102 protein-coding genes, 1 tRNA gene and 1 pseudogene (2 of these 104 cut by a window edge) are annotated in these 114,184 nt (G+C 59.2%); 48 read left to right on the plus strand and 56 right to left on the minus strand.

All coding sequences use genetic code 11. The annotated features are described in order from the left end of the window. From IEQ42_RS01070 to IEQ42_RS01080, 3 genes are all read right to left on the minus strand, one after another. A protein-coding gene (locus IEQ42_RS01070; protein ID WP_228731917.1) for an autotransporter outer membrane beta-barrel domain-containing protein crosses the window boundary here: on the minus strand, positions 1-2,083 show its 5' portion. The gene continues 53 nt to the left of window position 1, outside the view; 2,083 of the gene's 2,136 nt are visible here — the first part of the coding sequence; it begins with the start codon at positions 2,081-2,083; its stop codon lies beyond the left edge, outside the window. 331 nt (positions 2,084-2,414) lie between these two features. Beyond that, entirely contained in the window at positions 2,415-4,349 is a 1,935-nt protein-coding gene (locus tag IEQ42_RS01075) for a hypothetical protein (protein WP_210702285.1), read from the minus strand. Between the two features lie 99 nt (positions 4,350-4,448). Continuing rightward, a complete protein-coding gene (locus IEQ42_RS01080) occupies positions 4,449-6,377 on the minus strand; it encodes a hypothetical protein (RefSeq protein ID WP_228731918.1) in 1,929 nt (642 codons plus the stop codon). A 486-nt stretch (positions 6,378-6,863) separates the two neighbouring features. Between IEQ42_RS01080 and IEQ42_RS01085 the strand changes: the two genes are divergently transcribed. Beyond that, a complete protein-coding gene (locus IEQ42_RS01085; protein WP_210702286.1) occupies positions 6,864-7,223 on the plus strand; it encodes a DUF6124 family protein in 360 nt (119 codons plus the stop codon). Positions 7,224-7,425: 202 nt separating this feature from the next. Here the strand turns inward: IEQ42_RS01085 and IEQ42_RS01090 are convergent, their stop codons facing one another. Beyond that, the gene (locus IEQ42_RS01090) at positions 7,426-16,767 is read right to left on the minus strand and encodes a retention module-containing protein (RefSeq protein ID WP_210702287.1); all 9,342 of its coding nucleotides are present in this window, start codon (positions 16,765-16,767) and stop codon (positions 7,426-7,428) included. A gap of 533 nt (positions 16,768-17,300) precedes the next feature. Here IEQ42_RS01090 and IEQ42_RS01095 point away from each other — a divergent pair. The 3 genes from IEQ42_RS01095 (at position 17,301) to IEQ42_RS01105 (ending at position 22,328) form a co-directional block, all read left to right on the plus strand. Continuing rightward, on the plus strand, positions 17,301-18,659 hold the full coding sequence (locus tag IEQ42_RS01095; RefSeq protein ID WP_047300228.1) for a TolC family outer membrane protein: 1,359 nt from the start codon (positions 17,301-17,303) through the stop codon (positions 18,657-18,659). A gap of 134 nt (positions 18,660-18,793) precedes the next feature. Beyond that, on the plus strand, positions 18,794-20,956 hold the full coding sequence (locus tag IEQ42_RS01100) for a type I secretion system permease/ATPase (RefSeq protein WP_210702288.1): 2,163 nt from the start codon (positions 18,794-18,796) through the stop codon (positions 20,954-20,956). Between the two features lie 10 nt (positions 20,957-20,966). Further along, positions 20,967-22,328 carry an HlyD family type I secretion periplasmic adaptor subunit gene (locus tag IEQ42_RS01105; protein ID WP_210702289.1) on the plus strand — a complete coding sequence of 454 codons (1,362 nt, stop codon included), beginning with the start codon at positions 20,967-20,969 and terminating at the stop codon, positions 22,326-22,328. A 232-nt stretch (positions 22,329-22,560) separates the two neighbouring features. Here the strand turns inward: IEQ42_RS01105 and IEQ42_RS01110 are convergent, their stop codons facing one another. Together IEQ42_RS01110 and IEQ42_RS01115 are read right to left on the minus strand one after the other, a co-directional pair. After that, on the minus strand, positions 22,561-23,157 hold the full coding sequence (locus IEQ42_RS01110; RefSeq protein WP_210702290.1) for a tRNA-uridine aminocarboxypropyltransferase: 597 nt from the start codon (positions 23,155-23,157) through the stop codon (positions 22,561-22,563). A gap of 5 nt (positions 23,158-23,162) precedes the next feature. Then, on the minus strand, positions 23,163-24,056 hold the full coding sequence (locus IEQ42_RS01115) for a LysR family transcriptional regulator (RefSeq protein WP_007914510.1): 894 nt from the start codon (positions 24,054-24,056) through the stop codon (positions 23,163-23,165). A 394-nt stretch (positions 24,057-24,450) separates the two neighbouring features. Between IEQ42_RS01115 and speB the strand changes: the two genes are divergently transcribed. The 4 genes from speB (at position 24,451) to IEQ42_RS01135 (ending at position 28,931) form a co-directional block, all read left to right on the plus strand. Then, positions 24,451-25,401: an agmatinase gene (gene speB, locus IEQ42_RS01120; RefSeq protein ID WP_047300226.1), complete on the plus strand. Its 951-nt coding sequence runs from the start codon at positions 24,451-24,453 to the stop codon at positions 25,399-25,401. Positions 25,402-25,411: 10 nt separating this feature from the next. Next, positions 25,412-25,834 (plus strand): YybH family protein, encoded by a 423-nt coding sequence (locus tag IEQ42_RS01125; RefSeq protein ID WP_042558144.1) that lies wholly within the window; start codon positions 25,412-25,414, stop codon positions 25,832-25,834. 51 nt (positions 25,835-25,885) lie between these two features. Further along, positions 25,886-27,388 (plus strand): purine-cytosine permease family protein, encoded by a 1,503-nt coding sequence (locus IEQ42_RS01130; RefSeq protein ID WP_210702291.1) that lies wholly within the window; start codon positions 25,886-25,888, stop codon positions 27,386-27,388. Between the two features lie 163 nt (positions 27,389-27,551). Continuing rightward, positions 27,552-28,931 carry a sodium:solute symporter family protein gene (locus IEQ42_RS01135; protein WP_047300224.1) on the plus strand — a complete coding sequence of 460 codons (1,380 nt, stop codon included), beginning with the start codon at positions 27,552-27,554 and terminating at the stop codon, positions 28,929-28,931. Positions 28,932-29,171: 240 nt separating this feature from the next. Here IEQ42_RS01135 and IEQ42_RS27465 read toward each other — a convergent pair whose 3' ends face one another. Then, on the minus strand, positions 29,172-29,300 hold the full coding sequence (locus IEQ42_RS27465) for a PA1414 family protein (protein WP_003184145.1): 129 nt from the start codon (positions 29,298-29,300) through the stop codon (positions 29,172-29,174). 143 nt (positions 29,301-29,443) lie between these two features. Next, on the minus strand, positions 29,444-30,337 hold the full coding sequence (gene ptrR / locus IEQ42_RS01140) for a putrescine utilization regulator PtrR (RefSeq protein ID WP_150594321.1): 894 nt from the start codon (positions 30,335-30,337) through the stop codon (positions 29,444-29,446). A gap of 105 nt (positions 30,338-30,442) precedes the next feature. On the opposite strand from ptrR, the gene IEQ42_RS01145 reads away from it, so the two are divergent. Beyond that, the gene (locus tag IEQ42_RS01145; RefSeq protein ID WP_210702292.1) at positions 30,443-31,624 is read left to right on the plus strand and encodes an MFS transporter; all 1,182 of its coding nucleotides are present in this window, start codon (positions 30,443-30,445) and stop codon (positions 31,622-31,624) included. Here IEQ42_RS01145 and IEQ42_RS01150 read toward each other — a convergent pair. From IEQ42_RS01150 to IEQ42_RS01160, 3 genes are all read right to left on the minus strand, one after another. Beyond that, the gene (locus IEQ42_RS01150) at positions 31,572-32,540 is read right to left on the minus strand and encodes a DMT family transporter (protein ID WP_215729515.1); all 969 of its coding nucleotides are present in this window, start codon (positions 32,538-32,540) and stop codon (positions 31,572-31,574) included. The two genes, IEQ42_RS01145 and IEQ42_RS01150, sit on opposite strands and share 53 nt — an antisense overlap. Positions 32,541-32,798: 258 nt before the next feature. Beyond that, on the minus strand, positions 32,799-33,203 hold the full coding sequence (locus IEQ42_RS01155) for a DUF2177 family protein (RefSeq protein ID WP_210702738.1): 405 nt from the start codon (positions 33,201-33,203) through the stop codon (positions 32,799-32,801). Positions 33,204-33,306: 103 nt separating this feature from the next. Next, positions 33,307-34,143: a CvfB family protein gene (locus tag IEQ42_RS01160; protein WP_210702294.1), complete on the minus strand. Its 837-nt coding sequence runs from the start codon at positions 34,141-34,143 to the stop codon at positions 33,307-33,309. Between the two features lie 340 nt (positions 34,144-34,483). On the opposite strand from IEQ42_RS01160, the gene IEQ42_RS01165 reads away from it, so the two are divergent. The 3 genes from IEQ42_RS01165 to IEQ42_RS01175 all read left to right on the plus strand — a co-directional run bounded on the left by IEQ42_RS01165 (position 34,484) and on the right by IEQ42_RS01175 (position 36,548). Then, on the plus strand, positions 34,484-34,672 hold the full coding sequence (locus tag IEQ42_RS01165) for a hypothetical protein (RefSeq protein WP_181818528.1): 189 nt from the start codon (positions 34,484-34,486) through the stop codon (positions 34,670-34,672). Positions 34,673-34,885: 213 nt separating this feature from the next. Beyond that, positions 34,886-35,602, plus strand: a complete 717-nt coding sequence (locus IEQ42_RS01170; protein ID WP_210702295.1) for a TorF family putative porin — start codon at positions 34,886-34,888, stop codon at positions 35,600-35,602. 76 nt (positions 35,603-35,678) lie between these two features. After that, entirely contained in the window at positions 35,679-36,548 is an 870-nt protein-coding gene (locus IEQ42_RS01175; RefSeq protein ID WP_210702296.1) for a DUF6279 family lipoprotein, read from the plus strand. A 124-nt stretch (positions 36,549-36,672) separates the two neighbouring features. On the opposite strand, the gene IEQ42_RS01180 is transcribed toward IEQ42_RS01175, so the two are convergent. Next, positions 36,673-37,065, minus strand: a complete 393-nt coding sequence (locus IEQ42_RS01180; protein WP_210702297.1) for a transcriptional regulator — start codon at positions 37,063-37,065, stop codon at positions 36,673-36,675. A gap of 175 nt (positions 37,066-37,240) precedes the next feature. Here IEQ42_RS01180 and IEQ42_RS01185 point away from each other — a divergent pair, with 175 nt between their 5' ends. The 4 genes from IEQ42_RS01185 (at position 37,241) to IEQ42_RS01200 (ending at position 39,870) form a co-directional block, all read left to right on the plus strand. Further along, a complete protein-coding gene (locus tag IEQ42_RS01185) occupies positions 37,241-37,975 on the plus strand; it encodes a DUF899 domain-containing protein (RefSeq protein ID WP_210702298.1) in 735 nt (244 codons plus the stop codon). Between the two features lie 143 nt (positions 37,976-38,118). Further along, complete coding sequence (locus IEQ42_RS01190; protein WP_042558132.1) at positions 38,119-38,394, plus strand: hypothetical protein; 276 nt, start codon at positions 38,119-38,121, stop codon at positions 38,392-38,394. 280 nt (positions 38,395-38,674) lie between these two features. Next, positions 38,675-39,274: a papain-like cysteine protease family protein gene (locus tag IEQ42_RS01195; RefSeq protein WP_210702299.1), complete on the plus strand. Its 600-nt coding sequence runs from the start codon at positions 38,675-38,677 to the stop codon at positions 39,272-39,274. Next, the gene (locus IEQ42_RS01200) at positions 39,271-39,870 is read left to right on the plus strand and encodes a hypothetical protein (protein ID WP_210702300.1); all 600 of its coding nucleotides are present in this window, start codon (positions 39,271-39,273) and stop codon (positions 39,868-39,870) included. Before IEQ42_RS01195 ends, IEQ42_RS01200 begins: the two co-directional genes overlap by 4 nt. A 60-nt stretch (positions 39,871-39,930) precedes the next feature. On the opposite strand, the gene IEQ42_RS01205 is transcribed toward IEQ42_RS01200, so the two are convergent. Further along, positions 39,931-41,271 (minus strand): DEAD/DEAH box helicase, encoded by a 1,341-nt coding sequence (locus IEQ42_RS01205; RefSeq protein ID WP_042558129.1) that lies wholly within the window; start codon positions 41,269-41,271, stop codon positions 39,931-39,933. A 191-nt stretch (positions 41,272-41,462) separates the two neighbouring features. On the opposite strand from IEQ42_RS01205, the gene IEQ42_RS01210 reads away from it, so the two are divergent. Then, positions 41,463-42,761 (plus strand): mechanosensitive ion channel family protein, encoded by a 1,299-nt coding sequence (locus tag IEQ42_RS01210; RefSeq protein ID WP_210702301.1) that lies wholly within the window; start codon positions 41,463-41,465, stop codon positions 42,759-42,761. 100 nt (positions 42,762-42,861) lie between these two features. Here the strand turns inward: IEQ42_RS01210 and IEQ42_RS01215 are convergent, their stop codons facing one another. From IEQ42_RS01215 to IEQ42_RS01225, 3 genes are all read right to left on the minus strand, one after another. Next, positions 42,862-43,719 carry a carboxylate/amino acid/amine transporter gene (locus IEQ42_RS01215; protein WP_210702302.1) on the minus strand — a complete coding sequence of 286 codons (858 nt, stop codon included), beginning with the start codon at positions 43,717-43,719 and terminating at the stop codon, positions 42,862-42,864. A 260-nt stretch (positions 43,720-43,979) separates the two neighbouring features. Continuing rightward, positions 43,980-44,579 (minus strand): FMN-dependent NADH-azoreductase, encoded by a 600-nt coding sequence (locus IEQ42_RS01220; RefSeq protein WP_210702303.1) that lies wholly within the window; start codon positions 44,577-44,579, stop codon positions 43,980-43,982. 227 nt (positions 44,580-44,806) lie between these two features. Next, positions 44,807-45,121 carry a hypothetical protein gene (locus IEQ42_RS01225; protein ID WP_042558125.1) on the minus strand — a complete coding sequence of 105 codons (315 nt, stop codon included), beginning with the start codon at positions 45,119-45,121 and terminating at the stop codon, positions 44,807-44,809. 49 nt (positions 45,122-45,170) lie between these two features. On the opposite strand from IEQ42_RS01225, the gene IEQ42_RS01230 reads away from it, so the two are divergent. From IEQ42_RS01230 to aqpZ, 5 genes are all read left to right on the plus strand, one after another. Continuing rightward, the gene (locus IEQ42_RS01230; RefSeq protein ID WP_150594336.1) at positions 45,171-46,094 is read left to right on the plus strand and encodes a PA3225 family LysR-type transcriptional regulator; all 924 of its coding nucleotides are present in this window, start codon (positions 45,171-45,173) and stop codon (positions 46,092-46,094) included. Positions 46,095-46,108: 14 nt separating this feature from the next. After that, positions 46,109-46,912: an alpha/beta fold hydrolase gene (locus IEQ42_RS01235; protein WP_150594337.1), complete on the plus strand. Its 804-nt coding sequence runs from the start codon at positions 46,109-46,111 to the stop codon at positions 46,910-46,912. Between the two features lie 3 nt (positions 46,913-46,915). Further along, positions 46,916-47,479 (plus strand): peptidylprolyl isomerase, encoded by a 564-nt coding sequence (locus tag IEQ42_RS01240; RefSeq protein ID WP_210702304.1) that lies wholly within the window; start codon positions 46,916-46,918, stop codon positions 47,477-47,479. Between the two features lie 87 nt (positions 47,480-47,566). After that, positions 47,567-49,399: an ABC transporter ATP-binding protein gene (locus IEQ42_RS01245; protein ID WP_210622192.1), complete on the plus strand. Its 1,833-nt coding sequence runs from the start codon at positions 47,567-47,569 to the stop codon at positions 49,397-49,399. Positions 49,400-49,709: 310 nt separating this feature from the next. Then, complete coding sequence (gene aqpZ / locus IEQ42_RS01250) at positions 49,710-50,405, plus strand: aquaporin Z (protein ID WP_042558120.1); 696 nt, start codon at positions 49,710-49,712, stop codon at positions 50,403-50,405. A gap of 111 nt (positions 50,406-50,516) precedes the next feature. On the opposite strand, the gene IEQ42_RS01255 is transcribed toward aqpZ, so the two are convergent. Continuing rightward, the gene (locus tag IEQ42_RS01255) at positions 50,517-51,641 is read right to left on the minus strand and encodes a GNAT family N-acetyltransferase (protein WP_210702305.1); all 1,125 of its coding nucleotides are present in this window, start codon (positions 51,639-51,641) and stop codon (positions 50,517-50,519) included. A gap of 282 nt (positions 51,642-51,923) precedes the next feature. Between IEQ42_RS01255 and IEQ42_RS01260 the strand changes: the two genes are divergently transcribed. Then, the gene (locus IEQ42_RS01260; RefSeq protein ID WP_210702306.1) at positions 51,924-53,246 is read left to right on the plus strand and encodes a putative porin; all 1,323 of its coding nucleotides are present in this window, start codon (positions 51,924-51,926) and stop codon (positions 53,244-53,246) included. Positions 53,247-53,349: 103 nt separating this feature from the next. Here the strand turns inward: IEQ42_RS01260 and IEQ42_RS01265 are convergent, their stop codons facing one another. The 5 genes from IEQ42_RS01265 to aceK all read right to left on the minus strand — a co-directional run bounded on the left by IEQ42_RS01265 (position 53,350) and on the right by aceK (position 61,699). Then, positions 53,350-53,589: an anti-sigma factor family protein gene (locus IEQ42_RS01265; protein ID WP_210702307.1), complete on the minus strand. Its 240-nt coding sequence runs from the start codon at positions 53,587-53,589 to the stop codon at positions 53,350-53,352. Then, a complete protein-coding gene (locus IEQ42_RS01270; RefSeq protein WP_210702308.1) occupies positions 53,583-54,194 on the minus strand; it encodes an RNA polymerase sigma factor in 612 nt (203 codons plus the stop codon). Before IEQ42_RS01270 ends, IEQ42_RS01265 begins: the two co-directional genes overlap by 7 nt. A gap of 147 nt (positions 54,195-54,341) precedes the next feature. After that, a complete protein-coding gene (locus IEQ42_RS01275; RefSeq protein WP_210702309.1) occupies positions 54,342-55,463 on the minus strand; it encodes a beta-ketoacyl-ACP synthase III in 1,122 nt (373 codons plus the stop codon). Between the two features lie 329 nt (positions 55,464-55,792). Then, a complete protein-coding gene (hrpA, locus tag IEQ42_RS01280; RefSeq protein ID WP_210702310.1) occupies positions 55,793-59,704 on the minus strand; it encodes an ATP-dependent RNA helicase HrpA in 3,912 nt (1,303 codons plus the stop codon). Between the two features lie 273 nt (positions 59,705-59,977). Further along, positions 59,978-61,699 carry a bifunctional isocitrate dehydrogenase kinase/phosphatase gene (gene aceK, locus IEQ42_RS01285; protein WP_210702311.1) on the minus strand — a complete coding sequence of 574 codons (1,722 nt, stop codon included), beginning with the start codon at positions 61,697-61,699 and terminating at the stop codon, positions 59,978-59,980. A 213-nt stretch (positions 61,700-61,912) separates the two neighbouring features. Here aceK and IEQ42_RS01290 point away from each other — a divergent pair, with 213 nt between their 5' ends. Beyond that, on the plus strand, positions 61,913-62,806 hold the full coding sequence (locus tag IEQ42_RS01290) for a DMT family transporter (protein WP_210702312.1): 894 nt from the start codon (positions 61,913-61,915) through the stop codon (positions 62,804-62,806). Positions 62,807-62,889: 83 nt separating this feature from the next. Here the strand turns inward: IEQ42_RS01290 and IEQ42_RS01295 are convergent, their stop codons facing one another. From IEQ42_RS01295 to cysK, 4 genes are all read right to left on the minus strand, one after another. Then, a complete protein-coding gene (locus IEQ42_RS01295; protein ID WP_210702313.1) occupies positions 62,890-63,747 on the minus strand; it encodes a DMT family transporter in 858 nt (285 codons plus the stop codon). Between the two features lie 96 nt (positions 63,748-63,843). After that, positions 63,844-64,011 (minus strand): hypothetical protein, encoded by a 168-nt coding sequence (locus IEQ42_RS01300; protein WP_210702314.1) that lies wholly within the window; start codon positions 64,009-64,011, stop codon positions 63,844-63,846. Between the two features lie 401 nt (positions 64,012-64,412). Then, positions 64,413-65,351 carry an aspartyl/asparaginyl beta-hydroxylase domain-containing protein gene (locus IEQ42_RS01305; RefSeq protein ID WP_210702315.1) on the minus strand — a complete coding sequence of 313 codons (939 nt, stop codon included), beginning with the start codon at positions 65,349-65,351 and terminating at the stop codon, positions 64,413-64,415. A gap of 247 nt (positions 65,352-65,598) precedes the next feature. Next, complete coding sequence (gene cysK / locus IEQ42_RS01310) at positions 65,599-66,573, minus strand: cysteine synthase A (RefSeq protein WP_042558111.1); 975 nt, start codon at positions 66,571-66,573, stop codon at positions 65,599-65,601. A gap of 128 nt (positions 66,574-66,701) precedes the next feature. Here cysK and IEQ42_RS01315 point away from each other — a divergent pair, with 128 nt between their 5' ends. The 3 genes from IEQ42_RS01315 to IEQ42_RS01325 all read left to right on the plus strand — a co-directional run bounded on the left by IEQ42_RS01315 (position 66,702) and on the right by IEQ42_RS01325 (position 69,958). Next, the gene (locus IEQ42_RS01315; RefSeq protein WP_042558110.1) at positions 66,702-67,778 is read left to right on the plus strand and encodes a DUF748 domain-containing protein; all 1,077 of its coding nucleotides are present in this window, start codon (positions 66,702-66,704) and stop codon (positions 67,776-67,778) included. Positions 67,779-67,921: 143 nt separating this feature from the next. After that, on the plus strand, positions 67,922-68,767 hold the full coding sequence (locus tag IEQ42_RS01320; protein WP_042558109.1) for an AAA family ATPase: 846 nt from the start codon (positions 67,922-67,924) through the stop codon (positions 68,765-68,767). Positions 68,768-68,779: 12 nt separating this feature from the next. Next, positions 68,780-69,958 (plus strand): vWA domain-containing protein, encoded by a 1,179-nt coding sequence (locus tag IEQ42_RS01325; RefSeq protein WP_042558108.1) that lies wholly within the window; start codon positions 68,780-68,782, stop codon positions 69,956-69,958. A gap of 109 nt (positions 69,959-70,067) precedes the next feature. Here IEQ42_RS01325 and IEQ42_RS01330 read toward each other — a convergent pair whose 3' ends face one another. The 4 genes from IEQ42_RS01330 to IEQ42_RS01345 all read right to left on the minus strand — a co-directional run bounded on the left by IEQ42_RS01330 (position 70,068) and on the right by IEQ42_RS01345 (position 73,804). After that, the gene (locus tag IEQ42_RS01330) at positions 70,068-70,991 is read right to left on the minus strand and encodes a 5-oxoprolinase subunit C family protein (protein WP_210702316.1); all 924 of its coding nucleotides are present in this window, start codon (positions 70,989-70,991) and stop codon (positions 70,068-70,070) included. After that, positions 70,988-71,692, minus strand: coding sequence for a 5-oxoprolinase subunit PxpB (pxpB, locus tag IEQ42_RS01335; RefSeq protein WP_210702317.1), 705 nt, complete (start codon positions 71,690-71,692; stop codon positions 70,988-70,990). The genes IEQ42_RS01330 and pxpB overlap by 4 nt, the downstream gene beginning before the upstream one ends. Further along, the gene (locus tag IEQ42_RS01340) at positions 71,689-72,441 is read right to left on the minus strand and encodes a 5-oxoprolinase subunit PxpA (RefSeq protein ID WP_210702318.1); all 753 of its coding nucleotides are present in this window, start codon (positions 72,439-72,441) and stop codon (positions 71,689-71,691) included. The genes pxpB and IEQ42_RS01340 overlap by 4 nt, the downstream gene beginning before the upstream one ends. 76 nt (positions 72,442-72,517) lie before the next feature. Further along, the gene (locus tag IEQ42_RS01345) at positions 72,518-73,804 is read right to left on the minus strand and encodes an MFS transporter (RefSeq protein ID WP_210702319.1); all 1,287 of its coding nucleotides are present in this window, start codon (positions 73,802-73,804) and stop codon (positions 72,518-72,520) included. Between the two features lie 159 nt (positions 73,805-73,963). Between IEQ42_RS01345 and IEQ42_RS01350 the strand changes: the two genes are divergently transcribed. Continuing rightward, a complete protein-coding gene (locus IEQ42_RS01350) occupies positions 73,964-74,878 on the plus strand; it encodes a LysR family transcriptional regulator (RefSeq protein WP_210702320.1) in 915 nt (304 codons plus the stop codon). A gap of 85 nt (positions 74,879-74,963) precedes the next feature. Here IEQ42_RS01350 and IEQ42_RS01355 read toward each other — a convergent pair whose 3' ends face one another. The 3 genes from IEQ42_RS01355 to IEQ42_RS01365 are packed head-to-tail and all read right to left on the minus strand — an operon-like array spanning position 74,964 to position 76,809. Next, the gene (locus IEQ42_RS01355; protein WP_115147718.1) at positions 74,964-75,506 is read right to left on the minus strand and encodes a DUF2937 family protein; all 543 of its coding nucleotides are present in this window, start codon (positions 75,504-75,506) and stop codon (positions 74,964-74,966) included. 12 nt (positions 75,507-75,518) lie between these two features. Continuing rightward, positions 75,519-76,295 (minus strand): class II glutamine amidotransferase, encoded by a 777-nt coding sequence (locus IEQ42_RS01360; RefSeq protein ID WP_042558101.1) that lies wholly within the window; start codon positions 76,293-76,295, stop codon positions 75,519-75,521. A 16-nt stretch (positions 76,296-76,311) separates the two neighbouring features. Beyond that, the gene (locus IEQ42_RS01365; RefSeq protein ID WP_210702321.1) at positions 76,312-76,809 is read right to left on the minus strand and encodes an MFS transporter; all 498 of its coding nucleotides are present in this window, start codon (positions 76,807-76,809) and stop codon (positions 76,312-76,314) included. Between the two features lie 225 nt (positions 76,810-77,034). On the opposite strand from IEQ42_RS01365, the gene IEQ42_RS01370 reads away from it, so the two are divergent. Both IEQ42_RS01370 and IEQ42_RS01375 read left to right on the plus strand, forming a co-directional pair. Further along, a complete protein-coding gene (locus tag IEQ42_RS01370; RefSeq protein ID WP_210702322.1) occupies positions 77,035-79,089 on the plus strand; it encodes a S9 family peptidase in 2,055 nt (684 codons plus the stop codon). 116 nt (positions 79,090-79,205) lie between these two features. After that, the gene (locus IEQ42_RS01375) at positions 79,206-79,679 is read left to right on the plus strand and encodes a cyclic nucleotide-binding domain-containing protein (protein WP_150594359.1); all 474 of its coding nucleotides are present in this window, start codon (positions 79,206-79,208) and stop codon (positions 79,677-79,679) included. Here the strand turns inward: IEQ42_RS01375 and IEQ42_RS01380 are convergent. Next, positions 79,676-79,960, minus strand: a complete 285-nt coding sequence (locus IEQ42_RS01380) for a hypothetical protein (protein WP_210702323.1) — start codon at positions 79,958-79,960, stop codon at positions 79,676-79,678. The genes IEQ42_RS01375 and IEQ42_RS01380 overlap by 4 nt on opposite strands. A gap of 79 nt (positions 79,961-80,039) precedes the next feature. Between IEQ42_RS01380 and IEQ42_RS01385 the strand changes: the two genes are divergently transcribed. From IEQ42_RS01385 to IEQ42_RS01400, 4 genes are all read left to right on the plus strand, one after another. Continuing rightward, on the plus strand, positions 80,040-80,726 hold the full coding sequence (locus tag IEQ42_RS01385; protein WP_042558095.1) for a spermidine synthase: 687 nt from the start codon (positions 80,040-80,042) through the stop codon (positions 80,724-80,726). A 48-nt stretch (positions 80,727-80,774) separates the two neighbouring features. Then, the gene (locus tag IEQ42_RS01390) at positions 80,775-81,146 is read left to right on the plus strand and encodes a YajD family HNH nuclease (RefSeq protein ID WP_007911336.1); all 372 of its coding nucleotides are present in this window, start codon (positions 80,775-80,777) and stop codon (positions 81,144-81,146) included. Between the two features lie 203 nt (positions 81,147-81,349). Further along, positions 81,350-81,820: an RNA methyltransferase gene (locus IEQ42_RS01395; protein ID WP_007911337.1), complete on the plus strand. Its 471-nt coding sequence runs from the start codon at positions 81,350-81,352 to the stop codon at positions 81,818-81,820. An 81-nt stretch (positions 81,821-81,901) separates the two neighbouring features. Continuing rightward, positions 81,902-82,279, plus strand: coding sequence for a YgaP family membrane protein (locus IEQ42_RS01400; RefSeq protein ID WP_210702324.1), 378 nt, complete (start codon positions 81,902-81,904; stop codon positions 82,277-82,279). A 163-nt stretch (positions 82,280-82,442) separates the two neighbouring features. On the opposite strand, the gene IEQ42_RS01405 is transcribed toward IEQ42_RS01400, so the two are convergent. The 5 genes from IEQ42_RS01405 to IEQ42_RS01425 all read right to left on the minus strand — a co-directional run bounded on the left by IEQ42_RS01405 (position 82,443) and on the right by IEQ42_RS01425 (position 87,250). Continuing rightward, positions 82,443-82,892 (minus strand): YcgN family cysteine cluster protein, encoded by a 450-nt coding sequence (locus IEQ42_RS01405; RefSeq protein ID WP_210702325.1) that lies wholly within the window; start codon positions 82,890-82,892, stop codon positions 82,443-82,445. A 118-nt stretch (positions 82,893-83,010) separates the two neighbouring features. Continuing rightward, positions 83,011-83,943, minus strand: coding sequence for a D-2-hydroxyacid dehydrogenase (locus IEQ42_RS01410; protein ID WP_042561975.1), 933 nt, complete (start codon positions 83,941-83,943; stop codon positions 83,011-83,013). A 104-nt stretch (positions 83,944-84,047) separates the two neighbouring features. Then, positions 84,048-84,341, minus strand: coding sequence for a YcgL domain-containing protein (locus tag IEQ42_RS01415; RefSeq protein ID WP_210702326.1), 294 nt, complete (start codon positions 84,339-84,341; stop codon positions 84,048-84,050). Then, the gene (gene rnd / locus IEQ42_RS01420; RefSeq protein WP_210702327.1) at positions 84,338-85,471 is read right to left on the minus strand and encodes a ribonuclease D; all 1,134 of its coding nucleotides are present in this window, start codon (positions 85,469-85,471) and stop codon (positions 84,338-84,340) included. The genes IEQ42_RS01415 and rnd overlap by 4 nt, the downstream gene beginning before the upstream one ends. 129 nt (positions 85,472-85,600) lie before the next feature. Then, the gene (locus tag IEQ42_RS01425) at positions 85,601-87,250 is read right to left on the minus strand and encodes a phosphoethanolamine transferase (protein ID WP_210702328.1); all 1,650 of its coding nucleotides are present in this window, start codon (positions 87,248-87,250) and stop codon (positions 85,601-85,603) included. 312 nt (positions 87,251-87,562) lie between these two features. On the opposite strand from IEQ42_RS01425, the gene IEQ42_RS01430 reads away from it, so the two are divergent. Then, positions 87,563-88,747 carry a cyanate transporter gene (locus IEQ42_RS01430; protein ID WP_210702329.1) on the plus strand — a complete coding sequence of 395 codons (1,185 nt, stop codon included), beginning with the start codon at positions 87,563-87,565 and terminating at the stop codon, positions 88,745-88,747. A 185-nt stretch (positions 88,748-88,932) separates the two neighbouring features. Then, positions 88,933-89,868 carry a LysR family transcriptional regulator gene (locus IEQ42_RS01435; RefSeq protein WP_210622168.1) on the plus strand — a complete coding sequence of 312 codons (936 nt, stop codon included), beginning with the start codon at positions 88,933-88,935 and terminating at the stop codon, positions 89,866-89,868. On the opposite strand, the gene IEQ42_RS01440 is transcribed toward IEQ42_RS01435, so the two are convergent. Next, a complete protein-coding gene (locus IEQ42_RS01440; protein WP_047300084.1) occupies positions 89,865-90,224 on the minus strand; it encodes a 5-carboxymethyl-2-hydroxymuconate Delta-isomerase in 360 nt (119 codons plus the stop codon). The genes IEQ42_RS01435 and IEQ42_RS01440 overlap by 4 nt on opposite strands. A gap of 70 nt (positions 90,225-90,294) precedes the next feature. Next, positions 90,295-91,215 carry a LysR substrate-binding domain-containing protein gene (locus tag IEQ42_RS01445; RefSeq protein WP_047300083.1) on the minus strand — a complete coding sequence of 307 codons (921 nt, stop codon included), beginning with the start codon at positions 91,213-91,215 and terminating at the stop codon, positions 90,295-90,297. Between the two features lie 350 nt (positions 91,216-91,565). Between IEQ42_RS01445 and IEQ42_RS01450 the strand changes: the two genes are divergently transcribed. Then, positions 91,566-91,757, plus strand: a complete 192-nt coding sequence (locus tag IEQ42_RS01450; protein ID WP_150617663.1) for a YegP family protein — start codon at positions 91,566-91,568, stop codon at positions 91,755-91,757. A 334-nt stretch (positions 91,758-92,091) separates the two neighbouring features. Here the strand turns inward: IEQ42_RS01450 and IEQ42_RS01455 are convergent. From IEQ42_RS01455 to dapA, 5 genes are all read right to left on the minus strand, one after another. Continuing rightward, positions 92,092-92,181, minus strand: a tRNA-Ser gene (locus IEQ42_RS01455). Between the two features lie 83 nt (positions 92,182-92,264). Continuing rightward, complete coding sequence (purC, locus tag IEQ42_RS01460) at positions 92,265-92,978, minus strand: phosphoribosylaminoimidazolesuccinocarboxamide synthase (RefSeq protein WP_042558078.1); 714 nt, start codon at positions 92,976-92,978, stop codon at positions 92,265-92,267. 28 nt (positions 92,979-93,006) lie between these two features. Next, positions 93,007-93,768, minus strand: coding sequence for an MBL fold metallo-hydrolase (locus tag IEQ42_RS01465; protein ID WP_210702330.1), 762 nt, complete (start codon positions 93,766-93,768; stop codon positions 93,007-93,009). A 4-nt stretch (positions 93,769-93,772) separates the two neighbouring features. Next, positions 93,773-94,888, minus strand: a complete 1,116-nt coding sequence (gene bamC / locus IEQ42_RS01470) for an outer membrane protein assembly factor BamC (protein WP_210702331.1) — start codon at positions 94,886-94,888, stop codon at positions 93,773-93,775. Positions 94,889-94,905: 17 nt separating this feature from the next. Next, positions 94,906-95,784 carry a 4-hydroxy-tetrahydrodipicolinate synthase gene (dapA, locus tag IEQ42_RS01475; protein WP_042558075.1) on the minus strand — a complete coding sequence of 293 codons (879 nt, stop codon included), beginning with the start codon at positions 95,782-95,784 and terminating at the stop codon, positions 94,906-94,908. 337 nt (positions 95,785-96,121) lie between these two features. Between dapA and IEQ42_RS01480 the strand changes: the two genes are divergently transcribed. Together IEQ42_RS01480 and IEQ42_RS01485 are read left to right on the plus strand one after the other, a co-directional pair. Beyond that, on the plus strand, positions 96,122-96,682 hold the full coding sequence (locus IEQ42_RS01480; protein WP_047300076.1) for a glycine cleavage system transcriptional repressor: 561 nt from the start codon (positions 96,122-96,124) through the stop codon (positions 96,680-96,682). A gap of 10 nt (positions 96,683-96,692) precedes the next feature. Further along, positions 96,693-97,166 carry a peroxiredoxin gene (locus tag IEQ42_RS01485; RefSeq protein ID WP_210702332.1) on the plus strand — a complete coding sequence of 158 codons (474 nt, stop codon included), beginning with the start codon at positions 96,693-96,695 and terminating at the stop codon, positions 97,164-97,166. A gap of 111 nt (positions 97,167-97,277) precedes the next feature. On the opposite strand, the gene IEQ42_RS01490 is transcribed toward IEQ42_RS01485, so the two are convergent. Next, the gene (locus tag IEQ42_RS01490; RefSeq protein WP_042558072.1) at positions 97,278-98,348 is read right to left on the minus strand and encodes an AI-2E family transporter; all 1,071 of its coding nucleotides are present in this window, start codon (positions 98,346-98,348) and stop codon (positions 97,278-97,280) included. A 31-nt stretch (positions 98,349-98,379) separates the two neighbouring features. Next, positions 98,380-98,619, minus strand: a complete 240-nt coding sequence (locus IEQ42_RS01495) for a sulfurtransferase TusA family protein (protein WP_210702333.1) — start codon at positions 98,617-98,619, stop codon at positions 98,380-98,382. A gap of 99 nt (positions 98,620-98,718) precedes the next feature. Between IEQ42_RS01495 and IEQ42_RS01500 the strand changes: the two genes are divergently transcribed. Next, a complete protein-coding gene (locus tag IEQ42_RS01500) occupies positions 98,719-100,152 on the plus strand; it encodes a M48 family metalloprotease (RefSeq protein ID WP_210702334.1) in 1,434 nt (477 codons plus the stop codon). A gap of 80 nt (positions 100,153-100,232) precedes the next feature. Here the strand turns inward: IEQ42_RS01500 and IEQ42_RS01505 are convergent, their stop codons facing one another. The 4 genes from IEQ42_RS01505 to rpoE all read right to left on the minus strand — a co-directional run bounded on the left by IEQ42_RS01505 (position 100,233) and on the right by rpoE (position 104,044). Next, positions 100,233-101,663: a DegQ family serine endoprotease gene (locus IEQ42_RS01505; protein WP_210702335.1), complete on the minus strand. Its 1,431-nt coding sequence runs from the start codon at positions 101,661-101,663 to the stop codon at positions 100,233-100,235. Positions 101,664-101,870: 207 nt separating this feature from the next. Then, positions 101,871-102,836, minus strand: coding sequence for a MucB/RseB C-terminal domain-containing protein (locus tag IEQ42_RS01510; protein ID WP_210702336.1), 966 nt, complete (start codon positions 102,834-102,836; stop codon positions 101,871-101,873). A gap of 8 nt (positions 102,837-102,844) precedes the next feature. After that, positions 102,845-103,432, minus strand: a complete 588-nt coding sequence (locus IEQ42_RS01515; RefSeq protein WP_210702337.1) for a sigma-E factor negative regulatory protein — start codon at positions 103,430-103,432, stop codon at positions 102,845-102,847. A 30-nt stretch (positions 103,433-103,462) separates the two neighbouring features. Continuing rightward, entirely contained in the window at positions 103,463-104,044 is a 582-nt protein-coding gene (gene rpoE / locus IEQ42_RS01520) for an RNA polymerase sigma factor RpoE/AlgU (RefSeq protein ID WP_003172477.1), read from the minus strand. A gap of 558 nt (positions 104,045-104,602) precedes the next feature. Here rpoE and nadB point away from each other — a divergent pair. Then, positions 104,603-106,219, plus strand: coding sequence for an L-aspartate oxidase (gene nadB / locus IEQ42_RS01525; protein ID WP_210702338.1), 1,617 nt, complete (start codon positions 104,603-104,605; stop codon positions 106,217-106,219). On the opposite strand, the gene IEQ42_RS01530 is transcribed toward nadB, so the two are convergent. After that, complete coding sequence (locus IEQ42_RS01530) at positions 106,188-106,640, minus strand: protein YgfX (protein WP_210702339.1); 453 nt, start codon at positions 106,638-106,640, stop codon at positions 106,188-106,190. The two genes, nadB and IEQ42_RS01530, sit on opposite strands and share 32 nt — an antisense overlap. After that, a complete protein-coding gene (locus IEQ42_RS01535; protein WP_042558064.1) occupies positions 106,624-106,878 on the minus strand; it encodes an FAD assembly factor SdhE in 255 nt (84 codons plus the stop codon). The genes IEQ42_RS01530 and IEQ42_RS01535 overlap by 17 nt, the downstream gene beginning before the upstream one ends. A gap of 150 nt (positions 106,879-107,028) precedes the next feature. On the opposite strand from IEQ42_RS01535, the gene ygfZ reads away from it, so the two are divergent. Then, a complete protein-coding gene (gene ygfZ / locus IEQ42_RS01540; protein WP_210702340.1) occupies positions 107,029-107,970 on the plus strand; it encodes a CAF17-like 4Fe-4S cluster assembly/insertion protein YgfZ in 942 nt (313 codons plus the stop codon). A 35-nt stretch (positions 107,971-108,005) separates the two neighbouring features. After that, a complete protein-coding gene (locus tag IEQ42_RS01545) occupies positions 108,006-108,827 on the plus strand; it encodes an HDOD domain-containing protein (RefSeq protein ID WP_210702341.1) in 822 nt (273 codons plus the stop codon). A 108-nt stretch (positions 108,828-108,935) separates the two neighbouring features. On the opposite strand, the gene IEQ42_RS01550 is transcribed toward IEQ42_RS01545, so the two are convergent. Both IEQ42_RS01550 and IEQ42_RS01555 read right to left on the minus strand, forming a co-directional pair. After that, on the minus strand, positions 108,936-110,321 hold the full coding sequence (locus IEQ42_RS01550; RefSeq protein ID WP_150603047.1) for a sensor histidine kinase: 1,386 nt from the start codon (positions 110,319-110,321) through the stop codon (positions 108,936-108,938). After that, positions 110,314-110,985 carry a response regulator gene (locus tag IEQ42_RS01555; protein WP_210702342.1) on the minus strand — a complete coding sequence of 224 codons (672 nt, stop codon included), beginning with the start codon at positions 110,983-110,985 and terminating at the stop codon, positions 110,314-110,316. The genes IEQ42_RS01550 and IEQ42_RS01555 overlap by 8 nt, the downstream gene beginning before the upstream one ends. 236 nt (positions 110,986-111,221) lie before the next feature. Here IEQ42_RS01555 and IEQ42_RS27245 point away from each other — a divergent pair. From IEQ42_RS27245 to IEQ42_RS01575, 5 genes and pseudogenes are all read left to right on the plus strand, one after another. Beyond that, positions 111,222-111,359 (plus strand): annotated as a pseudogene (locus IEQ42_RS27245) (outer membrane porin, OprD family); the annotation flags it as partial. Continuing rightward, positions 111,340-111,507 (plus strand): OprD family outer membrane porin, encoded by a 168-nt coding sequence (locus IEQ42_RS01560; protein WP_228731920.1) that lies wholly within the window; start codon positions 111,340-111,342, stop codon positions 111,505-111,507. The pseudogene IEQ42_RS27245 and the gene IEQ42_RS01560, both read left to right, overlap by 20 nt. 53 nt (positions 111,508-111,560) lie before the next feature. Continuing rightward, entirely contained in the window at positions 111,561-112,538 is a 978-nt protein-coding gene (locus IEQ42_RS01565; protein WP_210702344.1) for a Bug family tripartite tricarboxylate transporter substrate binding protein, read from the plus strand. Positions 112,539-112,596: 58 nt separating this feature from the next. After that, positions 112,597-113,055 carry a tripartite tricarboxylate transporter TctB family protein gene (locus IEQ42_RS01570; RefSeq protein ID WP_210622155.1) on the plus strand — a complete coding sequence of 153 codons (459 nt, stop codon included), beginning with the start codon at positions 112,597-112,599 and terminating at the stop codon, positions 113,053-113,055. A 1-nt stretch (position 113,056) separates the two neighbouring features. Then, positions 113,057-114,184, plus strand: partial view of a tripartite tricarboxylate transporter permease gene (locus IEQ42_RS01575; RefSeq protein WP_210702345.1) — the 5' portion only. It continues 387 nt past the right edge of the window; the window shows 1,128 of its 1,515 coding nt (coding positions 1-1,128); its start codon is at positions 113,057-113,059; the stop codon falls past the right edge of the window.

The following is a 114,184-nucleotide window of genomic DNA, read 5'->3' on the forward strand; positions in this document are numbered from 1 at the left end:
CCCCTTTGGCATAGTCCAGATCAGCATGCATCTGCCACCGCTCGGACATCGACACCGCCACACCCGCACCAAACTCTGCCCGGGAACCTGACAAGTCGTTGTTGAACACGTTGTCGTTGACCTTCACTTCGTTGTTCGAAGCAAATTCGTGAGCAATCGCCGCGCGAACGTATGGCTGGGCGACGGCCCCATTACCAAAACCGAAGTTGCGCCCGAATGTGGCGCCGGCCTTGCCGAGCAGTGAGCGCATGCGATCGCCGTCGGCTTCCATATCGTTATTGAGCGTGTAGCGTTTGCCCTGGATCTGCACCGCCGACAGTTGGGTGAACGGCTCGATGAAGTAGCCGTCAGCCAGTTTGATGTGACGCCCGAATTCCGCCGAACCGCCCACACCCCAATTGTCGTAATCGCCCTTGGTGCGGCTGCCGTCGCTCAGGCTGACCTTGGACTCGTTGTGAAAGCGGTTGACCTTGAACACGCCATCGAAGTAGTAACCGGTGTTACCGTCGAGCCAGGTGAGATAGGGTCCGAAGTAGTAGCTTTTCTGCTTACCCGAGGTACCACCATTCAGATTCAGATCGGACTGGCTCGTGCCGGCGAGTACCCCGACCAGCACTTGGCTTTCGCCCAGTCGAGCGTCGGCGCCAAGGGACAAACCCTGTTGCGTCTGCTGATAGCCGACACCCGAGCCATCGGCAACGTTGTACTTGTTACCGTACGTGCGGATCCAGCCGCCGGACTGCCCGCCGTTGAAACGCAGTTCCCCCATACGGCTGCGCAACGACGACAGCTCGCCGTACCACACGGTCGGGGCTGTGTTAAACAAGGCCAGAACCGAGCGAGCGCCGGGGCTGATGACTTCGGTGGTCGGGTCGAGAAACCACTCCTTCGCTCCCCCCTCGATTTCCCGACTGGCCAGGCTGTAAGACCAGGTGCCGACATCAACCCGCTGATCGCCGGCCAAGGCAAAATTTGCGCTGTCGATGGTGCCGGTACGCACCAGCGTCAACGCCTGCGGCGAAGCAGCGTCCAGGCCAGAGGCCGCAACCGCCAGCGTGAAGTTACCTGCCGAAGCGCCAATGACATTGAGAAAATCACGCTCACCGCTGGCAAAATCGCCCTTCATCGCAAAGGTGCCATTGCCGGAAAGTGAGCCGACATTGAGCGTGTAATACGTACCGGGGGCGTCCTGGGCGCCAAAGGTGACGGTGCCACCGTCCATGCCCAGCGCACCGATCGAATCGTTGCCGGTGAGTGTCCAGTTGGAGTTGCTGTTGACGTTCACGCTGTCGACGTTGTCGAGGCGACCCGTCAATTGGGAATAATTCTCCAGCGTGACGTTGGCGGTAGAGCTGCCGTCGACCAGCACATCACCCACCAGGAGGCCGTGGTTGAAAGCCAGTCTGGCGGTGCTGTTATCGGTGACGCTGATGGTACCTTCCAATGTGCTGTCAGCCACCGTCATCGTTGCAGTGGAAGCGCCTTGCACATCAAGGAGTACGCCGTTGCCGGCAAGCAAGCGTGTGAAATTCAGCACGTTTATCTGCGTCGTAACGCCCCCGGCGGCAAGAATGGCCGCTCCCGCCAGCCCCCGGACCTCAACGTTGTCCAGCGATACATTGGCGCCATTACCAAGACCCTCGATGTCGGGCCGTAAGCGAATACCGCTCGCCCCTCCCGTAATAGTCCCACCCTTGGCCCGTACCTCTGCACCGAACGAATTCAGACCGTAGCTGTTTGCCCCTGTACCGGTCAGGTGTGTGTCAGTCAACTGGATATCTGCACCACCACTCGCTTCTATCCCGGCCGTTCGGCCGGTAATCCGGCTCCCGCTGATCACTGCAGTTGAACCGGTCGTGGTACCGCGCTGCCGGTTGATCGACATGCCCATTCGAGTACCGCTCACGATGGCATCGGTCACATTGGCAGTGGCGTTGGAGACAGTGATACCCGCACTTCCGGACTGACCCGCATACGTCCCCCCCACAGCATTGAATTGCGCCCCCGTGGTGATCAACACTTCAAAAGTAGTCGCACCATTGGAATTCAACACGCCACCATCGCGGGCGCGATAGTTATCCATCCCAGTGTTTTGATCAATGTTCAGCGTTTCCCCCGCCTCGATGGACGTCAAGGCAACGGCAAAAGGGCTCGAAGAGAAAACTGGCGCCAGGAGCAACCAGGCCAAACGCTTTCTTGACAATATAAATGGATACCGAATTGGACAGATGCCCATACAACCTCCTTTAATTCAAAGCGGACAGTTCTCTAAATAACCGAGTGCTCAGGGGCGCACGGTACAAAGGAAAAGCACTTTATGCTGTAGGACGATTCCTGTTTTTCACGAAATTTATTTACCCTGTATGTAGACGTCAAAAGGCGGAGAAATATCTCCGCCGTTCGAAATGTTTACATTACTCCTCCTGAGTGCCTGGGCAATAAACCCCTTCATTATTGGCTACAACTACCCTCACCGCATGCGGATCGGAAGTATGAGGACGACCATCAAGTTCGGCATCATAGGTAATTGTTCCATTCCCATCTTTGATAGGCCTGAGGGCTGCATTGAACGGCAGGTAAACTTCAAAACCGCTCACATGCTCATTACCTTGCAGGGTTTTTTCGAACAAATAATCTTCGACATCAGGAGCACCCGGAGCGATAGATGACCCTACCCATTTGAAATTCAGCTTCAAATCCGTGACAAGTGAGCCGCCCCCTGCGATACGAACAATCGCGGCTTTACCCACCACTGGAATGTCGCGAAGAGAATCACAATTTAAAAACGTACGACCAGCCGGATTCGTATAGAGATTCTGAATAACGGGCTCTGGCAAGGTCACAGGAATGATATAGACATCAACTACGGTAGGTAACGATGGATTTTCATTAGTTCCGTTTGCCGGATTGCTAATGACGTAACGAGCAGTTTTTTTGCCATTTCGAGTCGCTTCGAATACAGAAGAGGGGAGTTTGAAAGGGATTTTGAAGCCAGCGGGTTCAGTCCCGTCAACTATGTATTGGCCCTGTGGAGGAGGAACTATTGTATCCTCCCATTTCAGCTTGAGGATGTCGCCGACCTTCAATGTTGTTGGATCAGGAATAGTCAGATCAACTTCGATTTCCTTGCCAACGTCACTTTCTACCAACGTGTCATCACCGGTTGATCCTTTGACCACCAGTGCTATCAGGTTCGGATTACCTTTGTCCGGATCGGGTTCAGGGTTGGTTGGCCCCGGGATCGACAGATCGATGTTTATATTTAGCCCCGTCGGTTCCGGATACAGGACGCTGTTTCGAACAATCGCGTAAGTCACATCTGCAGGCCGAGGACCATCACCATTGGCTGCCACATCCTTGTACGGTACATCGACAATAACCTCAGCGGTGCCATCCGTAGGCTTGTCCGCCTGCAAAATACCGTCGAAAGTGACTCGAGCCACATCGCCCGGCAGACCATCAGTGAATGGCGGTATGATCACGGCCACATTAGGAAAGGCTTCTTTCAAATCAACGACGCCATCATCGTTCGCAGGAACTTCTGGTGGTTGCAATGCGCTGGGTGCCCGCGTCAACCGAACATCGAATTTAAAGGGTTTAGAAGAGGGTCCAACATTGCCGACGCGATCCTCATACTTACAGTAGAAGACAAAACTCCCCTCCCCCCACGCCTCAATCGTGGTTTTTTTTAGCTCAAATTCAATGGGTGCAGTCGAGTCCTCGTCGACCGTAAAGGTATCAACAGGTATACCCGGATCACTCTTTCCGTAGTAAGCCGTATATATATCGCCTTGCTTGACGTCGTCAGGTGTCGGGATGATCATTTTAAAATCACCCAACGTATCCAGAATTTCACGCGTCAATAAACCATCCTTAATCTCATCGGGTGGTATTGCTTCACCTCCGGGCGCGCCGTGATTGGGAGCGACAGTATCGATGAAAAACTCAAATACATCCGAGACGTTTGGAACGCCGCCATAATCAACTTCGTACGTCAAGCGAAATGGGCCCGGAGTATCGGTATGTTTGCCCGGCAGCACCATGGGATAAGAAGGATCGGGCGGTATAGGCACCTCCTCCCATTCCGATACGCGTATCCCATCTTTATGTAATGCAATGAATGTCTCCCCCGGCACTGAGCCTGGCGGCACAACCATATCAATGATAGTTACATTACAGTCCGTCCCCTGCCGCGCCGCCTGCAGTTTCTTAATATTATCTCCCGGCAGAGCCGGTAATAGATTTTCAACTTCGGGGGGTTTCCCCGACCTTGTGCTCAACTTCTGACGCAAGGCAAACAATTTTTCGCGAGTACTCTCTGCCTTGGATAACTCTTTCAAGTTGGTCATTGCCTGTTCTCCTTATTGATGAACTCGCCCTTTCTGCTCCCACTACAAACTTCCAGGCAGATACCGGCCATTTATCGCGTTACACAACGCGAAAACATTTCAGTTTTCTTCGCATATATCATTGGTTGGTGAACATATGGCACCACTGGGCTGGGTACGATTGATGATCACGTAGCCCTCTTTTGACGTACCCCGAACGCCATTACTTTTTTTCAATCGGTAATAAACCAGCGCAGAACCGTAATTAACCATAGGCGCGATTAGCCGGTCGTAATCCTCAACAACAATATCGATGTCTTCACCGGGGTGCAGTGTCGTGAGTTCTTTTTCAATCTCCTCGTAAGTGCCCTCGATAGGATCGGTACCATTAAGTCCGCGGCAGCCCTGCCAGAACAGCGTCACCGCGTCGCCCTGCCTGATCAGCGGGTCAGCTTTGATTCTTACCGTGACCCCCTCCCAGAGCCTGGGTCGTGCGCAGCAGTGCAATGCGCCGTCCCTGTTTGCATGCGGAAATTCCGGCTCCTTCATGCCTTCGATCACGACAATCGATACGGCTACCGGGGTCGGCAACGACCGCTGCTGATTCACGCCATTGCTGGTGGTGTACCAGACTGGCAAGGCCGGATTCACTTTTTCGGTCTCGATAACGCGCCAGGGAACGGAAAACTCAACACATTTACCGGCAACATCGCCTGCTTCCACCTTATAGAACGCAACTGGGTCTGGGTGACTTCCCCAGTACAAGTGCAACAGCTGTCCCTGTTCGGGTGCGTCATACAGAGGCAGCAACACGCTGGCGGGCAAACCAAAATCATCCGAAAGCAAAGTATTCAGGGTTTGGCTTATTTGGCCGTATACCTCAACCAACGAGAGATCGTCGTTGATCAATGCCGGTGCCTTGTCATGATCCTGTCCGGCCAGCGTCAGGTTTACCGCCACCGAAATCTCTGGCGAGGGTGGCCCATAGGTTGCGCCCTGACGAATCTTGTAATAGACCTTGGCCCGCAAAGGCCCATTACCCTTGGCCTGCAAGGTCGGCCATGGCACTTGAACGGACAGCGGAAAAGCGACAGGGACTTCGTCGAGGGGCGTGTCGTCCCAAAAAACGGCCAGCCAATGTTTGGGATCGTTAAAGTCGTATTCATCGACTTCCACAGAAACACCGTCGCGGGCTTGCTGGCGATCGACAAGGCCTCTGGGTGACAGCGGCACCCGGGGAGGCCGCAGTGCCCCCGGTGCTGGCGTCAAGTCGACTTCGATAGTCGAAAGAAAGGAATTGGGGCCTTCGTTTCCCGCCCTGTCCCTCAGGTAGTAATAAAGAAAACGCTCGCCACTGCCCCATGCGCGAATTTCATCGGCGTACACGGTAATGCGCAAACGTCGGGCGGTGACATCTTCAGCGCTGAACTCCTGTTCGCGAATGGGTTTTTCCGAATCCGGGGGAATGGGTTTGTCAGTCCAGAAGTACGCGGCGCGATCGAAGGGCTCGACATCGGCGTACCAAGGCACCAGCACACTGACCTCCCCCTCCTGGGCAAGGAAGGTCTCGGTGATTGTGCCATTCAATTCGGGGGGAAACTCGACCGCGCCCGGCTTGTTTCCGAAGTTGGGTTTGATGGTATCGATGGTCAGGGTTTTACGCGTACTTTCATTCGGATTGTTTCCGTAAATGGAAATCTGGATCGAGACCTCATAAACCCCATGCGACAACAGGGCACGAGGTACTTTCAGGGACTGCGGGAATTCGATGGGATCATTGGTCGGATACCAACGCTCGTCGACCTTGCGGAAAACACCACCCGTGGTCATGAATCCCAACTCGACCAGATCGCTTTCATTCGGCGCAGGTCCTTGTTCAAAATCCATGAAAGTCACTTCCAGGTCTCTACCCAACGCCGCGACGGGCAGGAGTCCCCGGGGATCTTCCGGATCAATCACGGCTGGTACTTTGGGCGTGTCCAGCGCTGAGATCACGGGTGCAGGACCGCCAAATCGTGGCTGGTCGTCAGGCTTTTCGCGATAGGTCATGTCCAGACATCCTTTCCGAAGAACCGGTGCAGCGCGGCCTTCGCGCTAAACAGAGTGGTTTCATTAGATGCCGGGATGGAAAGTCTGCCTACTGTCAGAAATTACAGGTATTGCTACCGTTCGTCCGAAGTTTTGCGGAATGCGCGGGCTTACACCTGATAAACGAGAACGTTTAATCGAAACCTGCGGACACGGATATCGGCCACGGATTCTTGCGTCGTTGCCTACAGCTACGCCAGAATCCGCCGGCTTGTGCGCCTTGGGGACGGGTTCTATTGTGGGACGGTCGCTGACGAATCAGCGATCGGGTCTCGCAGCCCGCTGATCTCTAGACGCACAACACCCGTCCTTGTTATGGCGGCTGTACGTGGGAGACCTTCGGGTCTGCCGGTTCTAGAGTCCCGGTCTGCGACCCGCGTATAGCTGCCACCTCCTTTTCGTATCGCAGCGAAATGTGGCGGCTCCGTCGACTCTAGGAGCTTCACCATGATCAAACCAACACCCAACCCGCCCGAATTCGATCCCACCTCGCCTTACGAATCCATCGATTCGAGAAGGCTGAGCGAAGCCGCCGACCGTGCCCTCGACCACTACCTCTGCCCGCCCGACTCCACGCCACCGCCACGTAGAACCCGCAGAATGTACGCCGCTACCGCAGACTTCAAAAACGAGGAGCTGCTGGTCGATGCCTGCGAAACGCTCGCTTCGGCCAGAACCATCGCCAATGACTTCGCCCATCTCATTCCGGCATCGCAGCGCAGGACGCTGCTGGGTATCGCGCAATTGATCATGCTGGGGGAGCTGGCGGTGAATCGGGTGCAGGATAATCTGGAGTTGTCGGGCTGACGCTGGCGTGTTGCACACTCGAGTTACTCGTTGTCAGTTTTGGCCTCTTCGCGAGCAGGCTCGCTCCCACAGTTGATCGCGTTCCAATGTGGGAGCGAGCCAGCTCGCGAAGGCGACCTCACAGCCAACAAATATCTGCCGGCATGAAAAAACCCGCCGCCCCGATGATCGGGACAGCGGGTTTTGTCGTTTCTGCCTCAGATCAAACCGTATCCACCTTCAACGAATGATCATTCAACATCCCGCTGATGATCGTCGCTGTGTCGTGCCCGCTGGCAATCATTCCACCGGCGCCAGGCATGACGCCGTAGTGGCTGGCGAGGTTGACGCCGGCCAGATCGATCGTCTGGTTCGGCGTGGCGCCGGCCATGGCGCTGACGTCGATGCTGGTCATGACCGAGGCGCCGCTGCCGCTGACGGTGAAGTGCAGGTAGTCGTCGAGGGACGACGTAGTGCCGTTTTCGCCTTGCAGCAGTTGCGACAGGTCGAGCTTGTCGGTGCCGGGGGTGAAGTCGGTGATCAGGTCGTGGCCGCTGTTGCCTTTGAGCCACTGGAAGGTGTCCGCCCCTGCCCCGCCGGTCAGAGTGTTGTTGCCCATGCCGCCGATCAGCAAATCATCGCCGCCGCCACCGTTTAGGGTGTCGTTGCCCAGGCCTCCGTTGATCACGTTGTTATTGTTGTCGCCGGTCAGGCTGTCGTTGAAGTTCGAGCCGACGAGGTTTTCGATGCCGGTCAGGGTGTCCGTCCCGGCGCCAAGGGTGTTTTGCGCAACGAGCAGGCCGAGGTTGACGGTGACGGCAGCAGTCGCATGGGCGTAGCTGGCGGTGTCGGTACCGCTGCCACCATCGAGCAGGTCATTGCCCGCGCCGCTGTAGAGCAAGTCGTTGCCCGCGCCGCCGTGCAGCTCGTTGTTGCCTGAGCCTGCGGTCAGTACGTCGTTGCCGTCGCCGGCATTGATGATGTTGTTGCCGGTGCCCGCCACCAGCACGTCATCGCCTGCGGTACCGGTGAGGGTGTGGCCGTCCTGATAGCTGATGCTCACGTTGGCGGTGTCGCTGCCGCCATGATTGTCGTTGGCGGTGTATGTGCCGTGGTAGTCCGGGGTGATGTCTTGGGCACCGGCGTAGTTGAGCTTCATGGTCAACTGGTAGTTTTCCGATCCGTTGACGTTGCCACCTGAGGGATTGGTCAGGTTGGTGATGTGAATCTGGTAGACCGCGTTCGACGTCGCAGTGAGGGTTTGCCCATCCGCCAGCGCGATCCAGCCGCCGCCGTTGATCGAATACTCCATGCTGACGTTACCGGCCGCCAGGTTGTGGTCGAGGTTGAGGGTTTCACCCTGACGCAGGTTAACGGTGATGCGGTCTTCATCGTTGGCATTGCTGTTGGTCACGGCGCCCAGGTAGCCGCTGACCACCAGCACGGCGGTCATGGTTGCCGCGTTCGCCGAGAACGCACTACGGACGTTGGCCAGATTCTGGTTGGCCGCGTTATTGGCGTTGGTGCCCGTGAAATTGATCGCGCCGGTGCCGGTGAAGTCCGCCGCTTTCGACACCCAACCCGTGTTGAAACTGGTTGGCGTGGCGTTGAGGGTATCGCCGTTGGGGTCGGTGTCGTTGGCCAGCAACAGCTCACCCGGCACCACAATGTTGCCCGACAGCACGTTGGTGATGACGTGGTCGTCCATCGCCACCGGAGGCGCGTTGGGGATCACTTTTACGGTCAGCGTCGAGCTGGCCAGATCGCCATCGTTGTCGCTGACGGTGAAGCCGATATTTTCGGTGAGCACCACAGCGGTGGTTTTCTGCGAGGTGTAGGTGTATTCGCCCGTGTCGAGGTTGATCAGCAGCGTGCCGCTGTTGTTGGTGGCGATGCTCAACGTGTTGTTCGCGGTGTTGAAAGTGCCGTGATTGACGCCGCCGCTCGCGATCAGCGATCCCTGGCCACTGAGGGCTTTCGGGTCGTAGGTGTAAGTGGTGCCGTCGATCACGATGGATTTGATGAAACCGCCATCGGCGCCAAACGTGCCGCCCTCGCCCAGCAGCGAACCGGTGACCGGCGCGCCCTGCACGGTGCCCGACAGCACCGAGTTGAGCTGGTTGAGGTCAGTGACCACCACCGCGTTGGTATTGGTGTGGTTGATGCCGTCGTAAGCCAACGGATCGAGGTTGGCGTTGCTCACGCCGCTGCCGAGGCCGATCGCGTAGTTCTTGATGTTGTTGGCATCGAGGAAATTTTTCAGCGCGGCTTCGTCGGCGGCGTTGATGTCGCCCTCGTTAGGTTTGCCGTCGGAGAAGAAGTAGCCGACGTTCTGCGCCCCGGTGAGTTTGCCCGAGGTGTTGAACGCGGTCTGCATCACCGCAACGGCAGCGTCGTAGTTGGTGCCGCCGCCGGCGGTCAGGCCTGCGAGAATCGTCTTCGCTGTCGCGACGTCCACCCACACGGCAGTTCTGTCGGTGGCGTTGCTGCTGAAGGTCACCAGTTGCACTTTGACGTCGCCCAGATCGTCGTACTTGTCGAGCAAGGCACTGATCGCCTGCTTGGCCAGCGCCAGGCGCGACAGGCCCGGCACGCCCGAGGCATCGGCCATGCTGCCGGAGATGTCGAGAACGATCAGCAGGTTGGAATCGATCTCCACTGCTGTCACCGAGCGATCCGAGGCCACGGCTTTTGGCACGTCATCAACGATGTTGACGACGAGGGTGCTGGTGGTGGTGTTGCCCAGCGCATCGGTGGCTTTGTAGGTGAAACTTTCGCTCAGGGTGTTCGGCCCGTCGTTGGCGTTCGGCGAGGTTTTGGGTGCCGAAGTCAGCGTGTAGGTGTAAGTGCCGTCGGCGTTGAGCTGGATCTGCCCGTAAGTGCCGGTGGCGCTGCCAACCAGGGTGTAAGTGAGCGCGCCGCTGCCGCCGGTCACCGCACCGACCAGCGTGCCGCTGGCGGTTTCGCCGGTATTGCCAGGCTCGCTGCCGGTGACCGTGCCGGGTGCCAGATCCTGGCCGTCTTTACTCAAGTCCAGGGCCTTTTCGTAAACGGTCACGTCCTGATCGACCGAGGCGATAAGTTTGCTGTCGGCGACGTTGATGGTGATGGTCGTGGTGCTTTCGTCGCCGTCACTGTCGCGGATGCTGTAGGTGAACGTGTCGGTGGCGCCCGGTGGGCTCACCGAGTTCGGGTTGCTGTGGTAAACCGCGTTGCCCGCCGCATCGAGGGTCAGGTAACCGTAGGCGCCGTTGATGTTGCTGTTGAGCCCGCCGACGGCCGAGGTGGCGGTGTTGCTGCCGGCGCGCACGCCGATCACCGTAACCGCGCCATCGGCACCGTTGACGTCGTTGCCCAATACGCTGACGTTGATCGTGCCACCCTCCGCCACCGAGCCGGTGTCGGGTTTGGCGGTCGGCAGATCATCGACGATGTTGACGTTGATCTGACCGCTGGCGGTACTGCCATCGGTGTCGGTCGCCACCACGTTGAAATTCTCGGTGATGCTGTTGGCACCGTTGGCGTTCGGGTGGGTTTCGTTATCGACCAGGGTGTAGCTGTAGCTGACCACGCCCGTTGTCGCGTTGAACCCGGTGATGGTGAACGTGCTGCCCAGCGGCGAGACGGTTGATTGCGGGAAACCGGCGGCCACGCCATTGGTGACCACGGCGATGCCACCGACGCTGAGGGTTTGCAGACCATCGAGCGCGGTGACGGTGAAGGTGCCGCTCTGGGTCAGCGCCGAGGTGTTGGGGCTGGTGCCGTCGCTGAGGTGCTTCTCGTAGACGGTGAGTTCGCCGCCATTGACGTCGAGGTCGTTGAGCACCACCGGATCGTCATTGTTGTGGACGTTCAGCACCAGGTTGGCGGTGCTGGTATCGCCGTCGGCATCGGTCAGGGTGTAGGTGAACGTCTCGGTGCCGTTGCCGCCACCTTGCAGGTTTTTGAAGTCGGCGTCAGTGGCGTCGAGTGTGTAGGTGTAAGTGCCGTTGGCGTTGAGCACCAGCGTGCCGTACGTCCCGGTGAAAGTGCCGGGGGTAATCGGCCCGGTCGCCACCACGTCTGCGCCTTGCACATCGTTGGTCAGCACGTTGCCGCTCAGGGTCAGTTGGGTTTCCGAGGCCGTGTTGGCATTGCTGTCGTCCATCGCTTTGGGCACGTCATCGACAATGCTGACGACGAGGGTGCTGGTGACGATGTTGCCCAGCGAATCGGTGGCCTGATAGGTGAAGGTTTCGGTCAGGGTGTTGGCGCCGTCATCGGCATTCGGTGTGGTGGTCGCTGGCGATGTCAGGGTGTAGGTGTACGTGCCGTTGGGGTTGAGGACGATCTGCCCGTAGTTGCCGGTGGCACTGCCGACCAGCGCATAACTGATCGCGCCGACGGCACCGTTGACCGAGCCGACCAAAGTGCCGGACGCGGTTTCGCCGGTGCTGGTCGGGTCGCTGCCGGTGACCGTGCCGGGCGCTAGATCCGCGCCGTCCTTGGTCAGATCAAGCGCTTTCTCGTAGACGGTGACGTCGGTGTCGCTAACTGCATACAGTTTGCTGTTGGAGACATCGATGGTGATGGTGGTGGTACTTTCATCGCCATCGGCATCACGCACGGTATAGGTGAACACATCCACCGCACCGGGGCCATTCACCGTGTTGGGATTGCTGTGGTAAACCGCGTTGCCGTTGGCATCGAGGGTCAGGTAGCCGTAGGTACCGTTGATCTGCGAGTTCAAGCCACCGATGGCCGAAGTCGAGGTATCGGCACCGACGCGTACGCCGACCACCGCGCCCGTCACGGCCGGGCCATCGGCACCGCCGATGTCGTTAAGCAGCACGTTGCCGCTGACGGTGCCGCCCTCCGCCACTGACGCTGCATCGGAATAAGCGCTTGGCAGGTCATCGACGATATTGACGTTGATCTGCCCGCTGGCGGTGCTGCCATCGGTATCCGTGGCGACGACGTTGAAGTTCTCGGTGATGCTGTTCGCGCCATTGGCGTTCGGGTGGGTTTCGTTATCCACCAGGGTGTAGCTATAGCTGACCACGCCGGTCGCTGCGTTGAAACCGGTGATGGTCAGCGTGCTGCCCAGCGGGGTGGTGACCGATTGCGGAAAGCCTGCGGCCACGCCGTTGGTGACGACGGCGATGCCGCCAACACTGAGGGTTTGCAGACCGTCGAGGGCCGTCACGGTGAACGTGCCGCTCTGGGTCAGCGCCGGGGTGTTGGGGCTGGTGCCGTCACTGAGATTCTGCTCGTAAACAGTGAGTTCGCCACCGTTCACATCCAGGCCGTTGATGATCACCGGATCGTCGTTGTTATGGATCTGCAACACGAGGTTCGCGGTGCTGGTGTCGCCGTCGGCATCGGTGATGGTGTAGGCGAAGGTTTCGGTGCCATTGCCGCCGCCGGTCAGGGCTTTGAAATCGGCATCGCTGGTGTTCAACGTGTAGGTGTAAGTGCCGTTGGCGTTGAGCACCAGCGTGCCGTAAGTACCGGTGAACGTACCGGCGGTGATCGGGCCGGTGGCCACGCGGTCGGCGCCTTGCACGTCGTTGGTCAGGACGTTGCCGGTCAGCGTGAGTTGCGCTTCCGAGGCGGTGATTGCGTTGCTGTCGTCCACGGCGTTCGGCAGGTCGTCGACGATGTTCACATCGAGGGTCGCGTTGGCGGTGGTGCCGTTGTCATCGACCACGGTGACGGCGAACTGCTCAGGCAAATTGTTCGCGCCATTGGCGTTCGGATGGGTTTCGTTATCCACCAGGGTGTAGCTGTAACTGACCACGCCCGTCGTGGCGTTGAAACCGGTGATGGTCAGCGTGCTGCCCAGCGGCGTGGTGACCGATTGCGGGAACCCGGCGGCGACGCCATTGGTGACAACGGCAATGCCACCGATAGTCAGCGTGGTGACGCCGTCCAGTGCGGTGATGGTGAAGGTGCCGTTTTGCGTTAGCGCGGATGAGTCAGGCGCGCTGCCGTCACTGAGATTCTGCTCGTAAACAGTGAGCTCGCCACCGTTCACATCCAGACCGTTGATGATCACCGGATCGTCGTTGTTGTGGATCTGCAGAACGAGGTTCGCGGAGCTGGTGTCGCCGTCGGCATCGGTCAGGGTGTAGGCAAAGGTTTCCGTGCCGTTACCGCCACCGGTCAGGGCTTTGAAATCGGCATCGCTGGTGTTCAGCGTGTAGGTGTAAGTGCCATTGGCGTTGAGCACGAGCGTGCCGTAAGTACCGGTAAAAGTACCAGCGGTGACCGGGCCGGTGGCCACGCGGTCGGCGCCCTGCACGTCGTTGGTCAGGACGTTGCCGGTCAGCGTGAGTTGAGCTTCCGAGGCGGTGGTTGCGTTGCTATCGTCAATGGCGCTTGGCAGGTCATCGACGATGTTCACATCGAGGGTTGCGTTGGCGATGGTGCCGTTGTCATCGACCACCGTGACGGCGAACTGCTCAGGCAAATTGTTCGCGCCATTGGCGTTCGGATGGGTTTCGTTATCCACCAGGGTGTAGCTGTAACTGACCACGCCCGTCGTGGCGTTGAAACCGGTGATGGTCAGCGTGCTGCCCAGCGGCGTGGTGACCGATTGCGGGAACCCGGCGGCGACGCCATTGGTGACAACGGCAATGCCACCGATAGTCAGCGTGGTGACGCCGTCCAGTGCGGTGATGGTGAAGGTGCCGTTTTGCGTTAGCGCGGATGAGTCAGGCGCGCTGCCGTCACTCAGATTCTGCTCGTAAACAGTGAGCTCGCCACCGTTTACGTCGAGGCCGTTGATGATCACCGGATCGTCGTTGTTTTGGATCTGCAACACGAGGTTCGCAGTGCTGGTATCGCCGTCAGCATCGGTGATGGTGTAGGCGAAGGTTTCCGTGCCGTTGCCGCCGCCGGTCAGGGCTTTGAAATCGGCATCACTGGTGTTCAGCGTGTAGGTGTAAGTGCCGTTGGCGTTGAGCACCAACGTGCCGTAGGTACCGGTGAACGTGCCAGCGGTGATCGGGCCGGTGGCCACGCGGTCGGCGCCTTGCACGTCGTTGGTCAGGACGTTGCCGGTCAGCGTCAGCAAAGTTTCTGAAGCGGTCGATGTGTTGCTGTCGTTCACGGCGCTTGGCAGGTCATCGACGATGTTCACATCGAGGGTCGCGTTGGCGGTGGTGCCGTTGTCATCGACCACGGTGACGGCGAACTGCTCAGGCAAATTGTTGGCGCCGTTGGCGGTTGCGTGAGCTTCGTTGTCGACCAGGGTGTAGCTGTAACTGACCACGCCGGTCGTTGCGTTGAAACCGGTGATGGTCAGCGTGCTGCCCAGCGGCGTGGTAACAGATTGTGGAAAACCGACGGCGACGCCATTGGTGACCACGGCAATGCCACCGATCGTCAGCGTGGTGACGCCGTCCAGTGCGGTGATGGTGAAGGTGCCGTTTTGCGTTAGCGCCGCGGAGTCAGGCGCGCTGCCGTCGCTGAGGTTTTTTTCGAAGACGGTGAGTTCGCCACCCTCTACGTTCAAGCCGTTGATGATCACCGGATCGTCGTTGTTTTGGATCTGCAGAACGAGGTTCGCGGTGCTGGTATCGCCGTCGGCATCGGTGATGGTGTAGGCGAAGGTCTCCGTGCCATTGCCGCCGCCGGTCAGAGCTTTGAAATCGGCATCGCTGGTGTTCAGCGTGTAGGTGTAAGTGCCGCTGGCGTTGAGCACCAGCGTGCCGTAGGTACCGGTGAACGTACCGGCGGTGATCGGGCCGGTGGCGACTCGGTCGGCGCCCTGCACATCGTTGGTCAGGACGTTGCCGGTCAGCGTGAGTTGAGCTTCCGAGGCGGTGGTTGCGTTGCTGTCGTTAACGGCGTTTGGCAGGTCATCGACGATGTTCACGTCGAGGGTGCCGTTGGCAGTGGTGCCATTGTCATCGACCACGGTGACGGCGAACTGCTCAGGCAAATTGTTCGCACCGTTGGCGGTTGCGTGCGCTTCGTTGTCGACCAGGGTGTAGCTGTAACTGACCACGCCGGTCGTCGCGTTGAACCCGGTGATGGTCAGCGTGCTGCCCAGAGGGGTGGTAACCGATTGCGGAAAGCCTGCAGCCACGCCATTGGTGACCACGGCAATGCCACCGATCGTCAGCGTGGTGACGCCGTCCAGTGCGGTGATGGTGAAGGTGCCGTTTTGCGTTAGCGCCGCGGAGTCAGGCGCGCTGCCGTCGCTGAGGTTTTTTTCGAAGACGGTGAGTTCGCCACCCTCTACGTTCAAGCCATTGATGATCACCGGATCGTCGTTGTTTTGGATCTGCAGAACGAGGTTCGCGGTGCTGGTATCGCCGTCGGCATCGGTGATGGTGTAGGCGAAGGTTTCCGTGCCGTTGCCGCCGCCGGTCAGAGCTTTGAAATCGGCATCGCTGGTGTTCAGCGTGTAGGTGTAAGTGCCGTTGGCGTTGAGCACCAGCGTGCCGTAGGTACCGGTAAAAGTACCAGCGGTGATCGGGCCGGTGGCGACGCGGTCGGCGCCCTGCACGTCGTTGGTCAGGACGTTGCCGGTCAGCGTCAACGAGGTTTCTGAAGCGATGCCATTGCCGTCATCGACCGCGACCGGCACGTCGTCGGTGATGTTGACGTCGAGCGTTCCCGTGGCGGTGTCGCCATTGCTGTCGCTGGCAATCACGGTGAACTGTTCACTGAGATTGTTGGCGCCGTCGCCGGCCGCATGGGTTTCGTTGCCGTTGAGCGTATAGCTATAGGTGACCACGCCAGTCGCCGGGTTGTAACCGGTGATGGTCAGCGTATTGCCCAGTTGCGTGGTGATCGACTGCGGGAAGCCGACGGCCACGCCACCGTTGATCAGGTTGATGCCGCCGATGCTCAGACTGGTCAGACCGTCCGGTGCCGATACGGTGAAGCTGCCGCTTTGCGTCAGAGCCCCGCTATTGGCGGCAGAGCCGTCGGGCAGATTGGCTTCGTTTACGTTCAGTTCGCCACCGTCTGCCGCAAGCCCGCCGAGCGTGACCGGATTGTTCACCGGTGGCGGCGGAACAACAGGCACGACGATATCGCCGCCGTCGTCACCATTGTCGATGACTGCTTCGCGGCGTTCTTCGGGAAACTCGGGAATACCGTTAAACCCGGCAGTGGGGAAACCGATAACCGGATCGACCCGCCCGCCGACTTCCTCCAGCAACACAAAGCTGTGGCCGCCGCCCACCTCGCCCGGCGCACCCGTTGGGGCATTCGGGCCTGCAGCGGTGGCTTCAGCGGTTTTACTCGGGTCTTCACCGGCGGCGATGGCTTTCTGGATCTGTTCGACATCGGTCAGTTGTGCGTCGCTCGGGGTCAGCGCTTCAGCGACGTTCACCTGTGCTGCCTGGCCGGCCAGCAATTGGTCGGTCATGGTCACGTTGCTACCGCGGCCCAAGGTCAGTTCCTGGCCATTTTGCAGATGAACGGCAACCGCGCCCTCGGCCCCGGTGATCAGTTGATCGCCTGCAAACAGCCGATCCCCCTCAACCAGAACACGACGAGCACCGTCGGTGCCTTGAGCGAAAACCTGGCCAATAACCTTGGTGACTGTGCCGATGAGCGTTGCCATGTGAAATCCTCCGCTGCTGACCACCGTCAGCACTGGTTCGCGAAGCAGCCCATGGCTCAATCGGGTTGTCGGGGCGACGCTCGCACCCTCGACAGTTCGTTTCACAGGCCTTACCCGAGCGAGAAATTTGAGTGCTTTCAAGCACCTCCAAACCCTGATCGAGGCAACCAACCTGCTAACGCTACGTAACGGTGGTGAAGCACTCGAGTGACAAAAATCTGTCGCCCATCAACCGTTACGCGTCCCTCCCCTTCAGCAGTACTTCGCCGTATGTCGCAAAGTGAATGGAACTTTCCTCAAGCCTTTTTGCGCTCCCTAAAGCGCACAAAACAAAGGCTTTCGTGGTGAACAATGTGCTGCATTTTACAAACCGCATAAGTTTTTTTCGGAATAAGCCTTATGAAAATTTTTTCTTAGCTACGCTTCAGGATGTTCTTAGCTCTGTTGTTACAAGAGTGAAACGCTTAAACCTCATAATATCGTCAAATATTTGGCGACAGTAACACACCATCAGGACTCAGGGAGATGCACCCATGCGCGTTCTAACCCCCCTCTGCAGCGCGGTTTTGCTGGCCATGGCTTGCACTTCTCAAGCCCAGGCAATGAACCTCACGGAGGCGATTCAAAGCACTATCGCCACCCACCCGGAACTTGCGTCGCGCGTGGACGCGCGCCTTTCGGCTGATGAACAAGTCAAAGTCGCCAAGGGTGGTTTCTATCCATCCGTCGATTTGAACGCGGCTTACGGTCGCGGTTACAGCGACAACACCAACACCCGGGCCTTCGGCAATCACAACACCGAAATCCTCACCTACACCCAGTCCGAGCTGCGCATGCGGCAAATGATCTTCGATGGTTTCAACACGGCCAACGAAGTCGAGCGCACCAAAGGTGTGTCCAACTCGCGCGCCTACTACGCGCAAGGCACCGCGCAAGACCTGGCCCTGCGCACCATCGAGGTCTACCTCGAAGTGCTCAAGCGCCGCGAACTGGTGACGCTGGCGACGAACAACCTGCAGGCGCACTTGCGCGTCAACGATCAGATTGGCCTGCGCACCGAGCGCGGCGTCGGCAGCGCCGCCGACTCCGACCAATCGGTCGCCCGTAAAGCCTTGGCACAGAACAACCTCGACACCGCCGAAGTTGATCTGGCCGATGCCGAAGCCAATTTCTACAGCGTCGTCGGGCGCATGCCCGATGAACTGGAAACCCCGGCCTCGACTCGCGGCGAACTGCCCACCCAACTGCGCGAAGCCCAGCAGAGCATGGTCGACAACAACCCGTACCTGAAATCGGCGCAGGCTGACGTGCAGTCGGCCGAGAGCCAGTACGAAGTCGCCAAGTCGCCGTTCTACCCACGCTTCGATGCTGAAGCCGCCGTTGGTGCGAACAACAACGTGCAGGGTGACGAAGGTCACGACAACGAATGGCGCGTGGGCATTGTGATGAACTACAACCTGTTCCGTGGTGGCAGCGACAAGGCCCGACTGGCCGCGAACGCGCACGACATCAACCAGGCGATGGACATCCGCAACAACGCTCTGCGCCAGCTCAACGAGAACATTCGTCTGGCCTGGAACGCCATGGAAAATGCCAAGAAACAAACTCCGACCGCCCGTGAATACGCTGAAACCACCAAGCGCGTACGCGCCGCGTACCAGGATCAGTTCGGCCTTGGCCAACGCACCCTGCTCGACTTGCTCGACAGTGAAAACGAGCTCTACAACGCCAACCGTCGCTACACCGAAATCCGCTACACCGAGGAGTATTCGATGTATCGCGTGCTGGCCAATATGGGCCTGTTGCTGAGCAAACAACGGGTGGTGCTGCCAGCGGATGCGATTGCTTCTGCCGAAGTCAAAAACGAAGCACGCCTGCCAGAGCTGAAATAACCCTTCTGTAGGAGCTGCCGCAGGCTCGGGCTGCGATCGGACGATCTTTTGATGTTGGTTTTCCAAGATCAAAAGATCGCAGCCTGCGGCAGCTCCTACACAGGGCGATGTGCACACAACCAGGGGCGATCAATATGACTAGCATGGCCGGCGGCGGCAACGCCGGGGTCGATCCGCGGCTGAGCTTCGATGATCCGTTACTCGACGGTCTGTTGATCCTCTGCAAACTCCATGGCGCGACTGTCAGCCGCGCCAGCCTGAGTGCCGGACTGCCCCTGAACAAACAACGCCTGAGCCTGGATCTGCTGCCTCGCGCAGCCGCCCGGGCGGGGTTGCAGGCGCGGCTATTACGCCGCGAGCTGAAAGACATTTCCCCGCTGAATCTGCCGATTCTGCTACTGCTCAAAGACGGTCGCACCGCCGTGCTGCGGCGCTTTGGCGATGACGGCAAGGCGCTGATCCTGCCAAGCGAAGCCGATGGCGGCGAGCAGTGGGTCAGCCGCGAAGAACTCAGCGAACACTACAGCGGCCAGGCCTTGTTCGCGCGGCCACGGCATGAACTCGAAGACCTGCGCTCGCCGCTGGTGCCACGGGTGCATGCGTGGTTTCGCGACACCCTGAAGCTGTCTAAATGGCTTTACAGCGATGCAATTCTTGCCAGTTTCCTGATCAACCTGCTGGGCCTGATGGTGCCGCTGTTTGTCATGCAAACCTACGACCGCGTGGTGCCCAATCAGGCCACGTCAACCCTGTGGGTGTTATCGATCGGCCTGTTGATCGGCACCGGTTTCGAACTGGTGCTGCGAGTGGTGCGCGCGCATCTGCTGGACAGCGCAGGCAAGAAAACCGATGTGATCCTTTCCGCGACGTTATTTGAACGCATCACCGGCATGTCGATGAAGGCACGACCAGCAACCATCGGCGGTTTTGCCCAGAGCATTCACGACTTCCAGGGCCTGCGCGAATTCCTCACCGCGGTGACCCTGACCAGCCTGATCGACCTGCCCTTCGTGGTGCTGATGCTGGTGGTGATCGGCCTGCTCGGCGGCTGGCTGGTGGTGATTCCACTGCTGGCGTTTCCGTTGACGATCATCTTCGCGATGATCATTCAAGTGCGCCTGCGTGACACCGTGCAGAAGAGTTTGAGCCTCGGAGCCGAACGCCAGGCGCTGCTGATCGAGACCCTCGGTGGCCTGGAAACCCTCAAGGCCTGCAGCGCCGAAAGCGAGCGCCAGCACAAATGGGAAAGCACCCACGGCGCCCTCACCCGCCTCGACAGCCATGCGCGCAATCTCTCGGCGCTAGCCACCAACGGCACGTTGTTCATCCAGCAGTTCGCGGGGATGGCGACGATTGTTGCAGGGGTCTACAGCATCATCGCCGGCAATCTGAGCGTCGGCGCACTGGTGGCGACGTACATGCTCGGCAGCCGCGTGCTCGCACCGCTGGGGCAGATTGCCGGGCTGATTACCCGCTATCAGCAAGCGCAACTGACCATGAAAAGCACCGACGCGCTGATGTCGTTACCGCAAGAACGCGACGGCAAACAGCGGCCTCTGGAGCGCACACAACTGCAAGGCGCGCTGGACGTCAATGGCGTGACCTTCCACTACAACGGCCAGAACGCCCCGGCGCTGAGCAACGTCAGTTTCAGCCTCAAACCCGGTGAACGGGTCGGCATCATCGGCCGCAGTGGTTCCGGCAAAAGTACCCTTGCGCGACTGCTGATGGGCTTTTACGAACCCGAAGAAGGCCAATTGCTGCTCGACGGCCTCGACCTGCGCCAACTGGATGTCGCTGACCTGCGCCAGCAGATCGGTTACGTCGCCCATGATTTGCCGCTGCTGGCCGGCAGCCTGCGCGACAACCTGACCCTGGGTGCGCGCTACATCAGCGATTCACGCATGCTTGAAGTCGCCGAGCTGACAGGCGTCACCGAACTTGCCCGCCAACACCCGCAAGGCTTCGACCGGCCGGTGGGCGAACGCGGGCAACTGCTCTCCGGTGGGCAGCGCCAAGCGGTGTTGCTGGCGCGGGCATTGCTGCTCGACCCGCCGATCATGTTGCTCGACGAACCCACCAGCGCCATGGACAACAGCAGCGAAGACCAACTGCGCCAGAAACTGCATGGCTGGGTGCAAGGCAAAACATTGCTGCTGGTCACCCACCGCACCTCGATGCTGAGCCTGGTGGATCGGTTGCTGGTGCTGGATAACGGCCGGGTCGTCGCTGACGGCCCGAAAGAAGCGGTCATCGAAGCACTGCGCAAGGGCCGCGTCGGCTCGGCGGCGGTCTAGGAGTTGCGCCATGTCTGCTTCCTCAGATAGCAAATCACGCGGCTACTTCGACAGTTTCGGCAAAAGCGCCGAGGTCGAGTTCATGCCGGAAACCGCCGGGGCTTCATTGCAGGATTCGCCGCGCTGGTCGCGGATCACCGTGTGGCTCGCGGCGGCACTGTTGATCAGCGCAGTGGTCTGGGCCAAGTTCGCGGTGCTCGAAGAAGTGACCATGGGCGAAGGCAAGGCGATTCCGTCGAGCAAGGTGCAGGTGATCCAGAACCTTGAGGGCGGGATCGTCACCGAGCTTTTCGTCCGTGAGGGGCAAATGGTCAACAAGGGCGACACCCTGCTGCGTCTGGATGACACGCGATTTTTGTCGAACAAGGGTGAAAGCGAGGCTGATCGTTATGCGTTGACCGCCCAGGTTGAACGGCTGTCGGCAGAGGCCGAGGGGCGGCCGTTCAAACTCTCCGCCGAGGTGATCGCCAAGGCCCCGCAAGTCGCTGAAGACGAACGCTCGCTGCACGAACAACGCCTGCGGCGGCTGGCCAGTGAGCAACGCACCCTCAGCGAACAACTGCGGCAGAAGACTCAGGAACTGGCGGAATTTCGCTCCAAGCAGGGCCAGTTCAGTTCAAGCCTCGCCTTGCTGCAACAAGAGATGAACATGTCCGAGCCGCTGGTCAAAACCGGCGCGGTGTCGCCGGTGGAGATCCTGCGACTCAAACGCAATGCCGTGGAAATCCGTGGTTCGCTGAACGCGACCACCCTGGCGATTCCCCGCGCCGAATCGGCGATTGCCGAAATCCGCAGCAAGATCGACGAGTCGGAGCAAACCTTTCGTTCGGAAGCCGCCAAAGAGCTGAATGAGAAACGCACCGACCTGTCGAAAATCACCGCATCGAGCATCGCCATCGACGATCGTGTGACGCGCACCACGGTGACCTCGCCAGTGCGCGGGGTGATCAAGCAGATGAAGGTCAACACCATCGGCGGCGTGGTCCAGCCAGGCAGCGACATGGTGGAAATCGTGCCGCTGGAAGACAACCTGCTGATCGAAGCCAAAGTACGCCCACAAGACGTCGCGTTCCTGCATCCGGGCCAGAAAGCCATGGTCAAGTTCAGTGCTTACGACTACACGATTTACGGTGGCCTGAGCGCCAAGCTTGAGTTGATCGGCGCCGACACGATTACTGACGACAAGGGCAACAGCTTCTACCTGATTCAGGTACGCACCGACAAAAACCACCTTGGCGGGGATGTGAAACCGCTGCTGATCATTCCGGGGATGGTGGCGACAGTGGACATCATCACCGGGGAGAAAAGTGTGCTGGATTACCTGCTTAAACCGGTGCTCAAAGCGCGGACCGAGGCGATGCGCGAAAGATAAGATCAAAAGATCGCAGCCTTCGGCAGCTCCTACAAAAGCTGTGGCGCTCGCAAAATCCCATGTAGGAGCTGCCGCAGGCTGCGATCTTTTGATCTGGATTTTGTGGTGAATGATCTGGCCTCATCGCTGGCAAGCCAGCTCCCACAGTGCCCGTGTCGAACGCAAAACCTGTGAACATCACAAAAACCTGTGGGAGCTGGCTTGCCAGCGATGAGGCCGGCAAAAGCACCGATCATTTTTCAGCATGATTACGCTGAAACGTCTCCTGCCCCATCGCTGCAATCTGCCCCTCGATCAATGCTTCAAACGGTTTGAGCAACGGTTCGAAAGACGCTGGCGCTTCCAGCGTCTGCAATGCCTGCACAATCGCCTCGATGGTCGACAACGCCCCAGGCCCCGGTGCCTTGCGCAACCGATACCGCGACACCCCGCCTTCCGCCAGCGTCACCCGTGGCAACGCCATCAGCAGCGGATTGAGGTGCAGCATCTTGCGCGCCTTGCGCCAGGTGCCGTCGGGCACGACCAGCAACAGCGGTTCATCAGAAGCGCCATAAACCTGCATCGGCTGCGCATCGTCAGCGGGGAACAACAACCGCGCCTGATAGCCCGGCCGGTTCAGCAGTGTCGGCAAATCCTCAAATACCTCACCGACAATCAGCTCGGCATTGGTCAGCCCCAGCGCTGCCAGGCGCGCAGTATTCAACGCATGATTGACCTCGCTCGGGTGCTGCAACAGCAACACCCGGGTGCGGCTGTCGAGGCTCGGGATCAGCGGGCAAAGGCAATGAGTTTGTGGGCGCAGGCAGCGCGGGCATTGGGCTCTGGACATCATTTTTACGCCTGGTTGAGCTGGGCTTTAAGCAAATCGCGGAAAGTCTGGATCAGCGGTTCGCGGCTGCGGCCACGGCGCATAATCATCGAAAACGGCGCCTGGTAGCCGAAAGTCGCTGGCAGCAACACACGCAAATCGCCCTTGTCGGCCCAGGCCTGGGCGTAGTGCTCCGGCAGATAACCGATGTAGGCGCCGGACAGCACCAGAATCAACTGCGCCTCCATACTTTCTACCGTCGCCGCGCTGTGTTTGAAACCGTGGCGGGCCAGCTCTGCTTGGCTCCAGTAGCCACGACCGACCATGCGTTGCTGGGTGATGACTTGCTCGGGAATCCGTCGCTCGTTGAACAACGGGTGACGACTGCTGCAATACAGCCAGTGCTGTTCGCGGTACAGAGGCATGTAAATCAAACCGCTCATGCGCGTGGAGAACGCACCAATGGCCAGGTCGAGGCGGTTGTCCTGCACGCCGAGTTGCAGTTCGTAGGGGCTCATCACCGACAGGTGCAAATGCACGGCCGGGTGTTCCTGACTGTAGGCACCGATGGCTTCGGCGAACGGCAACGCCTTGTCGCTGACGGTGGAGTCGATCACCCCGAGGTTGAGCGTGCCGCGCAATTCGCCCTTGAGCGCGGCGGCATATTGCTCAAATCCTTCGAGCTCGGCGAGCAGACGCAGGGTTTCCTGATGGAACAGTTCCCCTTTGCTGGTGAGGCTGAACCCACCGCGGCCGCGATGGCACAACACCAGACCGAGCGCGGCTTCGAGCTGGCTCATGTAGGTGCTGATCGCCGAGGTCGAGAGGTTGAGTTCCTGCTGGGCGTTGGCGAAACCCTGATGGCGCACGACGCTGACGAAGATGCGTAACAGTTTCAGGTCGGGTAAAGCGTTGGCCATGTCTACTCCGGGCGTAAGAGATGTGTCGCCTGTTGAATTTCCCCTCACCCCAGCCCTCTCCCCAGGGAGAGGGAGCCGACCGCGGCGTCCTCGGGATGTGCATCGACATGAAAAATCGCGTCCAACTCAGGATTTGAAAGCCATGGAGATCAGCCCCCTCTCCTGGGGGAGAGGGTTGGGGTGAGGGCAAAAATCCCCAGCCGAGCCCACCATTCGAATCCGCCAAAGTCTAATCCCACCTCGCCCATTAGTTTAGAAAAATCTGAACTAAGTATTTGCCCGTAGCGATTCTTCCCCCTCACTACATTTCGCAGAATCGGCCCCACAGCGGCGTCCGATCCTTTGCTGAACGGCGCGCCGACATAAATAAAACAAAGACGATGAGGCCCTACCCGTGGACAAGATTCTTCACCAACCACTGGGCGGCAACGAAATGCCGCGCTTCGGCGGCATCGCCACCATGCTCCGACTCCCCCACTTGCCAACCGCTGCCGGCCTGGACGCTGCCTTTGTAGGCGTGCCGCTGGACATCGGTACTTCGCTGCGCCCTGGCACTCGCTTCGGGCCGCGTGACATCCGCGCCGAATCGGTGATGATCCGCCCGTACAACATGGCCACCGGTGCTGCGCCGTTCGATTCGCTGTCGGTCGCCGACATCGGTGACGTCGCGATCAACACCTTCAACCTGCTCGATGCCGTGCGCATCATCGAAGAAGCCTACGACAACATCCTCGAACACAACGTGATTCCGATGACTCTGGGTGGCGACCACACCATCACCCTGCCGATCCTGCGTGCGATTCACAAAAAGCACGGCAAGGTGGGTCTGGTACACATCGACGCTCACGCTGACGTCAACGACCACATGTTCGGCGAGAAAATCGCCCACGGCACGACCTTCCGACGCGCCGTCGAAGAAGGCCTGCTGGATTGTGACCGTGTGGTGCAGATTGGTTTGCGCGCCCAGGGTTACACCGCGGATGACTTCAACTGGAGCCGCAATCAGGGTTTCCGCGTGGTACAGGCCGAAGAGTGCTGGCACAAGTCGCTGGCGCCGCTGATGGCCGAAGTCCGCGAGAAAGTCGGCGGTGGTCCGGTGTACCTGAGCTTCGACATCGACGGCATCGATCCGGCCTGGGCGCCTGGCACGGGCACCCCGGAAATCGGTGGCCTGACGACCATTCAGGCCATTGAGATCATTCGCGGCTGCCAAGGCCTCGACCTGATCGGTTGCGATCTGGTAGAAGTCTCGCCCGCTTACGACACCACCGGCAACACCTCGCTGCTGGCCGCCAACCTGCTGTACGAAATGCTCTGCGTACTGCCTGGCGTGGTTCACCGCTGAGGGTCGGGGCATGAACGATCATGATCAGGTTTTGCATGCGGCGGCCGAGCTGGTTTCAGCCTTCGCACGCAATGATCGCGAAGCCTACTTCGGCGCGTTCAGCGCCGACGCCAGCTTCGTGTTTTACACCCTCGAACAGCCACTGCTGTCGCGCGATGCCTATCAGGCGTTGTGGGACAGCTGGCGCACCGAGGATGGCTTCGAGGTGCTTTCCTGCACCTCGAGCAACGCCTTCGTCAGCCTGCAGGGTGACGTGGCGATTTTCATCCATGACGTGGCCACCGAGCTGCGCATGCAAGGGGAGCAACACTTCAGCCAGGAGCGCGAGACGATTGTTTTCAAGAAACAAACGTCGAGCCTAGAACAACAAGGCCATTGGCTGGCCTGCCACGAACATTTGTCCGCAATGCCGGAAGGGCTGCCACCCCCTTAGCCAATGGTGACGCTCACGCACGATGAGCGCGCCTGATGATCGGAGCAGATCATGAATAACAACAACAATGAAAAACGCCTTAGCAGCATCGAAACAAACGGGGTCGAACAGATCCCGGATCATGAGCGTGACGCCCGGCCCAGCGACCTGTTTCGCTTGATCTTCGGCGGCGCCAATACCTTTGCCACGGCAGTGCTCGGCAGTTTCCCGGTGCTGTTCGGCCTGTCTTTTCAGGCTGGCGTCTGGGCGATTGTGCTGGGTGTGGTGGTCGGTGCACTGATCCTCGCGCCGATGGGCCTGTTCGGCCCGCTCAACGGCACCAATAACGCCGTGTCTTCCGGTGCGCACTTCGGCGTGCATGGGCGGATCGTTGGTTCCTTCCTGTCGTTGTTGACCGCTATCGCGTTCTTCTCGCTCTCGGTGTGGAGTTCAGGCGATGCATTGGTTGGCGGCGCCAAACGCCTGCTCGACCTGCCGGAAACCGACCTCACGCTCGGCCTGGCCTACGGGCTGTTCGCGCTGCTGGTGCTGACGGTTTGCATCTACGGCTTTCGCTTCATGTTGTGGGTCAACCGCATTGCGGTGTGGGCCGCGAGCCTGTTGTTCCTGCTCGGCATCTTCGCCTTTGCCCCCGCCTTCGACAGCCAGTACGCCGGCAGTGTGGCCATGGGTCAGGCCGGGTTCTGGGCGGCGTTCATCGGCGCGGCACTGGTGGCCATGAGCAACCCGATTTCCTTCGGTGCATTCCTCGGCGACTGGTCTCGCTACATTCCTCGCGAAACGCCGAAGGGCCGCATCATGCTGGCGGTGGTCGCCGCGCAACTGGCGACGCTCATCCCGTTCCTGTTCGGCCTGGCCACCGCAACCATCGTGGCAATCAAGGCGCCGGACTACATCGCGGCAAACAACTATGTCGGCGGTCTGCTGGCGGTGTCGCCGAGCTGGTTCTTCCTACCGGTGTGCCTGATTGCGGTGATCGGCGGCATGTCCACCGGCACCACGTCGCTGTATGGCACCGGTCTGGACATGTCGAGCGTATTCCCGCGGGTGCTCTCGCGGGTCAAGGCGACGTTACTGATCGGCGTGCTGTCGATTGCGTTCATCTTCATCGGACGCTTTGCGGCGAACCTGGTGCAGAGCGTGTCGACCTTCGCCGTGCTGATCATCACCTGCACCACGCCATGGATGGTGATCATGATCATAGGCCTGGTGGTGCGTCGTGGCTTCTACTGCCCGGATGACCTGCAAGTGTTCACACGCGGCGAGCAAGGCGGACGCTACTGGTTCTCCCACGGCTGGAACTGGCGGGGCCTGGGCGCGTGGATTCCGAGCGCGGCCGTTGGTCTGTTCTTCGTCAATTTGCCGGGGCAGTTCGTCGGCCCACTGGGTGAGTTGGCGGGCGGCATCGACATCAGTTTGCCGGTGACCCTGGGGCTGGCCTCGGTGGTGTATCTGACGCTGCTGCGCCTGTTTCCGGAGCCGGCGGCGGTTTACGGCCCGAAGGATGAACGCAGCCAATTCATGCCCCCCTCAGCGAAGCCCGAACTGGCCTGACACTTTTCCTCTGTGGGAGCGAGCCTGCTCGCGAAGACTTCGGCACATCCAGCATGGATGTCACTGACAGATCGCCTTCGCGAGCAGGCTCGCTCCCACAAAGGGCAGCTCCACCGAACCAATTTTGTTTCACCATAAAAAAGACAATCGGAGACACGCCATCATGGCTTTGGATTTATTCGTCGTCCTCATCTACGCCGCCGGCATGCTTTTGCTCGGCTATTTCGGTATGCGCAAGGCCAAGACCAACGAGGACTTTCTCGTTGCCGGTCGCAACCTCGGCCCGAGCCTGTACATGGGCACCATGGCCGCGACGGTGCTGGGTGGTGCGTCCACCGTCGGCACCGTGCGCCTGGGTTACGTGCATGGCATTTCCGGTTTCTGGCTGTGCGCGGCACTGGGTTGCGGCATCATTGCGCTGAACCTGTTCCTGGCCAAGCCGCTGCTGAAACTGAAGATCTACACCGTTACCCAAGTCCTGGAAAAACGTTACAACCCGATGGCCCGCTCGGCGAGCGCGGTGATCATGCTGGCCTATGCACTGATGATCGGCGTGACCTCGATCCTGGCGATCGGCACCGTGCTGCAAGTGCTGTTCGACCTGCCCTTCTGGGTCTCGGTGTTGCTCGGCGGTGGTGTAGTGGTGGTCTACTCGGCGATCGGCGGGATGTGGTCGCTGACCCTGACCGACATCGTCCAGTTCATCATCAAGACCGTGGGCCTGATGTTCATCCTGTTGCCGATCTGCCTGTACCGCGTCGGCGGTTGGGATGAGCTGGTGCTGAAACTGCCGGCCACCGCGTTCAACTTCACCAGCATCGGCTGGGACACGATCATCACCTACTTCATGATCTACTTCTTCGGCATCCTGATCGGTCAGGACATCTGGCAACGGGTGTTCACCGTCAAGACTGCCAAAGTCGCCCAGTACGCCGGCAGCATCGCGGGCGTCTACTGCGTCCTCTACGGTCTGGCCTGCGCCCTGATCGGCATGGCCGCTCACGTGCTGATCCCGGATCTGGACAACGTCAACAACGCGTTCGCCGCGATCGTCAAACTGTCGCTGCCGGACGGCATCCGAGGCCTTGTGATCGCTGCCGCACTGGCCGCCATGATGTCCACCGCCAGCGCCGGCCTCCTCGCCGCCGCCACCACGCTGACCGAAGACCTGCTGCCGAAACTGCGTGGCGGCAAGCCATCGAGCCTGCGCATCAACCGCCTGTTCACCCTGCTGACCGGTGTTGTCGTACTGGGCATCGCGCTGGTGGTAAACGACGTGATCAGCGCCCTGACCCTGGCCTACAACCTGTTGGTGGGCGGCATGCTGGTTCCGCTGATCGGTGCGATCTTCTGGAAACGCGCGACCACCTCCGGCGCCATCGCCAGCATGGGCCTGGGCTTTGCCACCGCGCTGTTGTTCATGTTCAAGGACGGTCTGGACGCCAACACCCCGATCTACTACAGCCTGGCTGTGGGTCTGGTGAGTTTTGTGGTGGTTAGCCTGCTGTCGCCGCGCCCTGCGACGGTGGCCAGCGCGATCTAAGTTTGATGTGACAACTGATGCTTTCTTCGACGGGTGTGGCGTCGGTTGCCACACCCGTTTTTTTCGCCTGGAGGAAAGTGCGAAGACCGCAAATGACTTGAGCCGTTTTTTGCTGATGATCGGGCGGCATTGAAAACAAAAAATCGCAGCCTTCGGCAGCTCCTACACCGTTCTCTGTAGGAGCTGCCGAAGGCTGCGATCTCTTGATCTTGAGTCTATTGACCCTTCACATCAGGGACATTACCGCCGACGAGGTTGGCGCCGACGCTGTTCGTCGTCAGTGCGGATCGGTACCGGTTGCAGAGGCGGTTCGATCAAGCCGAGGGCAACACCCAAATCATGCAGCCAGTTCTGAATTTTCTCTTTCATCGTCATGCCCCCCTTCAGGGTAGTGCCGAGCGACCGGAATTCTGAGGCCGCTTCGCACTGATAATAGTCCGAAGTCCTACGCAATGCTCGGCCAAATCCGCAATGATCTGTTACTGAATTGAACAGAGTGCGCCGCCATTGGTTCAAGCCGTTTCCAGGGATTCAACCAAAGGTGCGGGATAGACAGCTTGCTGCACCTCAATCCACGCATTGAGATTGGCGCCGACCATGCCCCGACGCCACATGAGCCATGTTGTCGCACCCGCGAACGGCTCGGCCAACGGATGCACTGCGACGCTCTCGCGCCCCGGCAGGCTGGCCAGCATCGACTCCGACATCAGCGCCACCCCGCTGCCGGCAATCACGCAGGCGAGCATGCCTTGATAGGACTCGATCTCCATCGCCCGGCCCATTGCCGCGTGGGCATGAGCGAACCATGCCTCCAGTCGCATTCGATAGGAACAGCCGCGACGAAAGGTGAACACCGAGCGCCCTTCGACATCACTGGCGCTGTGCACGGGCGGATGATCGATCTCGGTGATCAGCACCAGCCTTTCCTCGCACAGCGCCACGCCGTCGAGCCCGGCCAGTTGCAGCGGCCCGTCTACCAACGCCGCGTCGAGGCGCCCGGTGAGCAAACCTTCCAGTAACTCACCACTCGGCGCCGACTGCACTTGCAGGTTCACCGCCGGATATTGCTTGTGATAGCGCGCCAGCAATGCCGGCAGATGGATGGCTGCGGTGCTGTACATCGTGCCCAGCACAAAATCCCCCGCCGGTTGCCCGCCCATCACCGCCGCGCTGGCCTGATCGCGCAGGGCGAACAGTTTGCCGGTGTAGTCCAGCAAGACTTTTCCCGCAGGCGATAGCTGCAAACGCTGACGCTCACGGACGAACAATTCGACGCCCATTTGCTCTTCAAGCTGCTTGAGCCGTGTCGACAGGTTCGACGGCACTCGGTGCAGGCGTTCGGCGGCGCGGGTGATCGAACCTTCCTCGGCGACCGCCTGAAAAATCCGCAGTTGGCTGAACTCCACAACCTTTCTCCAGAACAGAACAAGTTACTCACTATTATTCAATTTTAAAGAAAGTCAATCAGTCCTAGCCTGACGGTCATTGATCTTGCCAACGGAATCCAGACCATGTCGCCGCTGATTCGCTTATCCGCCTGCTTCGTCGCCCTGATGATGGCCATGGGCATCGGGCGCTTCGCCCTCACCCCACAAATGCCGCACCTGCTCAGCGAGGGGCAGTTTGACCTGACTGCCGCCGGTCTGATTGCCGCGGCCAATTACCTCGGCTACCTGCTCGGCGCGGTGGATGCGATGTTCGCCCATCGTGCGCGACAGGTGCAGCGGCGCCTGCACGGCGGCTTGTGGCTTTGTGTGCTGCTGACACTGGCGTCGTTCTGGGCGAATGGCTTCTGGGCACATCTGCTGCTGCGCTTCGGAACCGGTGTGGCGAGTGCCTGGGTGCTGGTGATGATTACCGCGCTGAGTCAGCCACTGGCGGTGGCAGCGGGTCGCCCACGGCTGGGAGCGCTGGTCTTTGCCGGGCCGGGTTTGGGGATTTTTCTGACAGGGTTGCTGGCACTGGTCTCACATCTGTTGAACCAGACGTCCGCGACGTTGTGGCTGATTTATGCTGCGGCCGCGTTGGTGATGATGCTGGGGGTCTGGCGACTCCTGCCACAACCGGTCGCCGCGAAGGCCATTGATGCAGCGGCCGTCAGTCCGGCGAATCGCGGCATTGGCCGTCTGGCGTTGATTTACGCGCTGTATGGCGTCGGTTACATCATTCCGGCCACGTTCCTGTCGCAAATGGCCAACGCGCAGTTTCACGGGCAATGGCAGGCCGATCTGTTCTGGCCGTGCTTCGGCCTCGGCGCCGCCATCGGCGTTTTACTGGTGAGCCTGCGTCGTCACGAACCGCACACCACGCGTCACTGGTTGATGGCGACGTTGTGGCTGCAAGCCGCCGGGGTGTTCGCCTGCTTGCTGGGCAGCGGCTGGGGGTTGGCGCTGGGCGTGATCTTCTGCGGGACGCCGTTTCTGGCCTGCATGCAACTGGTCATGCAACGCTCGCGGGAACTGGCGCCGCACGCCACCCAGCGTAATGCCGGTATGCTCACCGCCTGCTTCGCCATTGGCCAGCTCAGCGGCCCGTTACTCGCCGCGCTGAGCAGCCATTTCAGCGGTGGCTTGCAGCCGGCGTTGGTGATCGCCGGCAGTGGTTTGCTGATTGCCGGCGGTCTGGCGATGCAATCGACGGCTACTGGCCCAGCGCTTTGCGCAAACGCCGACGCAGCCACTGTTCGGCACTGACAAAAGTGATGCCGAGCAGCACCAGCACAGCACCGATGACGAAGTTCAGGCTCAGTTGTTCACCGAGCAGCAACACGCCGAAGGTGACACCGAACAGCGGCGTCATGAACGAGAACACCGCGAGGTTGGCCGCCAGATAACGCCGCAGCAACCAGAACCACACCAGGTAGCTGAAGAACGACACCACCAGCCCTTGAAACAGCACGCTGGCCACCGCCACTGCGGTCAGGTTGACATGGCCGATCTGGCCGCTGAACAGTGCGATCAACAGCAGGCCGACGAAGCCGACGATCAACTGATAGAACAGGGTCAACGTCACCGGGGCTTCCGACAGCCGCGAGGCGCGCACCACCACCGTGGTCGCGCCCCAACAGGCACCGGCCAATACACCAAAGGCATCGCCCAATAACATGCGCCGATCGAGGTTGCCCCACGACACACCACCGGCAAACGCAATCGCGATACCGATGAAGGCGAGCAAAATCCCCAGCCACTGCAACGGTCGCAAACGCTCACTGGCAAGGAGAAAATGCACGCCCAGCGCGGTGAAAATCGGCGCGGTGTAGAGGAACACGGACATGTGCGCTGCCGTGGTCAGTTGCAAGCCTTCGGAGATAAAGAAGAACTCCAGCCCGAACAGCGCACCGGCCAGCAAGCCGCCGCGCCAGGTGCTCCCGACCTGATCCCAACCGCCCTTCCAGCAGATCAGCAATCCGACCAGCAGCGCAGAAATCCCCGAGCGCCCCGCCGCTTGCATCACCGGTGCGATGTCAGGTGCAGCCCACTTGATCATCACCTGCTGCACGCCCCAGATCAGGCACAGACCGATCATCACCTGCAGGGCAAAACGGTCGGCATTGCGCCGCTCGACAATCACCGCAACACCTCGAACACACACAACATGGCAGCCATCCATTGGTCAAAACAAAACCCCGGATCAATGTCCGGGGCGAAGAGTCGTGGCGTCGATTATTAACCAGTGCGACAGAAAAAGCCGTCTGGAAAAGACATTTAATTTGTCTGCTGCGTCAGTGGTGAATGGCTGCCGGCTGCGCCGCCAATCGCTGGCAAGCCAGCTCCCACAAGTTCGTGGCGCCTGACCCTGTCTAGCGCTCGACACAAAACCCTGTGGGAGCTGGCTTGCCAGCGATGAGGCCAGCTCAATCAACGCTGTTCAGGAGTCTGACTTCACCAGCCGTTTCGACACGACAAAACCAACAGTACAAGCCACAGCAGTGGCAAACGTCCCCCACGCCCAATCGAGCAAAGTCACTTGCACCGACCATCCGCGCAATGTCGCCCAATTGGTCAGGTCATACGTGCCGTACGCCACGAGCCCCAACAGTGCGCCCATCTTCGCTGCCCTCTGCCAGTTCAGCGCAGGCAACACCACGAACACCACGCAACCGAAAACATACAGGCAATAAAAAACCGCTGCCGGTAAGAGCAGCGGTTTTTCGAGCATCAACGGACCGAGCAGTTCGCGATAGGTCGGCGCCATCAACAGGCCAAGCCATATCCCGTCGAGCAACAGAAACGTCACCAGCGTTGCAACATAAGCGATCAGCGCTTTCTTCATCATACGACCCTCGATGTTGGAGTTGCTGCAGGCTGCGATCTTCTGCCGTTGAAGATCAACAGATCGCAGCCTTCGGCGGCTCCTACATGGGGCTGGTGCGCGATCAGCTTAGTTCAATGCGATCCGCATGAATGACGATCTTGCCTTCCTTGTACAGCGAACCGATGGCCTTCTTGAAGTTGCCCTTGCTGACACCGAACAGGCTGCTGATCAATGCCGGATCGCTCTTGTCGCTGACCGGCAGGGTGCCGTCATTTTCGCGCAACTTGGCCAGAATCTTCGAGTTCAGACTGCTGGCCGCTTCCTGGCCAACCGGTTGCAGGCTCAGGCTGATCTTGCCGTCGGCGCGCACTTCCTTGATGAAGCCTTTTTCGCTCATGCCGGCGCGCATGAACTTGAAGATTTCGTTCTTGTGAATCAAACCCCAGTGCTTGTTGTTGATGATTGCCTTGAAGCCCATATCGGTAGCTTCGGCAACCAGCAGATCAACTTCCTGACCCGGGCTGTAGGTGGCCGGGGTTTTGTCGAGGTAGCGATCCAGTCGCGCAGTGGCGGTGATGCGGCGGGTGTGCTTGTCGAGGTAGACATGCACCACGCAATATTCGCCGGCAGTCATCTGACGCTTCTCTTCGGAATACGGCAGCAACAGATCCTTTGGCAAGCCCCAATCGAGGAACACACCGATGCTGTTGACTTCAACAACTTTCAAACTGGCGAATTCACCGACCTGAACTTTCGGTTTTTCAGTGGTCGCGAGAAGTTTGTCTTCGCTATCCAGATAAACAAATACGTTGAGCCAGTCTTCATCTTCGCTGGGAATATCTTTAGGGATATAACGGTTGGGCAAAAGAATTTCGCCGTCGGCACCGCCGTCCAGATATAAACCGAAGTTAGTGTGTTTAACCACTTGCAAACTGTTGTAGCGCCCGACTAAAGCCATTTCCAAAACCCTCATTGCGTGGGCGGCATTCTACCCGTTTTTACCGTGAACGTTCGCCGGCAAAACGGCGAGGCCGGGAAAATCTGCGCAACGCCTTGATTCTCCTTGGTCGAGCACGCACGCGGTGCCACTCGTCAGACTGATCCGGTGCCCAGCGCAAGACCGCCACAGCACCGCAATGCATGGATGTTCTTAACTAAAACAGCAGGTTAGCGAAGTATTTCGAATATTTAACCGAGAATAATCCACCTTGAAGGTTGGTTATTCCGGGGGATATTTACCGAGCTATTGTCAAGTTATTCCTGTACGATGCCTGGCCGAGTTACTCTTCTACAGGTTAATGGCCGCCATGCGTGTAAAAGCATCCACCAGCAAAGCAAAGCCAGCCCCAGCCGTTGAAACAAGCGAATCGATCAACGATCAGATTGCTTTGTTCCTCAAGTCCGGCGGCGAGATCCAGCAAATTGCCAAAGGCGTCAGCGGCCAGACGTTCGGTCCGTCCAAGCAGATCAGCCTGGGCAAGAAGTAATCCCCGGTAATAAACCCGTCCCTGGGCGCTTTGAGCTTCGAAGCGTCTGGACTGGCACCGCAAAATCCCTCTCCGCTTAAAAAACACTCATCCATTCTTTGAAAATCGACGAACGGCCATCAATGCCGCGCATTCGCCGGTATCCTTGCACGCGTCTAGATCAAGCGTTTCAGCAGGCTCGCTGCCCTGCGCTCGCTGTACATGGAGTGACGCATGCGCAAATCATCCTGTTTATCGCTCGCTGGCCTGCTGGCTTGTTCGACTGCGCACGCGCAGATTTTCCAGCGTGAACTCGGTGATTTCGACCTCAAGCTCGGCACCACGCCCTCTCGCAGCATGGCGCAAGGACTGGTCAAACCGGCGTCCACCGGCTCGTTTCATGGCGGACTCGACCTCAGCCACGACAGTGGCCTCTATATCGGCCAGTACGCGCCGAGCATGGGCATCACGCCGGGCAAGAACCTCGAAATCGATTCCTACGTCGGCTTTAAACAACCTTTCGACGAAACCCTCGGCTACGAAGTGGGGATGATTCACTACAGCTATCCCAAAGTGGACACCCTCGACAGCCAGGAATTGTTCGGTGGCCTGACCCTGCTCGGCAGCCGGTTCGGCATTGCCTTGAGCAACGATCCGGATAAACAGAACAACACGCTGTTTGCCGATCTGCGCGGCAATCAACCCTTCGGCATTGGTGTCAGCATGAAATACACCACCCACCAACTGAATTCGCCGGTCGCGGTGGACGGTGGTTACGTCAGCAGTTTTACCGATTGGTCGGTGAAATTGTCCCGGCCTTTCATGGGCGTCGACCTCGACCTGATCTACAGCAACTCCAGCCTCAGCGGCAGCGATTGCTCGGCTTATTCCGGGCACAACAGCGAGTGCGATGGCCTCGTCACACTCAAGGCTGCACGCGCGTTCTATTGATTGGCTGAACTGCCGGGTTCATTCTGCGTTCACATGAGAATCAGACCCTACGGCTGGCCATCGCAAGGATTCGCCTATGTCTCGCTGGTTCAAACACATCGCTGCCCTGTTGATTTGCACCCTCGCCCTTGGCGCCTGCAGCCGCGTCGGCCTGGCGTATCGCAATCTCGACGTGATCATCCCGTGGACGCTCGGCGACTACCTCGACATGAACGGCGAGCAAAAAGGCTGGTTCAACGAGCGCCTCCAGGAACACCTGAGCTGGCATTGCACCACGCAATTGCCGGGGTATCTCGACTGGCTGGATCGTTTGCAAACGATGGTCGAAACCAATCAGGTCACTGACGAAGCGCTTCAGGCGCGCACCGTGGAAGCCAAAAACGCCATTGCCGAAACTGCGCGGGAGATCACCCCGTCAGCCATCGAACTTCTGCAAGGCCTGGACGACCAGCAGGTGGCGGAGATGAACGACGCGTTCGCCAAGGACCTGCGCAAACGCCAGCAGGATTACGTCAAACCGCCATTGGCCGAGCAGATCAAGGAACGTGGCGAGCGCATGGAGAAACGTCTGAACGACTGGCTCGGCCCACTAAGCGCGACACAAAAACAGCGGGTGTTCGCTTGGACTAACGCCTTGGGCGATCAGAACACCCAATGGATTGCCAACCGTGAGCACTGGCAGAAGCAGTTCAGCGCTGCGGTTGCACAGCGCAAAAGTCCCGAATTCCCACAACGTATCGAGACCCTTCTGATCAATCGCGAGAGTTTATGGACCGCGGATTACCGCAAGGCCTACGCCAACACCGAGGCACAAGGACGAGCAATGGCAGTCGACCTGATGGCCGAGAGTACGCCGCAGCAGCGTAAGCGGTTGCTGAAGAAGATCGAGGGTGTGCGTAAAGATTTCAATGATCTGAAGTGTTTGAAGGCTGCACGAAATACTTAAGATCAATGCAAAACCAATGTGGGAGCGAGCCTGCTCGCGAATGCGCTGTGTCAGACGCTTTGATGGTGGCTGACATACCGCATTCGCGAGCAGGCTCGCTCCCACAAGGGAGATTACTTCGAAGTCAGGCTATCTGCGCTTTGGACGCCACTTCATCAAACGTCCCCTCTGCCAGTGCATCTTCCTGTTCATCCAGCACCTGACGCGGATGGTCATTCCCGGGAATGCTGCTGTCGATCAGGCTCAACAGGCTCGATCCCCGCGGAGTCAGACTGAAGTTATTGCCGGTGCTGCCTTCATCTTCGCCACGTGGCTCAATGTAACCGCGCAATAGCAGCAACCGCTCATATTCACAGGCCAGCGTTTTCAAGTGATCCAGATTCTCGATCGGCTCACCGGCGCTGGCTTTCGCTGCCGCGTAATCCTCGGCGTATTTACGAGGGGCGAAGCTTTCGCCAGCGCTGTTCTGCACTTCATGCAGCAATCGCTCAATCAAATCCCAGTTGTAAGTCGTCATCCTGATTCAACCTCCGGTGCGCGTGATTTAGGGCGCGTTCATAGGTTGTGACCCGGGCGTGCCGCAGCCGTTCAGCCGCATTTTGCGCAGCGACCGACCGGCGGTCTGTCGAATTCCCGGCGGGTTAAACGACTAGTCTGAAACAGACGGTTTCAACCCCGCAGGAGAAATCATCATGAACGTTGAGAATCATCCGGTGGTATCGCGCGAAGAATGGCTCGCCGCCCGTAAGCAACACCTGATCCATGAAAAAGCATTCACCCAGGAACGTGACCGCCTCAGCGCGGAACGCCGCGCACTGCCTTGGGTAAAGATCGATAAGGACTATCATTTTCAGGGGCCAAACGGCGAACTGAGACTCGCCGATCTGTTCGGCAAAAACAGCCAACTGGTGATTTACCACTTCATGTTCGCCAAGGGTTGGGAGCAGGGCTGTAAGGGTTGCTCATTCCTCAGCGACCACATCGATGGCGCCAATCAGCATCTGGCCCATCACGACATTGCCGTGGTGGCTGTCTCCCATGCACCGTTCAACGAGTTTCAGGACTTTAAACGGCGGATGGGCTGGAGGTTCGACTGGGTGTCGTCAGAAGGTTGCGACTTCAACTATGACTTCGGCGTTTGCCCGGATGCTGAAGAGGTCGCAGCTGGAAAGGCTATCTACAACTACGAAAAGACTGACAGCGCGGAGGAAGAGCTGCCGGGGCTGAGCGTGTTTTATCGCAATGATAAGGGTGAGATTTTTCACACCTACTCAACGTATGCCCGAGGGCTGGACATGCTGGTCGGCGCGTACAACTACCTCGACCTTACGCCCAAGGGCAGAAATGAGGACGAGATCATGGAATGGGTGCGCCATCATGACCGGTATGAGGGGGTAAACCGATCCAGTTGCTGCCACGAAACTTAGTCTTGGATACCGTGTCATCGCCATTGTGAGAAGCCTCGCTCCCATGAAGTCTGCGAAGGATTGATGGGAGCGAGACTGAACTTTTAACAGGCCAAAGCCCTCAACCGTTTAACCCGCCTTAACCGGAACTGAGGCCTGCTCCCATGAAAACCCTGATCAAGCTCACCCTCGCTGCCACCCTCGCCTGCGCCCTGCCCGTTTGGGCCTGCACGCCCGAAGAAGCCACGGCCAAACGTGAACAACTGGCCAAGGAAGTCACTCGACTCACCGAACAGAATCCAGCCAAGGCCAAAGAGATCAATGCTGAATTGCAGAAGATGGACCTGGGCACGGCCAGTGCGGATTTGCCGGACAAGTGCCAGTTGATTGATCAGCGGTTGAAAGAGCTGAATTCGGCTGAGAAGAAAGCAGACAGCTAAAAATCAAAAGGTCGTCCGAACGCGGCCCGAGCCCTCGGCAGCTCCTACATGGGATTGATGGTCCACCTGTAGGAGCTGCCGAAGGCTGCGATCTTTTTGAGCCTGAAAATGCATAAATGCATTTATTTTATTGCACAAATGCATATTCAGGCTAAGGTTACCTCGAGCAAGGAGATCGGAACGCGCCATCCAACATGGCACCCCTTTACACCGATCGCTCAGTAACACCGCAACACACTCACAAGCTGGACGCTTGTTTTCACTCATGGAGGATTGAAAAATGTTAACCAATGAAGCAACCCGTTTTACCGCCGAGACCCTGCCAAGGTGTCTTATCGGCCACCTGGTCGACCCGCAACTGGTCGACGTCGAAGCATCGGCGCAGCCCCGCGCATTCGCCGCTGGCAGCCTCAACTTCACGATGCAGAAGCAAACCCAGACCAACTGGTGCTGGGCGGCCGTTTCCGCTTCAGTCGGCAACTATTACGGCACCGGGTCGTGGACTCAGTGCGGTGTTGCCAGTTCGGAATTGAACCGCAACTGCTGTAATCAGCCGGGGCCGTGCAACGTCTATGGCTACCTGGACACCGCCCTGCGCACCACGCGCAGTTATAACGGCATGAATCAGGGGTCGCTGCAGATGTCGGCCATTCAGAACCAGATCAACATGGGCCGCCCCGTCGGCCTGCGCTGTGCCTGGTACGGCGGCGGTGCGCACTTCCTGACGATCTATGGCACCAATGGCAACTACGTACTGGTCGCAGACTCGATCTACGGCTATTCGACCCGCACGCTGAACACATTCCCCGGTTCTTACAACGGCGGCGGCAACTGGACCAACACTTACTTCACCGCAAAAAACCAGGGGGCGACCTTATGAACCTGACTTATCCAAAGGCGCCTTCCAACGGCGTACAGACCTTGCGTCCGGCTCTGCAAGCCGCCCTGCAAACCCAAGGCTTTGGCGCCAACCGCCAATTCGCTAACGCCTCACCTGCGAAGATCAGCCTCAGTGAGGCCTGGCGCGGTTACTCGCTGAATCTGGAGGACTTGAGCAACGGCAAAGGTCTGCAAGACGCGCGGCTGGGCGACTGGCATTACCTGGTGTTCGCCGATGGCGTAACGATTGCCGATGCGCAACTGGCCGAAGTACGCGGCCACGTCGAATTTGCCTCGTTGAACCACGGGACATTCGCCGCCGCTGCCGTCGGTGCGCTGAAACTGGCGGAGCAGTCGCCGGCATTGCAGGGCAAAACCGTGGAACCGCGGCTGCTGTTCGTCTCGGCACTGCACGTTGTGGCGATCTGGCTGCACGCGGACGGTGAAGATCTGCTGATTCCGATTGAGCCGACGCCCAAGGAACTGGCGACAACCCGGTTGTACAACGAGGCCGCGCTGCTAGCGTTGCTGAAACCGGCCGCTGACACGGCAAAGCAACGTTTTGATGCCGACACCAGCGGTCTGCTCGGGAGCTGACAAATCCCGGCCATAAAAAAACCCGGACACTGTCCGGGTTTTTCATGCGCCTGAAACGACTTACTCAGCCGCTGGCTCTGCCGGCTTGCGGCGCTTGAGCGGGGCCATGCCGTCGCTGCTGACCAGAGCATCTGGCTTGGGACGGTTGACGCTCTTGCGCTTGGTCGGCGTCTTGGCGGCAGTTTTCTTCTTGTCACCCTTGCCGTCGGTCTTTTTCTTCTTCACGCCAACGGCTTTGCCCGAGGCCTTGACCTTCTTCGGTCCGCCGTAGGTGCCTTTGACTTCCTTGATGGTGCGGCGCTCGAAGCTCTGCTTCAGATAGCGCTCGATGCTCGACATCAGGTTCCAGTCGCCGTGGCAGATCAGCGAGATCGCCAGACCGTCGTTACCGGCACGGCCGGTACGACCGATACGGTGCACGTATTCGTCGCCGCTACGTGGCATGTCGAAGTTGATCACCATGTCCAGACCATCAACGTCCAGACCACGGGCCGCAACGTCGGTCGCCACCAGAATCTTCACACCCCCCTGCTTCAGACGGTCGATCGCCAGTTTGCGATCCTTCTGGTCTTTCTCGCCGTGCAGCACGAACGCCTTGTATTCCTGAGCCACGAGACGGCCGTATATGCGGTCGGCCATGGCGCGGGTGTTGGTGAAGACGATGGCTTTCTGGTAGGTCTCGTTGGCCAGCAGCCAGTTCACAATCTGTTCTTTGTGCTGGTTGTGGTCAGCGGTGATCACCTGCTGACGGGTGGTCGAATTCAGCTGGCTGACCGCGTTGAGCTGCAAGTGCTCAGGGTTGTTCAGCACCTTGGCGATCATCTCGCGCAGGCCCGAACCACCGGTGGTGGCGGAGAACAGCATGGTTTGCTGACGGTTCGGGCATTCGTCGACCAGACGTTGCACGTCTTCGGAGAAACCCATGTCGAGCATACGGTCGGCTTCGTCGAGCACCAGCACTTCGACTTCCTTGAGGTCGAGGTTGCCGGCGTTCAGTTGCTCGATCATCCGGCCCGGGGTGCCGATGAGGATGTCCGGCACCTTGCGCAACATGGCGGCCTGGACCTTGAAGTCTTCACCACCGGTGATCAGGCCGGACTTGATGAACGTGAACTGCGCAAAGCGTTCCACTTCCTTCAAGGTCTGCTGGGCCAGTTCACGGGTCGGCAGCAGGATCAGGGTCTTGATGCTGACGCGAACCTTGGCCGGGCCGATCAGGCGATTGAGGATCGGCAGGACAAAAGCGGCGGTCTTGCCGCTACCGGTTTGCGCAGTCACCCGCAAATCACGCCCTTGGAGCGCCAGCGGAATGGCCGCGGCTTGCACAGGCGTTGGCTCGACAAATTTCAGCTCGGCCACAGCTTTTAGCAGGCGTTCGTGCAGGGCGAATTGGGAAAACACGGGTGCTACCTCGAAGATATGCAAAAAAACAGCTGCATAGGTTACCGGTTTCGAGCGCTCAGGCCGAGTTTCTTTATACAAACGGCGTGAATCAGTGGCTTTTTTGTTGCTCGATTTGTCTCTTACGGTAATACACAGCGGCTTAAATGCTCTAATCGCCCATCGCGCCTTACAGAAGAATCGTTTCTCTCATGGATTTCAAACAGCTCTGGCTCAACGCCCAGGACCTCTGGGGTACCCTCGAACAGCATCCGATCTTGCAGGCCGGTCTGGCCTTGACGGTTTTACTGGTGATCGCGCTGGTGCTCGGACGAGTGGCGCGTTATCTGATTCTGCACGCCAGCCGCATGCTCGGTCGTCAACCGGCCCTGCACTGGATCAACGACTTTCGCCACAACAAGGTGTTTCAGCGACTGGCGCAGATGACGCCGTCGCTGGTCATCCAGTTCGGCCTGCATCTGGTGCCCGAGCTGAGCAAAACCGCGATGACCTTCCTCGGTAACGTGGCGCTGTCGTTCACCATCCTCTTCCTGCTGCTGTCGATCAGCGCCCTGCTCAATGCCCTGCTCGATATCTACGCGCGCACCGAACACGCCCGTACGCGCTCGATCAAAGGCTACGTGCAACTGGCAAAAATGGTCCTGTACGTGTTTGGCGCGATCATCATCGTCGCCACGCTGATCGATCGTTCGCCACTGTTGCTGCTGTCGGGTCTGGGTGCGATGTCGGCGGTGATCCTGTTGGTCTACAAGGACACGCTGCTGTCGTTTGTCGCCAGCGTGCAATTGACCAGCAACGACATGCTGCGGGTCGGCGACTGGATCGAGATGCCGCAGGTCGGCGCCGACGGTGATGTGGTCGATATCACTCTGCACACGGTCAAGGTGCAGAATTTCGACAAGACCATCGTCTCGATCCCGACCTGGCGCCTGATGTCCGAGTCGTTCAAGAACTGGCGCGGCATGCAGCAGTCCGGTGGCCGGCGGATCAAGCGCAGCCTGTTCATCGATGCCAGCGGCGTGCGCTTCATTCGCGATGACGAGGAAGCGAAGTTGTCCCAGGTGCATCTGCTGACCGACTACATGGGCCGCAAGAAAGCCGAGCTCAAGGCGTGGAACGAGGCGCAGGGTAATGTCGCGGCCATGTCGGCGAATCGCCGGCGCATGACCAACATCGGTACCTTTCGCGCTTATGCGCTGGCTTATCTGAAGAGCCACCCGGAAATTCAACCGAACATGACCTGCATGGTCCGCCAGATGCAGACCACGGCGCAGGGCATTCCGCTGGAGATCTACTGCTTCACCCGCACCACGGTGTGGGCGGACTACGAGCGGATTCAGGGGGATATTTTCGATTACCTGCTGGCAGTGCTGCCGGAATTTGGACTGAGCTTGTATCAGCAGCCGAGTGGCGGGGATTTGCGCTCGGGGTTGATGCCGGCGGTGTTGGGCGCGGCCAGCATCCCAGAGCCTGAAAAACACCTGATGTAACCCACGATCCGTGTAGGAGCTGCCGAAGGCTGCGATCTTTTGATTGTGCTTTTAAGAGCAAGATCAAAAGATCGCAGCCTGCGGCAGCTCCTACAAGGGCTTATGCGGTGCGTCTGATACCCAGTCGGCTGATCCATACAGCGGCAAGGATGACACTCCCGCCAAGGAACAACCTTCCCAGTTCCTCATGCTGATTCCAGATCAGCAGGTTCAGCAGCAACCCCACCGGCACATGCAGGTTGTTCATCACAGCCAATGTGCCGCCATTGACCATGCACGCTCCCTTGTTCCACCAGTACAAGCCCAGCGCGGTCGAGACCAGACCGAGGAACACCAGCACACCCCATTGCAGCGGCGCCTCCGGCAGGAAGTTCGATTTGCCGAACAACAGAAACGCCGGCAGCACCACCGCCAGTGCGCCAAGGTAGAAGAAGCCAAAGCGCCGGTAATGCGGCAGATCGCTCGGGTGTTTGGCCACCAGATGCTTGTACAACACTTGCCCGGCGGCATAGGTGAAGTTGGCCAGTTGCAACAGCAGGAAGCCCATGAAGAAGTCCGGGTTGATCCGGTCGAAGCGAATCACCGCTGCGCCGCCCACCGCCACCAGTGCTGCGATCAGCGCCCACGGGTTAAAGCGCCGGTTCAAGGCATCTTCGATCAGGGTCACGTGCAGCGGCGTGAGGATGGTGAACAGCAGCACTTCCGGCACCGTCAACACGCGAAAGCTCAGGTACAGGCAGACGTAGGTCACGCCGAACTGCAACGCGCCGATCAGCAGCATGCCGCGCATGAACGCCGGCTCCACCGAACGCCAGCGAGTCAGCGGGATGAACACCAGCCCGGCCAGCACCACACGCACCAGCACCGCGAAGTAGCTGTCGACATGCCCCGCCAGGTATTCGCCGATCAGACTGAAGGAAAACGCCTGGATCAGCGTGACAAAAAGTAGATAGCCCATGATCGCCCCTGTTTTGAATGGCGGCGACGATAGCGGTTTTTTGGCTTCACTGCGAATCGACTGGATACGCACAAATCCCCTGTAGGGGCTGTGTCCGCCTGCAAATCCCGGGCAAAAAAAAGCCCGATCTCGCTAATGCGTTCAATCGGGCTACGGCACTCAGGAGCAACAAGTGCAAAGGGAGGTTCGATGCGCGTAAAGCCTTGAAGGGGTTGCGCCAGAGCACTAGAACATCCAGTGATTATCTGGCGATTAACATATCAAGCGACCTGAGAAAGCCTGGCATTGGCCTGGTTCAGGCCCTTCTCCTGGAAGTCGCCGCCCAGGTTCATGCCTTCGGCGTGAATGAAGGTCACGTCGTGGATGCCGATGAAACCCATCACCTGACGCAGGTACGGTTCCTGATGGTCGGCCGGGCCGCCAGCGTAGATGCCGCCGCGAGCCGTCAGCACGTAGGCACGCTTGCCGCTGAGCAGACCTTGCGGGCCGGTTTCGGTGTATTTGAATGTCACGCCGGCACGCAGCACATGGTCAAGCCAGGCCTTGAGGGTGCTGGGGATCGCGAAGTTGTACATCGGCGCGGCCATCACCAGCACATCAGCGGCGAGCAGCTCGTCGGTCAATTCGTTGGAGCGGTCCAGCGAAGACTGCTCGCTGTCATTGCGCTGTTCGGCAGGCTTCATCCAGCCGCCCAGCAGGTTGATATCGAGGTGTGGAACCGGGTTGACGGCAACGTCACGGACGGTGATCTGATCGGCCGGGTGCGCCGCTTTCCACTGACTGATAAAGGTCTGGGTCAGTTGACGGGAAACCGAATCTTGCTGGCGGGCGCTGCTTTCGATGATCAGAACGCGGGACATGTTGTGTAGCCTCCATCCGAGAATGTTGTAGGTCGATGGAGTAAAGGTTAAGCAGTATCGTATCGATGAAAAAGCGCAAATAATTGCTGCAAAGCATCGAATAATTCGTTTAGATGCATTCAGCCCTGCGGGAGCGAGCCTGCTCGCGAATACGCAATATCAGTCGGCACACACGTTGACTGATCCAGCGCATTCGCGAGCAGGCTCGCTCCCACAAGGGACTGGTACTACTTCGGCGTGCAGGTCAGCTTGATGCGCAGCTTGATGATCTCGCGGGTGAACTTGGCCGTGGCGTTCTTGTGTTTGCCGGCGGGCACATCGATGGTACGGGTGCGTGGCGCTTCCGGACCATTATTGAACACCGCTTTGCAGGTCGCATCGACATCGCCGTAGTTGGCCACCCGAATCGAGCCAATGTCGTTATCGGTGTCGAAGGTCTCGTAGTCGATCTTCATGTCGTTGAGGTCTTTCTGCACGTCGATCGGATACGCAAACGCCGTCAGCGGCAGCAGCGCCAGCAGCACACAACAGAATTTTTTCATTCGGCAGTCTCCATAAGGGACAGCCAGCTTAGGACAAGAGGAGCTATTGATGAAAGCGCCCCGCGTGACCCTTGATCAATGGCGAACATTGCAGGCCGTGGTCGACCACGGCGGATTCGCCCAGGCCGCCGAGGCTTTGCACCGTTCGCAATCGTCGGTGAGCTACACCGTCGCCCGCATGCAGGACCAACTCGGTGTGCCGTTGCTGCGCATCGACGGGCGTAAAGCAGTGCTCACCGAGGCCGGCGGCGTACTGCTGCGCCGCTCGCGACAACTGGTGAAACAGGCCAGCCAACTGGAGGACCTCGCCCACCACATGGAGCAAGGTTGGGAAGCCGAAGTACGTTTGGTCGTCGATGCGGCTTACCCCAGCGCTCGCCTCGTCCGCGCACTGACCGCGTTCATGCCGCAAAGCCGTGGCTGCCGGGTACGCCTGCGCGAAGAAGTGCTGTCGGGCGTGGAGGAAGTCTTGCTTGAAGGCGTGGCTGACCTGGCCATCACCGGGTTCAGCATTCCCGGTTACCTCGGCGCAGAATTGAGCGATGTCGAGTTCGTTGCCGTCGCCCACCCGGAACATCCCTTGCATCGTTTGAACCGCGAACTGAGCTTCCAGGACCTGGAAACCCAGATGCAAGTGGTTATCCGTGACTCCGGCCGCCAACAACCACGGGATGTCGGCTGGCTCGGCGCGGAACAGCGCTGGACCGTCGGCAGTCTCGCCACCGCCGCAACCTTCGTCAGCAGCGGCCTGGGATTTGCCTGGTTACCACGGCACATGATCGAACGGGAATTGAAAGAAGGCTCGCTCAAGCTGCTACCGTTGGATCAGGGTGGCAGTCGCAACCCGAGTTTCTATCTGTACTCGAACAAGGACAAACCGCTGGGCCCGGCGACGCAAATCCTCATCGAACTGCTGCGCACCTTCGACACGTTGCCGCTGGATGCACCGTTCGCCGCCCCTGAACAAGCCTGACACGGAGTTCACCGATGGCGTATTTCGAACACGACGGTTGCAACCTGCACTACGAGGAATATGGCCACGGCACACCGCTGTTGCTGGTCCACGGGCTCGGCTCGAGCACGCTGGACTGGGAAATGCAGATTCCTGCGCTGGCCGCACGCTACCGGGTGATCGTCCCGGACATCCGCGGCCACGGGCGCTCGGACAAACCCCGGGAGCGCTATAGCATCGCCGGGTTCAGCGCCGATCTGGTCGCACTGATCGAGCACTTGAACCTCGGCCCGGTGCACTACATTGGCCTGTCCATGGGCGGCATGATCGGTTTCCAGCTGGGTGTCGATCAGCCGCAACTGCTCAAGAGTCTGACCATCGTCAACAGCGCGCCCGAGGTCAAACTGCGTTCGCGCGATGACTATTGGCAGTGGTTCAAACGCTGGAGCCTGATGCGCGTGCTCAGCCTGGCAACTATCGGCAAGGCATTGGGCAGCAAGCTTTTCCCCAAGCCGGAACAGGCCGATCTGCGGCAGAAAATGGCCGAACGCTGGGCAAAAAACGACAAACGTGCTTATCTCGCCAGCTTCGATGCGATTGTTGGCTGGGGCGTTCAGGAACGACTTTCCCGAGTGACCTGTCCAACGCTCATCGTCAGCGCCGACCGTGACTACACACCCGTCACGCTGAAAGAAACCTATGTAAAACTGCTGCCCGATGCGCGGCTGGTGGTGATCGCCGATTCGCGCCACGCCACCCCGCTCGATCAACCCGAACGCTTCAATCAAACGCTGCTGGAGTTTCTCGCCGCAGCCGATATTCATCCTCAGGATCACTGACCCATGCTGAAAAAAATCGCCCTCGCCGCCGGTACCGTGCTGTTTGCCGCCAACCTGATGGCTGCCACCCCGGCCAAAGCGCCGCACGTGCTGCTGGACACCACCAACGGCCAGATTGAAATCGAACTGGACCCGGTCAAGGCGCCGATCAGTACCAAGAACTTCCTGGAGTACGTCGACAGCGGCTTCTACACCAACACGATTTTTCACCGTGTGATCCCGGGCTTCATGGCTCAGGGCGGTGGTTTCACCCAGCAAATGCAGCAGAAAGAAACCAAGGCGCCGATCAAGAACGAAGCCAGCAACGGCCTGCACAACGTTCGCGGCACCTTGTCGATGGCGCGCACCTCCAACCCGGATTCGGCCACCAGCCAGTTCTTCATCAACGTGGCTGACAACGCTTTCCTCGACCCGGGCCGTGATGCCGGTTACGCGGTGTTCGCCAAAGTGGTCAAGGGCATGGACGTGGTCGACATCATCGTCAACTCGCAAACCACCACCAAAAGCGGCATGCAAAACGTGCCTGTCGACCCTGTGATCATCAAGTCGGCCAAACGCATCGACTAAGTTTCGCGGGGCATTTCGAGCGGCGGCGGCCTCGGGCCACGCCGCTCACACTGATAAAAGGAGAGCCCGTATCCGGGCGATTATCTGATGCTCTATCGCCGTTTCGAACAACTGATCGACATATTTCGCGACGCCCCGACGGCGGCCCCTCCAGATCGTGTCTGGCCCTTCTATACCTATTACCTGAAGCAGGTCTGGCCGAGTTTCGCCGCCCTGCTGGTCGTTGGCCTGTTTGCCGCGCTGATCGAAGTGGCGCTGTTCAGTTACCTGAGCCGCATCATCGACCTGGCCCAAGGCACACCCAACCCGAATTTCTTCAGCGACCACGCCCTCGAACTGACGTGGATGGTGGTGGTTGCGCTGGTCCTGCGGCCGATTTTCTTTGGTCTGCACGATCTGCTGGTGCACCAGACCCTGAGCCCCGGCATGACCAGCATGATCCGCTGGCAGAACCACAGTTATGTACTCAAGCAGAGCCTGAACTTCTTTCAGAACGACTTCGCCGGGCGCATCGCCCAGCGCATCATGCAGACCGGCAACTCGCTGCGTGATTCAGCGGTGCAAGCCGTCGATGCGTTGTGGCATGTGGTGATCTATGCGATCAGCGCACTGGTGCTGTTCGCCGAGGCCGACTGGCGCCTGATGATCCCGCTGCTGGTGTGGATCGCCGCTTACATCGGCGCGCTCTACTACTTCGTGCCCCGGGTCAAAGAGCGCTCGGTGGAAGCCTCCGACGCGCGCTCGAAACTGATGGGGCGGATCGTCGACGGCTACACCAACATCGCCACACTGAAGCTGTTTGCCCACACCAACTTCGAACAGCATTACGCCAAGGAAGCCATCGAAGAACAAACCGTCAAGGCGCAAATGGCTGGCCGCGTGGTCACCAGCATGGACGTGGCGATTACCACCATGAACGGCTTGCTGATCGTTGGCACCACCGCCCTGGCGCTGTGGTTGTGGACGCAATCGTTGATCACCGTCGGGGCCATTGCCTTGGCGACTGGCCTGGTGATCCGCATCGTCAATATGTCCGGCTGGATCATGTGGGTGGTCACCGGCATCTTCGAAAACATCGGCATGGTCCAGGACGGTTTGCGCACCATCTCGCAACCGGTCAGCGTCACCGATCAGGAGCAGGCCAAACCGCTGGCCGTGGCCAATGGCGAAGTGCGTTTCGAGCATGTGGATTTTCACTACGGCAAGAAGCGCGGGATCATCGGCGACCTCAACCTGACCATCAAACCGGGTGAAAAAATCGGTCTGATCGGCCCGTCCGGTGCAGGCAAATCGACTCTGGTCAACCTGCTGCTGCGCCTCTACGACGTCGAGGGTGGGCGCATCCTGATCGACGGCCAGAACATCGCCGAAGTCGGCCAGGAAAGCCTGCGCGCACGTATCGGCATGATTACCCAGGACACCTCGCTGCTGCACCGTTCGATCCGCGACAACTTGTTGTACGGCAAACCTGATGCAACCGATGCCGAACTCTGGGACGCAGTGCACAAGGCCCGCGCCGACGAGTTCATTCCGTTGTTGTCCGACGCAGAAGGCCGCACCGGGTTTGACGCCCATGTCGGCGAGCGCGGCGTGAAGCTGTCGGGTGGCCAGCGTCAGCGCATCGCAATTGCCCGAGTACTGCTCAAGGACGCGCCGATCCTGATCATGGACGAAGCGACCTCGGCACTCGACTCGGAAGTTGAAGCGGCGATCCAGGAAAGCCTGGAAACCCTGATGCAGGGCAAAACCGTGATCGCGATTGCCCACCGCCTCTCGACCATCGCCCGGATGGATCGCTTGGTGGTGCTGGAAAACGGCAAGATCGCCGAGAGCGGCACCCACGCTGAACTGCTGGCTCACCGTGGTTTGTATGCCCGGTTGTGGGCGCATCAGACCGGGGGGTTTGTCGGGATCGATTGATCATTGGGTCAATACAATTCCAATGTGGGAGCGAGCCTGCTCGCGAAGGCGGAGTGTCAGACACCATCGTTGTTGTCAGACATACCGCTTTCGCGAGCAGGCTCGCTCCCACCGGATTTGCAATGATCCTGAACGACTGAAATCCGCCACGGCCCTTTAACCACGGGCGCTGGCGGTTTTTTTCGCCTGCTGGAAATCCGTGGAAAGCGTGCTGTACTCAGCGAAGGTTCCAGCAGGGAACCTGTCGTAAGTCCGCAAGGACGCGCAACTCGATGCAGTCTCGATAGCAAGCCTATCAAGGACTCTTCTCATGTCTTTGTTCAAACGTTCAGTTACGGAGTTGCTGGGTACGTTCTGGCTGGTGTTGGGCGGTTGTGGCAGTGCGGTGATCGCCGCCTCTTCACCTTTGGGAATCGGGATGCTGGGGGTCGCCCTGGCGTTTGGTCTGACGGTGCTGACCATGGCCTTTGCCATCGGCCACATCAGCGGTTGTCATCTCAACCCGGCCGTGTCGGTAGGCCTGTTTGTCGGCGGTCGTTTTCCGGCCCGGGAACTGCCCGCCTACATCATCGCCCAGGTGCTGGGCGGGATTCTGGCGGCAGCGCTGCTTTACTACATCGCAAGCGGCAGGGAGGGTTTCGACATTGCCGCCGGTTTGGCCTCCAATGGTTATGGCGAGCATTCGCCCGGCAAGTATTCGATGGCTGCCGGATTTGTCACCGAGCTGGTGATGACCGCGATGTTTGTGATCATCATTCTGGGCGCCACCGACAAACGGGCTCCGCCAGGGCTGGCACCGATCGCCATCGGCCTCGCGCTGACGTTGATCCACCTGATCTCGATTCCAGTGACCAACACCTCGGTCAACCCGGCCCGCAGCACCGGGCCGGCGCTGATGGTCGGCGGCTGGGCGATCGCGCAGTTGTGGATGTTCTGGGTCGCGCCGTTGATTGGCGCGGTGGTCGGTGGCGGGATCTATCGCTGGTTGGGCAAAGAGGAAACCTGAGGGATGCCTGAGCTCCCTTTGTAGGAGCTGCCGAAGGCTGCGATCTTTTGATCTTGATGTTCAAAAAACCAGATCAAAAGATCGCAGCCTTCGGCAGCTCCTACAGGGGATCTAGGTTTGGCGGTAGGGCAAGGCTGTTTTTGCTTCCTCGGCATAGGCCAGAACGCCAGCGCGTTCCTGTTTCAGGAAATCCTTCACCGCGGCTTTCAATCCGGGATGGCGCAGGTAATGCCATGAATGCGTGATCACCGGTTCAAAGCCACGAATCAGTTTGTGCTCGCCCTGAGCACCGGCATCGAATCGCTGATAACCCTGGGCAATCGCGTAGTCCATGCCCTGATAAAAACAGGTTTCGAAGTGCAGCCGATCAAACTCGGCCAGACAGCCCCAATAACGTCCGTAAAAACTGTCGCCCCCCACCAGACTGAACGCCATGGCCACCGGCCGTGAGCCCTGTTTGGCCAGCACTACGCGAATCGCTTCGGGCATGCGCTCGGCCAACAGACTGAAAAACTCCCGGGTCAGATACGGCGTTTGCCGACGCACCGCGTAGGTATTGGCGTAGCAGGCGTAGACGAAATCCCACTGCGCCTCGTCCAGCGCTCCTCCCTCCAGCCATTCAAACTCGAAGCCCTGCCCCGCCACTTGCTCGCGTTCCTTGCGCATCTGTTTGCGCTTGCGCGAAGCGAGCACGTCGAGGAAATCCTGAAAGTCGCGATAGCCGCGATTCTGCCAGTGATACTGACAGCCAATGCGCTGCAACCAGCCCGGCTGTTCGGCCATGGCGGCGTCGGTGAACGCATCGGTGAAATTGATGTGGGCACTGGAAAGCGCTTCTATTTCCAGATAACCGGGCAGGCTCTTGAGCAGCTCGAAACCGTCCTCGACCCTGGCGGCCAGCAGCCTCGGCCCACTGACGGGACTGAACGGCACCGCCGTCAAAAGCTTGGGGTAGTAATCGATTCCGGCGCGGGCACAGGCATCGGCCCAGCCATGATCGAACACGTACTCGCCGTAGGAATGCCACTTGCGATAACTGGGCAGCGCCGCGACCAGCCGATCGTCTTCGATATGCAGCAAATGCTCCGGCTGCCAACCGGAGTGGGGGCCGACGCTGCCGCTGTCTTCCAATGCACTGAGAAACGCATGGCGCAGAAAGGGCTGATTGTCCGGCACCAGTGCATCCCAGGCATGTGAGGAAATTTCTGACAGGTTTTGCAGACGTTGCAACGGCATCAACAAGCTCTCCACAACAGGACTCCAGCGCCCGGCGAGTATCGCCGATTGCGCCGCAATGCACACCCGCAATCGGCCGACAGCGCTCTAGATCAATAGTTCGCGATCGACGCACACGGTCATCATCTTGCCATCACTGTGCCACCGCACTGTCATAAACCATCGCGATACTGGCGCCTGTTTTTAGAGCGCCGGGTTCTAACCCGGACACTGTTTTCCGACCTCGATTGTCGGTTGTGCCCAGGATGGTCAAGCCATCCCCTCTCATCTTCGGAGATTGCTATGCGTCTTGCTTCCACGAAAACTGCGGCGGCCCTTTGCGGTGGCTTGTTGCTGGCCATGAGCGTTCCGGCCAGTGCTGCAGTCGACGCCAAACTGCTCGACATGCTCAAGGCTAACGGTTCGATTTCCCAGGCGCAGTACATTGAACTGCAAACTGAACTGGCCAAGGATCAGAAGGCTCAGCAAATCGCGCAGCAAGCGCAGCAAGAGACCAACGAACAAGTCGCGGCTGTCGCGAAAAAGACCAATGAACAAAGCGCTTTCGACCAGAAACTGGCGTGGGCGGCGAAGACTCAGTTCAAGGGCGACGTGCGCATCCGTCAGGAAACCATCAAGATCGATGGCGAACCGAACAACGGCGGCCGCGACAAGGATCGTCAGCGCATCCGTGCCCGTCTGGGTGCCTACACCGAGATCAACCCGCAAGTGGACACCGGTATCCGTATCGCCACCGGCGGCGGCGACGATGCCCGTTCGACCAACCAGGATCAGGACAACTACTTCGACAAGAAGCAGATCTGGCTCGACCTGGGTTACATCGATTACCACCCCGATCAAATCAAGAACCTGCACGTGATCGGCGGCAAGATGCTGCAACCGTGGGTGAGCATGGGCGACGTGATCTGGGATGGCGACATCAACCCTGAAGGTCTGGCCGTTACTTACAAATACCCGCTGGGCAGCAGCGCCGAACTGTTCGGCAGCCTGGGTAACTACAACCTCAAGGACAACGTCGATGGTGACGGCGTGCAATTTCGTCACGACCTGCGCCTGACCGCCGGCCAACTGGGTAGCCGCTTCAATATCACCGACAACCTGAAGCTGACCTTGGGCGGCAGTGTCTACGCTTACCAGAACGACGAGGACAGCCGTTGCACCGGCACTTCCACACCGTGCGCCCTGGCGGTCAACGGCAACTCGGCAAACAACGAGTTCCGCCTGTACGAAGGTTTCAGCCAGGTCGACATCGGCGGTCTGCCAATGCCGCTGTCGTTCTACGGCCAATACGTGAAGAACAACGATGCCGTGACCGATCAGGACACTGCCTGGCTGCTCGGCGCCAAGTCGAAGGTCTTTGGTTTCAACCTCGACTACAACTATCGTGACGTGCAGCGCAACGCTGTGGTCGGCGCCTTCACCGACTCCGACTTTGCCAACGGCACCACAGGTTCGCGTGGTCACAAGTTCAAGGTCGGTTACGACATCGACAAAAACTTCGCTGTCGGCGCGACGTACTTCCTGACCAAGGCAGACTTCGCCAGCCGTACCCAGCGTGATGCAGATACCAACACCCTGCAGCTGGATGCGGAAGCCAAGTTCTAAACAGCAGCAATCAATAGCCTGACGTGGGCGGGACGATCCCCATCATCCGTTCGTTTCACCCACGCGGGGCTATTTCAGAATGCGCCCCCCCCTGCGGCAGCTCCTACAGAGGCTTGTCTTCCCGTCGTTGCTCGGCCAGGCGTTCGGCCAGCGCATCGACACCCTCTTCGGGTTTTTCCGGCATCGCTTTCAGCGTCGCTTGCATCAAACGCATCTGGCGAATGAAACGCCGGCAATTGCGGCAGAACATCAGGTGATGACGCACCATCAGTTTTTCTCGAAAGCTGAGTTGGCCATCGAGATAATCGCTGGATCGTGCCACTTGCTCCTTGCAGGTCAACATTCTCCTGTCTCCTCAAAATGTTCCACGGTCGCGAAGACCTTTAAACGTGCCCGATGCAGCAGCACGCGGACATTGGAGAGCGATATCTCCAGAAGATTACAGATCTCTTCCAGTTCCAGCCCCTGACGTTCGCGCAACAACAGCACACTGCTTTGCAGTTCCGACAGGCTCAGCAGCGTGTGCTCCAGGCATTCGCGCAGTTCGCTTTCGGTCAGCAACGCTTCGGGCGTGTCTTGGTGCCAGGCAAACGGTGCGACCAACCAATGGCCGTCGCCGGGAGAAAAACGATCATCGTCTATCGTGCCGTGGGGCGACGGCAAGTCATCCATCAGCACTTCGCGACGGTTGAGTTTATAGCGACTCTTGGCAGAGTTGGCGGTGATGGTCAGCAGCCAGGTCTTGAGACTGGAACGGCCTTCGAAACTGCCGATGTGGCGCACCACTGACAGCCAGGCGTCCTGCACCACTTCTTCGACGTGGCGCTGACCGACGATTGCATATGCGACGGCGCGCATGGCGCTGTGGTAGGTGGTGACCAGTTCCTTGAAAGCCTGTTGCTCGCCTGCAAGCAAACGCGCGAGCAGTTGGGTGTCGTCAGCCGCCATCCATCAATCTCCTTGTTCCGACTTCGAAAATGATTGCGGCAGGACTCGCTCAAAGCGTCTCCTGCCGCCATTTCCGAAAACTACAGCGTTCCAGCCGATTCGGATGTAGGAAAGATCGGCGCGATTATGAGGAAATTAAACCAATTTTCAACGCTTGCGCAGAATCACGCTACCGATCGAATAGCCTGCACCGAACGAACTCAGCACCGCCAGCGAACCGCTCGCCAGATCATCCTGATACTTGTGGAAAGCAATCACCGAGCCCGCCGAGCTGGTGTTGGCGTAGGTGTCGAGAATCACCGGCGCTTCTTCTTCGGTCGCTTCGCGACCCAGCAACTTGCGCACGATCAGGTGGTTCATGCTCAGGTTGGCCTGGTGCAGCCAGAAGCGCTTAACGTCGCCGACGTTGAGCTGGTTCTCTTGCAGATGCTCGCCGATCAGTTCGGCAACCATCGGGCAAACATCCTTGAATACCTTGCGGCCTTCCTGCACGAACAGCTTGTCGCGGGCACCGATGCCCTCTTCCGCCGCACGGTTGAGGAAGCCGAAGTTGTTGCGGATGTTGTTGGAGAACTTTGTCAGCAGTTTGGTGCTGACCACGTCGAACTGGTGCTTGGACGTCGCCAGATCGGCGCGTTCGATGATCACCGCAGTCGCGGCGTCACCGAAGATGAAGTGGCTGTCACGGTCACGGAAGTTCAGGTGCCCGGTGCAGACTTCCGGGTTGACCATCAGGATCGCCCGGGCCTGGCCCAGTTGCACGCTGTTGGTCGCTGCCTGAATGCCGAAGGTCGCCGAGGAACAGGCCACGTTCATGTCGAAACCGAAACCTTGAATGCCCAGCGCTTCCTGGACTTCGATGGCGATGGCCGGGTAGGCGCGTTGCAGGTTGGAGCAGGCAACGATGACACCGTCGATGTCAGCGGCAGTTTTGCCGGCACGTTGCAGGGCCTGTTCGGCAGCACCGATGGCCATCTGGCAGAGCACCGACCATTCGTCGTTGGACCGCTCCGGCAGGCGCGGGGCCATGCGTTGCGGATCAAGAATGCCGTCCTTGTCCATGACAAAACGGCTTTTGATGCCCGAGGCTTTTTCGATGAACGGTGCGCTGGATTCAGTCAGTGCCTGGACTTCGCCGCTGGCGATGGCCTCGGCGTTGTCCGCGTTGAACTGTGCGACGTAGGTATTGAAAGACTGCACCAGCTCTTCGTTGGAGATGCTGTTGGCCGGGGTATACAGGCCGGTGCCGCTGATGACGACGTTATGCATGGTCGTTTCTCTAATCTGTTCAGGCAGAAAGTGCTGGAACCGTCGTACCAACACACAAAGGGTCTATTCCCATCCGGGGGACGCAAACCTGGCATCGCTTTATTCCGCTCCGGGACACGGCCGAAGGCTCTGGGTCGCGAACGCGGCGTTTATGGTCGCGAAGTTTGCCATAAACCCAAGGTTTTGGCCCCTTTCTCACGCACAACCCAAATCCCGACGTGGGAGCGAGCCTGCTCGCGAAGGCGGTGTGTCAGTCACCGCGATGGTGTCTGATACAGCGCTTTCGCGAGCAGGCTCGCTCCCACAGTGGGATTGCGTAGGGAGCAAGATCAGGGCTCGACCTGAGTCCACTGCTTGTTCAGGCGTTTGTCGGAGATCGGCACTTTCGTCCCCAACTGCTGGGCGAACAGCGAAACCCGATACTCCTCCAGCCACCAGCGGTACAACTCAAGCTGCGGATCGCGTTTGCCTTCCTGGGCGTGCTTGGCGGCGCGAGTCTGGTATTGCGCCCAGAGGCCAGCGAGTTCACCGCTCCAGACCCGATCCTTCTGCACCTGCGCGCCGAGTTTCTCGAAACGCTGCTCGACAGCTTTCAGGTAACGCGGCAACTCCTTGAGCCACTGCATGGGCGTTTCCCGGACAAAGCCCGGATAGACCAGATTACTGATCTGCTGCTTGATGTCATTGAGCGCCACGGCTTGGGCGAGGTCGATCTTGCCCTTGAAGCGCTTTTGCAGACCGTGCCAGATCTTCAGGATCTCCAGCGTCAGCCGCGCCACACGCTCGGCGTGTTCAGTCCAGCTGCTGCGCTTGCGCTCGGCCAATGCCGCCAGCCCTGCGCCGTCACGGGGCAACGGGTCTTCGCCCTCCAGAATGCAGCTGTCGAGGCTGGCCAGCAAAATGTCTTCAACCAAGGCATCGACCCGACCCAGATCGCGGTAGAGCAAACCCAGTTCGGTCTGCCCCGGCAACTTGCCACGCAGGAATTTGGCCGGCTCGGCCAATTGCTGCATCAACAAGCGCTGCAATGCACGACGATGCTGAAACTCGGCTTCGGCCGGCGTCGAGAATCGTCCTTCCTTGACCGTACCGCCCTCTTCCACCAGCGCCGGATACACCGTCATCGACAATCCGGCGATCTTCTGCTGAGTTTTTTCTGCCACCGGGGCGAAGACTTTCGCCTCCACCGGTTGCTGACTTTTAGCGCTCTGCGGCACGGCCAGTGCGGCCTGACTGGCTTGGGCAAAACGCGCGGTCAGCTCGGCCAGATCTCGTCCTTCGCCAAGAAACTTGCCTTGGCCGTCGACGATTTCCAGGTTCATCCGCAGATGCCCTTCGACCCCTTGCTCGGCCTCTGCCCAGGCCTCATCGCTGACCCGTGCGCCGGTCATGCGCAACAGCTCACGGCCCAGAGCTTGCGGCAGCGAACCTTCGGCGAAGGTCATGCGTTGCAACGCAGCCTTGATGAAGTCCGGCACCGGCACGAAATTCTTGCGCAGCGCTTTCGGCAGGTTACGCACGAGGGCGATGCACTTGGCCTCGATCAACCCCGGCACCAGCCATTCCAGACGCTCCGGCGGCAACATCGGCAACAGCGGCGCCGGCACACGCAAGGTCACGCCGTCACGCGGATGATTGGGTTCAAAATGATAGGTCAGGGCCAGCTCCAGATCACCGATGTGCAGGGTGTCCGGGTAATCCCGTGCGGTGACTTCACTGGCCTCGCGGGCCAGCACGTCTTCTTCACGCATGATCAACAGCTGCGGATCTTTCTGGCTGTTGATGCGATACCAACTGTCGAAGGTCGCCGTCTGGTGAATCTCTGCCGGCAAGCGTGCATCGTAGAAGGCGTACAGGGTTTCTTCGTCGGCGAGAATGTCGCGACGACGGGCCTTGGCTTCGAGTTCGTCGAGCTGTTCCAGTAGCTTCTGGTTAGCGGACAGGCACTTGGCTCTGGATTGAATCTCGCCGCGCACCAGACCTTCACGGATAAACAATTCACGCGAGACCACCGGGTCTACCGGACCGTAGTGCACCGGCCGGCGGCCAACCACGATCAGGCCGAACAGGGTGATCTGCTCGAACGCCACGACCTGGCCGCGCTTCTTCTCCCAGTGCGGTTCGAAGTGGTTTTTCTTGATCAGATGCCCGGCCAGCGGCTCGATCCAGTCGGCGTCGATCTTGGCGACCATGCGTGCGTAAAGCTTGGTGGTCTCCACCAGTTCGGCGGTCATCAGCCATTGCGGGCGCTTCTTGCCGATGCCTGACGACGGATGAATCCAGAAGCGTCGTTGACGCGCGCCAAGGTAATCGCCGTCCTCGGTTTTCTGGCCGATCTGGCTGAGCAGCCCCACCAGCACCGCTTTGTGCAGTTTCTGATAATCCGCCGGCTCTTTGTTCAGGCTCAGCTGCATGTCGCGGCAGATCAGGCTCAACTGACGATGGGAGTCGCGCCACTCGCGCAAACGCAAGTAATTGAGGAAGTTCTTGCGACACCAATTGCGCAGCGGACTGGCCGTGAGCGCCTGGCGCTGCTCTTCAAAACCACGCCACAGATTGACCAGCCCGGCGAAGTCCGAGTCGATATCCTTCCATTGCGCGTGGGCCTGATCGGCGGCTTGCTGACGCTCCGGCGGACGCTCGCGCGGGTCCTGAATCGACATGGCACTGGCGACGATCAGCACTTCCTGCAGACTGCCAAGCTTGGCCGCTTCGAGCAGCATACGCCCCATGCGCGGGTCCACCGGCAGGCGCGCCAATTGGCGGCCGAGCGGGGTCAACTGGCTGTTGCGATCGACCGCCGAGAGTTCTTGCAGCAGATTGAAACCGTCACTGATCGCCTTGCCGTCCGGCGGCTCGATGAACGGGAACGCGGTGATTTCGCCGAGGCGCAGATGGAGCATCTGCAAAATCACCGCCGCGAGGTTGGTGCGCAGAATTTCCGGATCGGTAAATTCCGGGCGGCCGATGAAGTCTTCTTCGCTGTAGAGGCGGATGCAAATGCCCGGCTCGACCCGGCCGCAGCGACCTTTACGCTGGTTGGCACTGGCCTGGGAAATTGCTTCGATCGGCAGGCGCTGGACCTTGGCGCGATAGCTGTAGCGGCTGATGCGCGCGGTGCCGCTGTCGATCACGTAACGGATGCCCGGCACGGTCAGCGAGGTTTCGGCAACGTTGGTCGCCAGCACCACACGACGGCCCGGGTGCGACTGGAAAATCCGCTGCTGCTCGGCCGGTGACAGACGCGCATACAGCGGCAGAATTTCGGTGTGCTTGATCTGCGCCTTGCGCAGCATATCGGCGGCGTCGCGAATCTCCCGTTCGCCGGGCAGGAACACCAAAACATCACCGGGGCTGCGGCGTTCGCTGCGCTCATAAGCGGCGATTTCGTCGAGGGTGGCGAGGATCGCCTGATCCACGGTCAAGTCATCTTCGACACGGTTGCCCTCTTCGTCCTGCTCCAGGGTCAGCGGGCGATACCAGGTGTCGACCGGGAAGGTTCGGCCGGACACCTCGACAATCGGTGCATCGTCGAAATGCCTGGAGAAACGTTCCAGATCGATGGTTGCCGAGGTGATGATGACTTTCAGATCCGGGCGACGCGGCAGCAGGGTTTTCAGGTAACCGAGCAGAAAATCGATGTTGAGGCTGCGTTCGTGGGCTTCGTCGACGATGATCGTGTCGTAGCGCTCGAGGTAGCGGTCGTTCTGGGTTTCCGCCAGCAGGATGCCGTCGGTCATCAGTTTGATCAGGGTGTTGGAGTCGCTCTGATCTTCAAAACGCACCTGATAGCCGACCAGCGAGCCGAGCGGCGCCCCGAGTTCTTCGGCGACGCGGCTGGCGACGCTGCGCGCAGCGATCCGGCGCGGCTGGGTGTGGCCGATCAGACCGTGTTGACCCCGACCGATTTCCAGGCAGATTTTCGGCAACTGGGTGGTTTTACCCGAGCCGGTTTCACCCGCGATGATCAGGACCTGATGCTGCTCCAGTGCCTTCTTGATTTCGTCACGCTTGGCCGCAATCGGCAGGCTGTCGTCGTAACGAATGACCGGCAGGCTGGCCTTTCGCGCCAGCACCTGATCACAAGACGCCTGCATGCGCGTCACCCATTGGGCCAGCTTGGCCTCATCGGGATTCTTGCGCAGCTCAAGCAACTGCCGCCGCAGCCGGTGGCGGTCGGCGAGCATGGCGTGATCGAGATTTTTCAACAGTTTGTCGATGGAGGGCGATTCGTCGGTCATCGGGTACGCAATTCGGTCGTCTATTTATGCAGGGGGCGGATTGTCGCAGATTTGGCGGATTTGTGGCGTGTCAGGGGGATTGCTGCCCCTCACCCTAGCCCTCTCCCGAGGGAGAGGGGACCGATCGAGTCAACTTTGCCAGCTCCGCCGACCTGAACGAGCTTCACCGAATCCATAATCGCCAAGGTCTCTCAGGTCGATGGATAACGCCAGACAACTCGGTCAGCTCCCTCTCCCTCCGGGAGAGGGCTGGGGTGAGGGGCTTTTTTGGGTTCACTCGTTGTCCAGGCCTTTACGCCGATACGGGAAAACATCAATCACTTTGCCGGCGCGAATCGCGTCCTGCAGGCTTTTCCAGTAATCGGCGTTGTACAACTCGCCATGCAACTGATCGAACAACTTGCGTTGCCCCGAATCAGCAAACAGGAACGGCGGAAACTCCTCGGGAAACACATCCAGCGGCCCGATCGAATACCACGGCTCCGACGCCATTTCATCCTCCGGTGTGCGCGGTTGCGGGATGTGGCGGAAGTTGGCTTCGGTCAGAAAACAGATCTCGTCGTAGTCATAAAACACCACCCGCCCGTGACGGGTGACGCCGAAGTTCTTCAACAACATGTCGCCGGGAAAGATGTTCGCCGCCGCCAGTTGCTTGATCGCGAGCCCGTAATCTTCCAGCGCTTCATGCACCTGCGCATCGTTGGCGTTTTCCAGATAAAGGTTGAGCGGGGTCATCCGCCGTTCCGTCCAGCAGTGGCGGATCAGCACCGTGTCGCCTTCGACCGACACCGTAGACGGCGCGACCTCCAGTAATTCCTCGAGGCACGCCGGCTCGAATTTGCTCAGCGGAAAACGGAAGTCGGCGAATTCCTGGGTATCGGCCATGCGCCCTACCCGGTCGACGCTTTTCACCAGTCGATACTTCTCGATGACCGTGGCACGGTCGACGTTTTTCGACGGTGAAAACCGGTCCTTGATGATCTTGAATACGGTGTTGAAGCCCGGCAGGGTAAACACGCTCATGACCATGCCACGCACGCCCGGCGCCATGATGAACTGGTCATCGGTGTTGGCCAGGTGATTGATCAGCGCCCGATAGAACTCGGACTTGCCGTGCTTGTAAAAGCCAATCGAGGTATACAACTCGGCGATGTGTTTGCCCGGCAAAATTCGCCGCAGAAAACCGATGAACTCGGCCGGCACCGGCACATCCACCATGAAATACGAGCGGGTGAAAGAGAAGATGATCGACACATCGGCTTCGTCGGTGATCAGCGCATCGATCTGAATCCCGCGCCCTTCGCGGTGCAGCAGCGGAATCACCAGCGGCCATTGCTCATCGCGGGTGTAAATGCGCCCGACCAGGTACGCGCCCTTGTTGCGGTACAGCACCGAGGAAAACAGCTCGACGCTCAGTTCCGGGTCTTTGCACACCCAGTCCGGGAGGTTTTCACGCAACTGCGCTTCGAGACGGCGCAGGTCGCCGGGCAAATCGGCGTAATCCTCGCTGAAACGGTAGTCGGCAAAAATGCTCGCGAGCATCCCCGACAATTGCCCCTGCGGCTTGTACGTGCGGGTTTGCGCAGCCCGCGCTCGGCGCAGGCTCGGGCGGGTGGTGTGGATGAACATGCAGCCGTCGCTGATCAGGTCATGGCTGAACAGCCCGCAGAAAATCGAGTTGTACCAGGTCTCCGACAGTTCATCGTCGAAGCGCAGGTCGATGACGCTGATGTAGGCGCTTTTCACCAGCGGCCAGCAGCTGACATTCATCAGCGTTTCGTCGTCGAAGTATTCGCGCAGCCGGGCGATGGTTTCGCCGACTTTTTCCTCATAGAGGTTGATTCGCGCCGCCGACGCCGTTTGCGTCTCCTGCCAGCGCGCCTGCTCGAATCGCTCCCGGGCGCCATCGGTGATGCGGCGGAAATGCTCGCGGTAGTCATCAAAGCCATCGAGGATCATGCGGGCGATGTCGGTGGCGGGCCATTGCTGCGGCATAGATGAAACCTCTGCGTGCATTCGTGATGCCTGAGCTTAGCCACGGAACAGGCATGAGGAGAAGTGCAATTTCGGCCAAAACCGAAGCGCAGACGTACGGCGTGGCATTTTTTGCCAGGCATTCCTGCCGGGGACATTTAAATGCCCGATTAGCGGTTGCCATCGTCAGGAGGCTCGGCAACACTCTCGTCCCGATCAAGCAAGGAGCCCGCCGTGAGCCCTGTCGATATTTTCCGTATGTTGTCGCTGGCTGCCATCTGGGGTGCGAGTTTTCTGTTCATGCGCATTATTGCGCCAGTGATCGGCACCATTCCGACGGCGTTTTTTCGTGTGTCGATCGCTGCCGTCGGCCTGCTGGTGATCCTCGGTCTGATGCGCATTAGCTGGGATTTCAAGGGCAAGCTGAAAACCCTGATGCTGCTCGGCGTGATCAACTCGGGGATACCGGCGACGCTGTATTCGGTCGCGGCTCAAGTGCTGCCAGCCGGTTATTCGGCGATCTTCAACGCCACCACGCCATTGATGGGTGTGTTGATCGGCGGGTTGTTCTTCAGCGAGAAACTCACCACGGCCAAACTGGCGGGCGTGTTTCTCGGATTGTTCGGTGTGGGCGTGCTGACGCGCGCCGGTCCCGTGGCCTTCGATATGCAATTGCTGCTGGGCGCCCTCGCCTGCCTGCTCGCGACCACTTGTTACGGTTTTGCCGGATTTCTTGCACGGCGCTGGCTGGATCAGGCCGGCGGGTTGGACAGTCGTCTGTCAGCCGTGGGCAGCATGCTCGGCGCGACACTGTTCCTGCTGCCGCTGTTCGGTTACAGCGTGGTAACTCAACCGCCAGCGAGTTGGGGCGGCTGGGATGTCTGGCTGTCGCTGCTCGGTTTGGGCCTGGGCTGCACCGCGTTCGCCTACATTATTTACTTCCGCCTGCTCAGCTCCATCGGCCCGGTCAAATCGATGACCGTGACCTTCATGATTCCGCCGTTCGGGGTGTTATGGGGGGCGTTGTTGCTGGATGAGCCGTTGTCGATGGCTCACGTGTACGGCGGGGTGTTGATTGCGTTGGCGTTGTGGCTGGTGTTGAAGCCGGCGGTGGTGAAAAAACTGTAGGTGCCATCGCTGGCTGCGATCTTTTGACTTTAAAGATCAGGATCAAAAGATCGCAGCCTGCGGCAGCGCCTACAGGGGTCGCGTCATCGGGTTTTGCGGAACACGAAGGCCAACCCGACAATGATCAACAGCATCCCCAGCACGCTCAATGCCGCCAGGCGATTACCGAAAATCAGGTAGTCCATCACCGCCGTCACCGCTGGCACCAGATAGAACAGACTGGTGACATTCACCAGATTCCCCCTGGCGATCAGGCGATACAGTAGAAGCGTCGCCAGTACCGATACCACCAGCCCCATCCACAACACCGGCACGATGAAACCCGCACTGTGTTCGAAATGAAACGGCTGGAACGGCACAAAGATCCCGCACAACAACAGCCCGGCCAGGTACTGCACCGGCAGCGTGCCGAGGGGATTTTCGGTGATGCGTTTCTGCATGATCGACCCCAGCGTCATGCTCCCCAGCGCCAGCAGACCAAACATCATCCCCGCCCACGACATGCCGGCCAGACCGATGCCCTGGTAAACCACCATGATCAGGCCCGCCAAGCCGAGCGCCAGCCCGAACAGCCGGCTCGCCGAGCGCTGCCGCTCCATTAATACCACCGTCAGAATCGGCTGCACGCCCATGATGGTCGCCATCACACCCGGGGTGATTTGGGTGTTCAGTGCCAGCAGATAGAAAATCTGATAAGCCCCCAACAACACCACCCCCGTGGCGATCGCAAACAGCATCGGCCTGCCGCCCTTGGGCAGTTTCAGCAATGGAATCAGCAGCACCAGCCCGCACAGGGCGATGGCAAAGCGAATGAACAGGAAGGCAAAGGGTGACGCGTGGGCCAGCCCCCATTTGGAGAAGATCGCCCCGCTGCTCCACAGCAGAACGAACAGGCACGTGGACAGCGCCGCAAGCGCGGACTTTTTCGAAAGGACAAACATGAATACCACCTGTAGTCAGGCAAATAGCCAACTCAGCCGAAGCTGAAATTCAGTAGGTTTTTTCAGGCGGGCGCAGGGGTCAGCAAAAAATGCCGATCAGCCCGAAACACCAACGCCCGGCGGTGGCGGCGCAACTGCGCGCTCCGGCGTGCTACTGACAGGTGGAGGGTAATGACTGATCTGCTTTGGCTGCTGATTCCCGCACGGCAAGACGCCAGCGTTGACCGCTGAATCGACTACCGCGTTGATGAGGGATGCAGGCATTGGGGCTGATCTTCTTGGGATAGAGGTGTGAGTCGTATGGCTCACGAGGGCCGACTATAACCATCGCGGGACATGGATTGCAATGATTTGACCAAAGGGCCAGCAGCGACGGACGGGGTCAGGTGAATAGGCTTTCGAGGCCGGCTAAACCCGTCGACGCAAGCCATCGCTCAGCGCAGGAGGCAAAGTGAGCAAATCGACGAAGAAGCCTTCCCGCGGAAAAATCGCTCCCAACGGCAGAAAGCCCGGTGGCGTAGCACTGACCGCCAGCCCTGCAGTTACTTGTAATAGGCACTGAAACCGAAGAGCCAAACTTACTCGCCGCTGGCCGCCTGTAAATTTTTCACAGGCATAAAAAACCGCTCACAAGGAGCGGTTTTTTTTACTTCTGTAGTCCAGCCTCAACCAAACAACCAATACCCCAACAACGTCAGCACAACTACCGCCAGCACCGGACGCATCACCCGGTAAGCCTTCGGATTACGGCGCTTCCACTGTTTGACCACGCCGCTGAACCGGTCACTGAAGTTCTTGCTCCAGGCATAGGCCTGGTTGATCCCGCCGACGCGTTCATCGTCAAGGTTCTGCGGTGCGGTGGCGCGGCCGAGCCAGCCGCTGATGAAGCGGTTGATGCGGGTCATGAGGCGATTGCTCAGTGGACGTTCGACGTCGCAGAACAGGATGACGCGGGTCTTGTCGGTTTCGTTCTTGACCCAGTGCACATAGGTCTCATCGAACATCACGTCTTCACCGTCGCGCCACGCGTAGACCTGGCCGTCGACGAAGATCCGGCAATCATCGGAATTGGGCGTCGACAAGCCCAAGTGATAACGCAAGGAGCCGGCAAACGGATCGCGGTGCGGATTGAGGTGACTGCCGCCGGGCAGCAACGCAAACATCGCGCCTTTGACGTTGGGAATGGCACTGACCAACGCCACGGTTTTCGGGCACAGGGTCTCGGCCGATGGCAGCGGTTTGTCGTACCACTTGAGGTAGAAACGCTTCCAGCCCTTCTTGAAGAACGAGCCAAACCCGGCATCGTTGTTCTTCTCAGCCGCGCGGATATACCCCTCATCGAACAGGTGCATGGCTTCGTCGCGGATGGTTTCCCAGTTGTCGCGCAGTACGTCCAGTTCCGGAAACTTGCTGCGATCCAGATACGGCTTGGAGGGTACGCCGGAGAACAGGTACATCAAGGCGTTGTAAGGCGCGAACAGTGCCGAGTGGTTGACGAACTGGCGCAGCACCGGCAAGCGCGCTTTACCGCGCAGATGCACATAGAGGATGCTGCCGACAAACAGCAGCAGCACCGACACCTTGGCGGCTAACGAATAGGTCATCAACGACTCCTTGAATAAAAACAACGCTGCACAATGCCCTTTACCCGGCATGGCAGCCGGCCATGATAAACACTACCGGCCTGAGGCAAAACCCGTTCAACCTAAAATTCAGTGTTAAGGATTGCGTAACAAAGCATTTATTAACATAAGGGTCCTGAACCTTGGCTGATCCAAGTCAGACTTGCGCGCCCAAGGTCACAACAGGATCAAAAGATCGACGTCGCCTGGCGATCTTTTACTTGCCTGGTTACTGCTGATTCTCCTGCTCGGTGAACAGATCGCTGAACAGCATGCTCGACAGATAACGCTCACCCGAATCCGGCAGGATCACAACGATCGTCTTGCCCTGCATTTCCGGCGTCTCCGCCAAGCGAACCGCCACGGCCATCGCCGCGCCGCAAGAGATGCCGCACAAGATCCCTTCTTCCTGCATCAGACGCAGCGCCATGGCCTTCGACTCTTCGTCGGTCACCAGTTCGACGCGGTCGACCATCGACAAATCCAGATTCTTCGGCACAAAACCGGCACCGATGCCCTGAATCTTGTGCGGGCTCGGCTTGATCTCTTCACCGGCCAGCGCCTGGGTAATCACCGGCGAGGCCACAGGTTCCACCGCCACCGAAGTGATCGGTTTGCCCTGGGTATTCTTGATATACCGCGAAACGCCGGTAATGGTTCCGCCGGTACCTACACCAGCCACCAGCACGTCAACGGCGCCATCGGTGTCGTTCCAGATTTCCGGGCCGGTGGTTTTTTCATGGATGGCCGGGTTGGCCGGATTATCGAACTGCGCCGGCATGAAGTATTTGTCGGCATCGCTGGCAACAATCTCCGACGCCTTTTCGATCGCGCCTTTCATGCCTTTGGCCGGCTCGGTCAACACCAGTTCGGCGCCCAGCGCTTTCAGAACCTTGCGGCGCTCGATACTCATCGACGCCGGCATGGTCAGCATCAACTTGTAACCACGGGCGGCAGCCACGAAGGCCAGGCCAATGCCGGTGTTGCCCGACGTCGGCTCGACGATGGTCATGCCCGGCTTGAGTTTGCCGCTGCTTTCGGCGTCCCAGATCATGTTGGCGCCGATCCGGCACTTGACCGAATAACCGGGATTGCGCCCCTCGATCTTGGCCAGGATGGTCACACCGCGGGGCGCGATGCGGTTGATCTGCACCAACGGCGTATTGCCGATGGAATGGGCATTGTCAGCAAAGATACGGCTCATGGCTGGGTCCTTATGCAGCATTGAATTTAGCGCTCCAAGGTATGCCTGTTGCCCATCACAGTCCAGTCGGGTCGAACGTCTGTCGACGTGCGCAGTCAATCGCTTTATATCGTTCGGGAATCGTCACCATGAAGCGTCGTTACAGCTGGCCGTTATGGGCCTTCGCCACCGTCATTGTGTTACTGGTCGCCTTGCACATCGCCCTGCCCTACCTGGTGCGCGACTATCTGAATGACAAACTGGCGGACATGGGTGATTACCGTGGCCAGGTGACCGATGTTGACCTGGCGCTGTGGCGCGGCGCTTACAAAATCAACGGCCTGAAAATCGTCAAAGTCGACGGTAAGGTACCCGTGCCGTTCGTCAATGCCCCCGTGATTGATCTGGCGGTGAGCTGGCACTCGTTGTGGTACGACCATGCGGTGGTGGGCGAAGTGCAGTTCTTCAATCCCGAAATCAACTTTGTCGACGGCGGCGCCAACAAGCAGAACTCCCAGACCGGTCAAGGTACTGACTGGCGCGAGCAATTGGGCAAACTCCTGCCGATTACCCTCAACGAAGTGCGCATCAGCGACGGGAAAATCACGTTCCGCAACTTCAACTCCAAACCGCCCGTGAACATGAATGCAACCAACGTCGATGCCAGCATCTACAACCTGACCAACGTGGTCGACACCGAAGGCAAACGCGATGCGCGTTTCGAGGGCAAAGCCTTGTTGCTCGGCCATGCCCCTCTGGAAACCACGGCGACCTTCGATCCGCTGAGCAACTTCGAAGACTTCGAGTTTCGACTTCGCGCAAAAGACATCGAGCTCAAGCGCATGAATGACTTCGCTTCCGCCTATGGCAAGTTCGATTTCAACGCCGGCCATGGTGACGTGGTGATCGAAGCAAAAGCCGAAAAAGCCAAAGTCACCGGTTACATCAAACCGCTGCTGCGCGACGTCGATGTGTTCGACTGGCAACAAGACGTCGAGAACAAGAACAAAGGACTGTTCCGCTCGGTCTGGGAAGCACTGGTCGGCGGTACCGAAACCGTGTTGAAGAACCAGGTCAAAAACCAGTTCGCTACTCGCGTAGAACTGAGTGGCAATGTTCATCAGCAAAATATCAACGCGTTCGAAGCGTTTTTGCAGATTTTGCGCAATGGATTTGTTCAGGCGTTCAATGCTCGCTATGAGCGACCGAAGCCGGATGAGGGCTGAGTCAACATGTGACGCCCCATTCAGAGACTGAATAAGCCGTCTGCGTTCACAGTCGACCGGGCTGCGCGTTATAGTCGGGGCATCCGATTATTTCGCCCCCGCCCTGCCCGTTCAGGTCGGCGTTACCGTTCGAGGATTAGCAGATGAAGTTCGAAGGCACCCAGGCCTACGTTGCCACCGATGACCTGAAGCTGGCAGTCAACGCCGCCATCACCCTGGAGCGGCCGCTGTTGGTCAAGGGGGAGCCGGGTACCGGCAAGACCATGCTCGCCGAGCAACTGGCCGAATCGTTCAACGCCAAGTTGATCACCTGGCACATCAAGTCCACCACCAAGGCCCACCAGGGTCTGTACGAGTACGACGCGGTCAGCCGTCTGCGCGACTCGCAGCTGGGCACGGAAAAAGTCCACGATGTGCGCAACTACTTGAAGAAAGGCAAGCTCTGGGAAGCCTTCGAGTCCGAAGAGCGGGTGATTCTGCTGATCGACGAAATCGACAAGGCCGACATCGAGTTCCCGAACGACCTGCTGCAAGAACTCGACAAGATGGAGTTCTACGTTTACGAGATCGACGAGACGATCAAGGCCAAGAAACGCCCGATCATCATCATTACTTCCAACAACGAGAAAGAGTTGCCAGACGCCTTCCTGCGTCGCTGCTTCTTCCACTACATCGCCTTTCCCGACCGCACCACCCTGCAGAAAATCGTCGATGTGCATTACCCGGACATCAAGAAGGATCTGGTCAGCGAAGCGCTGGACGTGTTCTTCGACGTGCGCAAGGTGCCGGGCCTGAAGAAGAAGCCATCGACTTCGGAACTGGTCGACTGGCTGAAGCTGCTGATGGCCGACAACATCGGCGAAGCAGTGCTGCGTGAACGCGATCCGACCAAAGCGATCCCGCCGCTGGCAGGCGCGCTGGTCAAGAACGAACAGGACGTGCAACTGCTTGAGCGCCTGGCGTTCATGAGCCGTCGCGGCACCCGCTAAGAGGCTGATGCCATGTTGCTCAACCTGTTCAACGAAATGCGTGCAGCCAAGGTGCCGGTATCGGTACGCGAGCTGCTCGACCTGATCAACGCGCTGAAACAGCGCGTCACGTTCGCCGACATGGACGAGTTCTACTACTTGTCACGTGCGATTCTGGTGAAGGACGAACGGCATTTCGACAAGTTCGACCGTGCGTTCGGCGCTTACTTCAATGGTCTGGAAAAGCTCGACGATCACCTGCAGGCGCTGATTCCCGAAGACTGGCTGCGCAAGGAGTTCGAGCGTTCGCTGAGCGACGAGGAACGTGCGCAAATCCAGTCCCTGGGTGGCCTGGACAAGTTGATCGAAGAATTCAAAAAGCGCCTGGAAGAACAGAAGGAACGCCACGCCGGTGGCAATAAATGGATCGGCACTGGCGGCACCAGTCCGTTCGGCTCCGGCGGGTTCAACCCGGAAGGCATTCGGGTCGGCGATGCCGGCAAGCGCCAGGGCAAAGCGGTGAAAGTCTGGGATCAACGCGAATACAAAAACCTCGACGACTCGGTGGAACTGGGCACCCGCAACATCAAGGTTGCCCTGCGTCGCCTGCGTAAATTCGCCCGCCAAGGCGCCGCAGAAGAGCTGGATATCGACGGCACCATCGACCACACAGCCAAGGATGCCGGTCTGCTGAACATCCAGATGCGTCCGGAACGCCGCAACACGGTGAAGCTGTTGCTGCTGTTCGACATCGGCGGCTCGATGGATGCGCATGTGAAGATCTGCGAGGAACTGTTCTCGGCCTGCAAGACCGAGTTCAAGCATCTGGAGTATTTCTACTTCCACAACTTCGTGTACGAGTCGGTGTGGAAAAACAACATGCGCCGTACTTCCGAGCGCACTTCAACCCAGGACCTGCTGCACAAGTACGGTGCCGACTACAAAGTGATCTTCATCGGTGACGCCGCCATGGCGCCTTATGAAATCACCCAGGCCGGCGGCAGCGTCGAGCACTGGAACGAAGAGCCGGGATACGTGTGGATGCAGCGGTTCATGGCGAAGTACAAGAAGCTCATCTGGATCAACCCGTATCCGAAAGATACGTGGGGGTATACCTCGTCGACCAATATCGTCAGGGATTTGATCGAGGACCAGATGTATCCGCTGACCCTTCGCGGGCTGGAAGAAGGGATGCGGTTTCTTTCCAAATAATTTGGGTTGTCAGTGATGGCCCCTTCGCGAGCAGGCTCGCTCCCACAGGTGCACATAAAGTTTGTGTACAACCAGGAACACTGTGGGAGCGAGCCTGCTCGCGAAGCTTTTAGCTATTCAGAAAGCGCTGCAAATACTCGACATGTTCGCGGTGCGCAACTTCCTGCACCACCGGCCTCAACCGCACCTGCGCCCCAGGCAGGCGCTGTGCCAATCTCGCCACCGCCAACGGCGTCAACGCCCCCAGCCGCGGATAGCCGCCAATGGTCTGCCGGTCATTGAGCAACACAATCGGCTGCCCGTCCGGCGGCACCTGCACCGCGCCCAGCGCAATGCCCTCGGAAATCATCGGCAACCCTTGATATTGCAACGCCTTGCCTAACAGGCGAATACCCATGCGATCGGCGCGACTGTCGAGCGTCCAGGCGCTGTTGAACACGTCAAACAGACTCTGCCCGCTGAACTGACCGATTTGCGCACCGAGCACCAGATCCAGCGGCTCATTCGAGCGCAGGTCCGGTTGCCGCTGATGCGTTACTTCGCGCAGTTGAGCGGCTTCGCCGTGATAGCTCAGCATCGAGCCTTTGGCCAAGGGCAAGCCCATGCCATCAAGTCCGCCAAGCTCTTCGCGCACCACCGTTGCACTGCTGCCCAATACCTTTGGCGCGTCGAAGCCACCGGGCGCCGCCAGATAAGCCCGGGCACCGAGCAATGGCTGGGTGAACTGCAATGTCTGCCCTTTGCTCAATTTGAAACTGCGCCACGGCGCCAACGCCTGGCCGTCGATCAGCGCCCCAAGATCAGCCCCGGCCAGCGCCAGCAAGCAGTCCTCTTCGGCCACCACCGTAAACCCGCCCAAGGTGATTTCGATGACCGGCACATCCAGTCCATTACCCAGCAACCAGTTGGCCCAACCCATCGAACACCAATCCGCCGCGCCGCCCTGAGTCACGCCCAGATGCCGCACGCCAAAGCGCCCGGCGTCCTGCAACAGGCACAGCGGTGTGCTGGTTTCAATCGTCAGTCGGCTCATGTCAGCGCCTCCAGCGGCGTGTCATCTCCGCCCAGGTTGATGAACTCGGCATGACTGACCGCTTCGAACCGCACCGTGTCACCAGGCTGCATCAGGCTGTAGCCGTCAAGATTGCGATCAAAGAGCTTCGTCGGAGTGCGACCGATCAGGTTCCAGCCACCGGGCGATACGACGGGGTAAGCGGCAGTTTGCCGCTCGGCAATACCGACGCTGCCAGCCGCAACTTTCTTGCGCGGGGTATTCAGACGCGGCGCTGCCAGAACTTCTTCGACCAGCCCCATGAAAGCAAAACCCGGCGCAAAACCGAGGGCGAACACCTGGTATTCCCTGGCACTGTGGCGACGAATCACCTCCTCCACGGCCAGACCGCTGCGCTCGGCGAGCAAGCTCAGCTCGGGGCCGACACTCAGGTCGTACCAGACCGGCAACACGTGGCACTGGCCGACGGTTCGCGCATCTGGCGACATATCGATCAACGCCTCAGCGATCAATTCCCGCGCCTGCTTCGGACTCAACGATGTCAAATCGTAATGCACCATCAATGTGGTGTAGGACGGCACCAGGTCAATCAGCTGCGCGCCGAACACCTCACGCAACCGCACGCTGGCCGCGAGCATCCACGGCATGTTGGCTTCGGCGATTTCATCGAACAGGCGCAGCATCAGGCAATCCAGCGCCACCACTTCAATCCGTGGATTCATGGCGCGCTCTGCTGATTCAAAGCCTCACGGATGCGCTGCACGGCAGCCACCGAACTGGCGTTATCGCCGTGCACGCACAGGGTGTTGGCCTGCAAATGCAATGCACTGCCATCGCTGGCAGTGAGCGCGTCACCACGAGCGATGATCAAGGCTTGCTCGATGATTTTTTGCGGGTCGTGATGCACAGCGCCCGGCTGGTGCCGCGAGACCAGTCGGCCGGCGCTGTCGTAGGCGCGGTCGGCGAAGGCTTCGAACCACAGGGTCACGCCGTACTCGTCACCCAGATGCTGCGCCGCCGCATTGTCGCGGGTCGCCATGAGCATTAGCGGCAATGCGCGATCGTAGGCGGCAACGGCCTGAATCACTGCGCGCAACTGCGCAGGGTTGGCCATCATGTCGTTGTACATCGCGCCATGGGGTTTGACGTAACTGACCCGCGCGCCCTGGGCTCGGCAGATGCCGTCGAGGGCGCCAATCTGGTAATGCAGGATGTCTTGCAACTCTTGCGCGGAATAGGCCATGGAGCGGCGACCGAATCCGACCAGATCCTGATACGCAGGGTGCGCGCCAATCTGCACGCCGTGGCTGAGCGCACGGCTGACTGTTTTACGCATGATGCCCGGATCGCCGGCATGGAAACCGCAGGCCACGTTGGCGCAATCGATGAAGGGCATGACCTCGTCATCCAGACCCATGGTCCAGCTGCCGAAGCTCTCGCCAATGTCGCAGTTCAATAACAGGCGGCTCACGGTAAACACTCCTGTAGCGTCTTGTCTTTCTATCCGTAGGACAAAGCCCGTTGGGCAATGCCCCGCAGGTTATCAGTTACTGCGCGTCCAGTTGCTTGCCGCGAGTCTCCGGCAGGCTCAACGCCGCGAGAATCACCACGCCGTACGACACCGCGGCAAAGGCCCCAATGCCCACGCTCAATGGCACTTTCTCGCTGAGCAGACCGATAAACAGCGGAAACAGTGCCGCCAGTGCCCGGCCGATGTTGTAGCAGAAACCTTGGCCTGAACCACGAATTCGCGTGGGGAACAGCTCAGTGAGAAACGCGCCCATGCCACTGAAAATCCCCGAAGCAAAGAACCCCAACGGAAAGCCCAGCCACAGCATCACGCCGTTGCTCACTGGCAATTGCGTGTACAGCAGAACGATGGTGAACGAACCGACGGCGAAGAGGATGAAGTTCTTCTTGCGACCCAACAGGTCGGTCAGATAGGCGCTGATCACATAGCCGACATAAGAGCCGACGATGACCATCGCCAGATAACCGCCCGTGCCGAGCACACTCAAGCCACGCTCGTTTTTCAGGAAGGTCGGCAGCCAGGAAGTGATCGCGTAGTAGCCGCCCAGCGCACCGGTGGTCAGCAACGACGCACGGATTGTGGTGAAGAGCATGCCGGGGGCGAATATCTCGTAGAACTTCGCCTGATTTTCCGGAGTTTGCGCAGCCTTGGCCTCGCGATAGATCTCCGGGTCTTTGACCAGACGCCGCACGAAAATCACGAAAATCGCCGGAACAATGCCGAGGATGAACAGCGCCCGCCAGGCGTCTTCCGGCGGCAATACCGAAAACAGCAGCGCATACAGAATCGCGGTCAGGCCCCAGCCCAACGCCCAACCGGATTGCACCATGCCGACTGCTTTGCCGCGATCCTTGGCGCGGATCACCTCGCCGATCAGCACTGCGCCTGCGGTCCATTCACCGCCGAAACCGAAGCCCATCAGGGTGCGAGCGATCAGCAGTTGTTCGTAGTTTTGCGCGAAGCCGCACAGGAAGGTGAAGAAGGCAAACCACAGCACGGTCAGTTGCAGCGTGCGCACGCGACCGATGCGGTCGGAGAGAATGCCGGCGACCCAACCGCCAATGGCCGAGGCGATCAAGGTGCTGGTGTGAATCAGTCCCGCTTCACCGGTCGTGATGCCCCACATCGCGATCAGGGTCGGCACGACGAAACTGAGCATCTGCGTGTCCATGCCGTCCAGACCGTAGCCGATCTTGCAGCTCCAGAACGTGCGGCGCTCCTGTTGGTTGATGTTGCGATACCAGTCGAACGGCCCCGGACGCGCCGATGGCTTGGATAGATCGATAGTGTCGGGAGCACTCATGGCAAATCTCCGCAGGTTTTTTATTGGTCTTGTTCGCAGCCCCGACGACGCCTATCGTGGGAACCGGATGCGCCGATTTTTCGTCTCGTAGCCCTGCTGCGTCCAACGAATAAAACCCCGCCTTAGGCATAAGAAAAACTTGTCACCCGAGCCTTGCCCATGAACCTGAAGTTTCTCGAGACCTTTGTCTGGGTCGCCCGGCTGAAGAGTTTTCGTCTGACCGCCGACAAGCTGTTCACCACCCAGGCGTCTATTTCCAGCCGCATCGCGGTGCTTGAAGGCGAACTCGGTGTGAAGCTGTTTTTGCGTGATTCGCGTGGCGTGAGTCTGACGCCCGAAGGCTTGAAAGTGCTGGACTATGCCGAGCAGATGCTCGACACCATGCAGGCACTGAAGCAATCGATCGAGACCCGTTCGAGCAAAGTCGGCCGTGTGCGTATCGGTGTCATGGACACGGTGATTCACACCTGGCTGAGCCCGTTGGTGGCGCAGATGACCGAGCTGTATCCGCGAGTTGAAATCGAGTTGGTGGCGGATACGTCGCTCAATCTCTGCGATCAGCTGCAAAAAGGTTTTCTCGATCTCATCCTGCAAACAGACCTGGTGCGCCATGAAAGCGTGCGCAGTCTGGAACTGGCCAGCCATCCGCTGGGCTGGATCGTCGCCAGCAATTCGATCTACAACCGCGAGTACGCCGATCTCGCCGAACTGGCACAGGAGCGGATCATCACCTACTCGAAAAACTCGCGACCGCATCAAGACATTCTGGCGCTGATGCAGGCCAGCGGCGTGTTGGCGCCGCGCTTGAACTGCGTGAATTCGGTGTCGGCGATTACCCGGTTACTGCGTGACGGGTTTGGCATTGGTGCGCTGCCACCGGTGCTGGTGGCCGAAGAGTTGGCGCGGGGTGAACTGACCTTGCTCGCCATTGATCAGTGCCCACCGAATTTGCAGGTGGTGGTGTCGTGGCGGGTGGGTGTGGAGTGGGTCGAGGAGATTGTGACGTTGTGTCAGCAGGTGTTGGCGGGGTATGCGCGCAAGGTGGGCACGGGTTATATCGAGCTGCCCTTTTAAAAATCAAAAGATCGCAGCCTGCGGCAGCTCCTACAGAGATCAGTGTAGGAGCTGCCGCAGGCTGCGATCTTTTGATCTTGAGCTTTTACAGGCCGCGCACGTCCCGGTCTTCGATCGGCCGGCTCTGGCGCAGGCGCCTGCCGCCCAGCACCACCCAGTCGATCAGCCGGAACAGGCATTCGATGCCGAACGACAGCAATAACGCCCCGCTCATGCCCCAGATCATGGCTTCCGGCGTCAGCAGAATCTGATAGCTGTAGCCATTCCAGGTTTCCTTGCGAATATCCGGATCGGCGGCCAGCACCACTTGCAGGAAGCGGATGTACCAAGGGCCCTGCATCGCCTGGAATTGCTTATCCAGTGCAATCTGACGGTTGAGCATAGTGCTCAGGCTGTCGGCATCGCTGCGAAACACAGGGTCTTCACTGGCGCGGTAATGCGCGACCAGCGCCTGAATGTCGCCCTTGAAGAACTGCTCGGCAGTGCCCTGAAACCCGCGCAGACCGGTCTGCGCCTCGATCAGATGCGCCTCGACCCGCTTCGCGTAATCGTTGATGAATCCCGGCACCTGGACACCGATCAACAGGCCCGCCGCAAACAACACCAGCCGTAGATAACTGAGCAACATGGAGTGCAATCCTTATTCGGTCTTGCCCTGACTTACGCATTCGCCGCGTCGCCACAGGCTCCATTGGCCCGGTTCGTAGCGGGTCCAGGTTTCGTTTTCGGTCAACGGTTCAGTCGCAATGACCGTCACCACATCGTTTGGCGTGGTTTCGGCCTGAAAATCTACGATCACGTCGACATCCTTGAGCCGCGCCGGACCGAACGGTGCGCGCCGGGTGATCTGTGCCAGTTTGGTCGTGCAATAGCAGAACAGCCAGTCGCCGTCGCTGAGCATGCAGTTGAACACGCCTTTGCTGCGGTATTCGGCGCACGCGGCGACCAGATCCGGCAGCAGCACTTCTATATCGACCGGCTCGGGAAATGCTGCACGCACGCGGTTGAGCAAATCGCAGAACGCCGCTTCGCTGTCGGTATCTCCGACCGGGCGGTAGAAACTTTTGATCGGGGTGAAGTCGGCGAGTTGGCCGTTGTGCGCGAAGCACCAGTTGCGCCCCCACAGTTCGCGGACGAACGGGTGGGTGTTGGACAGGCAGACCTTGCCGACATTGGCCTGACGGATGTGGCCAATGACCACTTCACTCTTGATCGGATAGCGCTGAACCAGGTTGGCGACTTCCGACTCGCAACTCGCCGCCGGATCCTGGAACAGCCGCAGACCGCGGCCTTCATAGAACGCAATGCCCCAACCGTCGCGGTGCGGGCCGGTGCGACCGCCGCGCTGCATCAGCCCGGTGAAGCTGAAGACGATATCGGTCGGCACGTTGGCACTCATGCCCAGTAATTCACACATGTGCGGACTCTCGGGATTACAGCCGCGGCTCGACCCGCATGCGCTGCGGATTGTTCGGTACCGGCGGGCGACCGTAGCGGTCGTCTCCGGCGCCGCCGAATGGTTGATCATCGTCACGATCGTCGGCGCGGGCGGCGGCTTTGGCAGCTTCAGCCTGTTCGCGGCGAGTTCTGGACGCGCGCTCGATCGGCAAGCGGATCAGCACGTAAATCAGGTAGATGCCGAAGGCAATCATGCCGTACATGAACAGATCGGAGACCGCCCGCCAGGCGTTGTTGCCCACCTTGAACGCCAGATCCAGCGCAGTGATGGCGATGGCCGGGGCGACCATTTCCTTCACCGGATCAACGATAGTCGGGCTGAACAGCAACACTGCCATCAGTACACGAAGTGGCTCGCGCAACCAGCGCCACATCCAGCGGGTCAGGCGCATCCATACCAACAGGCAGCCTACAGCGGCAAAGCCGTAGAGGCCCCAGGCGATCAGATAGTCGTTCTCGGTCATGGTGTCCATGGCAAGGCAGGCAAAGAGGCGCTTATAGTAACGACTTTTCGCCCGCCAGGCTTGTCACAATAGACACACAACCTGTGAGAGCGAGCCTGCTCGCGAATACGGACGGTCAGTTGAAACATCATTATCTGACCCACCGCTTTCGCGAGCAGGCTCGCTCCTACAGAGGCTGCGGTGATTTCCAGAGCGGCGAAAACCCTGATTCCGTACATTGTCCGAGAGCCTTCCATGCCCCAATCCGCCAACGTCATCAGTGCCCCGATTGCCCGCAAGGCGGCCGGTGCCGACCCGTATGCCTGGCTGCAGGAACGCGACACCGACGCGGTGCTCGATTACCTCAAGGCTGAAAACGCCTATCAGGAAGCGCAAACCGCCGATCAGGCCGGGCTGCGCGAAACCCTGTTCGAAGAGATCAAGGGCCGCATCCTTGAAACCGATTTGTCCCTGCCCTCGCCGTGGGGTCCGTACCTTTATTACACGCGCACCACGGCGGGCGATGAATACGCTCGGCATTACCGTTGCCCGCGCCCGGCGGACGACAGCCTGACCCTCGACGAAAGCCGCGAACAGCTGCTGCTCGACCCGAACGTGCTGGCCGATGGCGGCTTCTTTTCGCTGGGTGCTTTCAGCATCAGCCCCGATCACCAGCGTCTGGCCTACAGCGTCGATGCCTCGGGCGATGAAATTTACACCCTGTTCGTCAAGGAACTGTCCAACGAAAAGGTCAGCGAACTGGAATTCGAAGACTGCGATGGCAGCATGACGTGGGCAAACGACAGTCTGACGCTGTTTTTCGGCGCCCTCGACGACACTCATCGCCCGTACAAACTGTTCCGTTATCGCCTGGACGGCACCGCGGCCGAAGAAGTGTTCCACGAACCGGACGGGCGCTTTTTCCTGCACTGCTACCGCTCAAGCTCCGAGCAGCAATTGCTGCTGTCGCTGGGCAGCAAGACCACCAGCGAAGTCTGGGCGCTGGACGCCAACCAGCCGCATCTGCCGTTCACTTGCCTGGCGCCTCGGGTCGAAGACCATGAATACGATGTCGATCACGGCATGCTCGATGGCGCGTGGACGTGGTTTATCCGCACCAACCGCGACGGCATCAACTTCGCGCTGTATCAAGCGCCGGATACGGGTGTCGCACCGAGCGAGGCCGACTGGCAGAACCTGATCGCGCACAGCGATACGGTGATGCTCGACGGCGTGACCCTCAACACCGAAGCGATGACCCTGAGCCTGCGCGAAGGTGGACTGCCGATCATTGAAGTTCACCCACATGGCCTGACGCCTTATCGCGTGCAATTGCCGGACGCGGCCTACAGCCTCTACGTGCAAAACAGCCTGGAATTTGAAAGCGATCGCATTCGTCTGCGCTACGAGGCCTTGAATCGCCCCGCTCAGGTACGCCAACTGATTCTGGCGACGGGTGACCAAACCGTCCTCAAGGAAACCCCGGTGCTCGGCCCGTTCGACGCCGACGCCTACGTCAGCCAGCGCCTGTGGGCGACCGCTCCGGACGGTACGCAAGTGCCGATCAGTCTGGTGATGAAACGTGAAATGGTCGGCAAACCGGTGCCGCTCTACCTCTATGGGTACGGCGCTTACGGTTCGAGCCTCGACCCGTGGTTCTCCCATGCCCGTTTGAGCCTGCTCGATCGCGGCATGGCCTTCGCCATCGCCCACGTGCGCGGCGGCGGTGAGCTGGGCGAAGCCTGGTATCGCGCCGGCAAGCAGGAGCACAAGCACAACACCTTCAGCGACTTCATCGCCTGCGCCGAGTTTTTGATTCTCAACGGCATCACCACTGCGCCACAACTGGCGATCAGTGGTGGCAGCGCCGGCGGTTTGCTGATTGGCGCGGTGCTTAATCAGCGGCCGGATCTGTTTGGTGTGGCGATTGCCGAAGTACCGTTCGTCGACGTACTCAACACCATGCTCGACCCGGAGCTGCCGCTGACCGTCACGGAATACGACGAGTGGGGCAATCCCGAAGACCCGGACGTCTATGAGCGGATCAAGGCCTATGCGCCGTACGAAAACGTCAGCGCGCAGGATTATCCCGCGACGCTGGTCATCGCCGGCTACAACGACAGCCGCGTGCAGTACTGGGAAGCGGCCAAGTGGGTGGCGAAACTGCGCGCGAACAAGACTGACGACAACGTGCTCCTGCTCAAGACCGAATTGGGCGCAGGCCATGGCGGAATGAGCGGGCGATATCAGGGATTACGTGACGTAGCGCTCGAATATGCATTTGTTTTCAAGGTTCTGGGGCTTGCCTGAGGAACTCCGTCGGTCACTTGGGTCTTAATTGCAGACCCAAGAGGCCGATACCCCACAAATCCAATGTAGGGTTCATATAGCGCCTGAAACCGAGAAAACAAAAAGACAGCAATGACATGTCAGAACCAACCTTACTGAACAACGAAATCCGCGACTGGCTGATGGATTGCGGCCTGTTCGATCAATTGCTGCTCGCGGACTTTGCCGCAGCATCCGGCTACTTCAGCATCAGCACCGTGGCTGAGGGCGAGGCGATTTTCCGTGAAGGCGATGCCGGCAGCTTCATGTGCATTCTTCACACCGGCCAGGTCGCCGTGCAGAAAACCGGGCCCGACGGCCAGGTCATTACCATGGCCACGCTGCGCAGCGGTCGGGCATTCGGAGAAATGGCCGTGCTCGATGGCGAGCGACGTTCGGCGACGTGCATCGCGGCGAGCAATTGTCAGTTGCTGAACCTGGGCAAGGATTCGCTGGAAAAAATGCTCAACGACGCACCGAAGATCGCCGCCAAGATCATCCGCGCCCTCGCCGTTTCGCTGTCCAAACGCCTGCGCATGGCTGACGGCCAACTGGCGGCGCAGCAGATTTAACCGCCCGGGGTTTTCGCCTTGGTGCCGTTCGGCTCGATGCCCGGTAACGGTTGATCCTTGCTTGGCGGGCTGGGCATTTCGATCGGCACCAGCGGTGGGCTGCCACTGCCGGCGCCCGATTTGGGAATGTTGATCGGTGTGATCTGTGGGTATGGCGTCGGCGTTGCGGTGCCGGGCGAGCCGGGCTGCGGCGCCGGGCTGACCGGAATGGCCTGCTGTGCCTGCGCTGCAGTAATCGCGAGCGCGGCCAGGGCAATGACCGTTAGAATGGTGCGCTTCATCAAGGGCTCCGTTTGGCCTTAGTCTGCGCTCAGGCTACTCCCAACGGGCCTGCTTGCCTTCCCCCTTGTAGAGATTTCCATGAAACGTTTTGTTCTGCTCGACACCACCCCGATCCCTGAAAGCGGCGGTGCCCTGTGCCTGTTCGAGTATGGCGAGGATTTCGTCATCAAGATCCAGGGTGGCGACGGCGGGCAGTTGATGAACACGCGCATGCACGGCTCTGAAGATGCCTTGGCCGAGATCCCTTGCCGCAAGGTCGCCGGGCGTCCGGATTCGCGGGTGCTGATCGGTGGCCTGGGCATGGGTTTCACGCTCGCCTCTGCGCTCAAGCATCTGGGCAAAACCGCCGAAGTCGTGGTCGCTGAACTGGTCCCGGGCGTGGTCGAGTGGAACCGTGGTCCGCTTGGCGAAAAGTCCGGCCGCCCGCTGCTCGACCCGCGCACGGTGATCCGTCAGGAAGACGTTGCCAATGTGCTGCAGAGCGAGCCGAACGGTTTCGATGCGATCATGCTCGACGTCGACAACGGCCCTGAAGGCCTGACCCAGAAGGCCAATAGCTGGTTGTACTCCGCCGCCGGGCTGAACGCCTGCGCCAAGGCCTTGCGCCCCAAAGGCGTACTCGCCGTATGGTCGGCCAGCGCCGATCGGCAGTTTTCCGACAAATTGAAGAAGGCCGGTTTCAAGGCCGAAGAAGTGCAAGTCTTCGCCCACGGCAACAAAGGCACGCGCCACACAATCTGGATTGCCGAGAAGCTCAAGGGCTGAGCTAAACTGCGAACATAACCGTCTTTAGTCTTCTGCAAAGGTGAACCCATGAGTTCGTCCACCCCCACCAACACGTCGAAGCTCGATCGCATCCTCGCCGACAACCAGCGCGACAAGGAAATGGGCTACCGCGACAAGGCCCTGAAGATGTACCCGCACGTGTGTGGCCGCTGCACCCGTGAGTTTTCCGGCAAGCGCCTGAGCGAACTGACCGTGCACCACCGTGACCACAACCACGACAACAATCCGCAGGACGGCTCGAACTGGGAGTTGTTGTGCCTGTACTGCCATGACAACGAGCACTCGCGTTATACCGACCAGCAATACTTCAGCGAAGGCTCGCTGAGCACGCCGAAGATTGCCAAGGCGACGCACAATCCATTTGCTGCATTGGCCGGGCTGATGAAGAAAGAAGACTGATCTTCATGCCCACACTGGCCTCATCGCTGGCAAGCCAGCTCCCACAGTGATTTGGGTCGATCACAATTTTGTGTACCCCCGAAATACCTGTGGGAGCTGGCTTGCCAGCGATAAGGCCGGATCAGACACGGCAGATATCGAAGCTGCCCGCCCTCCCCCAATCCCCGTATAATCGCGCTCTTTTTCCCGAAGGCTCCCCGCTCGTGGCAGACAAACGTTACAGCTGCATTGGTTTGTACAACCCAAAATCACCGGAGAACGTCGGTTCGGTGATGCGCGCCGCAGGCTGTTACGGCGTGGCGTCGGTGTTCTATACCGGCAAACGTTATGAACGCGCCGCCGATTTCGTCACCGACACCAAGCGCGTGCATTACGACATTCCGCTGATCGGTATCGATGATCTGAAAAAGATTCTCCCGCTCAACTGCGTGCCAGTCGCTGTGGAACTCGTGGAAGGCGCCCGCCCGCTGCCGGAATACACCCACCCGGACCGCGCGCTGTACATCTTCGGCCCGGAAGACGGCTCGCTTGATAAAGAGATCCGCGACTGGTGCGAAGACGTCGTGTACATCCCGACCACCGGTTGCATGAACCTCGCCGCGACGGTCAACGTTGTGCTCTACGACCGCATGGCCAAGGGCCTGAATACCCGCTCCGGGCCAAAATTCCGCTGAAGCGTCGCACATCCGATGGAACAAGCTGACCGCTCTGGCAGTCAGCTTGTTTATCCATTATTCATTGCCTGGAGAAAGATCATGACCGAGCTCAAACGCGTCGAGCGTATCGAATCCACCCCGTTTCAGTCCCAATCCGACCAGAATGTTCAGGGCTGGGAGCGCATTGGCTCACTGGCCGGCGGCGTAGTGATGGTCGGCAAGGGCCTGCGCCGTGGCGGTGTGTTCGGGTTGATTCAGGTGGCGATTGGCGGTGTGGCCATGGCCCGCGGCATTACCGGGCACAGTTCGGTGAAAAGCCTGTTCGAGAGAAGCCGTCAGGACATGAACAACGTGCGGGCCAAGATTGAGCGCGCCGGTGAAGAACTGAGCAAGCTGAAGGCCAACGCCGAGGCCGCGACCAGCACCGCAACCGTTACTGGCAATGATTCGGTGAAATCGCCGAAAGCCGGGGTTTGATTCTGAGTTGGCGATGAGGCTCCCGGCCTCATCGCTGGCAAATCAGCTCCCGCAGGGTTTTGGAGTGTTCACGGAATCTGTGCCATTCAGATAAACCTGTGGGAGCTGGCAAGCCAGCGATGGCGGTATTAATAAACAACACATTATCCAGGACGTTTGTTCGTTAACCCGCGCGGAAAATCAGATGATCTTCCCAGTCATCCTCTGCCACGCTGCCTTCGGCGAGCATGCGCCCGGACTGGGAAATCCTTTCGTGGTGCACCGCATCTCGGTCGCCGCACACCAGGTGATGCCACAACGGCAGATCCTTGCCTTCGCTCACTAGTCGATAACCACAAGTCGGTGGCAGCCATTTGAACTCTTCAGCCTGGCCGGGAGTGAGCTGGATGCAGTCCGGGACAAACTTGATGCGGTTCGGGTAGTCGCTGCACTGGCAGGTTTTCAGGTCCAGCAGTTTGCAGGCGATGCGCGTGTAGTAGACGCTGTTGTCTTGCTCATCCTCGAGTTTTTGCAGGCAGCACAGGCCACAGCCGTCGCACAGCGATTCCCATTCCTCAAGATCCAGTTGATCGAGGGTTTTGCGTATCCAGAACGGTTCGACTTTGGCGGCCATGGCTCAAGCATCAACATCAGGTGGTGAAAAGGCCGCCAGTCTAGTGCCGAAGGCCCTGCGGGCCAAGCGCTGGCGACTGCCGGTTGCCCCGCACTTGTCAGTTTCTGTGGCGACGCGATCAATAACCGCGATTGAAATCCACTTCCCCGCGCAATGCTTCACCCGCCTGATACGCCTTCAAGTTGTCGACAAACAACTGCACCATCAACGCCGGAGAAGTCGGTGCCGAGCTGTGGCCGGTGAGCAGCAAGCCCCACGCCGTCCAGAATGGGTGACGTTGCGGCAGTGGCTCCTGACGGCAGACGTCGATCACTGCGCCCGCCAGATGACCTTCCTTGAGGGCCTCCACCAGATCCGCATCGACTACTGCTACGCCGCGCCCGACGTTCATGAACAACCCGGTCGGCTTGAATTGCTTGAACAGCGCCGCGTCGTAGATATCGTGGGTGTGTTCGGTATTGGGCAGCAGGTTGACCACGTAATCCACTTCGCCCACCAGCCGCGGCAGATCCGCCATTGAGCCGACCTCGACAAACGGCGCCTGCTCGCGGGCACTGCTGGCGATGCCGTACAACTCAACGCCGAACGGCAGCAGAAACTGCGCCACGCTCTGGCCGATGTCGCCGGTGCCGACGATCAGCACCTTGCGCCCGACCAGACTCTGGCCGGTGCGGTTGTCCCATTTACGCTCGACCTGGCTGACCAGCCGTGCCAGCACTTCGCGTTCGTGGCCGAGCATATAGGTCAGCACGTATTCAGCCATCACCTGGCCAAAAATCCCCACCGCGCGGGTCAAGCGATAATCCCGGCAGAGGCCGTCGGCGAGCAGCGGTGTGATGCCGGCCCAGGTCGATTGCAGCCATTGCGGTTGATGCCCTTGGCGCAACAAGGTCGCGAGCAGATCCGGCTGTCCCAGCCACACCGGGCAGTCGGCAGCCAGTTGAGCCAGTTCAGCCGAGTCGCCGCTGGTCAGCACTTCGAGCTCCGGCGCCGCCTGTTGCAGCAGCCGGGCGTATATCGCGTGGTCGTGTTCAGCAATCAGAACGCGCATCTTCAAACCTTTCGCAAATCGTGCAGATGGCCGCAACATTCATCGCGGCCATCGCGTTAAAAACAGTTCCAGGGTTAACGAGGCCCAGAACAGGGCCTCGCCGGTCACATTGGGTCGTTGCGGCGCAACAACTCTTCGGGCAAGTGCTCGATGTACTCGTCCTCGGCCGGTGGCATTTGCAGGTGATAGCCCTGCTTTTCGAGGTTTTCCAGCACCACGACGATATCTTCGCTGGCCAGTTTGCGCTCCGGCGACAGCACCAGATTGAACGAGTGTTTCGGCTTGCCGAACGCCAGCATCAGGGCTTCCGGAACACGCTCAAGCTCATCGCTCTTGAGCACATAGAGGTACATGCCGCTGCGTTTCGAGCTTTGGTAAATGGAGCAAATACGTTTCAAGGCTGTTCTCCGGCGGTGGCCAGGCTGTCGAGCAGCTTCTGGCCCATGAGTTCGCGGCGCCAGCCACGCAGCGACTCAGGCAATTGGTAAGGACCCCCGGGGTAGCCGCTTTTGACCAGGGCTTCGAGGGTTTTCTTGCGCAGCATCAGTTCCGGGGCGATGTCCAGACGCTCGGCCTCGGCTTGCCCCAGAGCGCGCAGTTGCTTGATCAGCGCGGCCGCTTCGATCGGCAATGGCTCCGGCACAGCGGGCGGCCATTGATCAGGGCCCACACTGCCAGAGCGCTTGATCAGATCAAGCAGAAATTCGCCGTCCTGACGCACGGTACGCGGGTGCATGTCTTCGATCTTGCCCAACGCACTGAGCGAGTCCGGTTGCGTGCGGGCCAGCGGCCACAGCGAATGCTCGCGCACGATACGGTTGCGCGGCAGGTCGCGGGCGCGGGCCTCGCGTTCGCGCCAGGCGCACAGTTCGCGCAGCACGGCCAACTGCGCACGGGACAGTTTCCACGCCAGTTTGGCGTCGCGATAAACCTCGTACGGATCGGTTTCGCGACGCAGGTTGGCGACCAGTTCAGCGCCATCCTCCAGTACCCAGGCGAACTTGTCGTCAGACAGTTTCGGGCGCAACTGTACGAAAACCTCCGCCAGATGCACGGCATCTTCGGCGGCGTAGCTGATTTGCGTGTCGGACAACGGACGCTGCAACCAGTCGGAGCGGGTTTCGCCCTTCGGCAGTTCGATGCCGAGCACTGATTGCACCAGCCGCGAATAACCCATCGAGAACCCGAGGTTCAGATAAGCGGCGGCCAATTGCGTGTCGAACATTGGCGCTGGCAGGCTGCCTGTCAGGCGCAACAGGACTTCGAGGTCTTCACTGCAGGCGTGCAGGACTTTAAGCACCGCCGGGTTTTCCAGCAGTGCGGCCAGTGGTTGCCAGGCATTGATGCTCAGCGGGTCAATCAGGTAGGCGCGTTTGCCGTCGCCAACCTGTAACAGGCCGGCAATCGGGTAGAAGGTGTCGACCCGCATGAATTCGGTGTCGATGGCCACGAAAGGCAGCTGCTGCCACTCGGCGCAAAATTGCGCGAGGCTTTCGTTGTCGCGAATCCAGTGAATATCGATGGCCACACGGCTCTCCCTTGAAGAATGGCGCGCAGTATATATCGCCACTGGCGGTTTCCGCGCCTCAACTGGACAAGAGCTTGATGAAATCTCCCGCCTGAAGGAAGAATAGTCTTACAAGGTGAGTCTGCTGGCTCACTCTTTGGCCAACACCCCGTCGATCACCGCGCCACGGCAGCCCGCGAACATATCCAGATCCTGCTGGTAGACCGAGCTGTGCACTTCCAGCAGGCCCAGCATCGAATGAAACAGGTTGTCCTGGCTCAACGGCTTGTCGCGACTCATTTGCAGGCAATGCGTGTCGACCGAGTAGGACTTCTGATAGCTGTCGGAGAACCACGCCAGCATGGCGACATGTTTCTGCTGCTCCGGCGCCAGCATGTAAGGCGTGCCGTGAAGGAACAGGTTGTACTCGCCCAGCGACTCCCCGTGATCAGACAGATACAGCATGGCGGTATCGACCTTGTCCTGATTGCTACGCAACACATCAATCAGACTCGACAGCACATGGTCGGTGTACACCAGCGTGTTGTCGTAACCGTTAACGATACTTTCGCGGCTGCAGTTGTTCAGTGCATTACTTTCACAGACCGGGGTGAAGTGCTCGTACTCCTTCGGATAACGCTTGAAGTACTCCGGGCCGTGACTGCCCATCTGGTGCAATACCAGCACGGTGTCCTTGTCCAGATGATCGATAAAACCCTGCAGGCCTTGCAGGAGAATTTCGTCGCGACATTCGCTGTTGGCGCACAACGTCGGGTCTTTCAAGTTGCTGACGTCTTGCACAGTGACGCGATTACAGGTGTCTTTGCAGCCGGACTGGTTATCGCGCCAAATCACGTCAATCCCCGCGCGCTTGAGCACATCCAGCAAACCCTCTTCATTCTTCGCCTTACTGGCGTCGTAGTTCTTGCGGCCCATGTTGGAGAACATGCACGGCACTGAGACCGCCGTTTCCGTGCCGCAGGAATGTACATCGGTAAACGCAATCAACCCTGCTTCCTTGTCGAGTGTTGGCGTGGTGTCGCGGTCATACCCGAGAATGCCAAAGTTCTCCGCCCGCGCACTTTCACCCACCACCAGTACGGTCAAGGATTTGCGCGGATGATTCTGCAAGGCAACATCGCGCTGAGCATCTTCGCCGATCTTGACGAATGGCTGCTGCGCAGAAGCGACTTGTTCACGCAAATAGCCGGCCGATGCGCCGATGTAGTTGCTCGGCACCAGCATCAGGCGCAATTCGTGGTGATTGCGAAACAAGGATGACAAACCCTGGTAGTTGGCCAGCGCCACCCCACCGATGACCGCCACTGAGGCAAAGCTCACAATAACCTTGCTGAACAACTCGCGGTGCCAACGGCGGTAGTTGACTGGAACTTTCCACAGTAACCAGGACGGCACCACACCTAAAAAGACTATATAAGCGAGCAACTTCAGAGAAAGCAGATCACGAACTTCGGTGACATTGGTTTCAGCGAAGTTACGCAACATTCCCGCATCGATCAACACACCATACTGGCTCATGAAATAAGCCACACCGGCGCTGATCAGGAACAGCAACATCAGTACCGGTTTCAATACTCGGCGAAACGCCAGGAAGGTCAGCACAATGTTGAAGGCCGCGAAGATCATAACCCCGAAAGCGACACGCATGGCTATGCCCTTGGCATCCGCCGAGGTAATCGCGAACAGGTGCTGCCAAAGCACAAAGTTGAATCCAGCTAAAAAAAACGCACTGGCACACAACGTCACCCATTCCGGGCGCACGGCTTTTAACTTCAACATGATTAAGGATATTCCTGAAGAGAAGTGCCATCGCCAACTGTGAAAAGTTCATTGACTCGGACAGCACAAACTTTAAGCAGGAAACCATCAATTTTTTGTGAAAAAGAAGATAACGATTAGTTGGTTGATGGCTAAAAGCCAAAACTTGCGAAGTATTTGGGAATGATTCAGGTCTGGTTCAGCGAATCGCAGGATCCTCCTGCAGGGGGTCGCGAGGTTATTTGATTTTTAGGTGGGGTCGTGGATTTTCTGGTTTGCCCCAGTCAGGTGAGTACGCGCCTAATCGTCAGCCTTCGGTTTTAAGGTCTGAACATGGAAAACGTCCGCATCACCGCCCGCCCCGCAACCTGGCTCATGCTCGGCATCGTCTTGGTCGGCCTTAACCTGCGCCCATCGATGGCGGCAGTTGGTCCGCTGTTATCGGCGATACGTGGCGATATTGCGTTGAGTTTCAGCGTCGCCTCGTTGCTGACGATGCTCCCTGTCATGGCGATGGGATTGGCAATGTTTTTCGCAATGGGCATCAGCCAGCGCCTCGGTGAGCAACGCACGGTACTGATGTCGCTGGCCATCATTGGCCTGGCGACCGTGGCACGCCTGTTTGTTGATTCGGCCGCCGAGCTGATTGTCAGTGCCGTGCTCGCCGGGTTCGGGATCGCCCTGATTCAGGCCTTGATGCCAGCGTTCATCAAGTCGCGTTTTCCCGACAACGTGGCGCTGTGCATGGGCCTGTATGTGACCTCGATCATGGGCGGCGCGGCCATCGCCGCCTCGTTTGCACCACTGGTCATGTCACGCACTGGCAGTTGGCGCGTCGGTCTGGCGATATGGGCAGGGCTGGCGCTGCTGGCATTGTTGTTCTGGTGGGCACAGCGGGCGAATACGCCTCGGGACTCGGCGCCAGCTGTAAGAAAACAATCCTTCTTCACACATTCCCGCGCTTGGTTACTCGCAATCTTCTTCGGCCTGGGGACAGCGTCCTACACGTGCGTGCTCGCCTGGCTCGCGCCGTACTACGTTGAAAAAGGCTGGAGCGAACAAAACGCCGGGCTGTTGTTAGGTTTTCTGACCGCCATGGAGGTGATTTCCGGCCTGGTAGTGCCCGCCATCGCCAATCGCAGCCGTGATCGTCGTGTGGTGCTGATGGCGCTTCTCGGGCTGATCATTGGCGGTTTCTGTGGACTGATCCTCAGCCCGCAATCCCTCAGCCTGTTGTGGCCGTGCCTGCTGGGTCTGGGGATTGGCGGCTTGTTTCCGATGAGCCTGATCGTCTCGCTCGACCACCTCGACAACCCGCAGCGCGCCGGAGGGCTGACCGCCTTCGTACAGGGAATCGGCTATCTGATTGCCGGGCTCTCGCCACTGATGGCGGGGATGATCCGCGATCAGCTGGGCAGCTTCGAATGGGCGTGGTGGTCACTGACCGCAGTGATGGTGGTCATGCTTCACATGGTGTGGCGTTTCGATCCCCGGCATTACGCACGCCAGTTCCAATGATCGGGCTAGAGGCCTCTGGCCATGTTTCAGCGGTTTGATTGATGAAGTCGTCTTACTAAAACTTTCTGTCCCACAACTGTCCGTGAAATGTCCTACAAGGCTTTGTCCTGGAACCATCGTTCCGTTAGGATCGTTCGCACACGTTTGCGCGTATTCAGCGCAAGGAGCACAGCGAGACAGTACGGATGCTGAACAGTAACTTGCTTCGAAAACTCGACATGCAGGATCTCATGGTGTTTGTCGCCGTGTATGAGCAGAGCAGCGTCACCGATGTTTCGGAAACGCTGTTTGTCAGTCAGTCCACCGTCAGTTATTGCCTGAAAAAACTGCGAACCAGTTTCGAAGACGAGCTATTCATCAACACTCGCACCGGCATGCGCCCCACCTACAAGGCCTGCAGCATGTACGGCCATGTGCAGAAGATTCTTGAAAGTATCAACCTGTGCCACGCCGGCGCCCCGGTGTTCAACCCGACCCAGCAAGCGGTCACGTTCAACATCTGCGCTCCGGAATATTTCGAGCAACTGATTCTGCCGCGCCTGTTGAAACGTTTCGACTTCGATGACTTGCCGGTGATGGTCAACGTGCACAAGTTCGAAACTGACGTCCCGGCCGACGAATTGCGCGACGGCAGCCTTGATCTGGTGATCAGTTTCGGCCCCAATTTTCACCGCCACCACACTGACCTGAAATCGCGAATGTTGCTGGAGGATGACCTGGTCTGCGTCTTCGACAAACGCGCCACGCCACTGGAGCCGCGCCTGAGCCTGCAAGCGTTCACCGAGCGGCGGCATGTGTTCCCGACACCCTGGACGTCCACCACCAATATGGTCGACGGTTGGCTGGCACGGCAGGCACAGAAACGCCAGATCGTCGCGCGCTCGAACAGTTACAGCGCCGCACTGAAGATGATCACCGGCACCGATTTCATCCTCACCCTGCCCCGGCGCATCCAGCGTTTACTCACCAACGACGCGGTGTTTAATCACTGTGAGGCGCCCAATGGCCTGCCGGGATTCACCCTCGATATGCAATGGAGCCAGAACGCCGATCAGGACAGCGCCAACGTGTGGCTGCGCGAGCAAGTGATCAAGGTGTGCAGCGAGCTGGAAGCAGGCTAAATGGCGGCTTTACTGTAGGACTCGCGGTCGATATCCAACAGTTCCACACACAACTGCACCTCGACGCCGGCCGGCCATTCGCAAAGCTCCTGCAACACCGCCAGCAGACTTTGCGACAGCTGCTTCTTGGTCTCCGCCGAACGACCGCTGAGCAGTGCCAGCTTCACATGCACAAACGCCCGCTCGCCCATGGCCGTGCCGACCTTGAAGGTTTCAACCTTTACCGCACGGCTCTTGATATCGAACTCGGCGGCGAACTGACCGGAACCCACCAAAGTGTTGTTTAGCCGGATCAACGCGAGGTCGGCGTTCAACTGCGGCAGGTTGGCGGTGTATTCCATGTGCAGGTGTGGCATGGGGATGCTCCAGTCAGCGGGTTGGGGGGGCATACATATAACACAGCAAATCGCAGCGCCCTTGTTGGGGTCACGCCGGGATCAGAGGTCTTTCGCTCATGAACGCTTCAAGCCGCGAGCGCAACCAGCGCTCGGCCGGGTCGCTGTCGACGTGGCTGAGCCAGACCATCGACAGGTCCAGCGTCGGCGTCTTGAACGGGAACGGTTCTTTGAACAGCAGTCCGGAAGTGGCCATGGCTGCGGCGGTGTAGTCCGGCAGGCTGGCGATCAGGTCGGTGCCGGCCAACAGCGCCGGCAACGCGCTGTATTGCGGCACCGACAGTACCACCTGACGGGTACGACCGAGTTCCGCCAGCCACTCGTCGGCGAAGCCGCTGACGTTGGCCGTGTGGGACACCAGCACGTGCGGACGCGCGCAGTATTCATCGAGGGTCAGCGGTGTATCGGAGGCGTCGGCACGCAGGATGCTCGGCTGAATGTGCCGCAGCAATTTGCGTTTGGCATTGGCCGGCAGGCCACGGGTCTGGCTGATGCCGACGGTGATGTCGCCGGCGGCCAGCAAGTCGGGAATCCGCCAGTAATCGACGTGTTGCACAACGAACACGACGCTCGGTGCTTCCTGACGCAGCGCGCGCAACAGCGGCGGCAGCAGGCCAAACTCGACGTCATCGGACAGGCCGATGCGGAAGGTCATGGTGCTCACCGCCGGATCGAAATCGCGGGTCAGGCTCAGCGCCACCGACAGCGAATCCAGCGCAGGCTTGAGGTGGCGAAAGATATCTTCGGCGCGGGCCGTCGGCTCCATACGGTGGCCGACGCGAATAAACAACGGATCGTTGAGCATCGTGCGCAATCGGTTGAGCGCCGAGCTGATGGTCGGCTGGCCGAGAAACAGCTTTTCCGCCGCGCGGGTGACGTTGCGTTCGAGCATCAAGGTCTCGAACACCACCATCAGGTTGATGTCAGCCTTGCGAAGTTCATTGCGGTTCATCCATAGCCCCCTGCTCCCCGGAATGCGGGCAGTGTAGAAAGGCCTGGGGGGCGGCGTCCATCGTCATGATGCGTCGGTCCACCGGCAAGCGATTCAAACCCGTCCAACTGACCAACTCAAGATCGAGCAACTGACGAAAAAACCTCATGGGAGCGCGGGAAAAGTCTGTCGAGAAAGAACGCCATACAGCCAATCAACCGGACACACCAGACGCTCTGGCTCAAGCCCTTCAGAAACATCCTCCAACGATTGGAAACAAATGTCCGATGGCCAAAAAAACCGCCTGCGCTAGGCTTGCGTCGATGCGCCACACAGGCTGTCGCACGTATTAATCGCATGGAGCGAACTGAATGTATTTCGAGATTTACAGGCAATCCAGAGGCACCCCCACTACAGGCAAAGGCCAATGGCGTTGGAGACTGCGCGCGGGCAATCACGAGACCATCGCCAGTGGCGAGTCGTATGTGAACAAGGCGGATTGTTTACACGTGATCGAGTTGATCAAGGGTGCGCAGGGGGATACACCGGTTAAGGAAATTTAACCGCGAGAGTCACTGCGCGACACCGTCCTCCAGCCTTTTCCTTTTTTTCTTTAACGACTAGCGGGCCTCCTTTCCTCTCCTACGCTCTGCGGCGCATGGGGTCATCCGGCCCGGTTTCACCCAATCATTGAACTCAAAAGGAGCCGCAGAAATGGCTAGAGATAAAGCGAAAGACGACAAGCATTTCAACTGATGCAAAGCCCCACAGGTTCGTCCTGGGGGCTTTTTCTGTGTTTGATAAGAGGTGTCGGCAGACGCAGAACCAGAGCTTGAGAGCCTAAACCAGAAACGAAAAAGCCCCGTAGATTTTCATCTACGGGGCTTTTTCTATGTATGGCGGAGAGATAGGGATTCGAACCCTAGGTACCGGTGAAGGTACAACGGATTTCGAATCCGTCCCATTCGGCCACTCTGGCATCTCTCCAACGGCGCGCATCATAACAACACTTTTACCGAAAGCAAACCCTCTTTCGAAAAAATCTGCGTGCTATCAGATGCTTGCGTCGATTAAAGCGGTACGCCCAGACGATTGGCGACTTCTTCGTAGGCTTCGATAACGTCACCGAGGCCCTGACGGAAGCGGTCCTTGTCCATCTTCTTCTTGGTGTCCTTGTCCCACAGACGGCAGCCGTCCGGGCTGAACTCGTCGCCCAGGACGATGGAGCCGTCGCTGAATACGCCGAATTCAAGCTTGAAGTCGACCAGCAGCAGGCCGGCGTCGTCGAACAGTTTGCTCAGGACTTCGTTGACCTTGAGCGACAGTTCTTTCATGCGGACCAGTTGCTCGGCGGTGCCCCAGCCGAATGCCACAACGTGGGATTCGTTGATGAACGGGTCGCCCTTGGCGTCGTCCTTCAGGAACAGTTCGAAGGTGTACGGATTGAGCTTGATGCCCTCTTCCACACCCAAGCGCTTGACCAGGCTGCCCGCGGCGTAGTTACGCACGACGCACTCGACCGGGATCATGTCCAGCTTCTTCACCAGGCACTCGTTGTCGCCCAGCAGTTTGTCGAATTGGGTCGGAATACCGGCCGCTTCGAGCTTCTGCATGATGAAGGCGTTGAACTTGTTGTTCACCATGCCTTTGCGGTCGAGCTGTTCGATGCGCTTGCCGTCGAACGCCGAAGTGTCGTTGCGAAACAGCAGGATCAAGCGGTCAGCGTCGTCGGTCTTGTAAACCGATTTGGCTTTGCCGCGGTAGAGTTCTTCACGTTTTTCCATGATGGGCTCCGCTTGCTAAGTAGGTGGGCTAGGCGATGTGGCGCCAGTCGAGCCCTGAATCTTGATCGGCCAGTTGCAGCCAGTCCGGGTCGCACCCAAGGGTGTCGACAAAACATTGTCGGGCCAGCTGCGGCAAGTTGTTCTTGCTGCTCAGATGAGCCAGGACCAGATGTTGCAGCCCCTGCCAGCCCAGCTCGGACACCAGGAATGCCGCCTGATGGTTGTTCAAATGTCCCAGCTCGCCGCCCACCCGCTGCTTGAGAAAGTACGGGTAATGACCACGGGCCAGCATGTCACGGCAATGGTTGGATTCGATCATCAACGCATCGAGATCCCGATAACCGTCCAGCACCCGCTCGCAGTAGGAACCCAGGTCGGTCAGCAGGCCGAAGCGCCGCTGCTCGATGTCACTGAATACATACTGGGTCGGTTCCTGCGCATCGTGGGCCACGGCAATGACCCCGATATTCAGTGCACCGATCTGCAGTTGCTCGCCGCCGGCCAGAAAGCCTGCGGGCTCAATCGGTTTGCGCATCCCGCGCAGTGTGCCGCGACTGAGGTAGACCGGCAGATTGTAGCGCCGAGACAGCAAACCCACGCCATGCACGTGGTCGGCATGTTCGTGGGTTACGAGTATCGCGCTCAGTTGCGCCGGGTTTACACCCAGGCGCAACAGGCGTTTTTCGGTTTCCCGCAGGGAAAAACCACAATCCACCAGCACATACGTATCAGCACTGGCGATCAGCGTGCCGTTCCCTTGGCTACCGCTGCCGAGAACGGCAAAACGCATGTGATCAGCCCAGGTTGTCCTGAATTACGCTCAACACTTTGCGCGCCACGTCAGCCGGCGCAACGGTGTTGATGTTTTTCTCGACGGTCACCTGAATGTTCTCGCCAACCTTGCTCAGGCGAACCTGATAACGCTCGGCACGGGCTTCAACTTCTTCCTTGCTCGGCGCGCTGCCGAACAGGCCGCTGAAGAAACCAGGCTTGTCGTCTTTGTTCTCGGCTTTTTCGGCCAGGTTGATGTAGTACAGGCCCAGGCTGCGGTTGATGTCTTCAACACGCCATTCACCTTGTTCCAGTGCACGGCCAACGCTCGACCAGGCACGGTCAAGGTCGGTACCGACGTTCAACACCGGGTTACCGCTGCCGTCTTCGTTGAGACTGACGCGGCTCGGGGTATCGAAATCACGGGACGCCAGCATCGACACCGAACCGCCCTTCTCGGAGATACGGCTCATGCTCGCGAGCATGTCGTCGACCAGAGCGGCGTCCAGACCCGTGTTGACCGACCGGTTGGTGAAGGCCACATCGGCGCTGCTGCCGGCAGGACGCTCGGCGCTGACCACGTAGATTTCACTGGTGTTGCGCTGCACGCCTGGCTCGATCCGCACACGAACGCGGGTTTCGCTGTCGGTGCTGACGCCGGCTGCGCTCAGACGCTTGGCCATTGCTGCCGACAGCTCGTCGGAGTGCTGCCAGGTGGTGGTGAATTCGCCGGTTTGCGGACGCTGTTCATCCAGACGGAAACCGTTGTCCTGGAAGAACTGCACAGCCACTGGCCAGACTTCGGCCGGTGGATGCTGGGCCACGACCCAACGGGTATCGCCACTCTTCTGCAGCGAGTAGTCGCTGGCATCGGCAACGGCCGACAACGGCTGAGGACGTGGAACCACGTACTCGCCCTTGGCGGTGTCGTCAGCGACGTTGCGCGGGATCGGCAGCAGCGGATCCAGACGCTTGGAAGTGCTGACGTCCGCTGGCAGTTGCATCGGTGCAGTCTGTTGCGCTTGCAGGTAATCGCTACCACGGTCGCGGAAATAACCTTCCGGCCCCCAGACCCATCCGCAGCCGCTGGTGCTGGAGATAATCAAGGCAAGTGCGGAAAGTCCGGCCATTCGCTTCATGCGTTGTACTTCCTCAATTAAACCAGGACGCTGCACTGGCGCAGGGCCGAGCGAAGCGTTTCATGACAAGGAGTGCTCAGCCAGGTGAGTGGCAGGCGGATGCCTTCGTGCATCAGGCCCATTTCAACCAAAGCCCACTTCACCGGAATCGGGTTGGCTTCGATGAACAGGTCTTTGTGCAGCGGCATCAGTTTTTCGTTGATGGCCCGTGCGGTCTCGGCGTCGCCCTTGAGCGCGGCCTCGCACAGATCAGCCATTTCGCGCGGAGCGACGTTGGCAGTAACAGAGATATTGCCCTTGCCGCCCAGCAGGATCAGTTCGACGGCGGTTGGATCATCGCCGGACAGCACGATGAAGTCCTTGCTCACGCCATCGATGATCGCTTTGGCACGGACCAGATCGCCGGTGGCTTCCTTGATGCCGATGATGTTCGGCACGGTGGACAGGCGAATCACGGTCTCGGCCTGCATGTCGCAAGACGTGCGGCCAGGAACGTTGTAGAGAATCTGTGGGATGTCGACCGATTCAGCGATGTGTTTGAAATGCTGATACAAGCCTTCCTGAGTCGGCTTGTTGTAGTACGGAACGACCAGCAGGCAGGCATCGGCGCCGGCTTCCTTGGCGTTGCGGGTCAGCTCGACGGCTTCGCGAGTCGAGTTGGCGCCGGTGCCGGCGATCACCGGAATGCGGCCTGCAACCTGTTTGACCACGGCTTTGATGACGGCGATGTGTTCTTCTACATCAAGGGTTGCCGACTCGCCGGTAGTACCGACCGCGACAATGGCATGGGTGCCGTTCTTGAGGTGGAAGTCCACGAGTTTGCTGAGGCTGTCCCAGTCAAGACGCCCTTGTGCATCCATGGGAGTGACCAGTGCCACCATACTGCCCGCAATCATGAAACCGCTCCTGCCGGAAAAAGAGAGCGGTAATGGTACTGGCGCCAAGATGCTTGCACAAGCAAAGTACTGCGCTGCCGCCATTCCCCTTGGCGTCGCTTTTCGCTACCCTTCAGACTTTGATCGGTACTGATCAGCTTGTACGCCGGGTTTCAGCCTCCCTTTTCGGCCTCCCAGGCCCCGTTCCAGCGTCGCATCGACGCGCTCCCGTTGAGTGGAGCGAGCCGCGAGCGCTTGCCGGGGCTTTCTGAACGGACAGCCTTAATGGGCACACGGGCACTCTGCGGCGATCAACGCCCGTAAACCTACCGACCGCTCATCGCTTTAGGAATGCTGCATGTCCACCCCCACAGTTCGCGAACAATTCCTTGTCATCAGTGCCCTCGGCGCCAACCCCATGGAGCTGACTAACGTCCTGTGCCGCGCCAGCCATGAAAATCGCTGCGCCGTGGTTACATCCCGCCTGACCCGCCATGGCGAGTGCAGCGCGCTGATTCTCGAAATCTCTGGCAGCTGGGACGCCCTCGCACGCCTGGAAGGCAGCCTGTCAGGTCTCGCCAAGAAGCACGCGTTCACCGTCAACGTGGTGCGCAGCGCACCATTGGAGAACCGTCCGCAGGCGCTGCCATACGTGGCTTACGTCAGCTCGGCGTATCGTCCGGACATCATCAATGAGCTGTGCCAGTTCTTCATGGATCACAATGTCGAACTGGAAAACCTGACGTGCGACACGTATCAGGCACCGCAGACCGGTGGCACCATGCTCAACGCCACGTTCACCGTGACCCTGCCGGCCGGCACCCAGATCAGTTGGCTGCGTGATCAGTTCCTGGATTTCTCAGACGCCATGAACCTCGATGCCCTGATCGAACCCTGGCGCCCACAAAACCCAATGTAAGGAAGCTTTCATGGCCGTTGTCATCGACCAACCGGTTGCGGATTTCGAAGCACCTGCCACCAGCGGGCAAACCGTCAGCCTGTCTGCCCTGAAGGGCAAGCAAGTGGTGATCTACTTCTATCCGAAGGACAGCACCCCGGGCTGCACCACCGAGGGTCAGGGCTTTCGTGATCAGTACGCGGCGTTCAGGGCCGCCAATACGGAAATCTTCGGCATCTCCCGCGACAGCCTGAAGTCTCACGAGAACTTCAAGGGCAAGCAGGAGTTTCCGTTCGAGCTGATCAGCGACAAGGACGAGGCTGTCTGCCAGTTGTTCGACGTGATCAAGCTCAAGAAGCTTTACGGCAAGGAATACCTGGGTGTTGATCGCAGCACGTTCCTGATTGATAAGGACGGCGTGCTGCGTCAGGAATGGCGTGGCGTGAAGGTGCCGGGGCATGTCGATGCGGTCCTGGCTGCCGCTCAAGCGCTGAATAAAGCCTGAGGATCAAAAAGATCGCAGCCTGCGGCAACTCCTGCATGTTCGATGTCCGATCGCATATTGTGCGGTGACACCGAAAACTGCAGGAGCTACCGCAGGCTGCGATCTTTTGTTTTAAAGCAGCGGCGCCACCACGGGTTCCTTACGCGGCCAGGCATCGAGCACTGCCTTGAACAGCGTCGCCAGAGGAATCGCAAAGAACACACCCCAAAAACCCCACAACCCGCCGAACAGCAGCACCGCGCAGATAATTGCCACCGGGTGCAGGTTGACCGCCTCGGAAAACAGCAACGGCACCAGCACGTTGCCATCCAGTGTCTGGATGATTCCGTAGACCGCCATCAGATAAATGAATTGATCGCTCCAGCCCCACTGGAACAACGCAATCAGCAGCACTGGCACGGTCACCACTACCGCGCCGACATACGGCACCACCACCGACAAACCGACCAGCAACGCCAGCAGCGCGGCATAGTTGAGCCCGAGTGCGACGAAAGCGATGTAAGTCACACCGCCGCAAATCACGATCTCGATGCCTTTGCCGCGAATGTAATTGGCGATCTGCCGGTTCATTTCCTGCGCCACTCGCGTGATCAGCGCCCGCTCACGTGGTAGGTAGCCGCGCACCCACTCGCCGATCATTGCCCGATCCTTGAGGAAAAAGAACACCAGGATCGGTACGAGCACCAGATAGATCATGATGTTCACCAGCAGCGGCAGACTCGACAGCGAAAACGTCAACGCCCACTGGCCGAACTTGCCGATCTCGCCGCGCGCGGCCTCGATCGCCTGCAACACTTGCTCATCGGAGACCAGATGCGGATAGCGCTCCGGCAGCAGCAGCAGCAAAGATTGCCACTTGGCGAGCATGCCCGGCAGCTCATTGAACAGCGTAATCAACTGGTGCCAGAGCAGCGGCAACACCACGACAATGAACAGCATCAGCGCGCCCATGAACAGCGCAAACACCAATCCCACCGCAACAGCGCCTGGTACGCGCAGACGCTCCAGCGTCACCACCAGGCCCTGCATCAGGTATGCCAGCACCATCCCGGCCAGTACCGGCGCGAGCATGCCGCCGAGGGTGAGCACCGCGGTAAACGCCAGCACCAGCAGCACGGCAAGCACCACGGCTTCCTCATCGGAGAAGTAGCGCTGAATCCAGTCGCGTAACACTTTGAACATCAATAATCCTTAGGTTTTGGCGATGTCGGTTTCAGGCTTTTTTCAACCAGTAACGGTAGACGCCCGCTTCGTCTTCTTCGCGCAGCAGCGTATGACCGGCCAACTTGGCAAAGGTGCGAAAGTCGCGCTGGGAGCCCGCATCGGTGGCGATCACCTTGAGCACCGCGCCGCTTGCAAGCTTGTTGAGTTCCATTTTTGCCTTGAGCAACGGTAACGGACAATTCAGGCCGCTGGCGTCCAGCTCTGCGTCATGGGCTAAAGCGTCAGTCATTGCGTCACTCCGTATCAGGTCAGTCGAGCAGCCTAGAATATCTGGTCGCAAGCCCGGTGTCCGGCTACAGTAAGGTCTTTGTCTTCTAAGGCTTTGTGCATGACTTTTCTGCGCCCTACCCTGCTGACGCTCGCTTGCCTGCTCGCCTCACCAGGCTTTGCCGACGATCTGCCGTCACTCGGCGACGCCAGTTCTGCCATCGTCTCGCCGCAACAGGAATACCAGCTCGGTCGCGCCTGGCTGGCCATGTTGCGCAGCCAGGTTTCACAGCTAAATGATCCGCAACTCAAAGACTATGTCGAATCCAGCGTTTACAAGCTGGTGGAGACCAGCCAGGTCAGCGACCGACGCCTGGAGTTCATCCTGATCAACAGCCCTCAGCTCAACGCCTTCGCGGCGCCGGGCGGCGTGGTCGGGGTCAACGGCGGTTTGTTCCTCAACGCACAGACCGAGGGCGAATACGCTTCGGTGCTGGCTCACGAATTGGCTCACCTGTCGCAGCGCCACTTTGCGCGCGGCGTCGAAGCTTCGCAACGCATGCAAGTGCCGATGATGGCGGCGCTGCTGGCCGGCATCGTGATTGCAGCGGCCGGCGGCGGTGACGCCGGGATCGCGACCATTGCCGGTACTCAGGCAGCGGCGCTTCAGGAGCAGCGGCGTTTCTCCCGCCAGAACGAGCAGGAGGCCGACCGTATCGGCATCCTCAATCTGGAAAAGGCTGGATACGACCCACGCTCGATGCCAACCATGTTCGAGCGCTTGATGCGTCAATACCGCTTCGACGCCAAACCACCGGAATTCCTGCTGACTCACCCGGTGACCGAATCACGGATCGCCGACACCCGCAACCGCGCCGAACAGGCCAGGCCCGGAGGCATCGAAGATACCAAGCGTTATCAGCTGATTCGCGCCCGCGTGCAGTTGATCTACGAAGAGACACCAGGACTGGGCGCCAAGCGTTTCCGTGCGCAACTGGACGAGAACCCTCAAAACGACGTGGCCCGCTATGGTCTGGCCATCGCGCAGATCAAGGGCGGTCAGTTGAACGAGGCGCGGGAGAACCTCAAACAGTTACTGGCCAAAGCTCCGAACGAGATCATCTACAACCTCACTCAGATCGATCTGGACATCACCAACAATCGCCTGCCCGATGCCCAGTCGCGGGTTGAGCGAATGCTCACGCAATACCCCGGCAACTATCCACTGAATCAGGTTCGAGTCGATCTTCTGCTCAAGCAGAACCGCGCGGCGGATGCCGAAAAAGCGCTGGAAGGATTGCTCAAGACTCGCCCGGATGATCCGGATGTCTGGTATCAGGTTGCCGAAACCCGTGGCTTGTCTGGCAACATCATTGGCCTGCACCAGGCGCGTGCCGAATACTTTGCCTTGGTCGGCGATTACCGTCAGGCGATCCAGCAACTGGATTTCGCCAAGCGCAAGGCTGGCAGCAACTTCCCGCTGTCCTCGCGGATCGATGCCCGCCAGCGCGAGCTGATGGAGCAGGAACGCATGGTCAAGGACATGATGGGCTGACGCTTCTTCGCGATTGAAATGCTTCAGGCATAAAAAAACCGCCTCTTTCGAGGCGGTTTTTATTTACCGCTCAATCCGGATTATTCAGCCAGCTTGAAGGTGATGAAGCTCGCACGGCCTTGACGCAGAACGCGCATCGACACCGAACGGTTCTTCGGCAGCGCCTTGGCGATCTCGGCGAACTCCTTGCTGGAGCCGATGGCCTGGTTGTTCAGGTGAGTGATGACATCACCCGGTTGCAGACCGATCAGGGCAGCAGGACCGTCCTGCACTTCCTTGATCACCACACCACCTTTGAGGTCGTAGGTTTTCTTCTGTTCAGCCGTCAGCTCGGCCACGGCAACGCCGAGGCGGTTGCTGCTGGTTTCAGCGCCAGACTTCGGCAGCGCATCCAGCTCTTTTTCTTCATCCGGGATAGCGCCAACCGTCAGCTCGACGTTTTTGCGCTTACCATCACGGATCACTTCCAGATTGGCTTTCGCGCCAGACTTCAGTGCGCCAACCAGATGCGGCAAATCGGCAGACATGACGATCGGTTGACCGTTCATGCTCAGGATCACGTCGCCCACTTGCAGACCGCCCTTGGCAGCCGGACCGTCATCCTGAATCTGTGCAACCAGCGCACCGGCCGGTTTATCAAGCCCGAACGATTCGGCCAGATCCTTGTTAACTTCCTGGATGACTACGCCCAGCCAGCCGCGGCTGACCTTGCCACCGCTCTTCAATTGATTGGAAACGTCCATCGCCACATCGATAGGGATCGCGAACGAAACGCCCATGAAGCCGCCGGAACGGGTGTAGATCTGCGAGTTGATCCCGACCACTTCACCGTTCAGGTTGAACAGCGGGCCGCCGGAGTTGCCCGGGTTGATCGGCACGTCGGTCTGGATGAACGGCACGTAGTTTTCGTTCGGCAGGCTGCGGCCAACGGCGCTGACGATGCCTTGGGTAACGGTGTGGTCAAAGCCGAATGGCGAACCGATTGCCACTACCCACTGACCAGCTTTCAAATCCTGGGATTTGCCGAGTTTGAGTACCGGCAGATCCTTCCCTTCGATTTTCAGCAGGGCCACGTCGGAACGCGGATCGGTGCCGACCAGTTTGGCTTTCATTTCGCTGCGATCAGCCAGACGGACGAGAATCTCGTCTGCATCGGCAATCACATGGTTATTCGTCAGGATGTAGCCATCCGGGGAAATGATAAAACCCGAACCCAACGACTGCGCTTCACGCTGACGATCGCCACGCGGCGAACGCTGCTGAGGTGGCATGCCGCGTTCGAAGAACTCGCGCAGCATTGGCGGCAAGCCTTCAAGGTCAGGCATCTGCTGGTTGACTTTGCGATCCGGCAGTTTCTGCGTGGTACTGATGTTCACCACCGCCGGCGAAGCCTGTTCGACCAGTTGGGTGAAATCAGGCAGATCGGCCGCTTGCGCAGCAGGGATCGCCTGACCGAGCAACAGCACGGTGGCGAAAATGGAGAGATAAGACTTCAAGCTAGGTATCGACATACAGCTCCCGTTACGACGAGCAGGGTTAAGCGATATGGAGCAAGGAACACCGGAAACCACCGTCCGGCATTTTTGTTCCGGGAACAACAAACAAGGCCAGAGCCGTGAGGCTCTGACCTATAAAAAACTTTTGGAGTATTTGCAAATGAAAATGCTCAGCAAACATTTCCAGCTCTCGACGACGAAGTGGAAATGAATGTAATCAGCTCACTGCTTGCTGGTTGCAGAGACATCTTGATTACGCATCGACAGCGCGATTCGTTCGGCGGTGCCAATCGGAATCTCGCCGACAACCGTCACCATTATTTCGCCCTCAGGTGTCGTCAGGCGTCGGGATACCGCGACAGTAGGGCCTAACTGCGTCCGGGTGTCGGTAACGGTAGCGCCGTTCAAAGGCTCAAGGAAAACCGAAAAGCGCGCCAGACCATCGTCGTACATCAGACTAGTAACCTGAACCTTGGTTTTTGGGTCTTTGTGCGACGTGCTGCTGGTCAGCTCAAAACCCGGCGGTAGCCAGTCCGAATGCCACATCTGAGCGGTCTTGACGGCAGAAGCCTTGTCACTGTCGAGGCTAATAACCTTGCAGTCGGCATCTGCCAGCAAGTCTTTATCCGTCGGGACATTGTCAGTATCGAGGCTGGTGAACTGGAAACGTTCGAGCAATTGCCCCTTGTCGTTCAACAGCAACGACTTCAGCGGCAAACCGGTTTGCTTGTCCAGGTGCAACTCAAAACCGTAACGGTGCTGGTCACGAGGCGTCAGCGATACGATCACTGCGTCTCGACCAGCCACGCGCGACTTGCCAACGACGGCAAGTTCATACCAGTTTTTCAGCTTTTTGGGATCGAGAGGACGGGCGGCAGCGTTCGGAGAATCTCCCAGTCCTGCAATCAGGGTGCCGCTCACGCATTGAGTATGTCCATCAATGCGCACGACTTCCTGTGCCGAACCGTCGAGCTGAAGCAAACGCTCGCGGACCTGACCATTCTGGACACGATGCCAGATGTTATGGGTAGAAAAACTACCGTTACGCTCGTAAACGAAAGTACCGTGAAAGCTTTGCTGCTGCTCGGCCTGGCCCAGACGGATCAACCAGTCCTGGGCCTCATCAGCGTGGGCTGGAACAACGAACCAGCCACTGAGCAGAAGCGAAAGTAGAGGTATGGCGCGCATGATCCTCCTTATTGGTTTTCCAGGCTTGCGGCACGTGCATAAGGCAACGCGCTTTCAGTACCTTCGAGCGCAGCTTGCTGAGCATGCTGGCGCAGGTAGCTTGGCAGACGCTGATCATGCCAACCCGGTTGACCTTGCAATACACCGTTGGCCATTGGGCCTGTGGCTTCGGAGCTCTCGCTGTAGCCTGCCAGAACAGCCGGGCCTTTGACCTGCGGAGTGGCCAGGGTTGGCTGGTTGGACTGCTGGGCCAGTTCAACACCGGCAATTTCGTCCTGGTTGTACAGGCGAACACCAGCCAGAACGGCAACAGTTACCGAGGCTGCAACAGCCAGACGGCCGAGGTTGCGCCATGGGCTGCGAGATACTTTGGCCGGGGCCGTTTCGTCTTCCAGCGCAGCAGACACTGCCGCAGCGATATCCAGACGTGGCAGCAGCAGATCCTTGTGCATGGCTGCCCGAGCGATCTGGTAACGAGCCCAGGTTTCACGGGTTTCAACGTCGTCCAGCGCATTGATCACTCGACGCAATTCCAGTTCGTCCGCTTCGTTATCCATCACTGCGGACAGCGATTCCTGCAGGGCTTCACGACTCATGGCGTTCCTCTCTTGGCTGTCGCCGCTGTCTCAGTTTTCCTGCAACAACGGCTGCAGGGCTTTATCGATGGCTTCCCGAGCGCGGAAAATCCGGGAGCGCACGGTACCCACCGGACACTGCATGACGCTCGCAATGTCCTCGTAACTCAGACCATCGAATTCACGTAAAGTTAAAGCCGTACGCAAATCCTCTGGTAGTTGCTGAATGGTTCGATGGACGGTGCCTTCGATCTCATCCCGCAACAGTGCTCGTTCTGGTGATTCGAGATCCTTGAGGCCATGATCGCCGTCGTAGAACTCTGCATCCTCAGAGCTTACATCGCTATCCGGCGGCCGACGGCCGCGTGAAACGAGGTAATTCTTTGCCGTGTTGATGGCAATACGATACAGCCACGTATAAAACGCACTGTCACCGCGAAAGTTTCCAAGTGCTCGATACGCCTTGATAAAGGCTTCCTGAGCTACGTCCTGGGCTTCATGGGTGTCGTGCACAAAACGCACGATCAACCCGAGAATTTTGTGCTGATATTTCAGCACCAGCAGATCGAAAGCTCGCTTGTCGCCACGTTGAACGCGCTCGACCAGCTGCTGATCCTCTTCCTGGGTTAGCATGAACACTCCTCGATAGGCCCGGAGGAGACTTGCATAACTAAACGACCAGACTTGCAAACATAGACTCGGGCTTTTCGCAAAAGTTCTCCCCCTCCAAGCAAGTTTCCTGCGGGCTCTGATTTGGCACGCACGAAAAACGCAGCGCGGGATAAACCGGCTGCGCGAATAATCTTGTCATCGGTTTCGCCGGTAGGAACCCAGATCGCAGATTCCTCACTGAAACCGACACTGTCCCTTTTTCTGGCACGGTCTATTGATCTTGGGCCTTTGGCAAAAGTTCCAATTATTTATAGCCGCACCTGCCCGACATTGAGCAACACTGAACGGAAAAAGGCTGTTTCAGCGCCGATACAGTCGCCTTCCCCCGAAACCGAGGAAAAATTCTTCCGACGAAGTACCCGGCTTTTTCCGTCACAGTAGTTTCACAATGCCATCTGGGCACGGCTATTGTGCCGACCTGCCCCTCTATATACTAGTGGGCTGTGTGGCTGTCTTGACTCGCCGATTCAGGTGTCATGCGCCAACCCCGACCCGGGTCGCTTTGAGCGGAATGCTGAAATGAGCCAACAGTTCCAACACGATGTTCTGGTCATTGGCAGCGGTGCTGCCGGTTTGAGTCTTGCGCTGACCCTGCCAGGTCATCTGCGCATTGCCGTATTGAGCAAGGGCGATCTCGCCAACGGCTCGACGTTCTGGGCCCAGGGCGGAGTCGCTGCCGTGCTGGACGACACCGATACTGTCGAATCCCACGTCGATGACACCCTGAATGCGGGCGGCGGCCTGTGCCATGAGGACGCCGTACGCTTCACAGTCGAACACAGCCGCGAAGCCATCCAGTGGCTGATCGACCAAGGCGTGCCGTTCACTCGCGACGAACAGTCCGGCACTGAAGACGGCGGTTTCGAATTCCATCTGACCCGCGAGGGCGGCCACAGTCACCGGCGCATCATCCATGCAGCCGATGCTACGGGCGCTGCGATCTTCAAAACATTGCTGACCCAGGCCAAAGAGCGCTCGAACATCGAACTGCTGGAACAGCGGGTGGCAGTCGATCTGATTACCGAACGACGTTTGGGCATGGACGGCGATCGCTGCCTCGGTGCCTATGTGCTCAACCGCGCGACCGGCGAAGTCGACACCTACGGCTCGCGCTTCGTGATTCTGGCCTCTGGTGGCGCGGCCAAGGTTTACCTCTATACCAGCAATCCCGACGGCGCCTGCGGTGATGGCATCGCCATGGCCTGGCGCTCGGGCTGCCGGGTGGCGAACCTGGAATTCAACCAGTTTCACCCCACCTGTCTGTACCACCCACAGGCCAAGAGTTTCCTGATCACTGAAGCCCTGCGTGGTGAAGGCGCGCATTTGAAGCTGCCGAACGGCGAACGCTTCATGTATCGCTTCGACAAGCGCGCCGAACTGGCGCCGCGCGACATCGTCGCCCGGGCCATCGACCATGAAATGAAGCGTCTGGGCGTCGACTGCGTCTATCTCGACATCAGCCACAAACCCGAAGCGTTCATCAAGACGCACTTCCCGACTGTTTATGAGCGCTGCCTGGGCTTTGGCATCGACATCACCAAACAACCGATTCCGGTCGTTCCCGCCGCGCACTACACCTGCGGCGGCGTAATGGTCGATCAGCATGGTCGCACCGATGTGCCGGGCTTGTACGCCATCGGCGAAACCAGCTTCACCGGCCTGCACGGTGCCAACCGCATGGCCAGCAACTCGTTGCTGGAGTGTTTCGTCTACGCCCGGTCGGCGGCGGCAGATATTCTGGCGCAACTGGATGACGTCACAGCGCCAAGCACCCTACCCGTCTGGGACGCCAGCCAGGTGACCGACTCTGATGAAGACGTAATCATCGCGCACAACTGGGATGAACTGCGGCGATTCATGTGGGACTACGTTGGCATCGTGCGGACCAACAAGCGCTTGCAACGGGCTCAACATCGCGTGCGTCTGCTCCTGGACGAGATCGACGAGTTTTACAGCAACTATAAAGTCAGTCGCGATTTGATCGAGCTGCGCAATCTCGCGCAAGTGGCGGAGCTGATGATCAGCTCGGCCATGGAACGCAAGGAAAGTCGCGGCCTGCATTACACCCTCGACTACCCTGGCCTGCTGCCCGAAGCGCTCGACACTATTCTGGTGCCGCCCACCTACGTCGGCTGAACTTGAGCCGCACTCGCAGGCGTCGATGCAAATCCGTCGCCTGCGAGTCCCGTGGTACGCAGATCGATCTGACGCGCCACTCACCGCGCAAACGAAAACGCAGCACCACGATCAGCGGCAGTGCAAGGCTGTCCGGTCGCAACTGCACCGCTTGCCAGCCATCCGCCTGATTCCACAATTGCCAGCCGTCGCCGTCTCGACGCAAACCGCGCATTGCCTTGGGATGACTGAGCAGAATCTGCCGCGGCAACACCCAAAACCCGTGAAGCAGGCAAACGAAAGCCCCGAGCAAGCTCGCCCATAAGGGAATGGAAAGCACAAACAAGGCACCCAGAGCGAATGCCTGGGCCAACAGATACGCCGCCAGCAACTGCCGTGAGGCATGCCAGCGGCATTCGGACGTATTACTTGGGCTGAACACGATCCAGGATCATGCGAACCATGCGTTGCAGCTCCGGATCTTCGGACTCGTTGCGCTCCATGAACCAGCCGAACATGTCCTGATCCTCGCAAGTCAGCAGACGGACATACAGATCGCGATCGACTTGGTTCAGGTTTGCGTAAACCTCCTGCACAAATGGCACCAGCAACACGTCAAGCTCAAGCATGCCGCGACGGCTGTGCCAAAAGAGGCGATTCAGTTCAACTTGTTCGACCATGGGGCCCTCCTCAAATTTGGCGGCAAGTATACAGCCCATATGCCGCTCGCACAGTCGGCTTTGGTCGGGCACCACCGATCCTTTATCAACTACCCATTTCAACAACGCGCCCTTATGATGTGCCCCAGTCTATTTACCCTGCGAAGACCCATGGCCGATTCTGCTTTTTTCTGCACCCTGTCTCATGAAGGCGTTCTCGCGGTCCGCGGCGCGGATGCCGGAAAATTCCTGCAAGGCCAGTTGACCTGCAATATCAATTACCTGAGCGAAACAGCATCCAGCCTGGGCGCTCGCTGCACGCAAAAAGGCCGGATGCAATCGAGTTTCCGCATTCTGCTCGAAGGCGACGGTGTGCTGCTGGCGATGGCCAGCGAATTGCTCGAGCCGCAACTGGCGGACCTGAAGAAGTACGCGGTGTTCTCCAAGTCGAAACTGACCGACGAAAGCGCCGCCTGGGTGCGTTTCGGGCTGAGGTCGGGCGATGCAGCGCTGAGCAGTCTCGGCCTGGATCTGCCCATTGAGACCGACAGCGTGGTACGCAACGACGGCCTGATTGCAATTCGCGTCTCGCCGGATCGTGCCGAACTGTGGGTACCCGCCGATCAGGCGCAAACCATCAAACACACGTTGTCGATAACCCTGCCTGAAGGTGAACTGAACCAGTGGCTGCTCGGCCAGATCCGCGCCGGTATCGGTCAGGTCATGCCCACCACCCGCGAGCTGTTCATCCCGCAGATGCTCAACCTGCAGGCCGTCGGCGGCGTGAGTTTCAAGAAGGGTTGTTACACCGGTCAGGAAATCGTCGCGCGCATGCAGTACCTGGGCAAACTCAAGCGCCGTCTGTATCGCTTGAGCCTCGACGCCACACAATTGCCGGAACCCGGCACGCCATTGTTCGCGCCGAGCCACAACAGTTCGATCGGCGAAGTCGTACTGGCTGCTGGCGCCGGGCAAAACATTGAACTCCTGGCAGTGTTGCAGGCCGAAGCTGCAGAAGCGGGTGATCTGCATTTGGGCACCCTTGAAGGGCCTGCGCTGCATCTGCTCGATTTGCCCTACGAACTGGATCGCGACCGCGAAATCCAGCGCTGATCGCAGCATTTGTTGCAACACCCTAGAGAGCCTAAATGAACGAACTGGCGGATAAGATCCAACAGGATTTGGTTGAGGCCATCGATAAAGATGAGCTGGTTCTGCCAACATTGCCGGAAGTAGCCTTGCAAATTCGCAAGGCTGCTGAAGATCCGGAAATCAGCGTCAGCGAGCTGAGCAAAGTCATCGGCCGTGACACGGCGCTGTCGGCGCGCCTGATCAAAGTGGTCAACAGCCCGCTGCTGCGCGCGGCGCAGGAAGTCACCGACCTGCATACCGCCATCACCCGCCTGGGCATCAACTACAGCAGTAACCTGGCGATCGGCCTGGTGATGGAGCAGATTTTCCACGCCAGTTCCGAAGTGGTGGAACAGAAAATGCGCGAAGTCTGGCGCAAGAGCCTGGAAATCGCCGGGGTCAGTTATGCGTTGTGTCGTCGTTATACCCAACTCAAGCCGGATCAGGCGGCGCTGGGTGGACTGGTGCATCAGATCGGCGTGCTGCCGATTTTGACCTACGCCGAAGACCACTATGAACTGCTCTCGGATTCGGTCAGCCTCAACCATGTAATCGACCACCTTCATCCGTTGCTCGGCGACAAGCTCTTGCGCGTCTGGGATTTTCCGGAACGACTGGTGGAGCTGCCGGGGCTGTATCAGGATCTCAAACGCGACTCGGTACAGATCGATTACGTCGATCTGGTGCAGGTGGCGAGCCTCTATTGCCACAAGGGCACTGACCATCCGTTTGCGCGGATTGATCCGCTGAGTGTTCCGGCGTTCAGGAAGCTTGGGATTGATCCGGAGAACAAAGCGCTGTGCGCGGATCTGGAAGAATCGCGCTCGATGTTTTACTGATCGAGAACCGCGACGCGCCCTTCGCGAGCACCTCGCTCCCACATTGGAATGCATTCCCCCTGTGGGAGCGAGCCTGCTCGCGAAGAGGCCGGCAAGAACCCCGCAGAATCACCCCGCAATAAAACTCACCCGTACCTTCAGCCCTGCCTGTTCACCATCATGCAGCGTGATCTGAGCCAGATGTGCCCGGCAGATCTCGCCGACAATCGCCAGCCCCAACCCCGACCCCGCCACCTGCTGATTACGCCGATAGAAGCGCTCGAACACTCGATCGCGCTCTTGCAGCGGAATCCCCGGCCCGTCGTCTTCAACCTCAAGCACTGCCGGGGTCAGCACGCGCAAGATCACGTTGCCGCCCGGCGGCGTATGCGCCAAGGCGTTATCCACCAGATTGCTCAACAACTCATTCAGCAGCGTCGGCTCGCCACGCAGCCACACCGGTTCATCGGCCTCCAGCGCCAGCGCCACCCCGCGCTTGTGCGCCAGTGGCGCCATGGCCATGCCCAACTCGCGGGCCAACTGGCTCAGATCGAGCAACTGCGCACCGCCCTCGGCAATCGCTCGGGCGCCATTTTCGACGCGCGCCAGCGACAGCAATTGATTGGCCAGATGAGTCAGACGATCGGTGCCTTGGGCCGAAGATTCCAGCGTCGTCCGCCAGACCTGCGGGTCATTTGAACGCAGCCCCAATTCCAGCCGCGCCTTCAACGCCGCCAGTGGTGTGCGCAACTCATGCGCCGCATCGGCGATGAACTGCGCCTGGCGCTCGAACTGACCCCGCAGGCGCTCGGTGAAATGGTTGAGCCCGCGCACCAGCGGCCAGAGTTCGTGTTGCACTTCCACCAGTGGCAATGGCCGCAAGTCATCGGGTTGGCGCTCTTCGACTGCCGTGCGCAAACGCTCCAGCGGACGCAGTGCGGCGCTGACGGCAAACCAGACCAACAGCAAGGCACCGATCGCCAACATACCCAAACGCAACAGCGTATCGGCCGCCAGACTGCGCGCCATGCTGACGCGGGCTTCGTCGGTTTCGGCCACGCGGATTTCCGCCATGCCATTCATGTTCGGCTCGCTCACCGCTTTGAGCAAGCTGACCACGCGCACGTTCTGTCCTTTGTAAGTGGCATTGTAGAAACGCGCCAGCGCCGGATAGCTGTCAGTTCTTGGTGTACCGGGAGGTGGCCCGGGGAGGTTTTCGTAGCCGGAAATCAGCTTTTGATGAATGTCGTTGACCTGGTAGTAAATCCGTCCGGCGCTGTCGTAAGCGAAGGTATCGAGGGCCACATAAGGCACGTCGGCACTGAGGCTGCCATCACGTTGCGACAGGCCAGCGGCGATGGTTCGCGCCGACGCCAGCAACGTGCGGTCGTACGCCGTGTCGGCCGCCTCGCGTCCATTCCAGTAAGCACTCAAGCCGCTGGCGAGCATCAACACCACCAGCAACGACGCCAGGTTCCACAGCAACCGCCAACGCAGGCTGCTGGGCTTATGCATCGCGGCTTTCCAGCAGATAGCCGAGGCCGCGGAAGGTCACGATCGCGACCGGTTGACCGTCGAGTTTCTTGCGCAAGCGGTGCACGTAGATTTCGATGGCATCGGGGCTGGCCTCTTCATCAAGACCAAACACCTGCGCGGCCAGTTGCTCTTTGCTCATGACTCGCCCCGGCCGGGCGATCAGCGCTTCGAGCACGGCTTGCTCGCGGGACGTCAGCGTGAGCAGTTCCTCACCGAGTGAGAAGCGTCGGGTGTCGAGATCATAGGCCAGCACCCCGCAGCGCTGCTGGCGTTCACCGCCCAACACACTGCGTCGCAACAGCGCTTTGACCCGGGCTTCCAGTTCGGTCAGTTCGAACGGCTTGGCGAGGTAGTCGTCGGCGCCAAGATTGAGGCCGTGCACCCGATCTTTCACATCGCTGCGCGCCGTCAGCATCAGCACCGGCAGATTTTTCCCGCGAGCCCGCAGCCGCGCCAACACCTCAAATCCGCCCATGCGCGGCAGGCCGACATCGAGGATCGCCACGGCGTATTCCTCACTGCCCAGTGCCAGATCGGCAGCCACGCCATCGTGCAACACATCCACGGTCAGACCGGTGCTCTTGAGCGCCTGGGCGACGCTTTCGGCCAGTTGCAGATGGTCTTCGACGAGCAGAACACGCATGGATTTTTACCTCGTTCAGGGATGGCCGACGCCACTCTTTGCCGCGGAGTTTACAGCCGCAACCGCCACTGTGAAGCCCGAAAACATTGAAAGCCAACTGAAAGGTTAGCGAAAGGTTAGGCCGTTACAGTCGATTTACGGAGAGTTTCGACTGCCGTCGCTGCTGCCACACAGCGCTACGAAAAACGCCACGAAGCGTTTTCGACCAATAAGAACAATAATCGGAGTACGCCCGCATGCCGTCCATGCAGCCCCAGGTCCTTGTGCCTGTTCGCCCTTCCCGTATCAGCCACACCGCCCTCGCCAGTGCAGCCGCCCTCGCGGGTTTTTCGCCGTTGAGTTTTGCCGACTTCATTGAAGACAGCAGCGCCAGCCGAACCCCAGATCAACCATGTAGTACAAAGCGGCCCTTTGAAGGAGGTCGCCGTGCGTCTACGCAATGCCATTGACCGATCCCGCGACTCCGCTCGCCATGCAGACGAAGTGCGTTTGCTGATGAGCAATAACATTGGTCTTTGGTAAATGCCTGTCAGTGAAAAACACGTCAAACAACAACAATGCCCGTGGAGAATCGAATGAACCTGTCACTGCGTAAAGTTGCACTCGCCGCCAGTTGCGTGCTGTTCGCTGGCCAACTCATGGCCGAACCGAAGCGCCCGGAATGTATCGCTCCGGCGTCGCCCGGCGGTGGTTTCGACCTGACCTGCAAACTGGTGCAGAGCGCGCTGGTCAACGAAAAACTGCTGTCCAAACCGATGCGCGTGACCTACATGCCCGGCGGTGTTGGCGCGGTGGCTTACAACGCAGTGGTTGCGCAGCGGCCAGCCGATGCCGGCACGCTGGTGGCGTGGTCGAGCGGTTCGCTGCTGAACCTGGCGCAAGGCAAGTTCGGACGCTTCGATGAGAGCAACGTGCGCTGGCTCGCGGCAGTCGGCACCAGCTACGGTGCCATCGCGGTGAAAAGCGATTCGCCCTACAAGACCCTCGACGATCTCGTTCAGGCATTGAAGAAAGATCCCGGCTCCGTGGTCATCGGTTCCGGCGGCACCGTCGGCAGCCAGGACTGGATGCAAACCGCACTGATCGCCAAGGCTGCCGGGATCAACCCGCGCGAACTGCGTTACGTCGCCCTCGAAGGTGGCGGCGAGATCGCCACCGCCCTGCTCGGCGGCCACATTCAGGTTGGCAGCACCGACATCTCCGACTCCATGCCGCACATCCAGAGCGGTGACATGCGCCTGCTCGCGGTATTCGCTGACAAGCGTCTCGACGAACCGGAAATGAAAGAAATCCCGACCGCTCGCGAGCAAGGCTACGACATCGTCTGGCCAGTGGTTCGCGGTTTCTACCTGGGGCCAAAAGTCAGCGATGAAGACTACGCCTGGTGGAAAGATTCGTTCGACAAACTGCTGGCCTCCGACGAGTTCGCCAAGCTGCGCGATCAGCGTGAACTGTTCCCGTTCGCCATGACCGGCCCGGAACTGGACACCTACGTGAAGAAGCAGGTTGCGGACTACAAAGTGCTGGCCAAAGAGTTCGGCCTGATTCAGTGATCGCCTCTGTCTAGCGGCCGCAGCCCCCGTTCGCGGGGCCGCGGCACAGGAGTTTCCCATGCTCTTACAACGCATTTTCGCTTCGGTGCTATTGCTGGCCTGTGTCGGCCTGGCACTGATGGCGTGGCCGTACCAAGCGGCTTTTTCCTACGAACCGGTGGGCCCGCGCGCCTTCCCTCTGCTGATGCTCGGCCTGATGGGCGCAGCGCTGCTGTACATGGTGTTCCGCCCGACGCCGATCGAACACACTGAAGACGAGCCGCCACTGGATCGCCAGACCCTGACCAAGATCAGCATCTGCGTCGTGCTGTTGCTGGTGTTCGCCGGCCTCTTCGAACCCTTGGGCTTCATTCTCAGCAGCATGCTGATCGGCATTCCGATGGCGCGTCTGTATGGCGGTCGCTGGATGCCGAGCGTCGTGGTGACCACCCTGATGGCCATCGGTCTTTACCTGCTGTTCGACCGTGTGATGGACGTTCCGCTGCCCCTCGGCCTGCTCGACGTTCTGGAGAACTGATATGGATACTCTTGGCTATTTGGGTCAGGGCTTCGGCGTCGCGCTGAGCCCCTACAACCTGGTGACCGCGCTGTGCGGCACGCTGATCGGCACCGTTGTCGGCCTGTTGCCGGGGCTGGGCCCGATCAACGGCGTGGCGCTGCTGATCCCGATCGCATTCGCCCTCGGCCTGCCACCGGAGTCGGCACTGATTCTGCTGGCGGCGGTGTATCTGGGCTGCGAATACGGTGGCCGGATCAGCTCGATCCTGCTGAACATTCCGGGCGAAGCTTCCACCGTGATGACCACCCTCGACGGCTACCCGATGGCCCGCAAAGGCATGGCCGGTGTGGCGCTGTCGTTGTCGGCGTGGAGTTCGTTCATCGGCGCCTTCATCGCCACGTGCGGCATGGTGATGTTCGCCCCGCTGCTGGCGAAATGGGCGATTGCCTTTGGCCCGGCGGAATACTTCGTGCTGATGGTGTTTGCGATTGTCTGCCTGGGCGGCATGGCTGGTGATCGACCACTGAAGACATTTATTGCGGCGTTGATCGGTTTGTTCCTGTCGACGGTCGGCATCGACGCCAACAGCGGCGTGTACCGTTTCACCGGCGATAACATTCACCTGACCGACGGCATTCAATTCGTCGTGCTGGTGCTGGGCCTGTTCTCGATCAGCGAAATTCTGTTGCTGCTGGAGAAAACCCATCGCGGCCAGGAAGCGGTGAAAGCCACCGGTCGAATGATGTTCAACTTCAAGGAAGCGGCGTCGGTGTTCACCGTGAACATCCGTTGCGGCCTGCTCGGGTTCATCATGGGCGTGTTGCCGGGTGCCGGTGCGACGCTGGCCAGTGCCGTGGCCTACATGACCGAAAAACGCATCGCCGGGACCAGCGGCAAGTTCGGTGAAGGCGATGCCCGTGGCCTGGCCGCCCCGGAAACCGCCATTGGTGCATCGGCTTGCGGCGCCCTGGTGCCGATGCTGACGCTCGGCGTTCCGGGTTCGGGTACCACGGCGGTGATGATCGGCGCGCTGTCGCTGTACAACATCACTCCGGGGCCGCTGTTGTTCCAGCAACAACCGGACATCGTCTGGGGCCTGATCGCGTCGTTGTTTGTCGCCAACATCATGCTGGTGATCCTCAACATT

Origin of the sequence: Pseudomonas iridis (genome assembly GCF_017980685.1) — a bacterium.
Taxonomy (GTDB): Bacteria; Pseudomonadota; Gammaproteobacteria; order Pseudomonadales; family Pseudomonadaceae; genus Aquipseudomonas; species Aquipseudomonas iridis.

Bases quoted from the DNA above. Each gene is read 5' to 3' on its own strand.
- IEQ42_RS01365 (WP_210702321.1), bottom strand. From the start codon at position 76,809: ATGGACACCATGACCGAGAACGACTATCTGATCGCCTGGGGCCTCTAC.
- IEQ42_RS01380 (WP_210702323.1), bottom strand. From the start codon at position 79,960: ATGAAGCGCACCATTCTAACGGTCATTGCCCTGGCCGCGCTCGCGATT.
- IEQ42_RS01125 (WP_042558144.1), top strand. From the start codon at position 25,412: ATGAACGATCATGATCAGGTTTTGCATGCGGCGGCCGAGCTGGTTTCA.
- IEQ42_RS01555 (WP_210702342.1), bottom strand. From the start codon at position 110,985: ATGCGTGTTCTGCTCGTCGAAGACCATCTGCAACTGGCCGAAAGCGTC.
- IEQ42_RS01435 (WP_210622168.1), top strand. From the start codon at position 88,933: ATGCTGAACAGTAACTTGCTTCGAAAACTCGACATGCAGGATCTCATG.
- IEQ42_RS01245 (WP_210622192.1), top strand. From the start codon at position 47,567: ATGCTCTATCGCCGTTTCGAACAACTGATCGACATATTTCGCGACGCC.
- IEQ42_RS01505 (WP_210702335.1), bottom strand. From the start codon at position 101,663: ATGTCGATACCTAGCTTGAAGTCTTATCTCTCCATTTTCGCCACCGTG.
- IEQ42_RS01155 (WP_210702738.1), bottom strand. From the start codon at position 33,203: ATGAAGAAAGCGCTGATCGCTTATGTTGCAACGCTGGTGACGTTTCTG.
- rpoE (WP_003172477.1), bottom strand. From the start codon at position 104,044: ATGCTAACCCAGGAAGAGGATCAGCAGCTGGTCGAGCGCGTTCAACGT.
- IEQ42_RS01570 (WP_210622155.1), top strand. From the start codon at position 112,597: ATGCTCTTACAACGCATTTTCGCTTCGGTGCTATTGCTGGCCTGTGTC.
- IEQ42_RS01190 (WP_042558132.1), top strand. From the start codon at position 38,119: ATGAAAACCCTGATCAAGCTCACCCTCGCTGCCACCCTCGCCTGCGCC.
- IEQ42_RS01500 (WP_210702334.1), top strand. From the start codon at position 98,719: ATGACTTTTCTGCGCCCTACCCTGCTGACGCTCGCTTGCCTGCTCGCC.
- IEQ42_RS01295 (WP_210702313.1), bottom strand. From the start codon at position 63,747: ATGTTTGTCCTTTCGAAAAAGTCCGCGCTTGCGGCGCTGTCCACGTGC.
- ygfZ (WP_210702340.1), top strand. From the start codon at position 107,029: ATGGCCGATTCTGCTTTTTTCTGCACCCTGTCTCATGAAGGCGTTCTC.
- IEQ42_RS01345 (WP_210702319.1), bottom strand. From the start codon at position 73,804: ATGAGTGCTCCCGACACTATCGATCTATCCAAGCCATCGGCGCGTCCG.
- IEQ42_RS01445 (WP_047300083.1), bottom strand. From the start codon at position 91,215: ATGAACCGCAATGAACTTCGCAAGGCTGACATCAACCTGATGGTGGTG.
- cysK (WP_042558111.1), bottom strand. From the start codon at position 66,573: ATGAGCCGTATCTTTGCTGACAATGCCCATTCCATCGGCAATACGCCG.
- IEQ42_RS01350 (WP_210702320.1), top strand. From the start codon at position 73,964: ATGAACCTGAAGTTTCTCGAGACCTTTGTCTGGGTCGCCCGGCTGAAG.
- IEQ42_RS01095 (WP_047300228.1), top strand. From the start codon at position 17,301: ATGCGCGTTCTAACCCCCCTCTGCAGCGCGGTTTTGCTGGCCATGGCT.
- IEQ42_RS01425 (WP_210702328.1), bottom strand. From the start codon at position 87,250: ATGTTGAAGTTAAAAGCCGTGCGCCCGGAATGGGTGACGTTGTGTGCC.
- IEQ42_RS01385 (WP_042558095.1), top strand. From the start codon at position 80,040: ATGAAACGTTTTGTTCTGCTCGACACCACCCCGATCCCTGAAAGCGGC.
- IEQ42_RS01100 (WP_210702288.1), top strand. From the start codon at position 18,794: ATGACTAGCATGGCCGGCGGCGGCAACGCCGGGGTCGATCCGCGGCTG.
- IEQ42_RS01195 (WP_210702299.1), top strand. From the start codon at position 38,675: ATGTTAACCAATGAAGCAACCCGTTTTACCGCCGAGACCCTGCCAAGG.
- IEQ42_RS01150 (WP_215729515.1), bottom strand. From the start codon at position 32,540: ATGGATGGCTGCCATGTTGTGTGTGTTCGAGGTGTTGCGGTGATTGTC.
- IEQ42_RS01215 (WP_210702302.1), bottom strand. From the start codon at position 43,719: ATGGGCTATCTACTTTTTGTCACGCTGATCCAGGCGTTTTCCTTCAGT.
- IEQ42_RS01315 (WP_042558110.1), top strand. From the start codon at position 66,702: ATGAAGCGTCGTTACAGCTGGCCGTTATGGGCCTTCGCCACCGTCATT.
- IEQ42_RS01490 (WP_042558072.1), bottom strand. From the start codon at position 98,348: ATGTTCAAAGTGTTACGCGACTGGATTCAGCGCTACTTCTCCGATGAG.
- IEQ42_RS01360 (WP_042558101.1), bottom strand. From the start codon at position 76,295: ATGTGTGAATTACTGGGCATGAGTGCCAACGTGCCGACCGATATCGTC.
- IEQ42_RS01170 (WP_210702295.1), top strand. From the start codon at position 34,886: ATGCGCAAATCATCCTGTTTATCGCTCGCTGGCCTGCTGGCTTGTTCG.
- IEQ42_RS01110 (WP_210702290.1), bottom strand. From the start codon at position 23,157: ATGTCCAGAGCCCAATGCCCGCGCTGCCTGCGCCCACAAACTCATTGC.
- IEQ42_RS01075 (WP_210702285.1), bottom strand. From the start codon at position 4,349: ATGACCAACTTGAAAGAGTTATCCAAGGCAGAGAGTACTCGCGAAAAA.
- IEQ42_RS01130 (WP_210702291.1), top strand. From the start codon at position 25,886: ATGAATAACAACAACAATGAAAAACGCCTTAGCAGCATCGAAACAAAC.
- IEQ42_RS01200 (WP_210702300.1), top strand. From the start codon at position 39,271: ATGAACCTGACTTATCCAAAGGCGCCTTCCAACGGCGTACAGACCTTG.
- dapA (WP_042558075.1), bottom strand. From the start codon at position 95,784: ATGATTGCGGGCAGTATGGTGGCACTGGTCACTCCCATGGATGCACAA.
- IEQ42_RS01080 (WP_228731918.1), bottom strand. From the start codon at position 6,377: ATGACCTATCGCGAAAAGCCTGACGACCAGCCACGATTTGGCGGTCCT.
- IEQ42_RS01400 (WP_210702324.1), top strand. From the start codon at position 81,902: ATGACCGAGCTCAAACGCGTCGAGCGTATCGAATCCACCCCGTTTCAG.
- IEQ42_RS01240 (WP_210702304.1), top strand. From the start codon at position 46,916: ATGCTGAAAAAAATCGCCCTCGCCGCCGGTACCGTGCTGTTTGCCGCC.
- IEQ42_RS01255 (WP_210702305.1), bottom strand. From the start codon at position 51,641: ATGCCGTTGCAACGTCTGCAAAACCTGTCAGAAATTTCCTCACATGCC.
- IEQ42_RS01565 (WP_210702344.1), top strand. From the start codon at position 111,561: ATGAACCTGTCACTGCGTAAAGTTGCACTCGCCGCCAGTTGCGTGCTG.
- IEQ42_RS01495 (WP_210702333.1), bottom strand. From the start codon at position 98,619: ATGACTGACGCTTTAGCCCATGACGCAGAGCTGGACGCCAGCGGCCTG.
- pxpB (WP_210702317.1), bottom strand. From the start codon at position 71,692: ATGAATCCACGGATTGAAGTGGTGGCGCTGGATTGCCTGATGCTGCGC.
- IEQ42_RS01265 (WP_210702307.1), bottom strand. From the start codon at position 53,589: ATGTTGACCTGCAAGGAGCAAGTGGCACGATCCAGCGATTATCTCGAT.
- IEQ42_RS01370 (WP_210702322.1), top strand. From the start codon at position 77,035: ATGCCCCAATCCGCCAACGTCATCAGTGCCCCGATTGCCCGCAAGGCG.
- IEQ42_RS01270 (WP_210702308.1), bottom strand. From the start codon at position 54,194: ATGGCGGCTGACGACACCCAACTGCTCGCGCGTTTGCTTGCAGGCGAG.
- IEQ42_RS01235 (WP_150594337.1), top strand. From the start codon at position 46,109: ATGGCGTATTTCGAACACGACGGTTGCAACCTGCACTACGAGGAATAT.
- IEQ42_RS01545 (WP_210702341.1), top strand. From the start codon at position 108,006: ATGAACGAACTGGCGGATAAGATCCAACAGGATTTGGTTGAGGCCATC.
- IEQ42_RS01260 (WP_210702306.1), top strand. From the start codon at position 51,924: ATGCGTCTTGCTTCCACGAAAACTGCGGCGGCCCTTTGCGGTGGCTTG.
- IEQ42_RS01355 (WP_115147718.1), bottom strand. From the start codon at position 75,506: ATGTTGCTCAGTTATCTACGGCTGGTGTTGTTTGCGGCGGGCCTGTTG.
- IEQ42_RS01225 (WP_042558125.1), bottom strand. From the start codon at position 45,121: ATGAAAAAATTCTGTTGTGTGCTGCTGGCGCTGCTGCCGCTGACGGCG.
- IEQ42_RS01485 (WP_210702332.1), top strand. From the start codon at position 96,693: ATGGCCGTTGTCATCGACCAACCGGTTGCGGATTTCGAAGCACCTGCC.
- IEQ42_RS01330 (WP_210702316.1), bottom strand. From the start codon at position 70,991: ATGAGCCGACTGACGATTGAAACCAGCACACCGCTGTGCCTGTTGCAG.
- IEQ42_RS27465 (WP_003184145.1), bottom strand. From the start codon at position 29,300: ATGAAAGAGAAAATTCAGAACTGGCTGCATGATTTGGGTGTTGCCCTC.
- IEQ42_RS01535 (WP_042558064.1), bottom strand. From the start codon at position 106,878: ATGGTCGAACAAGTTGAACTGAATCGCCTCTTTTGGCACAGCCGTCGC.
- IEQ42_RS01510 (WP_210702336.1), bottom strand. From the start codon at position 102,836: ATGCGCGCCATACCTCTACTTTCGCTTCTGCTCAGTGGCTGGTTCGTT.
- IEQ42_RS01210 (WP_210702301.1), top strand. From the start codon at position 41,463: ATGGATTTCAAACAGCTCTGGCTCAACGCCCAGGACCTCTGGGGTACC.
- IEQ42_RS01450 (WP_150617663.1), top strand. From the start codon at position 91,566: ATGTATTTCGAGATTTACAGGCAATCCAGAGGCACCCCCACTACAGGC.
- IEQ42_RS01275 (WP_210702309.1), bottom strand. From the start codon at position 55,463: ATGCATAACGTCGTCATCAGCGGCACCGGCCTGTATACCCCGGCCAAC.
- IEQ42_RS01405 (WP_210702325.1), bottom strand. From the start codon at position 82,892: ATGGCCGCCAAAGTCGAACCGTTCTGGATACGCAAAACCCTCGATCAA.
- bamC (WP_210702331.1), bottom strand. From the start codon at position 94,888: ATGAAGCGAATGGCCGGACTTTCCGCACTTGCCTTGATTATCTCCAGC.
- IEQ42_RS01115 (WP_007914510.1), bottom strand. From the start codon at position 24,056: ATGGCCAACGCTTTACCCGACCTGAAACTGTTACGCATCTTCGTCAGC.
- IEQ42_RS01135 (WP_047300224.1), top strand. From the start codon at position 27,552: ATGGCTTTGGATTTATTCGTCGTCCTCATCTACGCCGCCGGCATGCTT.
- IEQ42_RS01180 (WP_210702297.1), bottom strand. From the start codon at position 37,065: ATGACGACTTACAACTGGGATTTGATTGAGCGATTGCTGCATGAAGTG.
- IEQ42_RS01320 (WP_042558109.1), top strand. From the start codon at position 67,922: ATGAAGTTCGAAGGCACCCAGGCCTACGTTGCCACCGATGACCTGAAG.
- IEQ42_RS01175 (WP_210702296.1), top strand. From the start codon at position 35,679: ATGTCTCGCTGGTTCAAACACATCGCTGCCCTGTTGATTTGCACCCTC.
- IEQ42_RS01145 (WP_210702292.1), top strand. From the start codon at position 30,443: ATGTCGCCGCTGATTCGCTTATCCGCCTGCTTCGTCGCCCTGATGATG.
- IEQ42_RS01480 (WP_047300076.1), top strand. From the start codon at position 96,122: ATGTCCACCCCCACAGTTCGCGAACAATTCCTTGTCATCAGTGCCCTC.
- IEQ42_RS01440 (WP_047300084.1), bottom strand. From the start codon at position 90,224: ATGCCACACCTGCACATGGAATACACCGCCAACCTGCCGCAGTTGAAC.
- IEQ42_RS01375 (WP_150594359.1), top strand. From the start codon at position 79,206: ATGTCAGAACCAACCTTACTGAACAACGAAATCCGCGACTGGCTGATG.
- IEQ42_RS01220 (WP_210702303.1), bottom strand. From the start codon at position 44,579: ATGTCCCGCGTTCTGATCATCGAAAGCAGCGCCCGCCAGCAAGATTCG.
- aceK (WP_210702311.1), bottom strand. From the start codon at position 61,699: ATGCCGCAGCAATGGCCCGCCACCGACATCGCCCGCATGATCCTCGAT.
- IEQ42_RS01230 (WP_150594336.1), top strand. From the start codon at position 45,171: ATGAAAGCGCCCCGCGTGACCCTTGATCAATGGCGAACATTGCAGGCC.
- hrpA (WP_210702310.1), bottom strand. From the start codon at position 59,704: ATGACCGACGAATCGCCCTCCATCGACAAACTGTTGAAAAATCTCGAT.
- IEQ42_RS01550 (WP_150603047.1), bottom strand. From the start codon at position 110,321: ATGCATAAGCCCAGCAGCCTGCGTTGGCGGTTGCTGTGGAACCTGGCG.
- IEQ42_RS01160 (WP_210702294.1), bottom strand. From the start codon at position 34,143: ATGGCTTTAGTCGGGCGCTACAACAGTTTGCAAGTGGTTAAACACACT.
- IEQ42_RS01165 (WP_181818528.1), top strand. From the start codon at position 34,484: ATGGCCGCCATGCGTGTAAAAGCATCCACCAGCAAAGCAAAGCCAGCC.
- IEQ42_RS01410 (WP_042561975.1), bottom strand. From the start codon at position 83,943: ATGCGCGTTCTGATTGCTGAACACGACCACGCGATATACGCCCGGCTG.
- IEQ42_RS01090 (WP_210702287.1), bottom strand. From the start codon at position 16,767: ATGGCAACGCTCATCGGCACAGTCACCAAGGTTATTGGCCAGGTTTTC.
- aqpZ (WP_042558120.1), top strand. From the start codon at position 49,710: ATGTCTTTGTTCAAACGTTCAGTTACGGAGTTGCTGGGTACGTTCTGG.
- IEQ42_RS01465 (WP_210702330.1), bottom strand. From the start codon at position 93,768: ATGCGTTTTGCCGTTCTCGGCAGCGGTAGCCAAGGGAACGGCACGCTG.
- IEQ42_RS01185 (WP_210702298.1), top strand. From the start codon at position 37,241: ATGAACGTTGAGAATCATCCGGTGGTATCGCGCGAAGAATGGCTCGCC.
- IEQ42_RS01085 (WP_210702286.1), top strand. From the start codon at position 6,864: ATGATCAAACCAACACCCAACCCGCCCGAATTCGATCCCACCTCGCCT.
- IEQ42_RS01105 (WP_210702289.1), top strand. From the start codon at position 20,967: ATGTCTGCTTCCTCAGATAGCAAATCACGCGGCTACTTCGACAGTTTC.
- IEQ42_RS01305 (WP_210702315.1), bottom strand. From the start codon at position 65,351: ATGACCTATTCGTTAGCCGCCAAGGTGTCGGTGCTGCTGCTGTTTGTC.
- purC (WP_042558078.1), bottom strand. From the start codon at position 92,978: ATGGAAAAACGTGAAGAACTCTACCGCGGCAAAGCCAAATCGGTTTAC.
- IEQ42_RS01300 (WP_210702314.1), bottom strand. From the start codon at position 64,011: ATGCCTGCATCCCTCATCAACGCGGTAGTCGATTCAGCGGTCAACGCT.
- IEQ42_RS01325 (WP_042558108.1), top strand. From the start codon at position 68,780: ATGTTGCTCAACCTGTTCAACGAAATGCGTGCAGCCAAGGTGCCGGTA.
- nadB (WP_210702338.1), top strand. From the start codon at position 104,603: ATGAGCCAACAGTTCCAACACGATGTTCTGGTCATTGGCAGCGGTGCT.
- IEQ42_RS01390 (WP_007911336.1), top strand. From the start codon at position 80,775: ATGAGTTCGTCCACCCCCACCAACACGTCGAAGCTCGATCGCATCCTC.
- IEQ42_RS01515 (WP_210702337.1), bottom strand. From the start codon at position 103,432: ATGAGTCGTGAAGCCCTGCAGGAATCGCTGTCCGCAGTGATGGATAAC.
- IEQ42_RS01430 (WP_210702329.1), top strand. From the start codon at position 87,563: ATGGAAAACGTCCGCATCACCGCCCGCCCCGCAACCTGGCTCATGCTC.